The sequence below is a fragment of the Nocardioides albus genome, from assembly GCF_014648255.1.
GTDB classification, from domain to species: domain Bacteria; phylum Actinomycetota; class Actinomycetes; order Propionibacteriales; family Nocardioidaceae; genus Nocardioides; species Nocardioides albus.
This window is the reverse complement of sequence record NZ_BMQT01000010.1, coordinates 168,987-260,009: the sequence shown is the minus strand read 5'-3', so window position 1 is coordinate 260,009 and position 91,023 is coordinate 168,987. Positions and strand designations below refer to the sequence as shown.

The window sequence follows — 91,023 nt, the reverse complement described above, 5'->3', positions numbered from 1 at the left end:
GAGTACTTCTTCGGCATCGTTCCCAATCCTGTCAAAGATCACGGAACGAAACCCAGGGCGAATCATCGAAGGTGCCAGTGATGTCGCCGGCGACGTTGAACGAGCATCCGGACGTCCCGACGAACATGGACGCGTCGGTTATCGCGGCGGGCGACACTGAGCCGATCTCTGGTCCGGTGATCGTAAAGGCCCAGGCGCCGATCGGGTTGACCGTGACATCACCGCCCTGCGGAGAACTGCACCCGCTGGTGGCGATCTGGTCCCAGGTGGTGGTAGGCGTACCAAACGGTCTGCTGTCACCCGGGCCCAACAGGATGCCCGTCAGGTCGAACTGCTGACAGGTAAATCTGAAGTTGGCCTCCTCAACGGTGAAGGTGAGCTCGCCGCCGAGCGTGATGCCGGGTCCGCCGTGTGGGGTGTAGGTGTTGGCCGCAGCCCGGGCAGGCGGCGACACTGCCACGAGCGTCGCGATCACGAGAGCGACGGCGGCACCGGCGAGCAGTGTGGTGGTGAGCTTCTTCATGGTGGTCTCCCTATCGGTGGGGTCATCCCGAGAGGTTCACGCAGTTCCCGCGCGGGGGTCAGTGATGTGAAGCTCGGGTGCGTTGCGGGTAGAGGTCAGCCGATACCGCGAAGAGTTCCTGCTTCCCTGGCCGGCCTGCCCCGCACGTACGTCCCGTCGTCTGACTCTGCGTCGGTCAGGTCGCGTGTCTGCACGAGATCCCGACCTGGAGTGCTTCGGCCGACGCCACCGCGCCGCGCTCTCCGCGATGAATCCATGAGGAGAGGTACGCAGCGGCGGCACCATGATCGGTCACTCGCCCTCGCCGTCGGGGAGCGGCGGCATCTCTGGAATCTCCGGGGCCGGTAACGGGCACACGGTGGGGCGATGCGGTTCGCACATGGTGATGTTCTCGAGGGGAATTCGGTTGATGAAAATCAATGGGCCCTGTATGGCACGCACCGGGTTATTTGGTCCCGAAGCCATGGCAGTCACCACAGGGCTGAGGTCTTCACCTCCAACCCCACAGTTGACGAAGGGTGGAATATCGACGCCCGAGGACGGGGGGATGGTGCGTCCGTTGTCCTCATAGTAATACGGGTCGTTCAACGGTCCCCGCGATCCTGGATGCATTCCTTCGTAGGCTGCCAATGGGCCACCGGTGGCAGGGAAGTAGGACCCCGAACCGTAGTCCCCCCAAAGGTAGATATTCGCAGGGTGACTCGTCCGACACTTCGTCCCAAGCTCAACCGGCACCCCATCGACCTCGAGGTCGCTGAGCTCAAGGGTGACCTTACCTTCGACCAGCGCCGATACAATTGGAATGTCGTTGGGTCGTGGAGAGCACCCGGTTGGCGCCCCGGGGATACGACGCTCCCACAAATGCGACGCCAGCGGTTGGACCTTCCCATTGACCCGAGGCACAGACATCGTCAGCGTCGCGGTGGCCGGAATGCTCCCGAATGCGATCAGGTTGAGTTTGTCCTCGCTGAGGATGCCCACCTCGGCGCCGCCGCCCTCAAGGGGCTTAAATGGATAAAGTATGTGGTGGCTATACCTTGTCGGCCATTGGGTAGACGGATCATCAGTTGCGCAAGGCGGCTGGTAGAAGGGATCTGGTGTGCACGGAGTTTTGTTAAATTTGTTGCAACCACCCTTGTAGGTCGTTGGGTTCTCAATCGGACTGTTGAATGTGAACGTGTACAGAGCCGCCCAGATCGGACTAGTCGTGATGGACATCTTCGCGCGGCGGGCGACTGCGTGCTGTGAGTTGGTTACAGTTCCTTCAGTGCCGCTGAGCGACAGGTTCGCGGGAAGGTCGTCGAACCCGGGTAGGCCCTCGGCCGGATTGTCCTCGATCAACGTCGTTACGCCGGGCAGGTCGGCCTTCAGGTTGCTCTGCGAGGCGCTCCGTGGATCGACCTCGGGATCGCCCTGGGCTGGACCGCTGAGGACCGCCAGGAAGGTGGCTGCCAGTAGTAGAACGCCGATAGCCGCTTGACCGGCGCGTGCTCCAGGGTGGGGGATGCGCATGAAGAGTTCCTCACGGTGGTCGGGTCCGGCGAGGACCGTACGGATGTCCGCCATCAGTTAAGTCCTCGGATGTAGCGAGTGCCACAGCTTCGCTGAAGGTTGGGATTGGAATCGACGTAAGTTGTCATGCGCGTGACAAATTTCGCTCGACTCCTCGGTGGGGCGAGTGTCGGTCGATCAGGGATTGGTGACTGTCAGTCCGGTGATCGTCCAGGTGCCGCTAACGCTGATGTCGTCGCCCTTCATGAAGCCGAGGAGCGGACAGATGAACCCCGCTGGATCGTCAGCGATCGTCAGGGTCGACCCTGACGGCGTGAACACGCCAGTCGTGTCTTCGAACGTGCCGGAGACTTCCCCTGTGATGTTGAACGAGCAGCCGGCCGATGAGAGGAGGAAGGCTACGCTGGTGAGCGTGGCAGGTGAGACCGTTCCGGCCTCCGGGCCGGTGATCGCAAATCCCCAGATGCCGGTCTGGACGAGCGTGGTTTCGCCGAAGATCGGGTTGGTGCACCCGCTGTAGTCGAGATGGTCCCATGTGGTGGCTGTCGTCCCAAAGGGCCTACTGAGACCAGTGCTGATTAGAGCGCCATGCAGGTCGAACTGCTCACAGCTGAACGTCTGCTCGGCAAAGACGTCGGTGAAGGCGATGTCGTTACCTGTGGCGGCGACGCCGGGGCCACCGTGTGGCGTGTACAAGTCGGCGGCGTGGGCTGGTAGGGACATTGTCGCGACGGTGGCGATGGCGAGTGCTCCGGCTGCCAGACCGGTGAGCGCACGGCTGATGAGGTTCTTCATGATTCCACTCCTGCGATGATGGATGGCGACAGCGGTAGGGGTCTGTGTCGATGACCGGGGCCATCGACACAGACCCCTGGATGGATGGTCAGCGCTGGTCGATCACGGGTTGGTGATCGTCAGGCCGTTGGCCGTCCATGTCCCGGCCACGGAGATGGACTGTCCCTGCGCGACGCCGAGGATCGGGCAGATGAAGCCGACCGGGTTGTCAGCGATGACCAGCGTCGACCCGGTAGGCGTGAACACCTGGGTGGAGTCGTTGAACGTGCCACTCACCTCGCCCGCGACGTTGAACGAGCAGCCCGCCGCCGAGACGAACGCGGTCACGTCGGTGAGCGTCGCGGGCGAGACTGAGCCGATCTCCGCGTCGTCGATCTGCACGTGCCAGATGCCGGTCGGGTCGACGGTGGTGTCTCCGGCGGTCGGGTTGGTGCAGCCGCTGGAGTCGAGCTGGTCCAGCTCGCCGGCTTCCGTGCCGAACGGCCTGTTCACGCCGGGGTTGGTGATGCTGCCGATCAAGTCGAACTGGGTGCAGGTCAGCGTCTGGGCGGCCTCGTCCGCGGTGAAGGAGACGTTGTTGCCGGTGAAGACGACCGGGTCCGGGCCGGTCGGGGTGTAGCCGTCGAGGGCCGCCTGGGCAGGCGACGACATGGCGGCCACGGTGGCGGTGGCGAGTGCGCCGGCGGCGAGACCGGTGAGCACGCGGCTGGTGATCTTCTTCATGATGGTTCTCTTTCTGTTGTGGTGGGATGATCCCGAGAGGCTCACGCGGTGCCCGCGCGAGGGTTGGCGATCTGCAGCTCGAGGGTGTTGTCGGTGCCCGGCACCAGGGCGTTGATCGGGATGGAGCCGAACCAGGGGAAGAAGCCGGGGATGTCGAAGAAGTTCAGCGCGGCACACCCGGTGAAGCTCCCGATCGTGTAGGTGGAGGTGACCCGGCCGCCGCCGTTGACGGTGAAGAACTCACCCTCGGGAGTGCTGGCGGTGATGGTGACCGGGTCGACGGTGTGGCAGTTGCTTCCCACTGCCAGCGGCCACCAGATGCCGAACACCTTGGCCTCGACGTGGCTCAGCTGGATGTCGTAGGCGACAGTCGAGGTGAGCGTCGCCTTGCCGAGCTGGCTGGTGGGCAGGATCGCTCCGGACAAGGCCCCGACCTGGGTCATGGTGACCTTGGCGCGGGCCGGGATCCCGAAGATCTCGAAGTTCATGGTCTGCGTCGGGATGGCGAGGGAGCCGCCGACGAGGTGGCCGTTGGTGGTGTCGATGACCGACTTGAGCACCGAGGGCCCGATGGCCATCGACGAGTCGACCTGCGAGCCGATGTGCGTCGTACCGACGGCGTCGTAGTCGACCTTGAGGGTCGGGTTCTCGACGGCTTGAGCGGCAGGTGCGCCGGCGAGCAGCGCGGTGGCGACGAGGGCGGCGAATACCGTGGCGACCCAGGTGCGGCGACGGGGTGGAGGGCTGGTTCTCACGTGTTCCCCTTACGGTGTGGGAGGGGTGATCGAGCCGGGTGGGAGATCGACCACAACTGCGATGACGGCACCTATTCAGGGGGTCGCGGCGGGTGGCTGGCTACCGTGGCGACATCGAAAGTCACCAGATCCGGCAAAAATTGTCAGGTTGGTGACAATTTCGCCTCAGAGACGAAATCTTGTGATGCGCGTTACAAGTTTTCGTGGTTCTTCGCGCACATCCGCGGAAGGCTCTGGACGCGGCGTACCGCACGCCCTTGACTTCGAGATGTTGTCGTCCTCTGCGCGGCTCCCCAGGTCGCGGCACAGCGGAGGGCGGATACGGAGGAGAGCGCTGCGTGGCTTCGACGACACGACCGATCACGAATACGTTCCCGGGCCCGATCCCCAGAAGGCCCCGCGCGACAATGCGGATCCACCTGTCCCCACCACCCGACGCCGTCGCCCGCGAGATCGGGATGGCCTGCCGACCGCGGGCCACGGAGCTCTCGCGCCGCATCGCCCGGCGCATCTGCGGCGAGGTCGCAGCCTTCAGCGACCCACGGCTGCGCGACATCATCGCGGAGGCGCTGAACGAGGCGGTCGCGCTGTTCATCGATGCCATGGCGGGGGCGCCCGTACGAGGCACCACCGTCGCCCACCTCTACCAACGCCTGGGCAGCCTGGAGGGCCGGGCCGGCCACAACCTCGACGCGATGCGGGCCGCTCACCAGATCGCGACCGAGGAGTCGTGGCGGGAGATGTCGAGGCTGGCCGACGAGCTGGGCCTACCGCGGTCGGCGGTGAGCTACCTCGCCGAGGCGCTCCTGGACTATCAGCACCAGCTGCTCGAGCACGCGATGCGCGGGTTCACCGAGCCCGTACCGCAGGCCGACCCGCGGCTGGCGCTCTTCGTGGCGCTCGTCGGCGCCCAAGGGTCCAGCGATCTACCTGCTCTGGCCGCTCGCGCCGGTTGGAAGATGGCAGACAAGGTGGCGGTCGCAGTGGCGCCGGGCGGACCCGTCTCCGCCGAGCTCGCCGCCCCCACGGCGCGCCTGCTCACCGGTCCGAGCGAAGGGGCGATCGTCATGATCGGCCCGACGGCCGAGCTGCATCTACGGGTCAAGGCGGTCGTCGCGGCGACGAGTCGTCCGGTCGCTGTCACCTGGGAGGTGAAGCTCGTCGAGACCCACCACGCCGTACGTTGGGGCCACCGTGCCCTCGCCCTGGTGGCCGAGCAGGTCCTGGAACCGTCCACGGACGGCATCGTGTGGTGTGCCGCGCACCAGTCCGACCTGTGTCTGCACGCCGACCCGATGCTGCGCCGCGTCGCGGACGAGCAGCTGCTCGCGCCGCTCCTGGGGGAGTCCCCGAAACGCCGTCTGGTGCTGGCCGAGACCATGCAGGCCTGGCTGGGGACCCGTCCGAGCGCCCCGGTCGTCGCCAGGCAGCTGCACGTCCACGAGCAGACCGTGCGTCACCGCCTTCGGAGCGTCAAGAATCTTTTCGGAGACCGCCTCAACGACCCGTCGGAGACCGTCGGCCTGCTCGCGGCTCTGGAGTCAGCGGTCCCACGGTGGCGACGTGAGGCCGTCGACTGCTGACTTCACCTCACCCGACGGTATGGGCCCACTGGGTGACCGACCGGGCAGGTGTCCAGCCGGTGAAGGTGCCGATCGGGGCCGAGGTCTCGACCGAGATGCGAGTCAGCTCGCCGCCGTGCTCCTGGTAGGCCGCGGCGAGGAGCTGCTCGGTCTCCAGCGTGACGCCGTGGACCACGATCCGGCCGCCGGGGCGCAGCGCCGCGAGGCAGTTGTCGAGCACGCCGGGACGCGTCGCGCCGCCGCCGATGAAGATCGCATCCGGGGCGGGGAGGTCCGCCAGGGCGTCGGGGGCGCGGCCCTCGACAAGGGTCAGCCCGGGTACGCCGAGGCGGACCGCGTTGCGCGCGATCCGGGCCGCCCGCTCGGGGCTGGCCTCGATCGCGGTCGTGGTGCAGGTCGGGTGTGCCCGCATCCACTCGATCCCGACCGACCCGGCTCCGGCGCCGACGTCCCAGAGGTGCTGCCCTGGGGTCGGGGCCAGGCGGGACAGCGCCGAGGCGCGCAGGTCGCGCTTGGTCAGCTGGCCGTCGTGCTCGAAGGCGTCGTCGGGGAGGCCTGGGGTCCAGGTAGCGGGGAACGACTGTGTTGGTCTCGACACGCCTTCGCCTAGCGGCTCCGGCGGCTCGACCAGCGGTGGCTGACCGCCCCCGCTGGTTGAGCCGGACCCGCGAGGGACGAGCGGGTCCGTGTCGAAACCAACACGGTCGCCGACGCACTCGATCGCCACGATGTTGAGGCGCGGTGACTCACCGGCCCAGGTATCGGCGGTCGCGGTCTGCGTACTCTCCGTCTCCGCCCCCAGGTCACCCAGGACGGTCATCGCCGAGCCGCCGAAACCGCCTGTGACCAGAAGGTTCGCGATGTGGCCCGAGGTGGAGCCGTCCGAGGAGAGCGCCAGGATCCGGCGGCCGGGGGCGAGCTCGCGGGCGATCAGCGCGACGTCGCGGCCGACGAGGCTGACGATCGCGCACGACTCGGCCGGCCAGCCCATCCGGGCGCGGGCGAGGGCGACGGAGGAGAGGGCCGGCTCGATGCGTACGTTCTCCGGGCCGAGCAGGTCGATCAGGGTCGTGCCGATGCCGGAGACGAGCGGGTCGCCGGAGGCCAGAGCGACGGCGTCGCCGATGGAGTCGAGCAGGGCCGGGAGCCCGTCGCGGAGCGGTGAGGGCCAGGGCTCGCGGCGCTGACCGGGGACGTCCGGGACCAGGTCGAGATGGCGTTTGCCACCGAGGAGCACCGAGGCATCCCGGATCAGCTGCTGGTGACGTACGGGGACCTCGTCCCAACCACCGGCACCGATGCCCACCACGACGATCATGGGGCCAGACGCTACAGTGACCGCACAGTCACGAGGTGCCCCGACTGCCCAGCCATCGGAAACGGTGAGGAAGGCAGGACGGGAGAATCTGGGAAGCCGGTGAGAGTCCGGCGCAGGCCCGCTGCGGTGATCCGAGCCCCATCAGGGGACTCGGTAAGTCCGAAGACCGGCCCCGTGACCATCCAATCAACGCGATAGGGAGCGGGAGCCTCTCATGCCGGTGCACTACCCATTTTCTGCCGTCCTCGGCTGCCAGGCCGACTCGACCACAGGTCTCGACGACATGGGCCTCGCGCTCGTGCTCACCACGATCTCCCCGGAGATCGGCGGCGTCCTGGTCCGTGGCGAGAAGGGGACAGCGAAGTCGACGGCCGTACGCGGCCTGGCGGCCGTGCTGCCCTCGATCTCGGTCTACGCGGGGGATCGGTTCTCGATCGATCCGTCCGACCCGTCGGCGGAGTCGCCGGACGGTCCGTTCGGGTCTGCCGCCGTCGTGGAGAGCCGGCCGGTGCGGCTGGTCGAGCTCCCGGTGGGGGCCACCGAGGACCGTGTCGTCGGCTCGCTCCACCTGGAGAGCGCGCTCTCGCGCGGTGCGGTCGAGTTCGAGCCGGGTCTTCTGGCTCGGGCACACCGCGGGCTGCTCTACGTCGACGAGGTCAACCTGCTCCACGACCACCTGGTCGACCTGCTGCTGGACGCGGCGGCGATGGGGCGCGTCTCGGTCGAGCGCGACGGCGTCTCGGTCTCGCACGCCGCGCGCTTCGTCCTGATCGGCACCATGAACCCCGAGGAGGGCGAGCTGCGCCCGCAGCTGCTGGACCGCTTCGGGCTCACCGTCGAGGTCGCGGCGCCGCGGGATCCGGCGCTGCGCGCCGAGGTCGTACGCCGGCGGATGGCCTTCGACCTCGACGCTGGTGCCTTTGTCGAGGGTTTCGGGGCGGACGACCGCGCGCTGACCTCCCGGATCGCCGCCGCTCGTGAGCTGGTCGGGAAGGTCCGGCTCACCGAGCCGGGGCTCCTCAAGATCGCCGAGGTCTGCGCGGCGTTCGAGGTCGATGGGCTGCGTGCCGACATCGTCACCGCCCGCACCGCGGTCGCACACGCTGCTTGGGTCGGGCGGTCCGAGGTCACTCGCGCCGACATCCGGCGGGCAGCGCTGTTGGCGCTTCCGCACCGGCGGCGGCGGAACCCGTTCGATGCTCCGGGGATCGACGAGGACCTGCTCGACCGGATTCTCGGGGGCGACGAGCTACCGCCTGAGCCGCCGGAGACGGATCCGGACGTCGAGGTTGAGGAGACCTCTGGGGAGGACTCGACGACCACCGACGCCCCTGCCCCGGAGGCCGAGCCCGGCGACACCTCTGACCAGGAGGGCTCGATCGAAGAGGCTTCGACAACCGACTCTTCGGCGTCAGAAGCTGACTCCTCGACGTCAGAAACTGACTCCTCGGGGTCAGGAACTGACTCCTCGGCGGGGCTGTCGACCGACGCTGCGGGGGTGGCTTATCGGCCGCGGCTGCTGACGGTCACCGGGCTCGGTACCGGGCGCACGGGCGGGCGGAGCAAGGCGATCGGCAGCAGCGGACGCCGGATCGGGGCGCGGGAAAGCGGCCGAGGCTCGCTGCACCTGGTCGAGACGCTCAAGGCGGCGGCGGGGAAGCAGGGTTCGAGGGGGCGTACGTCCGGACGGGTCGAGCTGCGGGTCGAGGACCTGCGCACCGCGGTCCGTGAGGGGCGCGAGGCCAACCTGGTGCTCTTCTGCGTGGACGCGTCCGGGTCGATGGCCGCGCGCAAGCGGATGGCACAGGTGAAGGCGGCGGTGCTCTCGCTGCTGCTTGACGCCTACCGCCGCCGTGACAAGGTCGGGATGATCACGTTCCGCGGCGAGGGTGCCGAGCTGGTGCTGCCGCCGACCGGGTCGGTCGACCTCGCCGCAGCGCGTCTCGACGAGGTGCCTGCCGGGGGACGTACGCCGCTGGCCGAAGGTCTCCTCGAAGCCGCCCGGGTGCTCCAGCGCGAGCGTCTGCGCGACCCCGATCTGCGACCGCTGCTGGTGGTCGTCACCGACGGCCGCGCGAACTCCAAGACTCACGGGAAGGACGCGGTGCGGCGCTCGCAGCAGGCCGCCGCGTACGTCGCCGGTCTGGGCGTCACCACCGTCGTCATCGACTCCGAGAGCGGACCGATGCGGCTCGGGCTGGCGCGTCAGCTGGCCGCCCACCTGGGGGCTGAGCACGTGCCCGTCGCCGAGGTGAGCGCCGAGGCGCTGACCTCCGCCGTCCACGGGTTCACCGGGTCGACCCCGGGACGGGGCGCCGCCTGATGCCGAAGGGACAGCCGCTCAACGTACCCGACGACGGGCTCACCACCCGCCAGCGTCGCAACCGTCCGCTGATCATGGTCCACACCGGCCCCGGCAAGGGGAAGTCGACCGCCGCCTTCGGGCTCGCGCTGCGCGCTTGGAACCAGGGCTGGCGGATCGGGGTCTTCCAGTTCGTGAAGTCGGCCAAGTGGCGCATCGGCGAGCAGACGGTGCTCGAGCGTCTGGGTGCGCTGCACGAGGAGACCGGCGAAGGCGGTCCGGTCGACTGGCACAAGATGGGCTCGGGATGGTCCTGGTCGCGCAAGCAGGGCGACGCCGAGGACCACGCCGCGGACGCCGCCGAGGGCTGGGCCGAGATCAAGCGGTGCCTGGCCGCGGAGACGTACGACCTGCTCGTCCTCGACGAGTTCACCTACCCGATCAAGTGGGGCTGGGTCTCCGCCGAGGAGGTGGCGACGGTGCTTGCCGCGCGGCCGGGGCGCCAGCATGTGGTCATCACCGGTCGCGACGCTGCGCCTGAGCTGATAGAGGTCGCCGACCTGGTCACCGAGATGACCAAGATCAAGCACCCCATGGATGCCGGTCAGAAGGGCCAGCGGGGCATCGAATGGTGACCCTGCCTCGACTGGTGGTCGCGGCGCCCTCGACGGGTTCGGGGAAGACGACGGTCGCGACCGGGCTGATGGCGGCGCTGCGTACCTCTGCGGGGTTGGTGGTCAGTGGTCACAAGGTCGGACCGGACTACATCGACCCCGGCTACCACGCGCTCGCCACCGGACGCCCGGGCCGCAACCTCGATCCGCACCTGGTCGGCGTCGACCGGGTGGTGCCGCTGCTGCTCCACGGTGCGGCCGGTGCCGACATCGCGGTCATCGAAGGTGTCATGGGCCTCTACGACGGCCGCCTCGGGACCGACGGCTTCTCCTCCACCGCCCACGTGTCGTCATTGACCTCGTCGCCGGTCGTCCTGGTCCTCGACGTCGCCCGGATGTCCCGCTCCGCTGCCGCGATCGCTGCGGGGATGGTGGCCTTCGACCCTTCGGTACGCATCGGGGGAGTGGTCCTCAACCGTTGCTCTCCCGGGCGCAACGCCGACGAGATCCGGCGTGCGCTGGACCGTCTCGGGCTGCCGGTGCTGGGCATGCTGCCGCTTGATCCGTCGCTGGCGACGCCCTCGCGCCACCTCGGGCTCGTTCCGGTCGCCGAGCGCGACGAGTCGGTCGCGCTGATCGAGCGGCTGGGGGAGCAGGTCGCTTCTCATCTGGACCTGTCCGCGCTGCTGGAGGTTGCACGGTCGGCACCCGAGCTGGACGGAGGTCCTTGGGATCCGGTGACGGCGTTGCGCGAGGGCGACCGTGTTGGTTTCGACACGGCGTCGCTCGTGCCTCACGACGCCGGCTCAACCAGCGATGCGCCCGTCGGTCGAGCCGCCGGAGCCGCTAGGCGGAGGCGTGTCGAGACCAACACAGTCGACGACGCGAATGCTCGCCCGGTGATAGCCGTCGCGGGTGGGCGAGCGTTCACGTTCCGCTACCCCGAGACCGAGGAGCTCCTGGAGGCGGCCGGCTGCGACGTACGCTCCTTCGACCCGCTCACCGATCCCACGCTGCCCGCGGGAACCCAGGGCATCTATCTCGGCGGCGGCTTCCCCGAGATGTACGCCGCCGAGCTCGCCGCCAACACGAACCTGCTCCGCGACCTGAGGGCGGCCGTCGAGGCCGGCGTGCCGACAGTCGCCGAGTGCGCCGGTCTCCTCTACCTGGCCGAGTCCCTCGACGGCGTACCCATGGCCGGCGCCCTCCCCGCCCAAGCAGCGATGAGCGAGCGCCTCACCCTCCGCTACCCGGTCGCCACCGCCCCCTCCGACTCCCTCCTCACCCGCGCCGGCGAGCAGGTCACCGGCCACGAGTTCCACCGCACCACCACCTCACCCCCCGCCGGCCCCCAGCCCGCCTGGCTCATCGAGACGTCACCCCCGTCGCCCGAAGCGTCACGTACGTCGGCCGAAACGTCACCCCCGTCGCCCGAGACGTCACGTACGTCGGCCGAGACGTCAGTTGTGGCGGCCGAGATGGCAGTTCTGGACGACGAAAGTCGAGTTTCGCGATCCACAAGTGCAGGTTCGGTCCCCACAAGTGCCAACTCGGCCGACGCGACTGACGCTTCGGCCGACGGGACTGACGCTTCGGCCGACGGGAGTGACGTCTCGGCGTTGGTGGGGTTCGCGTCGGAGACGCTGCACGCGTCGTACCTGCACGTGCACTGGGCCGGCCATCCGATGCTCGCGGCCAGGTTCGCCGCTGCCGCCCATCGCGCGGTGCCGCATCTTTCCGCCATGGCGGGAGAGTGCGCCGGCGCCAGTGCCGGTGAAACCGCTGATTCCCGCCAGGGCGGGAAAGTGTCGCCCACCGGAACGGACGGCGCGCTGAGCGACCCGCTGCGCCATCACGGGGACGTCGAGATCGGCGATGGGCTGCTCGACTTCGCGGTGAACGTCTACCCAGGACTGCGACCGGAGTGGCTGGAGCAGGCGCTCCACGACTCGCTCGCGTCGACCGGATACCCCGACGAGGAGCCGGCGCGGGCGGCGCTGGCCAAGCACCACGGACGCGAGTGTGACGAGGTGCTCCCGACGGCGGGGGCGGCGGAGGCGTTCACGCTCGTCGCCCGAGCGCGGGCGTGGCGCAGGCCGGTCGTCGTCCATCCACAGTTCACCGAGCCGCACGCCGCGCTCGAGCAGGCCGGTCACGAGGTCACCGAGGTGCACTGTCGGGCCGAGGACGGCTTCGCGCTCGACCCGGCCGCGGTGCCCGACGATGCGGACCTGGTCGTCGTCGGCAACCCGACCAACCCCACCGGCGTACTCCATCCCGCCTCGACCCTCCGCGGCCTCCTCCGCCCCGGCCGTCTGGTCGTGGTCGACGAGGCGTTCATGGATGCGGTCCCTGGCGAGCCGGAGACGCTCACCGCCGACCGCGCGGACGGTCTGCTGGTGATCCGCAGCCTCACCAAGCACTGGTCGATTCCCGGGGTCAGGGCCGGCTATGTGGTCGGCGACACCGCCGCGATCCGCGACCTGGAGTGGGCGCGTACCCCGTGGTCGGTCTCGGCGACCGCCGCCGCCGCGATCCTCGCCTGCGCCACCGAGCACGCCAGCGCCGAGGCCAGGAAGCGTGCCGAGGAGATCGGAGCCTGGCGCGGCCGTCTCGAGGCGGGTCTGCGGAAGCTGGAGATCGAGTACGTCCCCTCGACCGCCTCCTTCGTCCTGGTCCGAACGGGAGCCGGAGTCCGTGAGGCCTTGCGCGAGCAGGGCATCGCCGTGCGCCGGGCCGACACCTTCCCGGGGCTGGGTCCGGAGTGGGTACGGATCGCCGTACGTCCCCCAGAGCTGACCGACCAGCTCCTGCGCGCGCTCGAGGGCGCCGCCGCGGCAGAGGGCCGGCAGTGAGTGCCCGGGCGCTCGGCCTGCTGATCGGTTTCGGACTCGACCGCCTCCTCGGCGACCCGAGCCGGGGTCATCCGGTCGCCGGGTTCGGCACGCTCGCCGCCGCCACGGAGCGCCGCCTCTATGCCGACGACCGGGCGGCAGGCGCCGCCTACGCCGCCACGCTCGTCGGGGGAGCGGTCCTGGCCGGTGTGGCCGTCGAGACGGTCGCGCGCCGGCGCCCCGTCGTACGCATGCTGACCACCGCCGTCGCCACCTGGGCCGTCCTGGGCGGCCGGTCCCTGGAGCGCGAGGCCGACGCCGTCCACGCCCGGCTCGCCACCGAGGACCTACCCGCAGCACGAGCACAGGTCGGCCGCCTGGTCGGTCGGGACACCGACAGCCTCGATGCCTCCGAGGTCACCCGCGCCGTCGTCGAGTCGGTCGCGGAGAACACCTCGGACGCGGTCGTCGCGCCGCTGGTGTGGGGAGCCGTCGCGGGAGTGCCCGGACTGCTCGGCTACCGCGCGGCCAACACCCTCGATGCGATGGTCGGTCACCACAACGACCGCTACGAGCGCTTCGGCTGGGCCGCCGCGCGCCTCGACGACCTGGCCAACCTGCCCGGATCACGGCTCACCGGGCTGCTCGTGCTCGTGATGCGTCCGGGCCGGACCCGGATCGCGTGGCGGGCCTGGCGGCGCGACGCACCCAGCCACCCCAGCCCGAATGCCGGGGTCGCCGAGGCGACGTTCGCCGCAGCGCTCGACACCCGACTGGGTGGGACGAACACCTACTACGGCACCCGCGTCGAACATCGCGCCGTGATGGGTGATGGCCCGCCACCCGGCCCCGGCCACATCCCGGCCGCCACCAGGCTCGCCCGCCACGTCGATCTCGGCGCCGCCCTGGTCGCGGCGGCGGTGGCGTACGCGATCCGGGAGGTCGAACCGGGCAGGTCATCCAGCCCGGGCAGTGACCGGACGACGCTCGACGTCCTGCCATGAGCTCCGTCTCCGGTGGGAACCGCAGAGTGCCCTTCGTACCGCTGGTCCTCGGCCTCCTGGTCGCCTCGGTCCTCAGCGCGGTGGTCTCCCTCGCCTTCGGCTCGGAGCGGATCCCGGTCGCCGACGTCGTCGCGGCGGTCGGCGACCGGATCCAGGGCGACGCCCCCGGGAAGTGGGACGTGATCGTGTGGGACCTCCGTCTTCCGCGGGCGCTGCTGGCACTGGTCGTGGGCGCGGGCCTCGCGGTGGCCGGCGCCGGGATGCAGACCCTGGTCCGCAACCCGCTCGCCGACCCGTTCCTCCTCGGGATCAGCTCGGGCGCGTCGGTGGGGGCGACGGCGGCCATCACCACGGGTGCGCTGGCCGGGTTCGGCATCTACGCCGTCTCGACCGGAGCCCTGGTCGGGGCGATCGGGTCGGCCTTGCTGGTCTGGCTGGTGGCGACCGCTCAGGGTGGCCTGACCCCGATCCGGCTGGTGCTCTCCGGGGTGGTCCTCTCCTCGGGGCTCTCCGCGATCGCGTCGTTCCTGGTCTTCATGAGCGACGACCCTCGCGCCGCCAACTCGGTGATGTTCTGGATGCTCGGCAGCGTCGGCGGCGCCAGCTGGGAGAAGCTGTGGCTGCCCGCCGCCCTCAGCCTCGTCCTGGGGCTCGCGATGCTGGCGATGCACCGCTGGCTGGACGCCCTCGCCGCCGGCCCGGAGACGGCGGCGGCGCTCGGCGTGAACGTCGCGGCGCTGCGTACGGCCCTGTTCGTCGGGTTGGCGGTGCTGGTCGGTCTCCTGGTCGCCGTCAGCGGCGGGATCGGGTTCGTCGGACTGATCGTGCCGCACGCGGCCCGGCTGCTCGTGGGCGCCACGCATCGGGTCGTCCTGCCGGTCGCGGCGCTGGGCGGAGGACTGTTCCTGCTGTGGGTCGACGTGCTGGCGCGGATGGTGGCGCGTCCGCAGGAGATCCCGCTCGGTGTGGTCACCGGCGTCGTCGGCGCCCCGCTGTTCCTGCTGCTGCTCGGCCGTGGCAGGTATCGGTTCGGAGGCGAGGGATGAGCGGGCAGGGACCGGTGCTGCGGTTGCGCGGGGTCGGCGCCCGGCTGGGCGAACGCGACGTGCTTCGCGACATCGACCTCGACATCCCCGTGGGCACCAGCCTCGGGATCGTGGGCGTGAACGGCGTCGGCAAGTCGACGCTGCTGCGGATCCTCGCGGGAGTATTGAGGCCGAGCGCCGGACACTGCTATCTCACCGATTCCTCCGGCGTGCTTCGCGAGACCAGCCGGATCAGCTCGCGCGAGCGCTCCCGCCGGTTGGCGTACGTCCCCCAGGAAGAGGTCGCCTCCACCGAGCTGCTCGTCGGCGAGATGGTCGCACTGGGCCGGGTGCCACGCACCCGGCCCTGGGCTCGAGGCGGTACGCAGGAGCGCGCGATCGTCCGCGCGGCCCTCGATGCTGTCGGTCTGGCCGACCGCATCGACGACCCGTGCGACCGTCTCTCCGGCGGCGAGCGGCGGCGGGCGGTGATGGCTCGCGGTCTCGCCCAGGAGTGCCCGGTGATGCTCCTGGACGAGCCCACGAACCATCTCGACGTCGCCTGGCAGCTACGGCTGCTGCACACGGTCGCCGACCGGGCCGAGACCTTGGTCGCCACGATCCACGACCTCGATCTGGCGCTCCGCTCCTTCGATCGGCTGGCGGTCCTCGGCCGACCCCAGGGTTCTGACCCCGACACCGGCCCGGCGACCGTCGTGGCCCACGGCCCGCCCGCTGAGGTCCTCGACGACATCAGCGTCGACCTCCACTTCGGCGTCGGGTCCGTGCAGGTGACCCATCCGCACCTGGCCCAGCCCCATCTGCTCATCCACCCCCGGAAGGACCACTCGGCATGAATCCACGCCTCGCCTGCCTGGCTGCGCTCGCGCTCGGCGCCACGATCCTCACCGCCTGTGGTGCGGAGGAGACGACCGCGTCCGGTGCCGCCGGCGCCGACGCGATCACCGTCGAGAACTGTGGCGAGAAGGTGACCGTCGACGAGCCGGTCACCGAACTCTACGCGTACGACGGTGGGATCATCTCGATCGCGCTCGCCGCCGGCGCCCGCGACGAGCTCGTCGCCGTCACCGGTCTGGCGCGTGACAAGCCGCTGCTCGAGCTCGCCTACCCACATGATCGCGTCGACGAGCTCCGGGTGGTCGGGGATGATCATCCGACCCTCGAGACCGTGCTCGCGGTCAAGCCGCAGATGATGTTCGCAGGCTGGGGCTACGGGTTCGACGAGTCGCGCAACCTGCTGCCCGAGACCCTGCACGAGCAGGACGTCGACACCTACCTGCTGAGTGAGACCTGCAGGCAGGAGGACGGCGACCGCGGCACCATGGAGGCCTGGACGGCGCTGCGTACCGACCTGCTCAACATCGGCGAGCTGACCGGCCACCGGGAGACCGCGGCGAAGGTCGTGGCCGACATCGAGGAGCGTCGCGACGCTCTGGAGAGCGCCCCGAAGCCGGCGAAGGAGCCGACCGGGTTCCTGTTCGACTCCGGCACCGATGCGATCTTCACCTCCGGCTCCTTCGGCGGGCCGCAGGCGATCTTCGACACCGCCGGGTTGACCAACGCGACCGGCGACGTCGAGGACACCTGGACCGAGGTCGGCTGGGAGCGCATCGCCGCCGCGAACCCCGACGTCATCTACTTCGTGGACTACCCCGGCCAGTCGTACGAGGAGAAGGTCAAGGTCCTCAAGGCCAACCCCGCCTCCCGCGACCTGCCCGCCGTCAAGGAGAACAGGTTCGTCAACCTGCCCTACGCGATGTGGGTCTCCGGTCCGCTCAACATCGACGCCGCCGAGTGGGTACGCCGCTCCCTGGAGCACTTCGGGATCGCACCCGAGTCGGGGATCGAGCCGACGCTCGACATCACCGATCTCACCAATCTCGACGGCAACGAGTGGCTCCGCTGAGATCTGGCTATAGTGCACACAACGGACATGAGGAAGCCGGTGGGAATCCGGCACAGTCGCGCTACTGTGACATCGCCTCGCGGCGGTGGAGTCAGACCCGAGTGTCCGTCCAACCCCATCGAACAGGGACGCAGATATCCCTGAGGAGGACATATGTCGCAGCATGCTGTGGCGCCCGTCGCCGGCGCCACTGGGCCCATTAACCACGTGCCCACCATCCCGCTTCGTGAGCTGGCCCCCTGGGCGCTCTTCTTCGGGCTTCTCGGGCTGCTGGTGCTCTTCTTCATCAGCGCTGACCAGGGCGCCGTCTCGATCCCGTCCGGCACGCTGATCCACGAGTGGGTCCACGACGGTCGTCACCTGCTCGGCTACCCCTGCCACTGATGAGCGCGCGTGCATTTCTCGTACGCGGCCTGCTAGCCGGTCTCCTCGCCGGCGTCGTCACCTTCCTGGTGGCGTACGCCGTCGGTGAGCCGCAGGTCGGCGCTGCCATCGCGCTGGAGGAGGCCGGAGGCGACGGACACTCGCACTCGCACGCCGCCGAAGGTGGCGACGGCGAAGTAGAGGCCGCCGAGGTCTCCCGCGCCAACCAGAGCACCTGGGGGCTGCTGACCGGGACGTTGGCCATCGGCGTAGCGCTCGGTGGCCTCCTCGCCCTGGTCGCCGCCGCCACGATGGGACGGCTCGGCCGGCTCACGCCCGGCCAGTCGACGGCGCTCGTCTCCCTGATCGGCTTCGTCGCGGTCGCGCTGGTGCCGTTCCTCAAGTATCCGGCCACGCCGCCCGCGGTCGGCAGCGGGGAGACCATCGGGCTGCGTACGTCGGTCTACTTCGGCTACCTGCTCCTCTCCGTCCTCGCTGCCGTGCTCGCCACCTATGGCGTGGTGCGGCTGCGGGAGCGGGTCGGGACCTATGCCGCCGTGGTCGGCGGCACGGCCGCCTATCTGGTGGTCGTGGTCGTCGCCGGCCAGCTCTTCGTCACGGTCAACGAGATCGGCGACTTCCCGGCAGACACGCTGTGGTCCTTCCGGGTCGCCTCGCTGATCACGCTCGCCACGATGTGGGGCGTGCTCGGCGTGGCGCTGACCGGCTTGGTCGGGCGGCTCTACGCGCAGGAGCAGGCCGTCGCCGAGCGCAGGGCACTCGCCGCCACGTTGTGACCCGCGCCGAGTCGGCTCATCCTGACCGGAAATCACGTCGAGTCGGCGCGTTACGACGCGCCGACTCGACGTGGATCTGGGTGAGGACGGGCCGACTCGGCGGTCAGCGGGGGAGGAGGTAGGCCTCCACGGGGCGGCCGTCGGCCAGGTGATCACGCACGATCGCCCGGGCGGCGGCCGCTTCCACGTTGCCGTACCAGGCGTCGTCGGGCTGCACGCTGAGCACGGGTGCCTGATTGCACGGGAACTGGCAGCCGGTGTGGGTGATCAGCAGGTCGTCGTCGCCGAGCCCGGCCTCCATCGCGCCCAGGATCACCGCCCTGGCGGTCTCCTCCGAGCCCTTCGCGGTGCAGCGTGGGCCGCGGCAGATCAGGACCTGACGTACGTGGCTGGGCACCTGCTCCCACGCCGGCGAGGTGAGTCCGGGCTCGGTGCCGGTGATCGGGCGGGTCTCAGCCAGCTTGTCGGCCAGCGCCGCTGCGACCTCATCGGGATCGGTCGCCAGTCGGGTCGCGACCTGGATCTCGGGGCGCCGGCCGGTGCGTTCGCGCCACCAGTGGGCGGCGATCCGGCGTAGCCAGGAGTGGCCCGGGGCGAGAGGGCCGAGGCTGATGCCGATCAGGGTGATGGTCGCGATTCCCTCGTCGGCCAGCCGGGTCAGCTCGTGGGAGAGCGACGGGTCGCCCAGCTGCAGGAAGGCGACGCTCGCGTCGTGGTCGCGCGCCCGGCCGAGGAGCTCGTCGCGCCGGTCGACGTCGGTCACGGACATACCCACCAGAACCCGTGCCTGTGACTGAGGGTCCAGGTTTGTGAAGCCGTTCACGAGGTCGGACCCTCTGTCATAGCGATCGCCGGCCCAGCACCCAGCTCATCGCTTCGGCGACGTCGTCGACCGTCGCCACATCACCGGGCCCGGCGGGCCGACGGACGACGACCACCTGCACGCCCAGCTCGGCGGCCGCCGCCATCTTCGGCCAGGTGTAGGTGCCGCCGGAGTCCTTGGTGATGAGTACGTCGGTGCCGTGCTCGCGCATCAGCTCTCGCTCGCCCTCGAGGTGGTAGGGACCGCGGCTGGTGAGCAGCGTCCACGTCTCGGGAAGGTCGAGCTCCGGAGGATCGACCACGCGGGCGAGCGCGGCGCGTCCGGCCAGTGCAGGTACGAAGCGCCCGAGCTCCTGGCGGCCGACCGTGATGAACGGTCGATCGCCGAGGCCGGCGGCGAGATCCGCGGCCTGGTCGTGATTTTCGGCGTAGACCCAGGAAGGGTCAAGCTGCCAGCCCGGCCGCTCCAGCCGGAGCAGCGGATGGCCGGTCAGCTCGCAGGCCGCGACCGCGTTGGCCGACATCCCGCGGGCGAAGGGATGGGTCGCGTCCACAACCGCATCGAACTCCGCCAGAGCCGCCTGCAGCCCCTCGACCCCGCCGAACCCACCGATCCGCACCGCGCCAACCGGCAGTCGCGGCCGTGCCACCCGGCCGGCCAGCGAGGAGGTGACGTCGACGCCCTCGTCCAGCAGCCGCGCGGCCAGGTCCCGAGCCTCCCCGGTCCCGCCCAGGATCAACAGCTTCATCGTGCGTTCCCCTCGCTGGTCGAGCCGTCTCCCCCGCTGGTCGAGCCGTCTCCCCCGCTGGTCGAGCCGTCTCCCCCGCTGGTCGAGCCGTCTCCCCCGATGGTCGAGCCGCCGGAGCCGCTAGGCGGAGGCGTGTCGAGACCAACACGGTCCGCTGTCGCGCTCGATGGCACCGTGTTGGTCTCGACACGACGTCGTTCGTCCCTCACGACGTCGGCTCGACCAGCGGGGGAGCGGGCGAGGTCGAGCAGGGCGTCGACGTCGAGGTGCTCCTCGACTAGGTCGCCGATCCGGTCCAAGCGACGCTCACGGGCAGCGGGGAAGGAGACGGTGGACGGCTCGCGGCCGAGCGTCGCGGCAAGGAAAGCACCGCGCAGCGCGTCGCCCTCCAAACTGCCGTGCCACATCGTCCCGAAGACCTGCCCCGAACGAGCGCCGCCGAGGAACTCCGAGACCCCGTCGCCGCGGGTGATCCGGCCGTGGTGGATCTCGTAGCCGCTCGCCGCGACCCCGAGCGCCGAGCCGGTGGGCAGGCGGAGGTTCTTGGCGGGGGCGAAGTCGGTGCGTACGTCGAGCAGGCCCAGCCCCTCGACCTCGGCGACCGATCCCTCGACGCCGTCAGGATCCGCGATCACGCCGCCGAGCATCTGGAAGCCACCGCAGATCCCGAGGACCGGGCGGCCGCGGCGTACGTGCTCGGTGATGGCCACGTCGAGGCCCCGCGAGCGGAGCCAGGCGAGGTCGCTGATCGTGGACCGGGTGCCGGGGAGCACGACGAGATCCGCGTCGGTGAGGTCCGCCGGTGAGGCGGCGAAGACGACGTCGAGGTCCGGCTCCAGGCCGAGCGCGTCGACGTCGGTGAAGTTGGAGATCCGGGGGAGGCGTACGACCGCGACCTTCTTGGTGGCGCCGGCCGCCGAGCGGCGACCCTCGAGGTCGAGAGCATCCTCTGAGTCGAGCCATAGGGACGGCTCCCACGGGAGCACGCCGAAGACCGGGCGCTTGGTGAGCTCCTCGAGGGAGGTGAGGCCAGGTGCCAGCAGCCCGACATCGCCCCGGAACTTGTTGATCACGAACCCGCTGATCAGGGCTTGGTCCGCAGGATCGAGAAGGGCGAGGGTGCCGTACATCGCCGCGAACACCCCGCCTCGGTCGATGTCACCCACGACCACGGTCGGCAGCCCGGCATGCTGAGCCAGCCCCATGTTCACGTAGTCGCCGGCTCGCAGGTTGATCTCGGCCGGGCTCCCCGCGCCTTCGGCGACGATCACGTCGTAGCGGGATGCGAGATCGTCGTACGCCGCATGGGCCGCGGTCGCCAGATGCCGGCGCCCCGCCTCCCAGTCGTGCGATGACACCTCGCCCGCAGCCTGCCCCATCAGCACCACATGGCTGCGACGGTCGGAGCCCGGCTTGAGCAGCACCGGGTTCATCGCCGGCTCCGGGGTCACCCGCGCCGCCAGCGCCTGCACCCACTGCGCCCGCCCGATCTCGGCCATCGTCCCGTCGCCCCCGGTGGTCGAGACCACCATCGAGTTGTTGGACATGTTCTGCGCCTTGTACGGCGCCACCCTCACACCCCGCCGGGCGAACGCCCGGCACAGCCCGGTCGTCACGACCGACTTGCCGGCGTCCGAGGTGGTGCCGGCGACCAGCAGCCCGCTCATCGGGTCGTCCGCGGAGCCCGCAAGAGATAGATGTCCATGACCCAACCGGACGTGTCCCGCAGCCGGTTCCGAGCCTCCTCGATCGCCGGAAGAACCTCACCGACGGTGCCGGCGACGAGCTCCTCCTCACGAGTGCCGAGGTTGCCGCCCCACCAGATCCGCCAGTCCTCGAGGCCGGGCAGGTCGACGACCCGGTTGAGCATCACCACGAGATTGTCGTGACCGGCCTCGACGGCTTCGTGCACCGCACGGCCGGTGGTGACGTAGAGCGGACGACCGACGTCATGGAGCACCAGCCGGTGTCGCGCGGCGAGCAGCTGCACCGAGGAGATCCCGGGGATGACGTCGACCACGATCTCGATCTCCGAGGCGATCTGGTCGACGACCCGGATCGTGGAGTCGTAGAAGGCCGGGTCGCCCCAGACCAGGAAGCCGACGTCGCCGGGGTTCTCGGCCAGCACGGCGAGATACTTCTCGACCCGGGCCCGGTGCCAGTCGGCGACCGCGGTCCGATACTCCGCGTCTGTCCCGGTGAACTCCTCGCGCCGCTCACGGGGCGCGTCGGCGACCTTGACCACCCGGGCAGGCCGGTCGAGGTGCCGGTCGAGCAGCTCCTCGCGGGCCCGCACCAGCGGATCCGGCATCCCGCCCTTGGCCGTGCCGGACTTGTCGGTGACCAAGAAGTAGTCGACGGACCGCATCGCGGCGACGGCTTCCAGGGTGACCTGGTCGGGGTCACCTGGACCGACGCCGATGATCTTGATCGTGCGCGTCACTCTTCCTCCAGGTCACCTTCGATGTCGAGATAGATCTCCTGCATCGCCGCGACGACCTCGGGATCCGGCGTCTCCCACAGCCCGCGCTCCGCCGCCTCGTGCAGTCGCTCCACGATCCCACGCAGCGCCCACGGGTTCGAGGTCCGCATGAACTCCTGGTTGGTCTCGTCCAGGACGTACTCGCGGGCGAGCTTCTCGTACATCCAGTCCTGCACCACCCCTGCGGTCGCGTCGAAGCCGAAGAGGTAGTCGACGGTCGCGGCCAGCTCGAAGGCGCCCTTATAACCGTGGCGCTGCATCGCCGAGATCCAGCGCGGGTTGACCACCCGGGCCCGGAAGACGCGGTTGGTCTCCTCCTGCAGCGTGCGGGTCTTGATGGCGTCGGGGGAGGTGGAGTCGCCGACGTACGCCTTCGGCTCGCTGCCGGTGAGCGCGCGGACGGTCGCGACCATGCCGCCGTGGTACTGGAAGTAGTCGTCGGAGTCGGCGATGTCGTGCTCTGCGGAGTCGACGTTCTTGGCGGCGACCTTGATCCGGCGGTAGTTGGCGCGCATGTCGTCGGCGGCCGGAGCGCCGTCGAGGTCGCGGCCGTAGGCGAAGCCGCCCCACGCGGTGTAGACGTCTGCCAGATCGGCATCGGAGCGCCAGTTGCCGGCCTCGATCACCTGCAGGATCCCGGCCCCGTACGAACCGGGCTTGGAGCCGAAGATCCGGGACGTCGCGCGGCGCTGGTCGCCGTGATCGGCGAGGTCCTCGAGGGTGTGCGCGCGGACGAAGTTGTCGGTGTCCGGCTCGTCGAGGTCGGCCACCATCCGGACCGCGTCGTCGAGCATCGAGACCACGTGCGGGAACGCGTCGCGGAAGAACCCGGAGATGCGTACGGTCACGTCGATCCGGGGCCTGCCCAGCTCCTCGAGCGAGATGATGTCGAGGTGGGTGATGCGGCGCGAGGCCTCGTCCCACTCGGGGCGCACCCCGAGCAGCGCGAGCACCTCGGCGATGTCGTCACCGGCCGTACGCATCGCGGACGTGCCCCACACCGACAGCCCGACCGAGGTCGGGTAGTCGCCGGTCTCGTCCAGGTAGCGCTGCAGCAGCGAGTCGGCCATCGCCTGCCCGGTCTGCCAGGCCAGCCGTGACGGCACCGCACGCGGGTCGACGGTGTAGAAGTTGCGCCCGGTCGGCAGTACGTTGACCAGCCCGCGCAGCGGCGACCCCGACGGCCCCGCGGGGACGAAGCCACCGTCCAGCGCGTGCAGGACGGCGGACAGTTCGTCGGTCGTCCCGTTCAGCCGCGGCACCACCTGTTCGGCGGCGAAGACGAGCACCTGCTGCACCGCGGGGTCGTCGTGGAGTGTCTGCGCGATGGCCGGGTCCCAGCCGGCTGCGTCCATCCGCTGCACCAGGTCCCGGGCCTTGGCCTCGATCTCGTCGACCGCCGATTTCCCGGTGGTCGAGCCTGTCGAGACCCCCTCCTTGAGCCCGAGCGCCGCCCGGAGCCCGGGAACGGCGCCACCGACGCCGCCCCAGACCTGCGCGGCACGCAGGATCGAGAGCACCAGGTTGACCCGCGCCTCACCTTCCGGAGCCGCGCCGAGCACGTGCAGCCCGTCGCGGATCTGGGCGTCCTTGATCTCGCAAAGCCAGCCGTCGATGTGGAGCATGAAGTCGTCGAAGTCGTCGTCCTCGGGCCGCTCCTCCATACCGAGGTCGCGGTGGAGCTCGGCGGCCTTCATCAGCTGCCAGATCTCGCCGCGGATGGCGGGCAGCTTGGCTGGGTCCATGGAGGAGATCCGGTCGTACTCCTCCATCAGCCCCTCCAGCCGCGCGATGTCGCCGTAGGACTCCGCGCGCGCCATCGGCGGCACCAGGTGGTCGATGATCGTGGCGTGCGCCCGGCGCTTGGCCTGGGCGCCCTCGCCGGGGTCGTTGACCAGGAACGGGTAGATCAGCGGCATGTTGCCGATCGCCGCGTCCGGACCGCAGGACGCCGAGAGCGCGGCGTTCTTGCCGGGCAGCCATTCCATCGAGCCGTGCTTGCCGAGATGGACGACCGCGTCGGCCCTGAAACCGTGCTCGAGCCAGCGGTAGGCACCCAGGTAGTGGTGGCTCGGCGGCAGGTCCGGGTCGTGGTAGATCGCGACCGGGTTCTCGCCGAACCCGCGCGGCGGCTGGATCAGGATCACGATGTTGCCGGCCTGGAGCGTGGCCAGCACGAGCTCTTCGTTGTCGTTGACGAACAGGCTTCCCGGCGTCGGTCCCCAGGTCTCGACCATCTGTTCGCGCAGGTCAGCGGGAAGATCGGCGGTCCACTGGTCGTAGTCGGCCTTGGAGATGCGGACGTGGGCGTCGGTGAGCTGGGCGTTGGTCAGCCACTCCTCGTCCTGCCCGCCGGCGGCGATCAGGGCATGGATCAGCGCGTCACCGGCAGCGGTCTCGCGCTCGGAGACGACTGTGTTGGTCTCGACACGCTCGCTAGCGCTCGCGGCTCGACCAGCGGTTTCGTCGGTCGAGCCGCCGGAGCCGCTAGGCGGAGGCGTGTCGAGACCAACAGAGTCGAGGATGCGTACGACCTCGTTGTCGGAGCCCAGGTCATAGCCTTCCTCACGGAGCCGGCGCAGCATCCGGATCGCCGAGACCGGGGTGTCGAGGCCGACGGCGTTGCCGATGCGGGAGTGCTTGGTCGGGTAGGCGGAGAGGACGAGCGCGAGACGCTTCTCGGCGTTGGGAGTGTGGCGAAGACGGGCGTGGTTGACCGCGATCCTGGCGACCCGCGCGGTGCGCTCGGGGTCGGCGACGTAGTGGGGGAGACCCTGCTCGTCGAGCTCCTTGAAGGAGAACGGGGCGGTGATGATCCGCCCGTCGAACTCGGGGATCGCGATCTGGTTGGCCGAGTCGAGCGGCGTGACGCCGTCGTCGGAGACCTCCCACTCCGCGCGCGAGCTGGTCAGGCACAGGCCCTGGAGCACCGGGATATCCAGCGCCGCCATCCGCTCCACGTCCCAGGCCTCGTCCTCGCCACCGGCGCTCGCCGAGGCGGGCACGGAGCCGCCGGCCGCGAGCACGGTCACGATCAGTGCGTCGAGGGTGCCGAGCGCCTCGTAGAGGTCGTCGGGCGCCGAGCGCAGCGATCCCGCGAAGACGGGTACGCCGGTGGCCGCGCCGGTAGCGTCGATGGCGTCGGCCAGCGCGTGGGCGAACGCGGTGTTCCCGCTGGTCTCGTGGGCGCGGTAGTAGAGCACCCCGATGCGCGGCTTCCCGCTGGTCGAGCCGCCGGAGCCGCTAGGCGGAGGCGTGTCGAGACCAACACGGTCAGCAAACCCCCACGCTGGGACGGAGGCCGGCGGCTCGAACCCGAACCCGGTCAGCAGGACCGTGTCGGAGAGGAACGCGTGCAGCTGAGCGAGGTTGGCCGGCCCACCCTCGGCGAGATAGCGGTGAGCCTCGGCGGCGACACCCATCGGGACGGTGGAGTGCTCCATCAGCTCTGCGCTCGGCTGCTGCTCGCCGCCGAGGACGACCACCGGGACGCCGCGCTCCTTGACGGCGCTCAGGCCGTCCCACAGGTCGCTGGGCGAGCCGAGGAGCCGGAAGACGACCAGGTCGGCATCGGCGACGACCGCCTCGAGGTCGGTGGCCCGCGACGGGTTCGCCCAGGCGTAGTCGGCGCCGCTGGCACGTGCCGAGAGCAGATCGGTGTCCGAGGTGGACAGAAGGGCGATGCGTACGCGTGCAGAGTCGGCCATGCCGAGTTCCTCCTAGGGGTTCTCGCCCCGTCGATCGGTCGGATAGCCCGCGGCCAGTGTCTGGCTGCGTCCGTGCCCAACATCTGCACGGACATCACAGTGGCGGAACCGCCCCGGACTCTCACCGGGTTCCTGCACCACGAGCGTGCTCGCAGCCTACCCCGGCTGCTGTTCGAGCCAGGTCTCGCGGGTGATCTCGTACTCGACCTCGCCCTCGGCATGCCCGGCGAGCGGTTCCTCGAAGTTCTGCTGGAAGCTGCGTACGAAGCTCATCCCCACCGCGACCATGGTCGCCCGCGAGGCCTCGTTGACGGCCATCGTCTGCGCGATCACCCGGTCGATCCCAAGATCCTCGAACCCGTGACGCAGCAGCTCGAGCGAGCCTTCTTTCGCGTAGCCCTTGCGCCAGTGGCGTTGCGGCAGCCGGTAGCCCAGCTCGGCAGCGTCGGTGCGCGGCGGGTTGTCGGGCGGCTCGAACATGTAGAGCCCGACGGCCTCATCGTCCGCGTACCCGATCCACTTGCCCAGCGCCTCCGTCTCCTTCGCCGCCCGGATCCACCGGTGCATCCGCTGCTCGGTCTCCTCCGGGGTGAGCGCGCGGGTGAACAGATGGCGGAGCACCACCGGGTCCGAGTTGAGGTCGACCAGGAACGGCAGATGCTCCTCGGACAGCGGGACCAGTTCGAGGCGCTCGGTGCGCAGATGGGCTTGCGGCATGCGCCAGACGTTAGCCAGGACGTACGTCGGTGGCACCTGGTTTCCCGGTGGCGGCCAGGTGGCGAAGGGCGCGGTGGGCGGCGTGGTAGCCGCACATGCCGTGAACGCCGGCGCTCGGCGGGGTGGCCGCGGAGCAGAGGAACATCCCGGGGATGCCGGTGTCGTAGCCCGCGAGGGTGGGACGGACGATGAGCTGGCGGAGGGTGTTGGCGCCGGCGCCGATGTCGCCGCCGACGTAGTTGAGGTTGTACGCCGCGTAGTCGGCCGGCGTGGTGACGTGGGTGTCGACGATCTGGGACCGGAATCCAGGGGCGAAGCGCTCGATCTGGGCGAGCACAGCCTCGGTCGCGTCGCCGTCGAAGGCGTGCGGGACCTGGGCGTAGGCCCAGACGGGGTTCAGGTCGCCGGCCGAGCGGCTCGGATCGGCGACGTACTGCTGGCCCAGCAGCACGAACGGCCGTTCCGGCATCCGGCCGGCCGCGATCTCCCGCTCGCTGGTCGCCACCTCGGCGAGGGTCCCGCCGAGATGGACGGTCCCCGCACGAGCGATCTCCGGGTCGCGCCACGGGATCGGGCCGCGGACGGCCAGATCGAGCTTGTACGCCGCGGGGCCGTGCTTCCATCTCCGCATCGCCCGGCGCGGCCGGTCGGGCAGAGCGGCCCCGACGATGTCGGCGAAGCCACCGGGGCTGGTGTCGAACAAGGTGACGTCGGACTCGGGCAGGTCGGCGAGGCCGCGGACCGTGGTGCCGGTGACGACGGTGCCGCCGAGCTCCTCGAGAAGCTGTGCCATCGCGAGGGTGATCGCATGCGAACCGCCCTCGGCGACCGGCCATCCGAAGCGATGCCCGCTGACCAGGAGCATGGCGCCCACCGCGGCCGTGCCCGGGCGATCCAGTGGCTGGAAAGCGTGCGCGGCGCAGCCGGCGAAGAGCGCCTTCGCCCGCTCCTCGTGAAAGGCCCGGGCGAGCACAGTGGCCGGCAGGACCGCCCGTATCCCGAAGGCGGCCATCCGGAACGGATGCCGCGGGACGCGCAGCATCGGACCGAGGACGTGGTCCGCGATCGAGTCGAAGTCGCGTACGACCGGGCCGAACACCTGCTCCCAGCGCCGACCGTCGGCCCCCAGCCCCGCGGCCGTCTGCTCGATGGAGCGGTGCAGCAGCACCGTCTCGTCCCCGTCGAGCGGATGGGCGAGCTCGATCTCGGGGTAGCGCCAGGTCAGACCGTACGTCTCCAGGTCGAGCTCGCGCAGGAACGGCGACGCCACCCCGAGCGGATGGATCGCTGAGCAGACGTCATGACGCAGCCCCGGCGCGGTCAGCTCGGCCGTGCGAGTACCGCCGCCGACCGTCTCCGCGGCCTCCAGCACGACGACCTTCACGCCGCGCTGGGCGAGCACGATCGCCGCCGCCAGGCCGTTGGGTCCGGCGCCTACGACGGTTGCGGAAGATGGTTTCATGGACCAATCCAACCGCTGGTCGAGCCGCGAGCGCCAGCGAGCGTGTCGAGACCAACACAGTCGACTCGAGCGGCGATGGGACCGTGTTGGTCTCGACACGTCGTCGTTCGTTCCTCACGACGACGGCTCGACCGACGGAGAGGCGACGACGGCTCGACCGACGGAGAGGCGACGACGGCTCGACCAGCGGAGAGGCTCAGTCGTTCAAGACCCGGTTGGCGACGGCGAAGGCGCTGTTGGCTGCCGGTACGCCGACGTAGATCGAGGTCTGCAGGAGCACCTCGATGATCTCCTCGCGGGTCAGCCCGTTGGTGAGCGCGGCGCGCAGGTGGAACTCGAGCTCCTCGAAGTGACGGCCCGCGACCAGAGCGGTGAGCACGGCGATCGAGCGGTCACGACGGGCCAGGCCCGGGCGGGTCCAGATCGTGCCCCAGGCGTAGCGCGTGATCAGGTCCTGGTAGTCGCGGTTGACGTCGGTGATCGCGGCGGTGGCCCGGTCGACGTGCGGGTCGCCGAGCACCTGGCGGCGTACGTTCATCCCGGCCGTGTAGCTCGGGTCCGCCGCAGCCACGTGCGAGGTGATCAGGGTGGCGACGGTGTTGGGTGCCTCGGCAGGAGCGAGGTGACCGACGCCGTCGAGGGAGACGAGTCGGCCGTTGCGGACCCCGACGGCGATCTCCTCGAGCGAGGCGGGCGGGGTCGGGGCGTCGTCGACACCAGCGATGGCCAGAACCGGGGCGGCGATCTCGGCGAGCCGGCCGCGGACGTCGTACGCCGCCAGCGCCCCGCAGACCAGCGCATAGCTCTCCGCGTCGGCGTCGCGCAGCGAGTGCAGCAGGGCACCGCCGCGGGCGGGCTCTCGCTCGAGGAAACCCGGTGCGAACCAGCGCTGGGTGGAGCCGGCGATCTGGGAGGCGGTGCCGGCCTTGCGGACCGTCGCTGCACGGTCGTTCCAGCCCTCGGCCTCGCCGATCTTGGCGCCGGTGTTGGTGAGCACCGCGGCGCTCACCCGGGCGGGAGCGTCGAGCAGCAGCTGGAGGCCGGCGGCCCCGCCGACCGAGTCGCCGGCGTAGGCGAAGGTGCCGTGGCGCTCGCCGCGATCGGTGAGGACGGTGTCGACGCTGGCGAGGACGCCGGCCGCGAGGTCAGCCATCGAGAACCCGTCGGTCGTCGGGGTGCCGTGGCCGTGCCCCGGGAGCTCCCAGCCGATGACGTGGAAGGAGTCCTCGAGCAGCTCGGCGGCGGCTGACCAGAGTGCGGTCACCGAGGTGCCAAGGGACGGGCCCACGACCAGGAGCGGTTTGCTCGGGTCTCCGGCCAGCTCGACAGGGGTGATCCTCGGCGTCATGAAAGGTCCTTCCAGATTTCGTGGGCGCGGGCGACGGTGGTGTCGATGAGGGCGTCGGCAGCGCCAAGATAGTCGTCGAGCCCTGCGGCGGCCTCTGTCCCGGCAAGGATCTCGCCACCGACGAACCCGGTCAGCGACCGCTGCTCGGCCAACAGGTCCGCGCCTGCGGCTTCGGCGGTGGCGCGCATCCGGGCCGCGTCGACGCGCAGCCCGCCGAGGAGCTCGGTGGTCTGCGAGGCGGCGACGACGCTACGACGGGCGAGGGTCGCCAGGGTCTCCCACTCGACGTGCCAGCCGCCGTCGGGACGTTCATCGACGTAGCCGGCCGCGGCGGTGTGGAGCGTTGCGGCCAGCGGGGGAGCGGCAAGTGCATGGCGGCGGACGAGCACGGAGAGCACCGGGTTGGACTTGTGCGGCATGGTCGAGGAGCCGCCGCGTCCCTCGCCGGCCGGTTCGGCGAGCTCGCCGATCTCCGGGCGGGTGAGCAGGGTGATGTCACCGGCGATCCGCCCCCAGACGTCGGAAGCGGTGACCAACGCGTCGGCGGCTGCGGTCAGCGGGGCGCGGTTGGTGTGCCACGGGATCCGCGGGGCCAGCCCGAGGGTGGTCGCCGTGATGGCGGCAGCGGTCTGGGCTGCGGCCACGGGGTCAGCGAGCCCGCGGAGCCGGGCCAGCCCGACGACCGCCGCCAGCGTCCCGGCCGCGCCACCGACCTGGGCGGGTAGTGATGTCCGAGCGCGCCGAAGACCTTCGGCGGCGTCGCTCAGGCCGGAGAGCCAGGTCGCGGCCTTGAGCCCGAACGTGATCGGCACCGCGTGCTGGGTCAGGGTGCGACCGGCCATCACGGTGGCGCGGTGCTCGCGAACGAGACCGACCAGGGCGGCGGCCTGTGCCGTGAGCTCCTCCTCGACCCGGTCGAGCACCTCGGCCAGGCAGAGCACGATCGCGGTGTCCACCACGTCCTGGCTGGTCAGACCCTTGTGGAGCCACCGCGCGGACTCGCCCTCGAGGCGGCTGCGCAGGAGCTTCACGAGCCCGATGACCGGGTTGCCCCCGGCCTCCGCACCCTCAGCCAGCCCCGGAACGTCGTCCGGCGAGACCAGGCCGGCCAGCGGCGTACGCGCTTCCTCCGGGGTGATCCCGGAGGAGACGATGGCGGCCAGCCAGGCCTCCTCGACCCGCACCATCGCAGCGAGGTAGGCCGCCTCGGAGAAGAGATCCCCGGCGCGCTCCTCGCCTGGCCACAGCAGCGACATTCGACTCCTCAGCCGTAGTTGAGAAAGGTGGTCTCGCGGTCGCCCTGGAGGTGGATGTCGAATCGCAATCCGGTTGCGTCCGCAGTGGCCACCAGCGTCGCACGCTCGTCCTCGGACAGCGACACCAGGAGGGCGTCGCCGGCGTTGGCCGGGTGCTCGGGCAGGTAGATCCGGGTCTGCAGCTTGTCGAGCAGGCCGCGGGCGAAGACGGTGAGCGCGAAGAAAGGTGCCGAGCCCTCTGCGGATGCACCCGGGAGCACCGTCGAGAACGTGTAGTGCCCGTTCAGGTCGGTGTCGGCGCGTCCCCAGCCGGTGAAGGTCCAGCCGTCCCGGTGCAGCGAGCCTTCGGCCTGGGGGATGTTGCCCTCGGAGTCGGTCTGCCAGATCTCGAGCAGCGCGTCGGGGATCGGGTTGCCGGCGCCGTCGTAGACCCAGCCGTGCAGCCGGATCGAGCCGGCGCTGCCCGGCGGGACCAGGTCGGCGTCACCCTCGTAGGGGAGCGCGTAGCCGAAGAAGGGGCCGATCGTCTGGCCTGGCGTCGGGGTGCTCACAGGTCGCCCTCCTCGGGCTCGGTCCAGGTGCGGCTCGGGCCGGTCAGGACGATGTCCCAGTTGTAGCCCATCGAGTATTCGGGGGTGGAGAGGTCGTGGTCGTACGTCGCCACCAGCGCGTCTCGCGCCTTCTGGCTCGTGATCGACTGGTAGATCGGGTCGAGCGCGAAGAGCGGGTCGGACGGGAAGTACATCTGCGTGATCAGCCGCTGCGTGAACGCCCGGCCGAAGAGCGAGAAGTGGATGTGCGCCGGCCGCCAGGCGTTGATGTGGTTGCCCCACGGGTAGGGGCCGGGCTTGATCGTCTGGAACCGGTAGCGCCCTTCGTCGTCGGTGATGCAACGGCCGACGCCGGTGAAGTTGGGGTCGAGCGGCGCCGGGTGCTGCTCGTGCTTGTGGATGTAGCGGCCGGCGGAGTTGGCCTGCCAGATCTCGACCAGCTGGTTGCGCACGGGACGCCCCTCGCCGTCGAGCACTCGCCCGCTGACCGTGATCCGCTCGCCGATCGGCTCGTTGCTGCCGGCGATCGTCAGGTCGGCCTCGAGCGGGTCCACGTCGGAGTGCCCGAAGCACGGCGACCACAGCTCGATGGTCTCGGGGTCGGCATGGCGCGGGTCCTTGGTGGGGTGGCGCAGGACGCTGGAGCGGTAGGGCGGGTAGTCCAGCAGCGGCTGACGTACGTTCTGGCCCGCTGCTTCCGCCTCGATGCTGAGCTTCTCGCGCTCGGCGATCTCGGCCGAGAGGTCCGCCTGGGTCTCGACTGGTCGTTTCTTCGTGGGCGCTGTCACGTTCCGAACGCTAGGTGTCGGGAGCGTACGATGAAAGCACGGACTTCCGGTGAGCGAAAGTGGGCCGTCGAATGGCAGGTGGAAGCGCAGGCCGTACGGTCGCCTCCCGCGTCCTCGGCCTCATCGGTGCCTTCGACGCTGGTCATCGACGACTCACGCTGAGCGAGCTCGCCGCCCGCGCGGACCTCTCCCTCCCGACCGCCCACCGTCTGGTCGCCGAGCTGGTGGACTGGGGGGCGCTGGTGCGGGACGAGGACGGGACGTACGCGGTCGGCCGACGGTTGTGGGACGCCGGCCTGCTCGCACCGGTCGCCACCGACCTGCGCTCGGTCGCGGCCCCGTTCCTCCACGACCTCTACGGCGCGACGCTGGAGACGGTCCACCTGGCCGTGCGCGAGGACGACCACGTGCTCTACCTCGAGACGCTCCGCGGCACCCGCAACGTACCCATCGTCTCCTCGGTCGGCTCGCGCCTCCCGATGTACTCCACCGGCGTCGGCAAGGTGCTCCTGGCCCACGCCCCCGAAGACGTACGCAACCGGGTCCTGTCCGGCCCGTTGAAGCCGTTCACCCGCCACACCATCACCACCCCCGGCCTGCTGCGCCGCCAGCTCGACCGGGTGATCACCGAGGGCTACGCGACCACCGTCGAGGAGATGACCCTCGGCGCCTGCTCGGCCGCCGTCCCGATCACCACCTCGACCGGCGTGGTCGGCGCCCTCGGCATCGTCGTCTCCGACCTGCGCCGCAACCGCCTCCGCCTCGTCTCCGCCCTGAAGGTCGCCGCCCAGGGCGCCTCCCGCGGCCTCCAATAGATGCCCCGCTGGTCGAGCGTCTACCCCGCTGGTCGAGCCGGATTCGTGAGGAACGAACGATTCCGTGTCGAGACCAACACAGTGGTGTCGGCGCGTGAGGGGCTGTGTTGGTTTCGACACGCTCGCTGGCGCTCGCGGCTCAACCAGCGGGATCGGACGGCGACCGCGTGGGGTACCTTGCGCTGGTGACGATCCAGACCCCGAACGAAGACGTACGCCGCGCGGCCGACGAGCGCTTGGGAGCCCTCGCGACGCCCCCCGGAGCCCTGGGCCGCCTGGGCGAGCTGGCGGTCTGGGTGGCGGCATGCCAGGGCGAGGTGCCGCCGCGACCGGTCGACAACGTACGCCTGGTGATCTTCGCCGGCGACCACGGCGTCGCGCAGCACGGCGTCTCGGCCTTTCCCTCGGCGATCACGGGCGCGATGGTGCGTACGTTCCTCAGCGGGCGGGCCGGGGTCAGCGCGCTCGCGAAGGCGCACGGCGTCCAGGTCCGGGTGCTCGACCTCGGTGTCGACGAGGAGTTCGACGACCTCGACGCGACCACTCGGGCCGCGCTGACCAGCCACAAGATCCGGCGGGGGAGCGGCGCGATCCACCTCGAGGACGCGCTCACCGCCGAGCAGACCCAGGCCGCGCTGGAGGCCGGCGCCGCGGTCGCCCGCGAGGAGATCGCCGCCGGCGCGCAGCTGCTGATCAGCGGCGACATGGGCATCGGCAACACCACCCCTGCCGCCGCGATGGTGGCCGCCGGCCTCGGCCTGCCCGCGAGCGAGGTCACCGGTCGCGGCACCGGCATCGGCGACGACGCGCTGCGGATCAAGACGGACGTCATCACCGCGGCCCTCGCCCGTGCCGGTGAGCGCGCCGAGGACCCGATCGAGACCCTCGCCGCGCTCGGCAGCGCCGACCTCGCCGCGACCACCGGCTACCTCCTCGAGGCCGCCCGCAACGGCACCCCGGTGCTTCTCGACGGCCTGATGAGCGTCGCCTGCGCGCTCACCGCCGACCGGATCGAGCCCGGTGCCGCGAAGTGGTACGCCGCGGGTCATCGCTCCACCGAGCCGGCCCAGTCGATGGCTCTGGAGAAGCTCGGCCTCGAGCCGCTGCTCGACCTCGACCTGCGTCTGGGCGAGGGCTCCGGGGCCGTCGCCGCGGTCCCGGTCGTACGCAGCGCCGTGGCCCTGCTGTGCGACGTCGCCCTGCTCTCCGAGCTCGCCCCGGGCGAGCCTGCCTGATGCTCGTGCGGGACGCCTGGCGTCTCGCGGTCGGCACGCTGACCGCGATGCCCGTACCGCCTCCTGAGCACGTCGACCGTCGCCGCGCCGCGGTGGCGATGGCGCTGGCTCCGCTGGCCGCGCTGCCGCTCGCGCTAGGTGCGGCCGCTATCGCACTCCTGGGACAGTTCGCCGGGCTACCGCACCTGGTCACGGCACTGCTCGCGATCGGCGTCGTGGTCGTCGGCAACCGAGCGCTCCACCTCGACGGTCTCGCCGACACCGTCGACGGGATGGCTGCCTCCTACGACTGCGAGCGTTCGCTGGAGGTCATGAAGACCGGCACCTCCGGCCCGGCCGGCGTCACCGCGATCGTTCTCGTCCTCGGCCTCCAGGTGGCGGCGCTCGCCTCGCTGCTGGACGGCGCGGCCATCCCCTCCGCGGTGCTCGCCGCCGTCACCGTCTGCGCCTCGCGCGCGGCCCTCGCGCTGTGCTGCACCCGCGGCGTCCGGCCGGCCCGCGAAGACGGCCTGGGGCGTACGTTCACCCAGACCCTGTCACCCCTGGTCACCGCCCTCGTCTGGATCGCCGTCGCGGCCGCGCTCGCCGGCGCCGGCGCCTGGGCCGGCCTGCCGTGGTGGCGAGGAGTTCTCGCGGCGGCCGTCGCTGCAGCCGTCGTCGGCGCGATCATCCTGCGGGCGATCCGGCGGTTCGGGGGAGTGACCGGAGACGTCTTCGGTGCAGCCGTCGAAGCCGCGCTGGCAGCGCTGCTCGTCACCTTTGCCTGACTCTTTTCGCTGGTCGAGCCGGATTCGTGAGGGACGAGCGATTCCGTGTCGAGACCAACACGGTGACGTCCGCGCGCGATGGGACTGTGTTGGTCTCGACACGCTCGGCCGCAGGCGGCCTCGCGGCTCGACCAGCGGGGGGACTAGAGCTTCAGGACCCGCCCGGCGATGACGAGATGCACCTCGTCGCAGGCCGCGGCCAGCCGCTGGTTGACCAGCCCGAGCAGATCACGGAAGAGACGGCCCGAGCGATGCGCAGGCACGACCCCGAGGCCGACCTCGTTGGTCACCAGCACCACGTCGCCGCCCTGCTGCTCGAGCGCCGCGGCCGCGTCGTCGGTGAGCGCCGAAACGACCGCGGTCGCTTCCTCCGAGGTCGCCTCCCACAGCTCTCGGGAGTCCATGACGGCGGTGAGCCAGGTGCCCAGGCAGTCGATCATCACCGCGTCGCCCGCGGCCAGCCCCTCGGCCAGCGCGTTGGCGAGATCCCGCGACTCGACCGTACGCCACCGCTCCGGCCGTCGGGCCCGGTGCGAAGCCAGCCGCGCCGCCCAGTCCGGATCCGGGTCCTCCTCGAGCGTCGGCCCCGGTGCGACGTACACGACCGACGGCGCAGCCGCGAGCAGCGACTCGGCGTGCCGCGACTTCCCCGACCGCACCCCACCTGTCACCAGAATCCTCACCGCGCCAGTCTCCCAGCCATCGCATAGCCTGCGGCTCATGACCCCAGAGCGCATCGCGCTGATCTCGGACGTACACGGCAATCTCACCGCCCTCGAAGCCGTCCTCGCGGACATCGAGGCACGCGGGATCACCAGGATCTTCAACCTCGGCGACTACATCGGCAAGGGACCACGAGGACGCGAGGTCGCCGAGATCTGCCGGGACAGATGCGAGGTCAACCTCCTCGGCAACTGGGAGGACTTCCTGCTGGCCCCACAGCCCGACTTCGGCCGCGAGTCCGTCGGGTTGATGTGGTGGCGCTTGCAGGCGTGGGAGCAGGCCGACTGGCTGCGTACGCTCCCGTTCTCCCATGACTTCCTGATCAGCGGGCGGAGGGTAAGGCTCTTCCATGCCTCGGAGGAGACCGTCCACCGACGGGTCAGGTTCGACCACGACGAGCAGGAGTTCCTGGGGCTGTTCCGGAACACCGAGGCGACCGGCCTCGACGTGCCCGAGCCCGACATGGTCGGCTACGCCGACACCCACGATCCCTACTACGAGACCGACCGGGATCGGCGCACCGTCTTCAACACCGGCAGCGTCGGCAACTGCATGAGCGACCCGACCCCGGTCTACGTGATCCTCGAGGGCGTGCTGGACAGCGACCAGGAGGCTCCGTTCGGCATCCAGTGGGTCCGGGTGCCCTACGACGTGGACGCCGAGATCGAGTACGCCGCCGGCGTCGGCATGCCCGAGCTCACCGAATACACCTACGAGCTGCGGACGGGCTTCTACCGGGGCAACCTCAAGAACGACGAGCAGCCGACCTACCACCGGAGGAGGTAGATCGGCTCTTCGTCGTACTTGTTGTGGCCGGGCTCAACTGATCTTGCGCCGGTAGACAGCCATGGCGGCGACGTACGAGACGACGAGGATGCCCACGCACCAGGCCAGCGCGACCCAGATGTCGTCACCGACCGGTTGGCCTGCGAAGAGCGCCTGGATGGTGTTGACGATCGAGGTGACCGGCTGGTTCTCGGCGAAGGCGCGCACCGGACCGGGCATCGTCTCCGTCGGCGCGAACGCCGAGCTGATGAACGGCAGGAAGATCAGCGGGTAGGAGAACCCGGTGGCCCCCTCCATGGTCTGTGCCGCCAGCCCGGGGATGACTGCGAGCCAGGTCAGCGCCAGGGTGAGCAGCGCCAGGATCCCGGCGACCGCGAGCCAGGCGCCCAGGTCTGCCGAGGTGCGGAAACCCATCACGAACGCGACGCCCAGGATGATCACCATGGTCAGCATGTTGGCCACCATCGAGGTCCCGACATGCGCCCACAGCACCGCCGAGCGGGCGATCGGCATCGACTGGAACCGCTCGAAGATCCCGCTCTTCATGTCGGTGAAGAGCCGAAGTGCGGTGTACGCGATGCCCGAGGCGATCGCCATGACCATGATCCCGGGGAGCACATAGTTGACGTAGTTGTCGGTGCCGGTGCGGATCGCCCCGCCGAGCACGTAGACGAAGAGCAGCATCATCGCGATTGGCGTGAGCGCGGTGGTGATGATCGTGTCCGGGCTGCGGGTGATGTGCCGCAGCGAGCGCCCCAGCAGGGTGCCTGCATCGGCGAATGCGTGCTTGGTCATGACTGTTCTCCTCGATTGGTGGAGCCGGTGAGTGAAAGGAAGATCTCTTCGAGCGACGGCTGCTTCTCGACGTACTCGACCTTCGCCGGCGGCAGCATCGCCTTGAGCTCGGCGAGGGTGCCGTTCGCGATGATCGTCCCGCCGTGCAGGATGGCGATCCGGTCGGCGAGCTGCTCGGCCTCCTCCAGGTACTGCGTGGTGAGCAGCACGGTCGTGCCCTGCGCGGTCAGCTCGCGAACGACTCGCCACACCTCGATGCGTGCCTCCGGGTCCAGCCCGGTGGTCGGCTCGTCGAGGAAGATCACCGACGGCGAGCCGATCAGCGACATGGCGATGTCCAGCCGCCTCCGCATGCCGCCGGAGTAGGTCGCGACCTTACGGGCACCCGCCTCGACCAGGTCGAAGCGCTTCAGCAGCCCGTCGGCCACGTCGCCGGGGGAGGGGAGATGCCGCAGCTTCGCGACCAGGATCAGGTTCTCCCGCCCGGTCAGGATCTCGTCGACCGCCGCGAACTGGCCGGTCAGCGAGATCGCCTCCCGCACCTGCTGCGCCTCGTCGACGACCGATGCGCCCTCGACCAAGGCTGCGCCGCCATCAGGTTTCAGGAGCGTCGAGAGGATGCGTACGGCAGTGGTCTTTCCGGCTCCGTTGGACCCGAGCAGCGCGAAGATCGTGCCCCGCGCGACCTCAAAGTCGACTCCCTTCAACACCTGGTTGTCCTTGTAGGACTTCTCCAATCCCCGTACGGAGATGGCGGCTGTGGCGCTCATGACTCGTCCTTCCGGTGATCGAGCTTGTCGAGATCGCTGTCCGTGATCGAGTTGATGGCGTCCTCGAGCCGGGCGCGCTCCTTCTTGATCCAGGCGCCCTCGGAGTAGTTCCTGGCGAACTCCTCGGCGAACTCGACCGGGTCGTCACCGACGATCGCGCTGACCGGGGTGCCGTCCGCGGCGCCCTGCTCGAAGAGCTCGAGGAGGTCCTCGGCCATCGCCGTCACGATCGCGCCGTCGGCGATGCCGGCGGAGTACATCAGGTAGCGCTCGACCGCGTCGTGCGCCTTGCGGTGGTTCTCGGGGAGCTGCTGCTTGCGGGCCTTGAGCTGCCGCCAGCGCTTCTTCAGCTCGAGCTCGCCGACGACGGCCTCGAACATTGATCGGATCGACATGCCTTACTTTCCTTCCGTACGGAGGTTCTCCAGCCGTTCGGCCAGGAACCCCCAAGTTGTCCAGAACTCTTCGAGGTACTTCTCGCCGTCTGCGTTGAGCGAGTAGACCTTCCGCGGCGGCCCCTTCTCGCTCGGCCGCTTCTCGACGTCCACCAGCCCGTTCTTCTCGATCCGGACCAGCAGCGCGTAGACCGTGCCCTCGGCGATCTCGGTGAACCCCTGGCTCCGCAGCCAGGTCGTGATCTCGTATCCGTACGCCGGGTTGCCGGTCAGGAACGCCAGCACGATCCCCTCCAGCGTCCCCTTGAGCATCTCGGTCATCTGCTTGCCCATCGGGCACCTCCCCTCTGCCCATTCGGGCTACTCAGTGTCGCTGACTACCGGTACATAGTAGCGCTGAGTAGTGGCTCCGGCGCAAGTCCTTACCGCCGGGAGAAATGACAGCGGCGCTGGTACGACGGATCAACCGTCGTACCAGCGCCGCTGGTCGTGTCTTGCCTAGTCCTTCTTGTCGACGTCCTTGCCGTCCCGCTCAGGTGTTCGGCCGCTGTCGGTCTTCGGGTCCCAGACCCGGTAGTCGGGGTCGGTCCAGTCGTCGGTGTAGTCGGCCTGCCAGTCCTGGTCCTGGCCGCCCCGCTTGTCGTCCTTCTTGCCGCCGCGGCCGCGACCGCCGCCGGCTCCCGCACCTCGGCCGCCGGCGCTGCCCGCGCCCCGACCAGCACGACTGCCCGCTCCGGCAGGGCCTCCCCGGCCGCCCGCGCGACTACCGGCGCCGGCGCCACCGGCGGCTCGGCCGCCCGCGCCGCTGAGATTCCGGCTGGCTGATGCTGCCGTCCCGCGAGCGCCTGCTGCCGTCCTCGAGGTGGCGCCGGCCGCCTTTGCGGCCTGGGCCGTGCTCGTGGCCGAGGAGGGACTGGCGAACCTGCTCGCAACCGCCTTGGCGATGCCCCCGGCGAGCACTGCCCCGCCGAGCCCGACGGCCAATGCGGTCGCTCCGCCCGATCCACCGGTCCCGCCGGCCAGCGGTGCAAGACCTTCGGCGGTCTCGACCGTGGCGTACGACGCGGCGGGCGCAGGCGAGCCGTCGGCGTTCACCCATTCGGCGCCGTTCCATTCCGGCTGGTTCTTCGCCTGCTCGGCCGCGATCAGCTCCTTCTCCCGCTGGATCAGGTCGTAACCGTCACCCTCGGCATAGCTCACCCCTGGGTTGTACTTGGCCATCCGTGCTTGGGCTGCCGCGATGGCACTGGCCGATCCGGGGACCGATGCGGGCGACGACGGTGGGTTCGACGGCGCGTTGGACTGGCCGCTGCCATCGTCGTAGAGCGCCCGCACCTTCGGCTCCGCCTCGTCCACGGCGTTGTCATAGTCCCGGATCCGCGCAGCCGCGACTCTCTCGGCATCCGCGATCGCCCGCTCCCGCGCCGCATGCTCGGCCTCCGCCTTCTCCAGCGCCTTCCTCCCCTCAGCAGCCTGGCGCTCGTTCACTTCACCCGGCTTGACCTCGGTCTTGTAGTCCGACGCGTTCACCGGCTCATGCGCCCCCGGCAGTTTCGCGGACTGCGCGGCGTGATCCTTCATCGCCTCGCTGACCTGGAACTGAACCTTGCCCAGGGCGACCTCGGCGTCGGTGACGACTTGGTACTTCTTCTGAAGTTCGACGCCTGACTGCTGCATGTCGCCCCTAGCGGCACGGCCGGACAGCGACGTAGCCGAGAAACCGTCCTCGACCTGAATCGCGTCCTTGTCAAGGAGAGCCCCAGACTCGTTGAAGCCACGCCCTGCGTCTCGCCAGGTTGAAAGCATCGCTTGTATTGCGGTCGGTGCCCCAGCCGCGACGTACAGGTCAAGGCGGCGCATCCAGGGCCCCTTGACCTTCGCTACGGTGTCGACTGCCAATTGGTTCATCGGGTTCCTCCCGAGAGGTGCGGGAACGGTCCACCGTGCGTGGCCCGCGTGGGTAAAGCATCTCTCACTGCTATCTGTTGCGCCAGACTCCTGCTTCGATCCTCTACAGTCGTCGTCTATGACGACCTCTCGGAAGGTGAGCTTCTCGGCGATGGCTCTGAGCCTCGCGATGGTTTTTGCTGGTTGTGGCTCACAGGACTCTGATCCTTCGGGAGACCCAACCAGTAAGGGTGCAAGTGAGACGACTGATGGCGCGAGCACACCTGCTGACTGGAACGAGGTCAAGATCGACGTGGCTCGTGTCTATGTACCGCCGGACTGGGCGATCCTCAGCCAGCGCGACAACGCTGCTTCGGTCGCTGTCGCGAAGGACGATCTTGGGCTGATTCCAGGGAGCGGAACAATGGGTTCCGGCGTCAACAGCCCCAGCGGCGATCTGAAGGCCAACATCGATGATGCGACCGAGTTTCATCTCGAGACCTTCCGAGGAGACCCGAACATCAAGAACGTCAAGCGTTTGCCAGATGTAACGATCAACGGCGTACTTCTCTCACACATTCAGTGGGAGAAAGAGACAAGCTGGGATAGCGAATACATCACTGTGACGACGGACTTGCAGTCAGTCATCACCATCGGTTGGGGATTCACCAAGAGCGATCTGGACCGCAAGGGTTCCCAGGACCTGATCGACCCGGTGATGGAGACGTTCGAACTCCTCTGAGCCCGACGCTGCCCGATCAGAAGGGGATGTTCTTCTTGCCGAAGATCACCAGCGGGTTGCTCATGATGGCGAGGGCATCGGCGATCTTGTTCATCGCGATCTGCGCGTCGACGTCGGCGCCTTCGATCTCGACCATGGCGTCATGGATGCCGTCGCTGGTTTTCTCCAGCCCCTGGGCGGTCTCTTTCAGTGACCGGCCGATGTTCTTGTGGCCGCGGTTGACGACCTCCTCGAGCCATTGGCCCTTGGGGGAGAGGCCGAACATGGCCCCGGAAGGCGGAGTCAGATCGACTCCGTTGACCAGCTCACGTTGCTGGTTCAAGCGGTTGCGTACGCCGTCAAGCTTCTCAGTATCTGCGCTGACCTCGTAGCCTTCACCCATGTCCGAGCCTCCTGCCGTCGGCGCGCCCCGCCGGCGCCGTGTTGAGTCTTAGTAGATCATCGATCCCAGCACCGTGGCCACGGATCGCGGGGGCGGTCCCGGCAACGACGGCCGGTGGACGGTGGACGGGGACGACGCGGAACGCCAAGGCGGGATCGCCGGTTTGGGTCTCGTCGCGATGCGTCGATGATGGCGTACAACTCGTCGAGAGCGACTCCGAGTTCGGTGAGGGCATCGGCCATGGCGCCGGCGTACTCGGACATCAGCTCCTCGACTCGGTCGAGCTCATCGTCGTAGGTGATGACGGTCCTGGACGTCTCCTGGACGACAACGTCGCTGCCGGCAATCTGGAATCCCCAGCCCCTCGCGACGATCAGGTCGGCAGTACCCAAGGCTCGAGCTCGAGCCGACCGGATCTGGACGGCGGCATGGCGCAATGCCTCAACCACCGCGGCCACGTTGTAAAGGTGGCCGAAGTGAGGAATCGTGTCGCCGTCCTCGAGGCGATCGGCAGCCCCGAGAAGCGCATCCGGACGCCAGCGGCCGAGTTCGTCGAAGGGAACCATCAGACCCTCGCTCTCGTCGTCCGCGCTGCAGAGTAGTCAGTCCATCGTACGCAGCCTGAGGCCAGCTTTCGACGAACGAATGTTCGTTCACCGTCACTGTCGTGCAGCGATCGCCAGGTCCTCTCCTGCGCTCCAACTGTTCTCGAGCGCCTCAGCGGTTCCGGGGAGATTCGCTGCTGGGATCGGAGACTTCGTCGAGTCGGTCCACCTCGGGATCTCGTCCACTACGCCGGGTTGGTCGAAACGAGGGCGACCGGCGAGCGCGCTGGACAGCGACTCTTCCGGTGCGTGGAGATAGTTGGCGGCGACGATGGTCCGAATCGAGAGAGGTACACCCGGAGCCAGGTCCGACGGCTCCGTCCCGTCGACGAGGTAAGCCAGAACGGCCGTCAGGTCAGCGGGCGTTTCGTAGGAATCGACGCCCAGGGCCGTCGCAAGCGCCCCTGAGGCCACCATGCTGTCAGCGAGAGCGGCATCGAGCCGGGCGCTGGTTGACGGATCCGCAACGTACGCTGCCGTGGCCTTCTCGGTTTCGTCGATAGCTGACGTGGTGACCGCTTTCAGAACAGCCTTGGCCTCCGCCTCGTCGTCGGCGACCTGGTGCACTACGCGAAGCAGACCTTCTGGATCAGTATCGAGGCTGGACGGACTGCCCGGATCTGCGATGGTCTTCCGGACGGCGGGCATGTTGTGCACCAGTAGATCCGCGGTTTCGTCGATGAGGTCGGCGTCGATCTCCGCGTCAGGATGCTCCTGCAGGTAGGTCGCCAGCCGGCCTAGCGTCTCGGGTGAGTCGTCTTTCGCGACGTCCGCGCGAATCGACTCGCTGAGAGACGACGACGCTTCATCCGCATCCCCGCAGCCGGTGAGGAAGGACGCCAAGCCGAGTGCCACCGCCGTTGCGGCAATCGCTGATTTCTTCACGCGTGGTTCACCAACCTTCGGTCTCGGCAACATCGGGCGCGCGGTCGGCAGACAGCTCGAGCAGGCGCTCCACGGACACAGGAGCGCGGTCCTCGGTCGCGTACTCCATACCCGCCACCAACAGTCGATCGCCGCTCGTGGCGGCGTAGACGTATTCGCTGGTGAAGTTGTTCTCCACGCCTCGGAAGCCGGTGGCTTCCATCGGCAGGTCGCTGAGTTCTTCGACGTTCCGGGACGGATCGTCGGCGATCTCCGCTGCGCAATCCTTGACGTGCCCCTGAACGCCGGCGACAACTTCGTCCGCCGAAGGAGATGTTGCGGTCGGTGAGAACACCACGGCGAAGACGTACCCGCCGCCTTCGAACCCGACGGTGGTTCCGGTCACATCGCCCGATGCTGCGAGATTGAGGTCCCGGTTGAACTCGCGAAGGGCGCGGCAGGGCGGCATCCCGACGATCCCGACCCAGGCGTCGCTCGCCTCACCCTTGGCTGCCTTGAAGTCATCCGGCTTGATGAGCGTGGTCGGCGACTCTTCACCGCATGACGTCAGCCCGAGGCTCGCCAGCAACATTGCGATCAGCAGCCGGATCAGCGTCTGTCGGTTCCGACTTTCTGCGGCGGCAGAGCCCGAACTACTCGTCGCCATTCACTGCTCATCCTGATCACGACTGGCGATGTAGATATCGGCGTTCTTCCCTGCTTCCTGGATCAGTTCTTGCACGTCAACGCTGGGATTACCGTCGCCTTCGTGGCGAACGCCGACTGCGACGAGATACCCCTTCGGAGTTACGTCAAAGATCTCACTGCCGGTCGCGCCCCTCTCGCTCGAAGAGTAGCCCCACATCCCGTCCTCTAGGCCGGACATCGGCTCCAGCGTTTGATCGCTGTTGCTCTTCGCGGCGCACTCGTCGACCGCCTTCTCCAGGTCGGCGCGCACATCCTCGATGCTCTTCCCAGAAGGTGGGCCCATGACGATCGCGTGGACGTAGTCGCCGTTCTCGAGCCGGAACTCGACACCTGCAGCATGAGGCTTACTACCAGAGGACGCTCGAGACTGTGCGATGTTCACCTCTCGGCACCAACCGACTGCAGGGATCTGGTCGCCTGCGTATGTCTGCTTGATGTCCGAAACGGAATCTGGGGACAGCAACTCGCGGTCCGAATCGTCGCCACAGCCGACGAGCTGTCCCGCGACCGCGACCGACAGAACGATGACGCTGGTGGTCCGCATTGTCGGGGTCATCCGGCGACCGATCCGTAGTAGTCCCTGAACTGGTCTTCGTAAGGTCCAGAGATGTCGAACCGAGTCGAATAACCGCTGATGCCGTTGGCTGCGCTCTGCCCGTAGGTGGAGAGATCGTCGGGCCGGATCGCCGACGGATCGAGCAGTTCGCCGTCGGGACCTTTCCACATGTCCGGCACCGTAGCGTCATCGATGACCCCGGCCCGAACCATCGTCAGGTAGGCGTTGATCTGAGCGTTCGTCGCGCCCTGTGCGGCGCGACTGTTCTGATCGGCTACCGCGCCGCCCTCGTTCGCGCCGTAGTGATCGGTCAGTGCGCCTTGGCCGAGCTCGACGCCGTGCGTGAAGCCGGCGCTGATCGCCTTGCTGCCGAGTTCGCCAACCACGTCTGCGCCCGGAAGAGGAACGAAGCCAGCGGCCTCCCCGATGAGGTCGGAGAACGCCTGAACCCGGGCATCCTTGTCCTGTGCGTTCTCGATCTCTACCTCGCCGACCGAGTACTCCGCGAAGCCCTGTAGGGCCGCCCCGTCCTGAATAGCGCCTTGAAGCTGGGTGCGGGCGTTGGGATCGTCAGGGTTCTCCGCGAGAATCACCGCTGCGTTGTTGATCTTGGTCTGTTGGAATGCCCCGATTCCCTCCGCGATGTTGCCGGCACCCTCATCGGTGCTCACCGCAACCTGCATGAGGCTGTCAAGGTCGTTCTGGTAGATCTCCGGGTAGAAGTCGAAGTCCGGGAAGAGAGGTCCACCGTCGTACGGTCCGGAATTTGCCTCACCCTCTGCTTCGCCGAAATGGAGGGTCTGGTCCACGGCTGGCGTGTAGAACTTGAGCAAGTTCGAGAGGTGCGGTGATGCAGACTTCGCGTCGTCGGCGTTGAAACCCTCGCTGTTGGCGACCTTGTCGAGGAAGTTGGAGACCAGCTTGGTTGTCTCTTCGGGGTGCTTCTCGAGCAGGCCGGGATCGGTGCCAACGCCCTCCGCCAACTCGGAAATGCCGGCGTACCCGTCGGCCTGCCAGGTGCGCTTGTCGAAGTAGAAGTCCTGGCGCTCGGCACCGTGCTCGCCATGGAAGAACTCGTAACCCTGCTCCGGGTGAGCGCCGAGGTTGCCCATGATCGCCGCCATCGGGTCAGCGCCGTAGCCGTTCTCGCCGGCGCCCAACGGGCCGTGGCCGGTGTGGTGATACCAGGTCTTGGCGTCGAAGGCGCCGTCAACCTGTTCGAAGCGGTCGAGTTCTTCGGCCGCTCCGAGGACCAGATCGCCGTTGAGGTCGTGATCCTTCATCAGGTAGGTGAGGACCGAGGCACCGCCGGTGCCGCCCCAGTTCGGGTAGCGATCGCGGAGGGCATCCTGCTCGTCGTCGGAGAGGTAGACGCCGGACGGGCCGGCGTACTTGACCAGGTCGTGGCCGAACTGCTTCGCCGGGAAACTCGGGTCGTTCGAGGCCGATCCGAGACCGTTGCGGAGGTTGGAGGCAAGAGAGTCGAGGGATCCGGCATCTACGGAGGGGTTTCGCAGGTACTCCTCGATCCGCGCCATGCTGGCGACGGTGCCGTCGGCCCCGAGGTCCTTGTAGAGGCCGGCCGCGACCGTCTCATCGTCGGTGTAGGCGCTCAGCATCGAGTTGAGGCGGTCGACCTCTTCCTGGCTGAGGTCGTAGTCCTCGTCATTCAGAGTGTTGTCGAGACGGTTGCTGATCTCCTCGCCGAGACGAATCTGTACCCCGGGCGGCAGCGCGTCGGTGTATCCATCGTACTTGCCCGGATCGCTGAGCATCTTGTCGATGAGCTCGTCCTCGGGCAAGTTGCGCAGCTCGGGCGGAAGGCTGGCCTGCTCGATCGTGCCGTCGCCACCGTCATAGTTGCCTTTGGTCGCGTGGTTGAGCACGGCGGCCAAGTCGGTCTCGGCGGACTCGGCATCGGTCAGGGCGTCCTGGATGCTCTGCGCGAGCTGCTGCATGGTGCCCTTGTCCTTGTCCGGATCGTCCTCGTCCGGACTCGGATCGGTGATCTGTACGCCGCCAGAAAAGGTGACCTTCCAGCCCCTGCCGGTCGCATCGTCGTGGGAGCGTTTGGCGTTGTCCTTGGCCTTCTTGATGGATGCCGCGGCCTCGTCGAGAGCGTTGATCACCTGGGACAGCGGTGCAGCAATGTCGTTGAGGTCGGCGATCAGGCGACGGTGGCGGTTCTCGGCGCGGGTGGCCGCTTCGCCGACCCAGGTGTCGGGGACCTTGCCGGCATCCATCTCGTCCTGTTGGTCCTGGAAGCTCTTGCGTACGGTGTTGAGCTGGTCCGCAGCGCTGTCGAGGTCTTCGGGCTTCCAGCTCTGGAGCTGGTCATACGTGACGGCCATCAGTCTCTTCCGATCATTGCTTCGCGGTAGCGCGCCTGCTGGGCCGTGATCGTGTCGGCCTCGACAATCGCGTCGGCATCGGCGACGGTGGTCGTCTTGTGGTCGCGAGCGGCCTTGACCCACTTGTCCTTATCGTTCTTCCACTCGGTCTTGAGACCGTTCGCGGCGCCGACGGCCGTGCTGCCGGGCAGCGCGGCGGCGACCTTGCCCATGGGGCCTTCGAGATCGAGGCCGGCGACGGCGTCGGCCGCGGTCCCGATGGAACGGGCCGCGGTCTTCACCTGCGGCACGACGATTTCGACGTTCACGAGAGGTCTCCCAAGGCGTTCGGAGCGGTTGGTGACTATCTCCTACCCCAAACTTCGGGTTTCAAACACAAAACGTCGAAAAATCTCATACGCACTCGATCCGCGCCTGCCTCGCCGGTTCCGCGCGGTTCTCGCCGGCGACGCCCCTTGTCTGAGATAGCGTTTCGCGTCGTTACGTCGGCGCCCGTCACACCCAGGGCGACTCGATCCAGCTCGGAAGGAAAGAGGGCGCGATGTCACAACCGAGCGAGGTGGCAGCAGCCGGTCCCGCATGGCCGCCGAACCAGCCCGCACCCGCTGGCAACCCACGCGGTGCTGCCGGATGGCTCGGGATGGCCGGCCTGGGGCTTGCCGCGGGACTGCTGGGGATCGTCGCCCTGGTGCGGGTGATCGTGGGAATCCCGAAGGTCAGCCAGAGCTACTACAACTCCTTCTACGCCATGGAGGACCGCTCGATCATCTGGCTGATCCTCGGACTGCTGATGATTGCCTAGATCATCCCGATCGCGGTCGCGGTCGTGCTCGGGCACGTCGGGCTCCGCCGAGCCAAAGTGACCGGAACCAGTGCAGCCGCGTCCGGGATTGCGCTCGGGATCGGCTACACGTTGGCGGTCTTCTGGGTCGTACGCCTCATCAACGCGGTCACCAACGCTGCCGAGTTCAACGTCGGCCTCAGGGTGGTCATCGAGTACGTCGGCGTCTGGGCGTAGGCCCAGACGCACCGCTCTGGAGAAACCGACGTCCGGCCTGGCGTTGATGAAGAACGACCACGGACGCGCCGATCTCCGGTCTCCGGGCCGGCCGCGGCGTACGGCCCTTAAGGTCGAGCCGTGGTCGAGGACGGAGATCTGGGGGCGCCCTGGAAGGCGACGGCTCGCAGGGTGGGGTGGTCGCTGCTCAGCCTCGCCAACCTGCTGTTCGGGCTCTTGCTGTGCGTCGGGTTTCTGGTCGCTGACGGCGCGGAGCTCGGGCCGTACCTGATCGGAGTCACCTGCGGGGTGATGTTCGTCCTGCTGGCGGTCGCGGTGCAGCTGATGAAGGGCGTACGCCTCGGCGACCGCCGCGCGCAGCGCCGGATCCGGGGCTCGGACGGCGGGGCCGGGATCGAGATCAGGCTCAGGCGGGGGCCGGGGATCTGCGGGGAGCTGATGCTCGTGTGCTTCGTGGTGATGCTGTGTCAGTTTGCGGGGCTCGCGTTCCGCGGCGGGCTGAACGTGGTCGGGGTCCTGTCTGCGGGGTTCGCAGTGTTCTTCGCGGTGGTGGTGGTCGACCATGCGCTGACGATGACCATGCGCCGGGCGCTCCTGATCACGCCTGAGAGCCTGACGATCGAGCTCGCCGGGGAAGTGGTCACGGTGGCGTGGAAGGAGATCCGCGTCGACGTGGTCGAGGAGGTCACACGTCACGACATGATCCCGGTGACGAACCGGTTCCTCGAGTTCACCGCGAGACGTGATGCGCCGTCATGGTCGAACACACGCCGGCACCGGATCCGACTCGTGCCCCGGCGGTGGCGGCGCAAGGCGATCCGCGTCGGGTTCTGGCTCCTCGACGACCCGGAGCGCGTGGTCAAGACGCTGACGTCGCTGCGCCGCCGGCGAGACGACAACGCCCGACGCGTCGTGCTGTCGAACGGTTCCACGCTGGCCTACCTGACCGGGGAGCTCGAGGTCTCGCCGCTGCCCAGCGAACGGTGAACCCGCCGGCTCAGCTCGGCCGGGCCGGCCCGACCTGCATTCCCGCGAGCGCGTTGCTGAGGCCGCGATGCTCATCGGTGCGGGGGAGTGCCACGACGGTCGCGCCGACGAAGACGAGCAGCAGGAGGCCGGAGCCGGGGAAGTCGGCCATGAGCAGCAGCATCAGGCCGCCGACCCCGGCCAGCAGCTTGACGATCCGGCGCCACCACACTCCCGAGGATGCCGTCGCGCGGAGGCCGACGACCCACTCGCCGACGGTACGTCCGAAGCCGAGGACGGCAACGGCCTCCAGCACGATCGGCGGACCCCACAGCAGCCAGAACTGGGTGGTGGTCGGCACCTCGTCGAACGGCACCTCGAGCCCGTAGAGCTGCCAGGCACGCCAGGCCAGGACCAGCGGGGCGCCGGCGCCGAGGACGACCAGCAGATCGGCGACCATGCCCACCAACCGTCGGCCCACAGTGACGGTGGCCGGCGCCTCTCGGGCGTGGTGACGGACGAGGAGGGCCGAGATCGCCGAACCGAGCACGGCGCCAGCGGTGTTGACCAGCAGGTCGTCGACGTCGAAGACGCGGTAGGCGCACGGGTACAGTCCCCAGATCCCAGTGAGCTGAGTGCTCTCGATGAGCAGCGACGTCAAGAACCCGATGGTGCCCGCGACCACGACACCACGTCCGGTGATCGCTCGGACGAAGAACCCCAGAGGTACGAACAGGACGAGGTTGAGGGCCACCTGGAGGAACACCGCGTCGGTGAGCAGGGCTCGGGTGCCGATCTCGGCGCGGGTGCGGAGGATGTCGCCGACGAAGCCGAATGCATGGACCTGGGTCCCGGCGCAGGTGAACGAGCCCGCATCGGGCACCGGGACGAGGGTGTAGGTCCACAGCGCCACCGCGTAGATCGCAGCGGCCAGGAGGAGCAGGATCCGACCCAGCGGGAACGAGCCTCTGCGGCGGTAGGCGATCGCCGCTGCAGGGACGAACCCTGCGACGGCCAGCGCGACTCCGAAGAAGATCGCCAGCACAGCGTTCCCGACAACGTTGGCCATGTCGTCAGGCTAAGCCAGGTCTCAGGCGCTGTAGTGCCACAGTTGCGACCACGGCTGCTTCGGGGTGTCGCAGAGGTCGATCGGGGCGCCGTTCTCCTCGTTGTCGGCACCTTCGCGGTTGTAGAGCGAACCGACCTGCTCGCAGCCGTCGAAGAAGCGGTCGGGGTCGTCGAACCCGACCACGACGATCGGTGATGCGCCCTTCGGCGGCTGCTCCCAGAACCGCCAGCCGTTGTGCCCGCTGTGGACCGGCGCCCCGACGCCATACCACTCCAGAGCGCCCGCCTCTCCGTAGTTGGTGGTGAAGACCACGGCCGTACGTTGCTGGGCCGGGGTCAGCTCGTCGACGACCGCCCGCACCTGGGCGGCGTACTGGGGCCAGCCGATCGTCTCCAGCTGGTCCTCGCCGGCGGCGGTGTAGAACGAGCCGGCATAGGTCTGAGCGGGTAGCACCGGGAGGTTGATCGGCCAGGCTGGGATGGTCAGCAGGGCCAGGCCGGCGCCGAGGAGGCCGACGGTGCGTGGCCGCAGACGCTCGGCGATCACCACGGATCCCGCCGCGACCAACGGCGGGAACAGGCCGGCCAGGTAGTAGCCCTTTCCGCCCGCGATCAGGAAGAAGCCCGCGACCAGCAAGAACGCGACGGCGACCGGGCGGAAGGGTGCCCATTCCCGGCGCCGGAGGAGCGCCACCAGACCGATGATCCAGACCGGCGTGATCACGGGGCTCAGCAGGATCAGCGCCTGCGCGACGTAACCGACCCTGCCGGCCGCACCGCCGTACTCCTCCCGGATGTCCGCGGACAGGTCGAGCACCGGCCAGTCGTGCTCGAGCTGCCACAGGAGGTTGGGGGTCCACAGCGCCAGCGCGGTGAGCCCGGCCAGCCACGGCCACGGCGTGGTCAGGTTGCGCCGGGTCGCCGGGACGAGTGCGATGCCGATCAGGATCGCGCCCAGGAGGAAGGCCACCGAGTGCTTGTTCTCCAGCCCGATCCCGGCGACGATCCCGGCCGCCAGCCAGAACAGTGCCCGGTGCCGCCAGCCCTGGGCGACCAGCGCCCGGGCCACCAGCACCAGGATCGCGGTCCAGGCCAGCGCGTCGAACGTGGCGGTCGAGTGCCAGTGCCCGAACGTCATCGTGACCACGCCGACGGCCACCAGCCCCGCGGTCAGCACCTGCGGCGTACGTCCGCCGCCGAGCAGCCGCGCGAACTCCGCCGCCAGCAGGACCAGCCCGACCATCGCCAGCAGGCTCCACAATCGCAGAACGACAAGGTTGTACGGCGCGATCTCGGTCGCGATCCGGGCCAGGAACGGTGTCAGCGCGGGCTGGTCGGGATATCCCCAAGCCAGCCGCTGACCTGCGGAGACGAAGTAGAGCTCGTCTCGATGCGGCCCGTAGAACGGGCTCATCGCCAGCAGCACGGCAGCCTGCGCGGCGACCACGACCCCGACAGCGGGGGAGTACCGCGGACGGCTCACGCCCCTGAGCGTAGGGGTACGACGGGGAGATCGACATGGCTTACTCGTCGGTAACCCATGCAGATCTCCCCGTCGTACCGAGCTTCTACGCCTCGACCAGACCCGGCTTGCCCGCCTCGGTGAAGAAGCGGCCTCCCACGGTCAGCGGTGCCCCCGGCGTGGTCACCTGGGCGACGTTCTTGTAGGCGATCTCGGCGCCGTCAGCCCCCAGGGAGACGGTCGTGTAGCCCCGCAGGCCGTTGTAGAACTTCATGTGCGGGTTGCGCTCCAGATAAGCGGCCCAGTTGGCGGGACGCTCCGCGCCGTTGCCGCCCGAGGTGATCGAGCTGGTGACGACCTCGGTGCCGAGCACCGGCGAGGACAGGTCGTCGAAGTCGTCGTGGATGTTCAGGCCGTAGTGGACGTGTACGTCGCCGGTCAGGACCATCAGGTTCGACTGTCCCGACGCCTTCCAGCCCTCGAGGACACGCCGGCGAGAGGCCGGGTAGCCGTCCCAGGAGTCCATCGAGCGCGTACCGGAGCCGTTCGGGTTGTCACGGCGTGCGAAGGTGACCTGCTGCGGCACCACGTTCCAGGTCGCGTGGGAACGCCGCCAGCCGTCGGTCAGCCACCTCTCCTGCTCGAAGCCCGGAAGTGTCATCGACTCTGCCTCGGACTCAGCAGAAGGCAGCTTCCAGCCGTCACCGTTGGCCTGGTTGGTGCGGTACTGGCGGGTGTCGAGGATGTCGAACTGCGCCAGCCGGCCCCACTGCAGCCGTCGGTAGAGACGAAGATCCGCCCCGGACGGCTGCTGGGGCAGGCGCAGCGGCTGGTTCTCCCAGTAGGCGCGGTAGGCGGCCGCGCGGCGCACCAGGAACTGCTCCGGCGGAACCGAGTTCTCCGGGGAGTCGGCGGCGTAGTTGTTCTCGGTCTCGTGGTCGTCCCAGGTGACGATGAACGGGTGCGCCAGGTGCGCGGCGATCTGGTCGGGGTCGGACTTGTAGAGCCCGTAGCGCGCCCGGTAGTCATCGAGTGTCACGGTCTCGTGGTTGAGGTGCGCCGGCAGCGGCTCGCTGTAGGCGCGGGCGCCGGCGGAGGCGTTCACGGCGTACTCGTAGAGATAGTCGCCCAGGTGGAAGACCGCGTCGACGTCCTCGTTGGCGAGATGTCCGTACGCGGTGTAGTAGCCCTGGTCGTAGCGCTGGCACGAGGCGAGGGCGAAGGTGAACGACGACACCGCGGCTCCCACCGGCGGCGCGGTCCGGGTCCGCCCGACCGGGCTGATCCACTGGCCGACCCGGAAGCGGTAGAAGTACTCGGTCGCCGCGTCCAGGCCGCGGACCTCGGCGTGCACGGAGTGGTTGAACTCCGTGTGCGCGGCGGCGGTGCCGCGGCGTACGACGCGCTTGAACGTCGAGTCTCGGGCCACCTCCCAGGAGACGTCGAACCGTGCGGGAGGCATCCCGCCGGTCGGCTCCAGCGGGAGCGGCGCGAGCCGGGTCCACAGCAGCACCGAGTCGGGTAGGGGGTCGCCGGAGGCGACTGCGAGGGTGAACGGGTCGGAGGTGATCGCCGAGGGTGAGGTGGCGGGGGAGGCGAAGGCGCCGGTACGCGGCAGGCCCGTGGTGAAGGCCAGCGCGGTCGCGGCCGCCGAGACGGTCAGGAAGCGGCGGCGGTCGAGACCGCGTAGGGCGCCGCGGAGATCAGGAGTGGTGCTGGGGCCAGGCATGGACGTGCTCCTGTCGATATGGGGGTTATCGACAACAGCGAAGCGGTGCCTGGTGAAGGGCTCGTGAAGTGCGGGGGAGGGGTGGGCTACGGCTTGGTGCCCACGTGCACCGGGCAGCCCGGCGCGAAGGTGCCGAGCTCCTCGGTGCTGAACCCGTGCGGGTAGCTCTTGATGCGAGGCATGTCGCGGACGTACGCCGGCTTCTTCCGCGCCGGCAGGAGCGCGACGACACGTGCCCGGGCCTTCAATGCTGCCCGGGACAGGGCCCGGGCGAGGCGTCCCGGCTCGGCGTAGCCGAACGCCTCGAGCAGGTGCGGCTCCATCAGCGACAGCGAGAAGGTTCGGACGAGCGGCGCCAGCGGTCGCGGGTAGAACGTGGTCAGCAGCTCGAGGGTCGAGTCGGCGACGGCGCGGCCGCCCTCGTCGTACCCGAAGTGCTCGGTCTCATAGGAGTCGAGGAGCTGCTCGAACTCCTCGTAGGTCGCCGGGATGTCCTTGATCCCCATCCGCTTCCCGAGCGCCTGGTAGTAGCGCAGCGCCGCGAGCTGCTCGTCGGGGGTCGACTGCCGCCAGCCGAACTCCTGGTTCCAGCGCCGTGGGATCACCACGAAGGTCGAGAGGACGTAGCGCATGTCGTCGTTGGAGATGTCGTACATCCGGTGCATCTGGTTGATCCGCCGCACCGCGGCCCGACCGCGAGGGCTGTCCAGGTCCTCGATCGCCGCGTCCTCCATCAGCAGCGCGGTGTCGTCGTAGCGCTTCTGGGTGTTCTCGGTGAACTGGTGCGTGTCGGCCAGCAGCCGGCCGATCGAGGGCACCGCGTAGGTCCGGAACAGCGCGAAGCTCAGCGACTGAGTCGTGTCCCAAGGGAACTCGTAGAGCCCCAGGCTCCTGGAGATCTCTTGAAATTCGGTCTCCGGATCCAACCCTGCCGTGCGCGACTCCTTGGCCATGGTGCCTCCTCGCTCGATACATAATCGTATCGTGACTTGGCTCACCTGTCGTGGCTCTCCCCGTAATGTCTTCGAGCATGGAGAAGTCGGGAACGCAGACGCCCTTGTCCCTCGCGGCCGCCAAGGCAGTCCGAACGTACGCCGCCACCACCCGCTCCGCTCTCGGATCCGCCGAAGCGCCGGTGATCTCGTACGCAGGTCTGTGGCTGCTCCTCGCCTCGCTGGCGCCGGCGGCGGAGACCGAGACCGATGAGATCCTGGGGTTGAACCGGGCCGACGCGCGGGCCGCCGCGCTGGCGCTGCTGGAGTCACCGCACCCGACGATCGGCGCCGCTGTCGCCGGCTGGCTGCGCCCCGGGGTGGAGCTGACGAAGGCTCTGCCGATCATGCTCGACCCGCTCCCGGAGCAGGCCGGGCTCGACGCGTGGGCCGACGAGCACACCCGAGGGCTGATCACGGAGTTCCCTCTCGAGATCGACCCCTGGACCCTGCTCGTCTTCGCATCGGCGCTGGTGGTGACGCCGCGCTGGAGCGAGCCGCTCGACGACGACGGGGACGGGTTGCTGCTGCTGGAGGGCGGGTTCCAGGCGGTGGTGGAGACCGAGGCCGCCGGTCCTGTGGCAGTCGCCTGTCCGCCCAGCGAGGACGGCATCTCGGTCTACTCCGTGATCGCCGCGAACGGCGTCGCCGCCGACGACGTGTGGCGGGCTGCCGAAGAGGTCGTCCGACGGGTCGACGCCGGCGAGGTGCAGAACCGCACCTTCGACCCTGGCGATGCCGGCACCGGCCACGCCTGGACGGTTCGAGAGGTCACCGCCTTCGGCAGCGCTCCGGCCGACCGCTGGCGCAGCCACCTTCCGGAGTGGAGCGCGGAGGATCGTCACGACCTGGCCGCCGCGCCGGGGGTCGCCGAGATCGCCGGCGGAGTGATGGCTGCGATCGAGACGGACACGGAGGCTGTCTGCGTACAGAAGGCGGTCGCCTCCTACGATCGTGAGGGCTTCAAGGCGGCGGCGGTGACCGGGATGATGGTCCGGGCGGCCACCGGTGCCCCGCGCGAGACGACGGTGCGGCAGATCGATCTGCGGTTCGACCGGCCCCACGCCGTGGTGGCGGTGGCCCGTGGGGGAGCCTGGGAGGGCATCCCGCTCTTCGACTCCTGGGTGACCCCGGCATAATTTCCGTCATGGACGAGCTTCCCCCGATCGCCGGCCGCTACCGGCTCCTCACTCTGCTCGGAGCCGGCGGCATGGGCGAGGTCTGGCGGGCGCGCGACACCGTCCTCGACCGCGACGTCGCGGTGAAGCTGCTGCGCGATGTCGACGACCCCACGATGGCCGAGCGGTTCCGTCGTGAGTCGCTCTCGACGGCCCGGGTCGTCCACGACGACGTGGTCAAGATCTTCGACGCGGGCAGCGACGACAACGACGTCTTCCTGGTCATGGAGCTGCTGCCCGGACCGACCCTGGCCGAGCCGATCGCGCAGCGGGGCGCGTTGCCGATCGACACGGCCGTCGAGTACGCCCGCCAGGTCGCCGGCGCCCTCGGTGCCGCGCACCGGGCTGGGGTGGTGCATCGTGACATCAAACCGGCGAACCTGATGTTCGACGGCGACGGCCGGCTGACCGTGCTCGACTTCGGCATCGCGTACGCCATGACAGGGGTCGACGCCGGGCTCACCCAGACCGGCCACGTGATCGGGAGCCCGTCCTACCTCTCGCCCGAGCAGGCCTCCGGCGACCCCGTCGGCCCGCCTGCCGACGTCTACTCGCTGGGCTGCGTGCTCTTCGAGATGCTCACCGGGAAGGTGCCCTACTCGGCGCCGCACCCGGTCCGGATCCTGCACATGCACCTGAGCGAGCCGGTGCCGCGGATCACCGATTTCCGGGCCGTACCCCCGCCGCTGGCGCGCCTGGTCACCCGGATGCTCGACAAGAATCCGGCTGCTCGGCCCTCGATGGACCAGGTTGCGCACGAGCTCGGCTACGTACTCAACGGCGCCGACCCCGACGCCACCGACCGTCTGTCGGCCGGCCAGTCCCCGCGTACGACCCAGGCGATGGCCCCGCGGCCGCTCGACGAGCCGATGGCGCTGGCCAACTCCCGCACCGGCGTCCTGTCCGGTCCCAGCACCCCGCCTCCCGTACGCGGCCCGCGCCCGCGGTCGCTGCGGAGCTTCCCCACCGGCCGACTCCTCGGTGCGATCGCGATCGTGATCGCGTGTGTCTTCGCCGCGTCGTGGCTGGCCGCCTACGAGCCCGCGCCTGCCGAGGCTGACCAGCCGGCCGAGAGCTCCGACAGCTCCAACAGCGTCGACAACAGCTCCGACTCCGACTCCGGCTCCGAGGGCGCGGACAAGTCCGCCGACCGGAACGCCGACAAGTCCGACAAGTCCGACAACAAGACTCTCAACCGCCTCGACAAACTCGACCGCTGGCGCGAGAACCTGGAGAGCTGGAACATCATCGACGCAGGTCAGTCGCAGGAGTGGGAGGACCAGATCCAAGGCATTCGCGACCTCGTCGAGAAGGGCGAGAGCGCCAAGCGCGAGATGGAGCAGCTCCGCGATGAGTTCGACAGTCTGGGCAAGGGCGACAGCAAGGACGGCGAGAAGATCCTCGACGGCCTGCTCAAGCAGCACTAGGTGTATTGACCGGCCCTCTGCTCAGACCTCGACCCCGGTCGTCGAGTCGATGTGGGCCGGGATCGCGCCGTCGTAGTCACCGGTGCTGAGCGTCCCGGTCGGTTCGAGCAGCATCACGGCCGCGCCGCCTGACGATTCAGGGCAGTGCTCGATCCCGCGCGGGACGACGAAGACGTCGTGCCGCGCGAGATGCACGGTGGTCTCCTCCCCGGACTCTCGAAGGTGGATGTCGAGACTGCCGTCGAGCACAATGAAGAGCTCGTCGGTGTCGGGGTGGGAGTGCCAGACGAAGCGGCCCTCGATCTTGGCCAGGCGTACGTCGTATTCGTTGACTCGGGTGAGGATCCGTGGACTCCAGCGCTCCTCGAAGGACGCCAGGACGGAGTCGATGTTCGTGCTCGGGTTCATCATGACTCCGATCTTCGAACTTGCGGTGGCCGCTCGAACAGTGCAAGGAATGGCATATGTCGCAAGATTCCTCGCACCTGCACTCTGTCGTCGCCCTTGTCGACGAAGGCTCGAACCCGTTCGAGCTGGCGTGCCTGACCGAAGTTCTCGGCATCGACAGACCAGAAGTCGGCGGCCCGCTCTACAACTTGCAGATGTGCGCACGCGAGTCGAAGGTGTCGATGCGACAGCGCTTCTTCGCGATGACCGATATCGCGGGCCTGTCGATGCTGGATCAGGCCGACACGGTGATCGTCCCCAACCGCCCCAACACGGCCGTGCCCCATCACCGCGAGGTGCTCGACGCGATCGCCCACGCCCACGACCGCGGAGCACGAATGATCGGCATGTGCAGCGGCGCGTTCACCCTCGCCGAAGCAGGCATCCTGGACGGGCGCCGCGTCACAGTGCACTGGCAGTGGGCCGAGGAGTTCCGAGCCCGATACCCACGCGTCCGCGTCGACGACGCAGTCCTCTTCGTCGACGACGGCGACATCCTCACCTCCGCCGGCAGCGCAGCCGCCCTCGACCTCGCACTCCACGTCGTACGCCGCGACCACGGCGCCGAGGTAGGTTCGATCGTCGCGCGCCGACTCGTGTTCCCAGGTCACCGCCCCGGCGGGCAACGACAGTTCATCGAACGCCCTCTCCCCAAGGAGACCGAGAGCCCCCTCGCCGCGGCACTCGTCTGGGCCGAGCACCAAGCGACGAACCCCATCACGGTCGCAGACATAGCCGCGCGAGCCGCGATGAGCCCGGCAACCCTCCACCGACGATTCCGCAACGAGCTCGGCTGCACCCCGAACCAATGGCTCACCGCCGTCCGCGTCGAGCACGCCCGCCGACTTCTCGAGCAGACCGACCTAGCCGTCGACCAGGTCGCGCACCAGAGCGGCCTCGGGACCGCTGCCAACCTCCGCGAGCGCCTGGCCATCCAAACAGGCTTGACCCCGACTGCCTACCGACGTGCCTTCGCGGTTTGAGCAGACACGGGGGAGCGGCTCCGGTGTTGACCGAAGCTGATTAGCGGGCGGTGATGTCCCCGTCTATGGCGACGGGCTGATCGCGGTCGGTCTAGGGACGACGGGTGAACCGGACGGTGCCGTCGGGTAGCCGCTCGTGCGTATATCCGGGAGCGTGCGCCAGGCGGTGATGATGGGGACACAACAGGACCCCGTCTTTCAGGTTTGTCTTGCCGCCGGCCGCCCATGGGTCTAGATGGTGCGCATCGCACCACTCGGGTGGCATGTCACACCCTTCGGCCTGGCAGCACTTCTGTTGGAGCCGGAGTGCTTTGCGCTGGATCGGCTGGAAGATCCTGCTCTCCCGGCCAGCATCCAGCACCACGCTGTCCCCGCCCAACACCCACGGGATGATTGTGGCGTTGCACGCCATCCGACGGGCCTCTGCTGCGGTGATGGTGGTGCCGTTGGTCTCGTCGAACCCCAAGATCGCGGTCCCGAGCTCCTTGCGGAGCTCCTCGAGACTGATCACCACGTTGACCACGGTCGCGTCGCCACCGTGTCTGGGCAGGCCAGCGGGGTCGTTGGTCTCGATCAGGCGGGCGAAGCCCTGGCCCATGAGTCGCTCCCACGAGGGCAGGGGCGCCCCTTTCTCGACGAGCTGCTGCTTGCGGGGTTGGGCCCAGGCCTCGACCTGCCGCTTGAACCTCATCCCGATCGACACCGGGAGCACACCGTCGAACCCGATGGTCCCGTCGTGGTTGTCCCACACCCGCAGGGCGGTCTTCTGCTGGGCACGCTCCTCTTCAGCGAGGAGTGCTTTGGCTTCGGCCTCTTCGAACCGGGCCGGGTCGACCTCAGCGAGGATGCGTCTGCCGACGATGCGGAGTTCGTTGGCGGTCATCTGGGTGGCGCAATCGACCAGCAGCTTCTCGGCCAGGACGAGGTCTTCGCGGGTGGCGACAGGGTCAGTGTCGATCTTGTCGAGTGCGCGGGTGATCACTCGGGCTTTCGCTTCGGCAACCTCACCGCTCGCGAGACCGGCGGCGACCAACTCATACTTCTCCACCGCAGCGGCCAACTTGATCTGGGACCTCGCGATGCTTTTGTCGACCAGCAGCTCGGCGCGCATCCACGCGGAAGCATCCTTGTCGCCGGTCTCGGCGGCAATGTCCCCCGAGGCAGCCAGCACCCGCAGCGTCAACGCAGCCTGTTGGGCCTGCAGTTTCTCCACCCTGACCAGGTAGTCCTTCTTCTGGCTGGTGCGCCAGTAGGTGGGGTCCATGGCGAGCATCTCGGCCAGGGAGGTTTCGATGGCGGCAAGAGCAGCGTTGAGTGCGTCGCCGGGGTTGGTTCCCCAGTGGTCGATATTGCCGTCGAGACTCATCGCTGCCCCTCCTTTCCGAGTGTGTTCGGAGGCGTGTCGTGATGGGTCTGATTCTACTCTTTGTCCACGGCTGTGAACACCTATTTGGGCAGGTCAAACCCCTTTTTCGCGGTGAGCGAACGGCCCTTAAACCTGTGGATGGTAAGTGGCCCGAAGGGCCACCCTCCACCCCACCAAACACCACCGTCCCGAAGCAAGAATCCGCTGCGCCACACCCCGGCCGCCGCCCCGATAGCCAGCCAAATATTTTCTCGACATGGTTCGGTGTCAAGGATCGCCGAAGGCGACCGGCGAAGCCGGCGGCCGAAGGCCGTCCTTTACTCCGGGCCATGTCGAGAAGACCCTCAAAGCCGGGTCGGCGGCCCTGGCCAGCCTTCGCGAAAACGCTCCAGGCAGGGAACCGTGTTGGTCTCGACACGCCTCCGCCTAGCGGCTCCGGCGGCTCGACCAGCGGTGGCAGGGGGCTCGACCAGCGGTGGCAGGGGGCTCGACCAGCGGTGGCAGGGGGCTCGACCAGCGGTGGCAGGGGGCTCGACGACAAGCCCCCGGCCACAGAACCCCACCGAAACAGATGCGCACCCCACACCCCAAGGTGCAGACTTCGCGCAACCCGAACGAAGGATGCGCCGATGACCCGACTCCAGCTCGCCAGAACGGCGGTCTTCGTCGCCTTCGCGATCCAGGGACTGACTTTCGCGTCGCTGATCACCAGGCTGGAGTCGATCGCGACCAAGCTCGACCTCAGCGCCGGCGACGTGTTCGTCGTGCTCGGGGTGACCACCGCGGTCGGCGCGGTCGGCAGCCTCACCGCTGGTCACCTCGCCAACCGGGTCGGCAGCGCGGCGACACTCTCGTTGATGCTAGGCGGGGCCTCGCTGGCCGCGGTCGCACCCGCGTTCGCGCCGACGATGGTGACCCTGCTGGTCCTCAACGGCGTCTACGGGTTCTTCCTCGGCGGCGTCGACGCGTCCATGAACATGCAGGGCACGGCCACCCAGGACGCGTACGGCCGCCCGCTGATGAACGGCTTCCACGCGATGTGGAGCGCGGCGGCCGTCCTAGGCGCCGTCTACGCAACCGTGACGATCGCCCTCGGCGTACCTCTGGGTCTGGACATGGTCCCCATCGCCGTCATCGGCCTGGTCGCCAACGTGGCCACGTTCCGACTCCTGCTGCCGCCGGAAGCGGTCGACGCGGTCGAGAAGCGAGACAGCAGTACGCAGCGACCGAGGCCCGCGCTGCCGATGCTGCCGCTCCTGCTGGTCGCGGTGCCGACGTTCGCGATGTGGTTCGTCGACTCAGCGGCCTCTGCCTGGGGCGGGATCTACGTCGTCGACGGTCTGGGTGCCGCCGCGGCGGTCGCGCCCGCGATCTATGCCGCCTACCAGCTGGTCCTCCTGGCCGTACGTCTCCCCGGAGACCGCCTCGTCGCCCGCTTCGGCGCAGAGCGGGTGATCCGGACCGGCGGCGTCATCGGTGTCGGCGCCCTGGTGCTGATCGTCGTCGCGCCGCACTGGAGCGTGGCCGCCGTCGGCTTCGCCGTCCTCGGCGGCAGCCTGGCGATGGTCCCGCCGCAGTCCTTCGTCGCCGCCGCCCACATCTCCCCGGACAATGCCGAGGACGCGATCGCACGCGTCAATCTCGCCAACTACGCTGGCTATCTCGCCGCCGCCTCGTTGATCGCCGCGGTCGCAGAGGTCTTCGGCGAACGCTCGATGTTCGTCATCCCGCTCGCAGTCGCCGTTCTGATCCCGCTGATGGCCGGCCGCTTCGCGGCCGGTGAAGACCGCGCGACCCGTACCGAAAAGTCCACTCCCGTTTCTTGACTCATTCAAGATTTCGCGTAGGCTCTGGGTCGTGGGGAACGCGGACTACGAACAGCTGCTGAGAGGTGCCTCCCTGCGCGTCACTCGCCCGCGAGTGGCCGTTCTGGGGGCCGTCACCGAGAACGCGCACGCCGACACCGAAACCATTCTCGGAGCGGTGCGCGAACGGCTTCCGGACGTATCCCACCAAGCTGTCTACGACTCCCTCGCGGCCCTCTCGGCCGCCGGGATCGTACGCCGCATCCAGCCCTCCGGCTCGGTGGCTCGTTATGAGGCCCGGGTCGGGGACAACCACCATCACGTGGTCTGCCGTTCCTGCGGGAACATCGCCGACGTCGACTGCGCCGTCGGCCATGCGCCCTGCCTGACGGCATCGGACGACAACGGCTTCGTCGTCGACGAGGCCGAGGTCATCTACTGGGGCACCTGTCCGCAGTGCCAGGCCGCCCAGCGCAGCAAGTGATCCGAACAAGAAGGATTGGAACCTGATGTCTGAAGAGTCCGTGAGCAAGTGCCCGGTCATGAACGCCGGCCGCGTTCACCCGACCGTCGGCAGCGCCAACCAGGAATGGTGGCCCAACAAGCTCAACCTGAAGATCTTGGCCAAGCATCACCCCGCGGCCAACCCGGTCGACCCTGACTTCGACTACAAGACGGCCTTCGAGGCCCTCGACCTGGACGCCGTCAAGGCTGACATCGCCGCGGTCCTGACCGACTCCAAGGACTGGTGGCCGGCCGACTTCGGCAACTACGGCCCGTTCATGATCCGGCTGGCGTGGCACGCCGCGGGCACCTACCGCAGCCACGACGGCCGCGGTGGCGCCGGCAGCGGTCAGCAGCGCTTCGCGCCGCTCAACTCCTGGCCCGACAACGTCTCCCTCGACAAGGGCCGTCGCCTGCTGTGGCCGGTCAAGGCCAAGTACGGTCAGGCGCTCTCCTGGGCCGACCTGTTCGTGCTGGTCGGCAACGTCGCGCTGGAGACCATGGGTCTGAAGACCTTCGGCTACTCCGGTGGCCGCGAGGACGTGTGGGAGGCCGACGACGACGTCTACTGGGGCCCGGAGAAGGTCTGGCTCGACGACGAGCGCTACACCGGTGACCGCGACCTGCAGGCGCCGCTGGCCGCCGTCCAGATGGGTCTGATCTACGTCAACCCGGAGGGCCCCAACGGTGAGCCCGACCCGATGAAGTCCGCGGTGGACATCAAGGAGACCTTCCGCCGGATGGGGATGGACTCCGAGGAGACCGTCGCCCTCATCGCCGGTGGCCACACCTTCGGCAAGACCCACGGTGCCCACCCCGACGACCTGATCGGCCCCGACCCGGAGGCCGCGCCGCTGGAGAACCAGGGCCTCGGCTGGAAGAACGGCCACGGCACCGGTGTCGGCGCCGACGCGGTCACCTCGGGCCTGGAGGTCACCTGGACCTACCACCCGACCCGTTGGGACAACGAGTTCTTCCACATTCTCTACGCCTACGACTGGGAGCTCACCGAGTCCCCGGCCGGCGCCAAGCAGTGGAAGCCGAAGAACAACGGCGGCGCCGACCTGGTGCCCGAGGCCCACGGTGACGGCAAGCGCGAGCCGCGCATGCTCACCTCCGACCTCGCCCTGCGCGTGGACCCGGAGTTCGACGCGATCTCGCGCCGTTTCAAGGACGACCAGGAGGCCTTCTCCGAGGCCTTCGCCCGCGCGTGGTTCAAGCTGACCCACCGCGACATGGGCCCGAAGAGCCGCTACGCCGGCCCCGAGGTCCCGGCCGAGGACCTCGACTGGCAGGACCCGCTGCCCAACGGTTCGGCTGCGACCGACGACGCTTCGATCGCGGCTGCCAAGAAGGCGATCGCCGAATCCGGTCTGACCGCTCAGCAGCTCGTCTCCACCGCCTGGAAGGCTGCGGCGACCTTCCGCAGCTCCGACAAGCGTGGTGGCGCCAACGGTGGTCGTATCCGCCTCGAGCCGCAGGTCTCCTGGAAGGTCAACCAGCCCGACGAGCTCAAGCCGGTCATCGCGGCCTATGAGCAGATCGCGGCCGAGACCGGGGTCTCCTTCGCCGACGTACTCGTCCTCGCCGGTGGCGTGGGTGTCGAGCAGGCCGCGAAGGCTGCCGGCTACGACCTGACCATGCCGTTCACGGCCGGTCGCGTCGACGCCACCCAGGAGCAGACCTCCGAGGAGAACTTCGCCTGGCTCGAGCCGGTGGCCGACGGCTTCCGCAACTACGACTCCGGCTTCCTCAACCTGCCGAGCGAGTTCCTGTTCATCGACCGCGCCAACCTCCTGGGCCTCTCCGCCCCCGAGGCGACCGTCCTCACCGGTGGCCTGCGCGTGATCGGCAACAACTGGGACGGCTCCGACCTCGGTGTCTTCACCAAGACCCCGGGCGCGCTGACGAACGACTTCTTCGTCAACCTGCTCGACTACGACCAGCAGTGGACCCCGTCCGCCGACGAGACGACCTACACCAGCACCAACGGCTGGACCGGTTCGCGAGTCGACCTGGTCTTCGGTGCCAACTCCGAGCTCCGTGCCATCGCCGAGCTCTACGCCGGCTCCGACGCCAAGGAGAAGTTCGTCAACGACTTCGTCAAGGCGTGGGTCAAGGTCATGGAGAACGACCGCTTCGACCTGAAGCGCTGATCCCCAGGATCTGAGGCAGTACGTCGCCGGGGCCGATCTCGTAGGAGATCGGCCCCGGCCCTCTGTCCGACCCGGCACGGCCCTCGACTTCTTGATCCGGATGCTCTGGGACCTTTGTCACGGTTTCGCTGGACTCGCTCAATTGAAGTTGCCGCGTCAACGGCGCCCTACACATACTTGTTCGCCCTGGCGAGGCACTCGGGTGAGGGAGACCGCCGTGGCAGAGGGCGCCATAAGACAGCAGGTGATCGCCGACCGCTACCTACTCATCGAGCCGCTCGGCAGCGGTGGGATGGGCGAGGTCTGGCGCGGTCGAGACGAGCTCCTGCAGCGATCGGTTGCGATCAAACTGCTCGACAGAGGCGACGATGAGACCGTCGCCAGGTTCATGCTCGAAGCGCGCGCCCAGGCGTGCATCGACCACGACCACGTCGCCAAGGTCTACGACGCCGGCGTCGGTGGGTGCCCCGACCGTGACGTGCTCTATCTGGTGATGGAGCTGCTCGTCGGGCCGAGTCTCTACCAGCGGCTCGCCCGGCATCGGCGTCTCGATGTCCGTACGTCCGTGCAGATCGGTGACCAGGTCGCCGCCGGGCTGGCTGCCGCACACCGGGCCGGGATCGTGCACCGCGACATCAAGCCGGCCAACCTCATGTTCGACTCCCAGGGACGGCTCAAGGTCCTCGATTTCGGGGTCGCCTGGCGTCTCGGCGTGACCGACAGGCGCCTCACCGCCGCCGGCCAGGCGGTGGGCACTGCTGCGTACATGTCTCCCGAGCAGGCCGCCGGCGGTGTGGTCGATCGGGCCAGCGACGTCTACAGCCTCGGATGCGTACTCTTCGAGATGCTCACCGGACGCTGGGTGTTCCTGGGTGAGAGCCGGCTGGAGCTGGTCGTGCAGAGGCTCAACGCCAACGCTCCTCGTGTCAGTGAGCTCGTCGACGTCCCCGGACCGCTCGATGGGCTGATCGCGACGATGCTGGTGCGAGACCCCGAGCAGCGCCCGACCATGGCCCACGTTCGTCAGGCGCTGCACGACATTCACGCCGGCCGGGGGCCGGCGACCGTCGTCTGGCGTTCGCCCCAGGACGTACGCCCGGTCGTACCCAAGGCTCCGGCCCGAGCCCGGCTACCCGCTCCGCTGCGGGCGCACGGCTTCGAGCGAAGCGTGCATCCGCGCCTCGTGATCGCGGCAACGGCCATGGTGGTGGTGTTCCTGGTGCTGCTGGCCGCGCTCGAGCCGGGAGAGCCGAGCGACGCCGAGCCGCCCGACGACGACCCGAGGGGCGGCACGATGGCCCCTCTTGGTGGGTAGCCCTGTTCCCGGCATACCGGCCCCGGTAGGATCAACGGCCGCCGTCTCGGGCCTCTCGCGATACGCGGGAGGGAATCTGACGTCGATCTCGAGTGGGAGCCATGGAACAGCGGAGCGCAGAGCGTCCGAACGGTCCCACCGGGCCACCACCGTCGTGGCGGCCGCCACCACCTCCTGCCCCTCGGATCCCGGCCGGCCCGCCATCGTCCGGTTCGTCGCCGGTGACAACCGCCAGCAGGCCGGGAGCGCGCCGTGCGGAGCCCAAGCCGTCCGCGGCTCGGGCCTGGTTCGCCAAGGTCGAGCCCGCCAAGGTCTGGGCGGCCGAGAAGCTGGCCGAGGCCCGCGACGCTGCGGCCAAGCGATCCGAATCGGGGAGCTCGGGATCGAAGGGCCCAAAGTCGGCGACCTGGCGGCGCTGGGCAAAGCTCTCGGCGAAGGTGGCGCTGGTCGGTTTCCTGGCGCTCGCGCTGATCGGGTCGGTGACGGCGATCGTGGCGTACAACCGGATCCAGGTGCCGGACCCCAACGCCGAGTTCGAGGTCGAGACCTCGTTCGTCTACTACAGCAACGGCAAGACCGAGCTCGGCCGCTACCAGGACGGCGACCAGAACCGGATCAAGCTCGAGGCAGACGAGATCCCGGAGATGGTCAAGCACGCCGTGGTCGCAGCCGAGGACCGTACGTTCTACGAGAACAGCGGCGTCGACGTCAAGGGCATCCTGCGAGCCGCCTTCTCGAACACCACCGAGGGCACCTCGGGCGGCGCGTCCACGATCACCCAGCAGTACGTCAAGAACTACTACCTGAGCGCCGAGCGGTCCTACTCGCGCAAGCTGAAGGAAGCGGTCATCGCTCTGAAGCTGACCAGGCAGAAGAGCAAGGACCAGATCCTCACCGACTACCTCAACACGATCTACTTCAACCGCGGTGCCTACGGCATCGAGGCTGCGGCGAAGGCCTATTTCGCAAAGCCCACGAAGGACCTGTCGTTGTCGGACACGGCGGCGTTGGCGGCGATCCTCAACAACCCGGCCGGCTTCGACCCTGCCAGCTCCAAGTTCCGCGGCGAGGAGAAGCTGCTCGGCCGCTACCAGTACGTCCTCTCCGGCATGGTCGCCCTCGGCTATCTGAAACAGGTTGAGGCCGACAAGGTGAAGGACGCGCTGCCGAAGTTCCCCGCGAAGACGGTGCCGAGCCGGCTGGGCGGCCAGCGCGGCCACGCGCTGACCATGATCAAGGCCGAGCTGCTCGGCCTGAAGGGCGCCGACGGCAAGCCGCTGTTCACCGAGGAGAAGATCGACAGCGGCGGCCTGAGGATCACCGCGACGCTCTCGCCGAAGGTGATGAAGGCGTCGGCGAGCGCCGCCAAGACCGTGAAGCCGAAGAACCGGAAGGCGTACGTCCCGGGCGACCCCGAGCAGAAGAACGCCCTGCACGTGGCGACGGCGTCGGTCGACGTCGAGTCCGGTGCGCTGCTCGGCTTCTACGGCGGCCAGGACTATCTCGACAGCCAGCACAACTGGGCCGCGACCGGCGGTCACGCGGGGTCGACGATGAAGGTCTTCGCCACCGCCGCCGCGATCGAGAAGGGCTACTCGCTGAAGTCGACCTGGGCGGGTGACTCGCCGTTCACGACCTACGCGGGCTCCGAGGTGGTCAACGAGGGCGAGCAGGCCGGGGTCGCCGACGGCATGGACTACGGCCAGCACATCACCATGCTCAAGGCGATGGAGCAGTCGGTGAACACGGCCTACATCGACATGACCGAGTCGATGGGAGGCCCCCAGGCGGGCCGCAAGGCGATCTACGACACCGCGGTCGCTGCCGGTCTCGCACCGGCGAAGCCGAACCCGAAGTTCCCGGGCATCCCCAGCACCACCACCGACTTCGACCACAAGACCGACGACCGGATCGCGCTCGGCCGGGCCAACGTCAGCCCGATCAACCTGGCCAACGCCTACGCCACGATCGCCAACGGCGGCTATCGCCACGACGTGCACGTGGTGAAGAAGGTGCGCGACCGGGCCGGCAACGTCCTCTACAGCTGGAACGGCACGAAGAACGGCCGGCACGCGATGTCCGAGGACATCGCTGCCGACGTGACGTATGCGATGCAGGGTGTGGTGCAGAGCGGCTCGGGCCAGAAGGCCCAGAGCATCGGTCATCCCGTGGCCGGCAAGACCGGCACCGCCACCTGTGGTGGGTCGCAGCATGTGTGCACGTCGTGGTTCGCCGGGTTCACTCCGCAGGTCGCCACCGCCGTCCGCTACTCGCGCGGCAACGGCGAGGGGAAGCTCGACGGCGGCTGGATGCCGTCCTATTTCGGCGCCGACTATCCGACCGAGACCTGGGCGGCGATCATGGCGAAGGCCATGGAGGGCAAGGAGGCCGAGAGCTTCCCCGAGCCGGTCTATGTCGACGGGCAGGATCCCGAGTCCGGTCACGAGGAGCAGCTGATCGCTCCTCCGCCGCCGCCGGAGGAGGACAAGGAGTGCGACCCCATCGCTGAGTTCTTCGGCGCCTGTGGCGATGACAAGGGCCGCGACGACCGCAGGAAGCACGACGACTGACCCGACTGCATCTGTCTGTCATATGAGATACGCGTCCATTTAATGAGATCGGATTTGGCAGGAGGGGACTGTCTCCGGCACGCTTTGGGCACGGTCACGACTGCCAGCGCGAAGCCCCGGCTTGCTGGCGGGCAACCCTCCTACGCGGTGGGGTGCTCCGGGTGACGACCAGGCCCTCGCCGAGGTGGCGTGGGCAAGCGCGTACTTCGCCGGGCAGCCCTGGGGAAGTCATGACCCGAAGGGTGCCCCCATGTCCCTGCTTCCGCTCGTCGGTTCGACCACCCAGGTCCCGTTGCTGGACGGCAGCACCACGACGTACGCGAACCTCGACGTCGCGGCGTCGGCGCCGGCGCTGCAGAGCGTCGCCGACCGGGTGGCCGAGGTCCTGCCCTGGTACGCCTCGGTGCATCGTGGTGCCGGTTACCTGTCCCAGGTCTCGACCGCCCTCTACGAGGAGTCGCGCGCGACCATCGGCGCCTATGTCGGCGCCCGCGAGGACGACGTCAGCGTCATCACCCGCAACACCACCGACGCGGTGAACCTGCTGGCCGGCTGCGTACCCGGCCGGGCGCTCGTCCTCGACATCGAGCACCACGCCAACCTGCTGCCGTGGCACCGCGTCGAGGCCGGCGTGACCGTGGTCACCGGCCGCGAGACCCTTGCCGGCACCATCGATGCCCTCGCGAGGGAGCTGGTCCGAGGCGACTTCGCGCTGGTGGCCGTCACCGGAGCCTCGAACGTCACCGGCGAGGCGCTTCCGGTCGGCGAGATCGTCACCCTCGCCCACGCCCACGGCGCCCGCGTCTTCGTCGACGGTGCCCAGCTGCTCGCCCACCGGCGCTTCTCGCTGGCCGCGACGGGTGCCGACTACGTCGCGTTCTCCGGCCACAAGCTCTATGCCCCGTACGGCGCGGGTGCCCTGGTCGGGCGCCGTGACTGGCTCGACGTCGGCACGCCCTACCTCGCCGGGGGAGGGGCGGTCGATGATGTCGAGGTGGGGGAGACCTCGTGGCAGCCCGCCCCCGCCCGCCACGAGGGTGGCTCGCCGAACGTCATCGGCGCCGCCGCACTGGCCGCTGCCTGTACGACCCTCGGCGGCCTCGATCCCGCCGAGCTGGACCGCCACGAGGCGTCGCTGCGGGGGCGTCTGGTGGCCGGTCTGTCCGCGCTCTCCGGTATCGACGTCCTACGGCTCTGGCCCGATTCCGAGGAGCCGGTCGGGGTGGTGACGTTCACGGTCGACGGCATCGAGCCCGGTCGGGTGGCGGCCTATCTCTCCGCCGAGCACGGCCTGGGCGTACGCGACGGCCGGTTCTGTGCCCAGCCGCTCCTCAAGCGCCTCGGGCTCACCGGCGGCGCGGTCCGCGCGAGCATCGGCATCGGCACCTCGGTCGCCGACGTGGACCGGCTGGTGGCCGGCGTACGTTCTCTTCTCGAGGGTGACGTCCGGGGCGACTACGTCCTCGTCGACGGCGCCTGGACGCTCGCCGAGGACCCGCGCCCGCTCGTCGGACCGGTCGGTCTGACCCGCTTGGCCGACACCGCCGGGTCCTGCGGCGCCGCCGTCTGACCGCCCCCTGCCGAGGCGTCAGGTAGGTCGGCCGAAGCGTCACTCCGGTCGGTCGAGTGGGCATCGCGGTGACGCCTCGGCCGACCGGAGTGACGCCTCGGCCGGCGCGGGTGACGCCTCGGCCAGGGGATGAATCGACGTGCTCGAGGTGTTATGCGAGTGTGAGCGAACGAGTGCATGGCGAGCGGAAGGTACGCGGCGGCAAGCTGGTCGTCGTCGACGCCACCGTCTCCGCGGACAAGATCATCGACATCGTCCTCTCGGGCGACTTCTTCCTGGAACCCGACGAGGCGCTCGGGTGGTTGACCGCTGCGCTGGAGGGGCAGCCGGCCGACGTGTCCCTCGACCATCTGACCGCGGTCCTCGACACCGCCGCCCGTGGTGCCGAGCTGGTCGGCTTCGGGACCCGCGACATCGCCCTGACCGTGCTGCGGGCGCTTGGCCGGGCGACGACCTGGGACGACCTCGAGCTCGAGATCATGGAGACCGGGCCGCTCGGGCCGCCGATGCAGATGGCCCTCGACGAGGTCATCGTCCGCCAGGTCGCCGAGGGCCGCCGTGCCCCCAGCCTGAGGTTCTGGGACTGGGCCAGCAGTGCGGTCGTCATCGGCAGCTACCAGTCGCTCTCCAACGAGGTCGACGAGGCAGCCGCCGAGCGGCACGGCATCGAGGTCGTACGCCGCGTCTCGGGCGGCGGCGCCATGTTCATCGAGCCGGGCAACACGATCACCTACAGCCTCGCCGTCCCCGACACGCTCGTGGCCGGCATGTCCTTCCAGGACTCCTACGCGTTCCTCGACGAGTGGGTGCTCCGTGGTCTGCGCAGCGTCGGGATCGAGGCCGCCTACGCCGGTCTCAACGACATCGCCTCGCCGGTCGGCAAGATCGCCGGCGCCGCGCAGAAGCGGATCCCCGGCGGCGTCCTGCACCACGTCACGATGGCCTACGACATCGACGCGGACAAGATGCTCGAGGTGCTCCGGATCGGCCGGGAGAAGATGTCCGACAAGGGCACCAAGAGCGCAGCCAAGCGGGTCGACCCGATCCGTTCGCAGACCGGGCTGAGCCGTGAGAAGGTCATCGACGCGCTGCTGGCCGAGTTCGAGCAGAGCTTCGGGGCGGCGTACGTCGGGCTCGATCAGGCCACGATCGACGAGGCCGCGGCGCTGGTCGAGAGCAAGCACGGGACCCCGGCCTGGCGGGCGAGAGTGCCCTAGGCGTGGTGCTGTTCCACGTACGACCGGATCTCGACCCGCTTCGCGGCTTCGCAGGCTCAGCCGCTGCGCTAGCTCGATCTCCAATACTTTGAGGCCCGAACGACTTCGTCGTCGGGCCTCAAAGTATTGGACTCCGCTGCTCGGAGCGTTCCTTGGATGAGATGGGGGGGTCCTCATTCACGACCGACATCACGAGCAGCGGAGCGCCGCCAGTTTGGCACGCTCGGAGACGGGGTCGCAATAGGTGAAGGTCCCTCTGAGCCTATTTTCTGTCGGTCGATCTGCAGGGCGGAACTCATGGGGTATCGAAACCTCTTTCTAGAGGACTTCGACCCTGTCACCGTCGCCCGCGGCAGCGGTATGGCAGCGGTATGGCAGCACTGCGAATGACGACGGCGGCGGTGGTCGGCTACCCTGGGACCATGCAGATGTCGGTCCTGCTTCTTAGGCAGCCGCGCTGACCCTGAGGGACACACCCCGGTCACGCGGCCACCCCTCCATGTGAGGGGCCCTTCTCATTTGTAGGGCTTATTCCAGAAGCAGTCTTGACGCACGACACTCGACAAGGACGAAAGACCAATGACGCAGGAGCAGGCTGAGCAGGCGACGTACGACGTCACCGAGCTGCAGGACAAGTGGCGGCCCATCTGGGAGAAGCTGGAGCCGTTCAAGGCGGGCCAGCGCGACGGGGCCGAGAAGCGCTACGCGCTCACGATGTTCCCCTACCCCTCCGGCGACCTGCACATGGGTCACGCCGAGGTGACCGCGCTGCACGACGTGATCGCCCGCTACTGGTGGCTGAAGGGCTACGACGTCCTCAACCCGATCGGCTGGGACTCCTTCGGCCTGCCCGCCGAGAACGCCGCGATCAAGCGCAACGAGAACCCGGCCGGCTGGACCTACGCCAACATCGAGACCCAGGCGGAGTCGTTCAAGCGCTACGGCATCTCCTTCGACTGGTCGCGCCGCCTGCACACCTCCGACCCGGAGTACTACAAGTGGACGCAGTGGATCTTCCTGAAGCTGTACGAGGCCGGTCTGGCCTACCGCAAGAAGTCGCCGGTCAACTGGTGCCCCAACGACCAGACCGTGCTGGCCAACGAGCAGGTCGTCAACGGCGAGTGCGAGCGCTGCGGAGCGGTGGTCACCAAGCGTGACCTGACGCAGTGGTACTTCCGCACGACTGCTTATGCGGAGGAGTTGTACAACGGCCTGGACCAGCTGCAGGACACCTGGATCGGCAAGGTCGTCAACATGCAGCGCAACTGGATCGGCCGGTCCGAGGGCGCGCACGTCGACTTCGAGATCTCGCTGACCGACGGCACCAAGAAGTCGGTCACCGTCTTCACGACCCGTCCCGACACGCTGTACGGCGCCACCTTCATGGTCGTGGCCGCCGACGCGGACCTGGCTGCCGAGATCGTGGCACCGGACCGGGCGGCTGCGCTGGAAGGCTACCTGGAGGACGTACGCAAGGCCTCCGACATCGACCGGCTGGCGACCGACCGTCCCAAGACCGGCGTCGACCTGGGCGTCACCGCGACCAACCCGGTCAACGGCGAGCAGATCCCGGTGTGGGCGGCCGACTACGTGCTGGCCGACTACGGCACCGGCGCGGTGATGGCCGTCCCGGCCCACGACCAGCGCGACCTGGACTTCGCCAAGGCGTTCTCGCTGCCGGTGCGCCGCGTCGTGGACGTGCCGGGTGCGGACAACCCCGAGGAGACGTACGTCGCGACCGCGGGTGACGGTGCGTACGTGAACTCTCCGATGCTGGAGGGCGTCGCCGACAAGGCGAGCGGCATCCACAAGATCATCGAGAAGCTGGAGGCCGAGGGCCACGGCAAGGGCACGATCAACTACCGGCTGCGCGACTGGCTGCTGTCGCGGCAGCGCTACTGGGGCGCGCCGATCCCGATCGTGCACTGCCCGGTCGACGGCGAGGTGCCGGTGCCGGACGACCAGCTGCCGGTGAAGCTGCCCGATCTGGCCGGAGCCGACCTGAAGCCGAAGGGTGTCTCGCCGCTGGCGGCGGCCTCCGAGTGGGTCAACGTGTCGTGCCCGAAGTGTGGCGGTCCGGCCACGCGTGACTCGGACACGATGGACACCTTCGTGGACTCGTCGTGGTACTTCCTGCGCTACCTGACGCCCAACGACGAGACCCAGGCGTTCGACTCGAAGCTGGCCTCGGAGTGGGGCCCGGTCGACTTCTACCTGGGCGGCGACGAGCACGCTGTGCTGCACCTGATGTACGCCCGCTTCTTCACCAAGGCGCTGCGCGACATCGGCCTGATCGACTGGGACGAGCCGTTCTCGGCGTACCTGTCCCAGGGCAAGGTCATCAACGGCGGCAAGAAGATGTCGAAGTCGCTGGGCAACGGCGTGAATCTGTCGGACGTGCTGGAGGAGTTCGGCGTCGACGCGACCCGGCTGACGCTGGTCTTCGCCTCCCCGCCGGAGGACAACATCGACTGGGCCGACGTCTCGCCGGCGGGTTCGGTGAAGTTCCTGCAGCGGGCCTGGCGCCTGGCCGGAGACGTGACGTCCTCCCCGGGTGCCGACGTCGCCGGTGGAGACGTCGCGCTGCGGCGTACGACTCACAAGACCATCGCCGAGGCCGAGCAGCTGATCGAGTCCTACCGGTTCAACGTGGTCGTGGCTCGCGTGATGGAGCTGGTCAACGCGACCCGGAAGGCGATCGACTCCGGTGTCGGTCCCGCCGACCCCGCCGTACGTGAGGCCGCGGAGACGGTCGCGATCCTGCTCTCGCTGGTCGCGCCCTACACCGCCGAGGAGATGTGGGAGCGTCTGGGGCACGAGCCGACAGTTGCGCGGGTCGCGTGGCCGACGCCTCTGCCCGAGCTGCTCGTGGAGGACGTAGTGACGGCGGTCGTGCAGATCAAGGGCAAGGTGCGTGCGCGCCTGGAGGTATCGCCCTCGATCTCCGAGACCGACCTGGAGGCCGCCGCGCTGGCCGACCCGACGATCGCCGCCGCGATCGAGGGGCAGACCGTACGCAAGGTCATCGTCCGGGCGCCCAAGCTGGTCAACATCGTCGTCTGACGACTGCCTGCTCCTGACCCTAGGAGTGCCAGTCACGGTATATCCGTGAGTGGCACTCCTAGGGTCCTTTTAGGTGCCGCTGGGGTCAGCAGCCGCCGCAGTTGTAGTAGAGGATGTCCCAGTGGTTGCCCTCGTCGGTGTAGAGGTTCCCCGAGCCGGACCTGTACTGGTAGCCCCAGCCGGAGACGTAGCCCAGGTAGGTGAAGTTGTTCTTGATGTAGTTCCCGATGCAGGTGCCCTTCGAGATGTCGAGCTTGTAGCCGTTCCAGTGGCTGTAGGTGCCGCCCGAGTGGCCGGTCTCGGTGCCACCGGTGATCGTGATGGCGCAACCGCTGGCGGACTTCAGCGTCTTGATGCCGCTGATCGTGGTCTGCCGGATCTGCGAGAAGGACGTGCAGGTGGGGTTGTTGCGGTCGCTGCACCCACCGCTCGAGGTCCAGCTGATCCCCGCCGCGCTGAGCTGCGAGGTGGCCTGGGAGTGGGTGAGGAACGTCGCGGCTGAGGCTGGTGGCGCGACGTACAGGGTGAGGGCGGCCGCGAGAGCGGCGAGGAGGGTGAGGATCCGACGGACGGTACGGGGCATGATGCCTCCAGAGTGCGAGGGACACGGGGCTGATCGACAGTAGTGGCTCTGCCGGACCGCCGTGCCCGGTTTCGCCGGATCAGAGGGTCCGCGACGACGGGTCCTCACTTCATGGCTCAGCACAGTCTCCTGTCACGTAGGAGTGGCCCGATAGGCTGCGGTCATGGCCCGGGTAGCGATCGTGACCGACTCGACCGCGATGCTTCCATCCGATCTCGGGGATGCCGCGGAGCTGATCACATCGGTGCCGTTGCAGGTGATCGTGGATGGCACGTCGTACGACGACGGGGTGGAGGAGACCTCACCGGAAGCGCTGCTGGCGGCTCTGGCCGCCCACAAGACCGTGACCACGTCACGGCCTTCGCCGGCGCTCCTGGCAGAGGTCTACGCCAAGCTCGCGGCGGAGGGTTTCGAGGAGATCGTCTCGATCCACCTCTCCGCCGAGCTGAGCGCGACGTGCGAGTCCTCGATGCTCGCGGCGCGGGAGGCGCCGGTGCCGGTCGTAACCGTGGACACGCGCCTGGTCGGGCCTGGCGTCGGGTTCGCGGTGATGGCCGCTGCGGCGGTCGTGGGTCGCGGAGGGAGCGCTGCGGAAGCGCGCGAGGCTGCTCTGGAACGGGCCGCTGCCACCCGGTCCTACTTCTACGTCGACAGCCTCGAGTATCTGCGCCGAGGCGGGCGGATCGGTGCTGCCGCTGCACTGCTCGGCACAGCGTTGGCGGTCAAGCCGTTGCTCACGATCGAGGACGGGCGGGTCGTGCCGAGCGAGCGGGTGCGTACGTCCGAGCGGGCTATCGCACGCCTGCAGGCCCTCGGGGTCGAGGCAGGCGAGGAAGCAGACGGCATCGAGGTCGTCGTCGCTCATCTGGGCAGTCCCGATCGTGCCGCGACGATGGCGGATGGGCTCTCCGAGCAGCTCGAGGGCGAGATCGACGGCGACGTACGTGTCGGGGTGCTGGGTGCGGTGCTTGGTGCGCATGTCGGGCCGGGGTGTGTGGCGGTCGTCGTTGGGCCTCGACTCTGACCTGACCTGGGTGGTCGAGCCTGTCGAGACCATCGCTTCCGGGCCGGTTGCCGTCCACAGGGTCGGTTGAGGATCGGGTTCTCCACAGGCGCTGAAATCGCGCTCGGAACTGTCGGCGCGGGCGCATAGTTTCGGCGCCATGCGGACCCGACCGACCTCTGATCACGCCGATGCCGTCGCCAGGCGTCTGGAGATGCTGCGCGCCGAGCTCGATCCGCCGGGGGAGGAGGACGAGGGCGAGGAGGACTGGCAGCCGCCCTGGTGGGATGGGCCCGGTGCGACCGACACCGCCGAGCTGGATCCGCTGGTGCCGGTCCCGGGGCGCCACGCGTCTCGGCGTCAGGTCGTGATCTCACCCGACGCGGTGCTGCCGGAGCCGCTGCGCGGGCGGGTGAGCCTCGGCCCGTGGCACCTGGTCGTCGTCTCGCTGGTGCTGGTGGCCGGTTTGGCGGTGGCCTGCTGGTGGATGATCCGCGCCGACCCGGAGGTGGTGCCGGCCGCCCGGGCGGCGCCGTCGGCCTCCCCGCTGGTGCCGTTGCCGACCGGCTCGGCGGCGCCCGGAAGCTCGGTGGCACTGCCGTCTGCGGGGGCGTCGGCCGGGACCGTGACGGTCGATGTGGAAGGCAAGGTGCCCAAGCCCGGCATCGTCGTGCTCCCGGCGGGATCGCGGGTGGTGGATGCCGTCGAGGCGGCAGGAGGGGCGCCCCACAAGCACCTCGCCGGCCTCAACCTCGCCGCGCTGCTCAGCGACGGGCAGCAGATCGTGGTCGGCGCGCCCGACGGCGGGTCGGGCGCTGCGGGCCCCGGGGCCAGTGGTCCGCCTGTTGGGGCGTCCGGCCCGGGAGTGAGCCTCAACGCGGCCTCTCTCGAAGAGCTGGAGACCCTGCCCGGTGTCGGGCCGGTCACCGCGCAGGCGATCATCGACTGGCGCACCTCGAACGGCGCGTTCACCTCCGTCGACGAGCTGCTCGAGGTCGACGGGATCGGACCGAAGACCTACGACTCGTTGAAACCGCTGGTCACGTTGTGAACGACCTGCGAAGCGACCTGCGCCTTCCGCTTCTCGGGGCGGGCGCCTGGGCGGGGGCGTTGGCCGGGCCCGTGGTCGTCGCGGGCGGACGCTCAGGCGTGGCCCTGCTGGTCCTGCTCGTTGTCGTCGTCGGCGTCGGTGGAGGCTGGGCGATCCGGAAGCGAGCCTCGACGGCGCTGGCGTTGGTGCTGATGATCGCCGCGGCGGGGGTCGCCGCGGGTCTGCACGCGGCTCGGGTCAGCGACAACCCGGTGGCGGACCTGGCCGCCCGAAAGGCCCAGGTGCGGGTGATCGCCACCGTCACCACCGACCCCAAGGAGGTGACCGGGGAGTATGCGACCCATCAGCTCCGGCGCGCCAGCGTGCGGGAGGTCAGAGGCCGCGGAGTGGTCTACCGACTGCGCACGCCGGTGGTCGTGCTCGGTGACGAAGCGTGGGCAGAGGTCCCGCTGGGGGCGACCGTGTCTACGACGGGCCGGCTGGCGAAGAGCGACTCGCACGAGGAGTCCGCACTGCTGATCGCCGCAGAGCCGCGAGTCGTGGCCGGTCCGGGGATCTGGTGGCGTGCCTCGGAGAAGCTGCGCGGCTCCATCCGGGACGCCGTGGCACACCGGCCTCCCGACCAGGCCGCCCTGGTGCCGGCGCTGGTCGACGGTGACGACACCGGCCTCTCCGACGACCTCGCGGACGACTTCCGCACCACCGGTCTCACCCACCTGCTGGCGGTCTCGGGCACCAACCTGACGCTCGTGGTGGGGTTCCTGCTCATCGTTGCGAGATGGGCAGGGGTGCGGGGGAGAGGCCTGTACGCGGTCGGCGTCTTCGGCATCCTCGGGTTCATCGTGCTCGCGCGCACCGAGCCGAGCGTCGTACGGGCTGCCGCGATGGGTGCGGTCGGGCTGCTGGCGATGACACACAACGGGCGACAACGAGCGCTGCGCGGGCTCGGAGCGGCGGTGATCGGGCTGTTGTTGATCGACCCGGGGCTGGCGACCTCGATCGGGTTCACGCTCTCGGTGCTGGCCACGGCCGGCATCCTGCTTTTCGGGCCACCGTGGCGTGATGCGCTGCGCCGCTGGATGCCGCAGTGGTGCGCGGAGGCGATCGCGGTCCCGGCGGCGGCGCAGCTGGCGTGCACCCCGGTCGTGGCTGCCATCTCGGGTCAGGTCAGCCTGGTCGCGGTGCTCGCCAACCTGCTCGTCGAGCCCGCCGTCGCCCCTGCGACCGTGCTCGGGCTCCTGGGTGGGCTGCTCGGCCTGGTGTGGGATCCGCTCGGCAAGGTGGCGGGCACGCTCGCGACCTGGTGCGTCGCCTGGGTCATCGCGGTGGCCCGCTTCGGTGCAGGCCTCCCGACCGCGGAGGTCGGCTGGGCGACCGGTCCGCTCGCCCTCGCGGTACTGGCGATCGTCTGCGCCGCGATCGCCTTCCTGGCTCCGCGGATCCTGCGGCATCCGGTCACCGGAACCGCCGGATGTCTCGTGCTGCTCGCGGTTGCGCTGGTGCGACTGCCGAGCCCCGGCTGGCCTCCGCCGGGGTGGGTGCTGGTGATGTGCGATGTCGGGCAAGGTGATGCCCTGGTGGTGCGCACCGGGCCGGGGAGCGCGGCGGTCGTGGACGCCGGCCCCGACCCGGACCTGGTCGACGACTGTCTCGACCGACTCGAGATCGAGGACGTTCCGCTCGCGGTGATCACCCACTTCCATGCCGATCACGTCAACGGCGTCGCCGGGGTCTTCCTCGGGCGCCGGGTCGGTGAGCTGTGGACCTCGCGGCTCCAGGACCCGCCCGAGGGTGTGCGGAACCTGGGAGAGGCTGCGGCCGGGGGCGGAGTGGTGCCGGTCCCGGCTCCCTACGGGGCCACGACCAGCATCGGGGAGGCACGGATCCAGGTGCTCTGGCCGACGGGCGACGCAGACACCCGCGGCCCCGGGGACGGCTCCACGGCCAACGACGCGAGCGTGGTCCTCCTCGTCGAGTCCCGTGGCCTGCGTCTGCTGCTGACCGGAGACATCGAACCGGAGGGCCAGGACCGGCTCGCCGACGACCTGGCCGGGCTCGACATCGATGTGCTCAAGGTGCCCCATCACGGCTCCCGCTACCAGGACCTGCCCTGGCTGCGTACGCTGCGGGCGCAGGTCGCGCTCACCTCGGTCGGTGCCGGAAACGACTACGGCCATCCTGCGACAGCCACGGTCCACGGGCTCGAGCAGAGCGGCACCGAGGTCTACCGCACCGACCGCGACGGCTCGGTCGCGGTCGTCGAGTCGGGAGGTGAGGCTGCAGTGGTGACGCAATGAGTGTCGGCGCTGTGTGGGAAGGTTTGAGCATGGCACGCACCGCCTCCGCCCCCAGCCCCGCCAGCGACCTGTCCGCCTCTGACGTACTCGGCCGGGTGACGCTCGTGACCGGCAAGGAGGAGTTCCTCGGGGAGCGTACGGTCGCGGCGGCGAAGGCTGCGGTGAAGGCCTTCGACCCCGAGGCCGAGGTCTCCGAGGCCGGCGCGGCCGACCTGACCCTGGCCACGCTCGGCGAGCTCAGTGCGCCATCGCTCTTCTCGAGCATCCGCTGCGTGGTGGTGCGCAACCTGGAGAACCTGCCGGACGAGTCAGTGGCGGGCCTGGTGGACTATGCCGGGATGCCATCGGAGGAGGTCGCGCTCGTCCTCGTCCACGGCGGCGGGCAGAAGGGCAGCGGCACGCTCGCCAAGCTCCGCAAGCTGCCCAAGGTGACTGAGCACAAGTCGGTCGAGCTGAAGGCGCGCGAGTTCGGCAGCTTCGTGAAGGCCGAGATGCGGCGGCACGGCGCGAGCATCGACGAGGAGGGGGCCGACTTCCTGATCCTGGCGGTCGGTCAAGATCTCCGCGCTCTGTCGGCCGCGACCAGCCAGCTCGCCAACGACAACGACGCGAAGCGCCTCGGCCTGGAGCACGTGAAGCAATACTTCGGGGGCCGGGCCGAGGTGAAGAACTACGTGATCGCTGACGCGATCATCGCCGGTGACCGGGTCAAGGCTCTCGAGGAGATCCGCTGGGCCCTCGACACCGGTTCCTCCCCGGTCTATGTCCTCTCCGCGGTCGCCGGCCAGCTGCGCACCGTCGCCAACCACGTCGCCGGCATCCGCGACAGCGGCACCCCGCCCTGGAAGCAGAAGTCCATCGCCGGCCTCGCCCGCGGCTGGTCCCGAGAAGGCATCGGCGAGGCCCTCCGCTCGGTGGCCCGAGCCGACGCCGACCTCAAGGGTGCCGCCAGCGACCCCGCGTACACACTCGAGCGCCTCGTCCTCACCATCGCAGCCCTCCGCCAGCGCTGACCACCCCACGCCGAGACGTCACCCAGGTCGGCCGAAGCGTCACGTAGGTCGGCCGAGACGTCAGGTAGGTCGGCCGAGACGTCAGCACAGTGCCCACTCGGCCGACGCGCGTGACGTCTCGGTCGACGCGCGTGACGTGTCGGTCGACGCGCGTGACGTGTCGGTCGACGCGCGTGACGTCTCGGCGGGAATGCGAAAGCCCCCGCCACAGAGGACGGGGGCTTCGGTGTGGGCTACCTCAGAGGGAGGCGGCCTTCTTGGCGATCGCCGACTTGCGGTTGGCGGCCTGGTTCTTGTGGATGACGCCCTTGGAGACAGCCTTGTCGAGCTTGCGGGTGGCAACCTTGGCGTTCTCGACCGCAGCGTCCTTGTCGCCGGCCTCGGCGGCGGCAGCGAACTTGCGGATGACGGTCTTGAGCTCGCTCTTGACGGCCTTGTTGCGCTCGTGCGCCTTCTCGTTCTGCTTGTTGCGCTTGATCTGCGACTTGATGTTCGCCATGGGTGAATAATCTCCAGTGCTTCGACGTGTGGTGGTGCGAGCTCTCAATCCGGCCCCTCGGGGAAATGAGAGGGGAGAGGCCTACGCGAACACGCTTGCGTCAAGATTACAGACTCCCGTCCCGCGGCCTCAAATCGCCGTACCCGGAGTAGCTACTCCGGGGTAGGCTGTGGTGATCTCGGTCACGAGATTTCCGGGCGGGACCCCTGTTGCGACGCGCCTCGAGCGTCTAGGGTCCCCCGCGCGGCGGGTCTCGTGCAAACCGTCCATCGCTCACCCCCCACGCTCATACTGCAGGCCAGGAGAATCATGCCGACCCAGTCCGCGACCGATCTCGCATTTCTCGACGAGATGCCGGCGAACTTCGCCCTCCACTTCCTCAACCGAGTCAAGGCCACCCCGAACGCGGAAGCCTTCCGCTATCCCGTCGTCGGCTCGACGACGGAGGCAGGTGGCGAGGAGTGGAAGTCACTGACCTGGAAGGAGGCCAGCGACCTGGCCGGCCGGCTCGCCGCGGGTCTGGTCTCGCTCGGTCTCGAGCTCGAGCAGCGGGTCGGGATCGCCTCGACCACTCGCTACGAGTGGATCATCGCCGACCTGGCGGTGATGCTCGCCGGCGGCGCCACGACGACCGTCTACCCGACGACCAACGTCGAGGACACCGCCTACATCCTCGGTGACGCCGAGTGCCGCTTCGTCTTCGCCGAGGACGACGGTCAGCTCGCCAAGATCGCTGAGAGGGCGGCCGAGCTGCCCGAGATCGTCAAGGTCATCACCTTCGACGGGGCGACCGACGGAGACCGGGTCATCGGCCTGGACGACCTGGCGGCGCTCGGCGACAAGCACCTCGCCGACCACCCGGGCCTCATCGACGAGATCGCTGCCAAGATCACCGCGGACCACCTGGCCACGCTGGTCTACACCTCCGGCACGACCGGAAAGCCGAAGGGCGTGCGCCTGCTCCACCGCGCCTGGGTCTACGAGGGCGAGGCCGTCCGGGTCGCAGACGTGCTCGGCCCCGATGACCTGCAGTTCCTGTGGCTGCCGATGTCGCACGTCTTCGGCAAGGTGCTGCTCTCGATCCAGATCGCCTGCGGCTTCCCGACCGCGATCGATGGTCGGATGGACAAGATCGTCGACAACCTTGGCATCGTGAAGCCGACCTTCATGGGCGCGGCCCCGCGTATCTTCGAGAAGGTCCACTCCAAGATCACGATGATGGTCGAGAGCGACGGTGGCGTGAAGAAGAAGCTCTTCGACGCCGCCTTCGCCAACGGCATCGCCCGCGACCGGCTGCTCCGCGAGGGCAAGTCCGTGCCGACCGGGATGGCTCTCAAGCACGCTGTGCTCGACAAGCTGGTCCTGAGCAAGGTCCGTGACCGGTTCGGTGGCCGCGTACGGTTCTTCATCTCCGGATCCGCTCCGCTCAACCGCGACATCGCCGAGTGGTTCCGGGCCGCGGGCATCCTGATCATGGAGGGCTACGGCTCGACCGAGAACGCTGCAGGGGCAGCCGTCGGCACCCTGAAGGAGAACAAGCTCGGCACCGTCGGCAAGGCGTTCCCCGGCAGCGAGGTGAAGATCGGCGACAACGACGAGCTGCTCATCCGCGGCCCGCACATCATGCCCGGCTACCACAACCTGCCCGAGGAGACCGCCAAGGCGCTAGACGCCGACGGCTGGTACCACACCGGTGACAAGGCCTCGATCGACGAGGATGGCTACATCACGATCACCGGCCGGATCAAGGAGCTGTTCAAGACCTCGGGCGGGAAGTACGTCGCCCCGCCGGCGATCGAGTCGAAGTTCGCCGCGCTCTGCCCCTACTCCAGCCAGTTCCTGGTCTTCGGTGCGAACCGCAACTTCGTCACCGCGCTGATCACCCTCGACCCCGAGTCGATCACCGCCTGGGGAGCCTCCCACGGGCTGGAGGGGAAGTCGTACGAGGAGATCGTCACCTCGCCGCAGGTGCGTGAGCTGATCGGTGGCTACGTCGACGAGCTCAACGCCGGGCTCAACCGCTGGGAGACCATCAAGAAGTGGGAGATCCTGGAGCACGACCTGACTGTCGAGAGCGGTGAGCTGACCCCGTCGCTGAAGGTGAAGCGGAAGGTCGTGGAGGAGAAGGAGCAGGCGCGCATCGACGCCTTCTACGCCGGCTGATCCCAGCCTCGGCGTTCCGTCAGCCAGTCCAGACACACCTCGCCCTGCCACCGCTGCATCCTGCGGAGGTGGGGCGAGGTCGTCTTCACCGGCTGGTCGGCGGCGGCCAGGAAGTAGCCCGCGAAGAGGGCCAGGACCGAGTCGATGGCCTCCGGCTCGGCCTTCGACAGCAACGGGTGGGTGGCCAGGAACGCCTCGGCGTCGAGACCGTCGCCACGCGGCCCGACCAGCAGCAGGAGCGAGTCGATCCAGTCGGCGCCGATGACCGGCCAGGTCCAATCGACCAGCAGCACCCCACCGTCGGGACGGATGAGGACGGTGTCGTCGCGTACGTCCAGGTGGACCAGCGTCTCGCCGGCGGTGTGCTCCGCAAAGCCGGCGGCGAGCTCGGCCGCCCGGTCGGAGTGTGGGTAACCGGCCACCCGATCCCACAGTGCGGGGTGGGAGGCGTGCTCCTCGGCGAAGGTCGGCCAGCCGATGCCCGGAGCAGGGGTGAGCGTGGCCGCCGCCTCGACCAGCGCCTGCGAGACGAGCTCGAGATCCGAGGTCGTCCAGGGCCGCGACGGCAGTCGGGCCTCGACGTGCTCGAAGGCCAGCACCACCCACTCGTCGTCGTCGAACCACCTCAGCTTCGGCGCGGGGACCCAGCCGGCGAGCTTCTTCAGCTTCGCCGCCTCCTCCCGGTGGAGAGCCGCCGAGTCACGCTGCGCCTTGGCGGAGGCCGCCTTCACGAAGTGCTGAGAGCCGTCCTGACAGGTCAGCACCGAGGCGAATCCCGGCGTGAACCCGGCCCCGTGCGACTCCGCCGAGACCACCGGTCCACCGCCGAGCCGCTTCTCGATCGCGGACCTCAGGAACGGAGGCAAGTGGGACCACTCCAGGCGGCGGGCGGTCTGCCCGTGCGGGATGTTCGTCGGGATAGCCGAGATCACGCGTACATCTTGGCCGGGAGTGTCCGAGTCCGCCAGATGCGGCAAGCCCTCACGACGTCTCAGGCAGGGTGAACCTGGTGCCGGGCTTGTCGCCGGAGAGGTCCCAGGCGGTGATCCCGGTGTCTCCGGTCGCGGCGTAGAGCCTCGCGCCGTCGGGGCTGAAGGCGGTCGTCACCGGCTCCTCGAGGGTCTGCCCGGAGTCGGCGAGCCCGGTCAGCGTACGTCGCTGGCCGTCGCCGCCGGCGGCCTTCGGGTTCCACACGGCCGCGGCGTCGTCCGCGGCGAAGCCCACCGAGCTGCCGGCGAAGGAGAACCCGATCGCGTCGGTGCCGGGAAGGGACTCGGCGACCTGGAGATCTTCGACGCTCCAGATGGTCGGCGCGCCACCCACGCCTGGCCCCGCCAACCAACGACCGTCCGGGCTCCACGCGGGGATGCCCTCGGCCCCAGCCAACTGACCGGTCGACTTGCCGCTGTCCGTGTCGAGGACCTCGACGCCGTCGGTGCTGGTCACGGCCAGCTGCGTACCGTCCGGGCTGAAGGCGAGGGCACCGGCGCCCTCGATCTCGGTGTCGACGACCTCCTCGCCGTCGATGGTCCAGACCATGAGTGCGTCCTCGGTGCCGGTGCCTGCGACGAGCTTCCCGTCAGGACTGATCGCGGCGTCTTTGATCCAGCTCATGTCGGTGACGCCGTCCTCGTAGGGCAACCCGGTGAGGCTGCGCACGCGCTTGCCGCTGTCCAGGTCGACGAGCGCGATGTCGCCGCACCCGCCGCCGGTGGCGACCAGCGACCAGTCAGAGGCGAGAGTGATCGGGTTGCCGTCGTAGGCGACCTCGTACGTCCCGTCCGCGGTCTCCCACCGGCACAGCCCCTGCCAGCAGCCGGCCGCGACCGCGTCGCCGGCCGGGCTCACGCTCAAGCTGTCGGGAAACACCGCTCCGGGTGCGACAGCGACCGGGCGGAGCATCGCGGAGGACGAGCAGGACGTCTCCTCGCCGGCGGCACAACCGGTGAGGAGCGCGGCAAGCAGGATGCCGGAGAGGGGCAGTACGGGTCTCATTCAGGGCCTTCCGCGACCGGTTGGGTGGGCGACGAGCTGGGTGGCGTCGAAATGGTAGACGCCCCTGTCGGTCAATTCGTGGCGGCGTACGGCTTCACTTCGACTCCTCCACGAGGCGGTTGAACTCGTCCTCGGAGAGGTTGTTCAGGTAGTCGCGGCCGGACTTGCGGGCATCGACCTCGACCGGCTGGTTGTAGTACTCGTCGAAGGTGTCGCCCTTGCCGGTGCTCTTGTAGTCGTCGAAGTTCTCCTCCCACTCCTCGGTCTGCTGCTCGGTGATGCCGTCTTCCTTGTGCTCGTCGAACGGGTCGTCCTCCCACCAGAACTGCCAGTCGTTCTCGTCGCGGATCGCCTCGTGCTGGCGACCGTGCCGGACCTCGTGGGCGACGGTGTTGATCAGGATGCCGGGGTCGTTGAGCATGTTGGGGTTGAGCGCCATCTTGCCGTCATCGTCGCTCCAGTAGCCGTAGGTGATGCTGCCGTCGTCCCAGGTGTCGTTGGCGAGGTCGTCCCAGTCGATGTCGGGCACGTCGACGCCGCTCTCCTCGGCGATCTTCCTGGTCATCTCCTCCAGCACGGCCTTGCGCTCCTCGGTGCTGAGCGTCTCCCACTTCTCCGCGATCGCCGGATCGATGTTGCCGTACTCGTCGCCGTCCTCGTTGATGCCGGTCGGCAGCGCGCGGGTGAGAAGGGCGTCGACGCCTGCTGCTTTGGCGAGGGCGGCGGTGATGTCGTCGGCGATCTCTTGGGCGGTGTGGTTGCGGCTGTTGCCCCATTCTTCGGCTTCGAAGCGGTTGGTGAAGGTGGGGGGTGTGGCGGTGCTGGTGACGGTGCCGTCGTTGCTGACGTCGAATTCGTGGGTCTTGGCGCGGTCGAGGATGCCTTGGACGAGGCGTTCGATGGCTTCGACCTCGGTCTCGGCGTTGTAGAGCGCTTTCTGCATCTGTTGTTTGCCGGTGATGTGGGTGGTGAGGTTGGTGACGAGGGTGTCGCGTTGGGCGCGGGCGGCGTCGGCGGCGACGCCGGTCCAGGACTTGGCTACGCCGCCGGCTTCGAGTTCGTCGCGGCTGGTCTCGAGGTTGCGGAGGTCTGCTTTGAGTCCGTCGCCGGCGTCGCCGAGGGGTGCGGCTTTCCAGGTCTTGACCTGGCCGAAGCTGATCGGCATCAGACCAGCGTGGTCGCGTCGAAGTGGACGAGCGTCCCGTCAGTGCAGGTGTGGCGGTCGATCCGTCGCCCGTCGGCCTCGAGGAGGTCCTGCCGCCCGGGCACCTTGTCGAGGGCCCGGAGCAGGTCGTACTCGTCGTTGACCCGCAGCACCGTCCAGGGGTGCTCCGCGGAGCCGTCACCGGTCGCCCGGATGCTACGCAGGGCGGCGCTGGCGACCTGCCGCTCGCGGGCGGCGGAGCGCTCCTCGCCGGAGCGCTCCAGAGCGGCCGCCAGGCGCAGGTGGGCAGAGGGGCTGAAGATCGCCCCGGGCATGAGCGCCCGCAGCGCGGTCGCGGCCTCGGCGTAGGCGCCCTCGGCGAGCAGCTTGTCGATCGAGCCCAGGTCGAGATCGATGGTGAAGTTGGCGGAGTTGCGGACCGCGCGGCGAAGCGGAGCCAGGGTCTCCGGACCGGGGTCGTCGAGGTAGGCGGTGACCAGGTCGGCGTACGTCGTCATTTCGACTCCTTCAGGAGACGGTCGAGCTCTTCGGGTGTCACGTTGTCAAGGTATTCGCGGCCGGTCTTCCGGGCGTCGACCTCGACCGGTTGGTTGTAGTAGGCGTCGTAGTCGGGGGAGGAGGGCTTGTAGTTCTCGAAGTTCTCCTCCCAGTCGTTGGTCTGCTCCTCGGTGATGCCGTCTTCGCGGTGCTCGTCGAAGGGGTCGTCCTCCCACCAGAACTGCCAGTCGTTCTCGTCGCGGATCGCCTCGTGCTGGCGCGCGTGCCGCATCTCGTGGGCCACGGTGTGCAGGAGGTCGGGGTCGTCGAGCCGGTCGGGGTTGAGGCGTACGGCCTTCTCGCCCTCGCTCCACGATCCGTTTCCGCTCATCGTGTCGTCCCAGATGATGTCCTCGACCTCGAGGCCGTACTCCTCGGCGAGCTCCTCGATCTTCTGGTCGATGATCGCCTTGCGCTCGGCGTCGGTGAGCTGTGCCCACCGCTCGGCGACCTCGGGAGAGGCCATTCCACGCTCTCTGCGAGTGTCGTCGAGGCCGTCGTCGATCCCGGCAGGGATGGCGTCGGTGAGGAGGGCGTCGACACCGGCGGCTTTGGCGAGTGCGGCGGTGACGTCGTCGGCGATCTCTTGGGCGGTGTGGTTGCGGCTGTTGCCCCATTCTTCGGCTTCGAAGCGGTTGGTGAAGGTGGGGGGTGTGGAGGTGTCGGTGACGGTGCCGTCGTCGCTGACTTTGAAGTCGTGGGTCTTGGCGCGGTCGAGGATGCCTTGGACGAGGCGTTCGATGGCTTCGACCTCGGTCTCGGCGTTGTAGAGCGCTTTCTGCATCTGTTGTTTGCCGGTGATGTGGGTGGTGAGGTTGGTGACGAGGGTGTCGCGTTGGGTGCGGGCTGCGTCGGCGGCGAGGCCTGTCCAGGATTTGGGTACGCCGCCTGCTTCGAGTTCGTCGCGGCTGGTCTCGAGGTTGCGGAGGTCGGCTTTGAGTCCGTCGCCGGCGTCGCCGAGGGGTGCGGCTTTCCAGGTCTTGACCTGGCCGAAGCTGATCGGCATCAGTTGCCGCCCAGGGCGCCGCCGGCGGCGGCCCCTGCGGCCGCTGCCGCGGCGTCGGCGGTCTGGTATTGGTTGAGCGCGTTCTGCATCTCCGTGGCGAGCTTCTGGGAGCTGTCGGCGGCGGCCTTGGTCTCGTTGGTCCAGCTGGTGCCGAGCTCGGACATGTAGTTGACCGACTCCGCCCCGGGCACCGCGCCCTGCGCCTTGCTCAGATGGCCGGCGGAGTCGGCCTTGCGTACGCTGCTCTCGGCTTCTGTGGCGACCGTGATGGCTGCCTTCATGTCCTTGGGGACGACATGGATCTCGCTCATGGTCTGGCTGGTCCTCCTGGGCCCGAACGGGAGATGGCCAGACGGACCCTAGCGGAGACTCGGGTCCAGCGTCTTGGTAAAAAGAGCGCCGCCGTCGATGTCGCGCAGCGTGACGGTCAGCTGCTGCGTACGTCCGTCGATCTCGACCTCGCCGAAGAACTGGAATCCGTCGGCCGGTGAGGCGTTGGCGACCGGGGGCGCCGCGACGAACTCGGCGGCCGGGCCGAAGGTGGCGTCCAGCTTGTTCGGACCGAAGGCGCCGGCGTTGAGCGGACCGGAGACGAACTCCCAGAACGGGTCGAAGTCCTGGTAGGCGGCGCGGCTGGGGTCGTAGGAGTGCGCGGCCGTGTAGTGGACATCGGCGGTCAGCCAGACGTGGTTGCGGATGCCGAGGCGCTTGAGCCCGGTGAGCACCTTCGCGATGTCGAGCTCACGCCCGAGCGGGGCGCCGGCGTCGCCCTGGGAGATGCCCTCCTGCAGGGTGCCGTCGGGGACGACCAGGCCGATCGGCAGGTCGGCGGCGATGACCTTCCAGGTGGCCCGGGAGGCGGCCAGCTCGCGCAGGAGCCACCTCGTCTGGCGCTCGCCGAGGACGCCGCCGTCGGCGCTCGTCTCGCCGTTGGTCGTGTTGGTGTCCTTGTGGGTGCGCATGTCGAGGACGAAGAGGTCCATCAGCGGACCGTAGGAGAGCTTGCGGTAGATCCGCCCGTCGGGGTCGGGGGAGGCGGTGCCGACCGGGATGTACTCGTGGAAGGCCTGCTTGGCGCGGGCCGCGAGGACGTCGACGCGACGCTCGGCGTAGCGGCCGTCGTCGGGCAGGATCTCGCCGGGATACCAGTTGTTGGTGACCTCGTGGTCGTCCCACTGCGCCACGATCGGCGTCTGGGCGAGGAAGGCGCGCCAGTTGTCGGCGAGCATGTTGTAGGCGTACTGACCACGGAACTCGGCCAGCGTCTCGGCGACCTTGTGCTTCTCCTCGGTGAGGATGTTGTTCCAGACCCCTCCGTCGGGAAGAGGCACGGTCGAGGTGAGCGGGCCGTCGGCGTAGACGTTGTCGCCGGAGCTCAGGAAGAAGTCGGCCTCGCGCGCTGCCATCGCGGGCGCGATCCGGAAGCCACCGAAGTCGGGGTTGGCGCCCCAGCCCTGGCCGGCGATGTCGCCGGACCACAGGAAGCGGATGTCCTGGCGAGTGCTCGGTGCCGTACGCAGTCGCCCCAGCTCCCAGGCGCTGCCGCGTCGCGGGTCGTCGGGGGCGACGGCGCGGACCCGGTAGAAGTAGTCGCGTCCGGGCTCGAGGCCGTGGACCTTCAGCTCTCCGGTGAAGTCGCTCCTCGCGGTCACCACCGGTCCGTTGACCGGGCGGGCTCGACGGAAGGACTCGTCGGCCGAGATCTCCGCGACGAGGCGCGACGTCTTGTCGGCGCGACTCCACAAGACGCCGCCCCGGGCGCCGACGTCGCCCGACTGGACGCCGTGGGTGAGAGACGGGCGGTTGCCCCGTACGAATGCGGGGGCGGCCGGGACTGCTGCTGCGGTCGTGGGGACGACGAGTCCGGCACCGGCGGCGGCACCGAGGCCGAGGACGGAGCGGCGGTTGAGTCGGGTCATGCGCACAACCTGCCGATGCCGCCCGAACGACCGGTGAGTTCCGGGGGTCGTGTCGGTGAACAGGTACGTGGTGGGGGTCCGCAGCGGGCGAAAGAAACATTTCTTTCCCGCGGATGTCGAGATCGCCGGAAGGGCTCCGAGAGAAGGGGTGAAGGCCGGAGACGCCGGCCGCGCAAGAGGAGCGACACCATGAACGACGAGTACGCCATGCCCGCGCTGCCCGCACCGAGCCCCGGCATCCGCGCCCTGGACCGGCTCATCGGCACCTGGAAGGTGACCGGCGGCGCGGAGGGCGAGGTCACCTACCGCTGGATGGAAGGCGGCTACTTCCTGCTCCAGGACGTCCGTCTCGAGCAGTTCGGGCAGGTCACGACGGGGATCGAGGTGATCGGCAACCTGCGTCCGTTCGGTGAGGAGCCGAGCGCCGACGTGCACTCGCGCTACTACGACAACACCGGCGCCACCCTCGACTACGTCTACGAGCTCGACGGCGACACCCTGACGATCTGGGGTGGGGAGAAGGGCTCACCGGTGAAGTTCGTCGGCACCTTCGACAAGACCGGCGACGTCATGACCGGCGAGTGGGACTACGCCGGCCAGGGCGGCTACGAGTCGACGATGACCCGAGTCTGATCAGCGCGGGCTTGATCAGCGCGGGCCTGATCCGCGCGCCGCAGCAGGTAGTCGCGTTCGGCCTCGTTGGCGGTCAGGTCCGCAGCCGCCCGGAACTGGGCGGCTGCGGCCGGATCGTGCCGCTGGTCCAGCAGGTGCGCCCGCACCGCCAGGACCCGCTGCGCGGTCAGCGGATCGCCGGCGAGGCCGTGCTCGGCGTCGAGCTCGTCCAGCAGCCGCAGACCGACCGCGGGCCCGAACGCGTGGGCCGCGGCGACCACCCTGCCCAGACGGACCGGGGCGGTGGGCAGCGTACGTTCCAGCAGCAGGTAGAGGCCGAGGATCTCGCGCCAGTCGGTGTTGGCCGCGGACTCCGCGCGGGCGTGCACCGCCGCGATCGCGGCCTGGAGCCGGAACGGACCGGGACCATCCGGACGCCACACCTCAGCGAGCACAGCCAGCCCTTCGTCGACCAGCGCGCGATCCCACTGCGTACGGTCCTGCTCGGCCAGCGGCACCAGGCCGAGCTCTGCGGAGGTGCGTGCGGGCCGGCGCGCCTCGGTGAGCAGCATCAGTGCCAACAGGCCGGCGGCCTCGGGCTCGCCGGGAGCGATCCGGACGAGCATCCGGGTGAGCCGGATGGACTCGCGCGCCAGGTCGACCCGGCCCAGGTCGGCGCCGGCGGTGGCGGTGTAGCCCTCGTTGAAGGCCAGGTAGAGCACGTCGAGCACGGCGCCGATCCGCTCTGCCAGCTCGGCCCCCTCAGGCGGTGCGAAGCGGGCGCCGGCCTTGCGCAGCGTCTGCTTCGCTCGGCTGATCCGGGTGCCCATCGTGGTCTCCGGGACCCCGTACGCGTGGGCGATCTCGGCCGTCGTCAGCCCACCCACTGCGCGCAGCGTGAGCGCGACCTGCCCGGTCCGTGACAGCGCCGGATGGCAGCACAGCAGCAACAGTGTGAGGCTGTCGTCGGTCGCTGCCGCCGGGCCGGCCGGTGCGACCGCGTCGGTGACCCCGACCTGGAGCTCGCGGCGGTGGGCGGCCTGCTCGGAGCGGAGCAGGTCGACCATGCGGCGGTAGCCGATCCGGGTCAGCCAGGAGCGCGGGTTCTCCGGTACGCCGTCCCGTGCCCACTGGACGCTGGCGTCCAGCAGCGCCTCCTGGACGGCGTCCTCAGCGGTCTCGAACCGTCCGAAACGGCGCACCAGAGCGCTCAGGACGTACGGCGCCTCGATTCGGAGGAGATCCTCGAGCGCCGCTGGTCCGGTCATGTCGATAGAGACTAGTTTCGAGGGACTAGTTTCGGGGCATGAAATACCTGTTGCTGGGATACACCCCTGCCGATGCGTGGGAAGCCTCCGACACGGCCTCGGACGAAGCCCTTGCGGCGTTCGCGGAGTATCAGCGGTTCGAGGAGGAGCTGGTCGCCAACGGTGAGCTGGTCAGCACCGAAGGGCTGGGGCATCCGGCGGTCTCGGTCACGGTGCGCCCAGGCGCGAACGGGCCGGTCGCCACCGACGGGCCGTTCGCGGAGCTGAAGGAGGTGCTGGCCAGCTTCGCGGTCATCGACGTGGCCAGCCAGGAGCGCGCGATCGACATCGTCTCGCGGATCGTCGCGGTCCTCGGCGAGCCGATCGAGATCCGGCCGGTGATGGGAGACGATTTCACCCAGGTGTGACCTGCTGGGGTCGGGTGGCAGTATCTGCGGTGATGTGGCCGAGAACGAACGCCTTCCCCGCTGTGCTGCTGCTCCTGCTGACGCCGGTGCTCTTCGGCTGCGCCGGCGAGCCGGAAGCCGGGCCGGGAACGGCGTCGCCTTCGGTGCGGGCCGAGGCGGAGCCCGGGGTGGGTTCCGAGGCGGAGGTCCCGACCAGCCTCGCGCCGCCGGTGCAGGAGTCTGTCGAGGTGCCGTCGCTGCCACCGGCGAACGATCGCGGCATCGTCGAGGGCGGGGACGTGAGCTGGCCGCAGTGCCCCAAGGGGATGGGCATCAAGGAGCGTCGGACGCT

At 69.1% G+C, this 91,023-nt stretch carries 82 protein-coding genes, 1 pseudogene and 3 riboswitches (1 of these 86 cut by a window edge); of the genes and pseudogenes, 37 read left to right on the top strand and 46 right to left on the bottom strand.

Annotated elements, in window-relative coordinates; genetic code table 11:
- Positions 1-31: 31 nt before the first annotated feature.
- The 5 genes from IEY84_RS21405 to IEY84_RS21385 form a co-directional block, all read right to left on the bottom strand.
- On the bottom strand, positions 32-523 hold the full coding sequence (locus tag IEY84_RS21405) for a hypothetical protein (RefSeq protein ID WP_183548611.1): 492 nt from the start codon (positions 521-523) through the stop codon (positions 32-34).
- A 291-nt stretch (positions 524-814) separates the two neighbouring features.
- Positions 815-2,089 carry a hypothetical protein gene (locus IEY84_RS21400; protein ID WP_183548609.1) on the bottom strand — a complete coding sequence of 425 codons (1,275 nt, stop codon included), beginning with the start codon at positions 2,087-2,089 and terminating at the stop codon, positions 815-817.
- 123 nt (positions 2,090-2,212) lie between these two features.
- The gene (locus IEY84_RS21395; RefSeq protein WP_183548607.1) at positions 2,213-2,830 is read right to left on the bottom strand and encodes a hypothetical protein; all 618 of its coding nucleotides are present in this window, start codon (positions 2,828-2,830) and stop codon (positions 2,213-2,215) included.
- Positions 2,831-2,932: 102 nt separating this feature from the next.
- Entirely contained in the window at positions 2,933-3,553 is a 621-nt protein-coding gene (locus tag IEY84_RS21390) for a hypothetical protein (protein ID WP_183548605.1), read from the bottom strand.
- Positions 3,554-3,594: 41 nt separating this feature from the next.
- A complete protein-coding gene (locus IEY84_RS21385) occupies positions 3,595-4,308 on the bottom strand; it encodes a hypothetical protein (RefSeq protein ID WP_183548603.1) in 714 nt (237 codons plus the stop codon).
- A gap of 407 nt (positions 4,309-4,715) precedes the next feature.
- Here IEY84_RS21385 and IEY84_RS21380 point away from each other — a divergent pair, with 407 nt between their 5' ends.
- Positions 4,716-5,891: a PucR family transcriptional regulator gene (locus tag IEY84_RS21380; RefSeq protein ID WP_183548601.1), complete on the top strand. Its 1,176-nt coding sequence runs from the start codon at positions 4,716-4,718 to the stop codon at positions 5,889-5,891.
- A gap of 7 nt (positions 5,892-5,898) precedes the next feature.
- Here IEY84_RS21380 and cbiE read toward each other — a convergent pair whose 3' ends face one another.
- Positions 5,899-7,209, bottom strand: a complete 1,311-nt coding sequence (cbiE, locus tag IEY84_RS21375) for a precorrin-6y C5,15-methyltransferase (decarboxylating) subunit CbiE (protein ID WP_183548599.1) — start codon at positions 7,207-7,209, stop codon at positions 5,899-5,901.
- 54 nt (positions 7,210-7,263) lie between these two features.
- A riboswitch (cobalamin riboswitch) is annotated at positions 7,264-7,397 on the top strand.
- A 26-nt stretch (positions 7,398-7,423) separates the two neighbouring features.
- On the opposite strand from cbiE, the gene IEY84_RS21370 reads away from it, so the two are divergent.
- The 9 genes and pseudogenes from IEY84_RS21370 to IEY84_RS21330 all read left to right on the top strand — a co-directional run.
- Positions 7,424-9,532, top strand: a complete 2,109-nt coding sequence (locus IEY84_RS21370) for a VWA domain-containing protein (protein ID WP_229788907.1) — start codon at positions 7,424-7,426, stop codon at positions 9,530-9,532.
- The gene (cobO, locus tag IEY84_RS21365; protein WP_183548597.1) at positions 9,532-10,146 is read left to right on the top strand and encodes a cob(I)yrinic acid a,c-diamide adenosyltransferase; all 615 of its coding nucleotides are present in this window, start codon (positions 9,532-9,534) and stop codon (positions 10,144-10,146) included. Before IEY84_RS21370 ends, cobO begins: the two co-directional genes overlap by 1 nt.
- Positions 10,143-12,980: an Rv2231c family histidinol phosphate aminotransferase CobC gene (cobC, locus tag IEY84_RS21360; RefSeq protein WP_221209083.1), complete on the top strand. Its 2,838-nt coding sequence runs from the start codon at positions 10,143-10,145 to the stop codon at positions 12,978-12,980. The genes cobO and cobC overlap by 4 nt, the downstream gene beginning before the upstream one ends.
- Positions 12,977-13,963, top strand: a complete 987-nt coding sequence (locus IEY84_RS21355; protein WP_183548593.1) for a cobalamin biosynthesis protein — start codon at positions 12,977-12,979, stop codon at positions 13,961-13,963. Before cobC ends, IEY84_RS21355 begins: the two co-directional genes overlap by 4 nt.
- Positions 13,960-15,009, top strand: coding sequence for a FecCD family ABC transporter permease (locus IEY84_RS21350; protein ID WP_183548591.1), 1,050 nt, complete (start codon positions 13,960-13,962; stop codon positions 15,007-15,009). The genes IEY84_RS21355 and IEY84_RS21350 overlap by 4 nt, the downstream gene beginning before the upstream one ends.
- Complete coding sequence (locus tag IEY84_RS21345) at positions 15,006-15,845, top strand: ABC transporter ATP-binding protein (RefSeq protein WP_183548589.1); 840 nt, start codon at positions 15,006-15,008, stop codon at positions 15,843-15,845. Before IEY84_RS21350 ends, IEY84_RS21345 begins: the two co-directional genes overlap by 4 nt.
- The gene (locus IEY84_RS21340; protein WP_183548587.1) at positions 15,842-16,915 is read left to right on the top strand and encodes an ABC transporter substrate-binding protein; all 1,074 of its coding nucleotides are present in this window, start codon (positions 15,842-15,844) and stop codon (positions 16,913-16,915) included. Before IEY84_RS21345 ends, IEY84_RS21340 begins: the two co-directional genes overlap by 4 nt.
- A gap of 153 nt (positions 16,916-17,068) precedes the next feature.
- Entirely contained in the window at positions 17,069-17,299 is a 231-nt protein-coding gene (locus IEY84_RS21335; RefSeq protein WP_183548585.1) for a CbtB domain-containing protein, read from the top strand.
- Positions 17,300-17,316: 17 nt separating this feature from the next.
- A pseudogene (locus tag IEY84_RS21330) lies at positions 17,317-18,075 on the top strand (CbtA family protein); the annotation flags it as partial.
- Positions 18,076-18,178: 103 nt separating this feature from the next.
- Here the strand turns inward: IEY84_RS21330 and IEY84_RS21325 are convergent.
- From IEY84_RS21325 to pcaH, 11 genes are all read right to left on the bottom strand, one after another.
- A complete protein-coding gene (locus tag IEY84_RS21325; protein WP_183548581.1) occupies positions 18,179-18,844 on the bottom strand; it encodes a (2Fe-2S) ferredoxin domain-containing protein in 666 nt (221 codons plus the stop codon).
- A 70-nt stretch (positions 18,845-18,914) separates the two neighbouring features.
- Positions 18,915-19,646 carry a cobalt-precorrin-6A reductase gene (locus tag IEY84_RS21320; protein WP_183548579.1) on the bottom strand — a complete coding sequence of 244 codons (732 nt, stop codon included), beginning with the start codon at positions 19,644-19,646 and terminating at the stop codon, positions 18,915-18,917.
- Positions 19,643-21,313: a cobyric acid synthase gene (locus IEY84_RS21315; protein WP_183548577.1), complete on the bottom strand. Its 1,671-nt coding sequence runs from the start codon at positions 21,311-21,313 to the stop codon at positions 19,643-19,645. Before IEY84_RS21315 ends, IEY84_RS21320 begins: the two co-directional genes overlap by 4 nt.
- Positions 21,310-22,089, bottom strand: a complete 780-nt coding sequence (cobF, locus tag IEY84_RS21310; RefSeq protein ID WP_183548575.1) for a precorrin-6A synthase (deacetylating) — start codon at positions 22,087-22,089, stop codon at positions 21,310-21,312. The genes IEY84_RS21315 and cobF overlap by 4 nt, the downstream gene beginning before the upstream one ends.
- On the bottom strand, positions 22,086-25,835 hold the full coding sequence (gene cobN / locus IEY84_RS21305; protein WP_183548573.1) for a cobaltochelatase subunit CobN: 3,750 nt from the start codon (positions 25,833-25,835) through the stop codon (positions 22,086-22,088). Before cobN ends, cobF begins: the two co-directional genes overlap by 4 nt.
- Positions 25,836-25,869: 34 nt before the next feature.
- Positions 25,870-25,992, bottom strand: a riboswitch (cobalamin riboswitch).
- Positions 25,992-26,552 (bottom strand): GNAT family N-acetyltransferase, encoded by a 561-nt coding sequence (locus tag IEY84_RS21300; RefSeq protein ID WP_183548571.1) that lies wholly within the window; start codon positions 26,550-26,552, stop codon positions 25,992-25,994. It overlaps the preceding riboswitch by 1 nt.
- A gap of 10 nt (positions 26,553-26,562) precedes the next feature.
- Positions 26,563-28,014: a phytoene desaturase family protein gene (locus IEY84_RS21295; protein WP_183548569.1), complete on the bottom strand. Its 1,452-nt coding sequence runs from the start codon at positions 28,012-28,014 to the stop codon at positions 26,563-26,565.
- A gap of 196 nt (positions 28,015-28,210) precedes the next feature.
- Entirely contained in the window at positions 28,211-29,362 is a 1,152-nt protein-coding gene (pcaDC, locus tag IEY84_RS21290) for a bifunctional 3-oxoadipate enol-lactonase/4-carboxymuconolactone decarboxylase PcaDC (protein ID WP_183548567.1), read from the bottom strand.
- A complete protein-coding gene (locus tag IEY84_RS21285; protein WP_183548565.1) occupies positions 29,359-30,618 on the bottom strand; it encodes a lyase family protein in 1,260 nt (419 codons plus the stop codon). The genes pcaDC and IEY84_RS21285 overlap by 4 nt, the downstream gene beginning before the upstream one ends.
- 8 nt (positions 30,619-30,626) lie before the next feature.
- Positions 30,627-31,169 carry a protocatechuate 3,4-dioxygenase subunit alpha gene (gene pcaG / locus IEY84_RS21280; RefSeq protein WP_183548563.1) on the bottom strand — a complete coding sequence of 181 codons (543 nt, stop codon included), beginning with the start codon at positions 31,167-31,169 and terminating at the stop codon, positions 30,627-30,629.
- Positions 31,166-31,957 carry a protocatechuate 3,4-dioxygenase subunit beta gene (gene pcaH, locus IEY84_RS21275; RefSeq protein ID WP_183548561.1) on the bottom strand — a complete coding sequence of 264 codons (792 nt, stop codon included), beginning with the start codon at positions 31,955-31,957 and terminating at the stop codon, positions 31,166-31,168. Before pcaH ends, pcaG begins: the two co-directional genes overlap by 4 nt.
- A 71-nt stretch (positions 31,958-32,028) precedes the next feature.
- On the opposite strand from pcaH, the gene IEY84_RS21270 reads away from it, so the two are divergent.
- From IEY84_RS21270 to cobS, 3 genes are all read left to right on the top strand, one after another.
- On the top strand, positions 32,029-32,772 hold the full coding sequence (locus IEY84_RS21270; RefSeq protein WP_183548559.1) for an IclR family transcriptional regulator: 744 nt from the start codon (positions 32,029-32,031) through the stop codon (positions 32,770-32,772).
- Positions 32,773-32,957: 185 nt separating this feature from the next.
- The gene (gene cobT, locus IEY84_RS21265; RefSeq protein ID WP_229788905.1) at positions 32,958-34,007 is read left to right on the top strand and encodes a nicotinate-nucleotide--dimethylbenzimidazole phosphoribosyltransferase; all 1,050 of its coding nucleotides are present in this window, start codon (positions 32,958-32,960) and stop codon (positions 34,005-34,007) included.
- On the top strand, positions 34,007-34,774 hold the full coding sequence (gene cobS / locus IEY84_RS21260; RefSeq protein ID WP_183548557.1) for an adenosylcobinamide-GDP ribazoletransferase: 768 nt from the start codon (positions 34,007-34,009) through the stop codon (positions 34,772-34,774). Before cobT ends, cobS begins: the two co-directional genes overlap by 1 nt.
- Positions 34,775-34,917: 143 nt before the next feature.
- Here cobS and cobU read toward each other — a convergent pair whose 3' ends face one another.
- On the bottom strand, positions 34,918-35,457 hold the full coding sequence (cobU, locus tag IEY84_RS21255) for a bifunctional adenosylcobinamide kinase/adenosylcobinamide-phosphate guanylyltransferase (protein WP_183548555.1): 540 nt from the start codon (positions 35,455-35,457) through the stop codon (positions 34,918-34,920).
- A 37-nt stretch (positions 35,458-35,494) separates the two neighbouring features.
- Here cobU and IEY84_RS21250 point away from each other — a divergent pair, with 37 nt between their 5' ends.
- On the top strand, positions 35,495-36,283 hold the full coding sequence (locus tag IEY84_RS21250) for a metallophosphoesterase family protein (RefSeq protein ID WP_183548553.1): 789 nt from the start codon (positions 35,495-35,497) through the stop codon (positions 36,281-36,283).
- 33 nt (positions 36,284-36,316) lie between these two features.
- On the opposite strand, the gene IEY84_RS21245 is transcribed toward IEY84_RS21250, so the two are convergent.
- From IEY84_RS21245 to IEY84_RS21225, 5 genes are all read right to left on the bottom strand, one after another.
- Positions 36,317-37,078 (bottom strand): ABC transporter permease, encoded by a 762-nt coding sequence (locus IEY84_RS21245; protein ID WP_183548551.1) that lies wholly within the window; start codon positions 37,076-37,078, stop codon positions 36,317-36,319.
- The gene (locus IEY84_RS21240) at positions 37,075-37,848 is read right to left on the bottom strand and encodes an ABC transporter ATP-binding protein (protein WP_183548549.1); all 774 of its coding nucleotides are present in this window, start codon (positions 37,846-37,848) and stop codon (positions 37,075-37,077) included. The genes IEY84_RS21245 and IEY84_RS21240 overlap by 4 nt, the downstream gene beginning before the upstream one ends.
- Positions 37,845-38,243 (bottom strand): DUF1048 domain-containing protein, encoded by a 399-nt coding sequence (locus tag IEY84_RS21235; RefSeq protein WP_229788904.1) that lies wholly within the window; start codon positions 38,241-38,243, stop codon positions 37,845-37,847. Before IEY84_RS21235 ends, IEY84_RS21240 begins: the two co-directional genes overlap by 4 nt.
- 3 nt (positions 38,244-38,246) lie before the next feature.
- A complete protein-coding gene (locus IEY84_RS21230; RefSeq protein ID WP_160028116.1) occupies positions 38,247-38,576 on the bottom strand; it encodes a PadR family transcriptional regulator in 330 nt (109 codons plus the stop codon).
- Positions 38,577-38,741: 165 nt separating this feature from the next.
- Complete coding sequence (locus tag IEY84_RS21225; RefSeq protein ID WP_189129317.1) at positions 38,742-39,920, bottom strand: hypothetical protein; 1,179 nt, start codon at positions 39,918-39,920, stop codon at positions 38,742-38,744.
- A gap of 349 nt (positions 39,921-40,269) precedes the next feature.
- Here IEY84_RS21225 and IEY84_RS21220 point away from each other — a divergent pair, with 349 nt between their 5' ends.
- On the top strand, positions 40,270-40,872 hold the full coding sequence (locus IEY84_RS21220) for a hypothetical protein (protein ID WP_183548538.1): 603 nt from the start codon (positions 40,270-40,272) through the stop codon (positions 40,870-40,872).
- 16 nt (positions 40,873-40,888) lie between these two features.
- On the opposite strand, the gene IEY84_RS21215 is transcribed toward IEY84_RS21220, so the two are convergent.
- The 7 genes from IEY84_RS21215 to IEY84_RS21185 all read right to left on the bottom strand — a co-directional run bounded on the left by IEY84_RS21215 (position 40,889) and on the right by IEY84_RS21185 (position 46,646).
- Entirely contained in the window at positions 40,889-41,254 is a 366-nt protein-coding gene (locus tag IEY84_RS21215) for a hypothetical protein (RefSeq protein WP_183548536.1), read from the bottom strand.
- Positions 41,255-41,310: 56 nt separating this feature from the next.
- Positions 41,311-41,820: a hypothetical protein gene (locus IEY84_RS21210; protein WP_183548534.1), complete on the bottom strand. Its 510-nt coding sequence runs from the start codon at positions 41,818-41,820 to the stop codon at positions 41,311-41,313.
- A gap of 93 nt (positions 41,821-41,913) precedes the next feature.
- Positions 41,914-42,744 (bottom strand): hypothetical protein, encoded by an 831-nt coding sequence (locus tag IEY84_RS21205; protein ID WP_183548532.1) that lies wholly within the window; start codon positions 42,742-42,744, stop codon positions 41,914-41,916.
- Positions 42,745-42,751: 7 nt separating this feature from the next.
- Positions 42,752-43,390 (bottom strand): hypothetical protein, encoded by a 639-nt coding sequence (locus tag IEY84_RS21200; RefSeq protein ID WP_183548530.1) that lies wholly within the window; start codon positions 43,388-43,390, stop codon positions 42,752-42,754.
- Complete coding sequence (locus tag IEY84_RS21195) at positions 43,391-43,975, bottom strand: hypothetical protein (protein ID WP_183548528.1); 585 nt, start codon at positions 43,973-43,975, stop codon at positions 43,391-43,393. It abuts the gene before it with no gap.
- Positions 43,976-43,983: 8 nt separating this feature from the next.
- Positions 43,984-46,338 (bottom strand): WXG100 family type VII secretion target, encoded by a 2,355-nt coding sequence (locus IEY84_RS21190; protein ID WP_183548526.1) that lies wholly within the window; start codon positions 46,336-46,338, stop codon positions 43,984-43,986.
- On the bottom strand, positions 46,338-46,646 hold the full coding sequence (locus tag IEY84_RS21185) for a hypothetical protein (protein ID WP_183548524.1): 309 nt from the start codon (positions 46,644-46,646) through the stop codon (positions 46,338-46,340). The genes IEY84_RS21190 and IEY84_RS21185 overlap by 1 nt, the downstream gene beginning before the upstream one ends.
- Positions 46,647-46,879: 233 nt before the next feature.
- Between IEY84_RS21185 and IEY84_RS21180 the strand changes: the two genes are divergently transcribed.
- The 3 genes from IEY84_RS21180 to IEY84_RS21170 all read left to right on the top strand — a co-directional run bounded on the left by IEY84_RS21180 (position 46,880) and on the right by IEY84_RS21170 (position 48,343).
- Entirely contained in the window at positions 46,880-47,140 is a 261-nt protein-coding gene (locus IEY84_RS21180; RefSeq protein WP_183548522.1) for a hypothetical protein, read from the top strand.
- Between the two features lie 57 nt (positions 47,141-47,197).
- Positions 47,198-47,356, top strand: coding sequence for a hypothetical protein (locus tag IEY84_RS21175; RefSeq protein WP_183548521.1), 159 nt, complete (start codon positions 47,198-47,200; stop codon positions 47,354-47,356).
- Positions 47,357-47,476: 120 nt separating this feature from the next.
- Complete coding sequence (locus tag IEY84_RS21170; protein ID WP_189129316.1) at positions 47,477-48,343, top strand: hypothetical protein; 867 nt, start codon at positions 47,477-47,479, stop codon at positions 48,341-48,343.
- A gap of 10 nt (positions 48,344-48,353) precedes the next feature.
- On the opposite strand, the gene IEY84_RS21165 is transcribed toward IEY84_RS21170, so the two are convergent.
- From IEY84_RS21165 to IEY84_RS21150, 4 genes are all read right to left on the bottom strand, one after another.
- Entirely contained in the window at positions 48,354-49,391 is a 1,038-nt protein-coding gene (locus IEY84_RS21165) for a VanZ family protein (RefSeq protein ID WP_183548517.1), read from the bottom strand.
- A 21-nt stretch (positions 49,392-49,412) separates the two neighbouring features.
- Positions 49,413-50,873, bottom strand: a complete 1,461-nt coding sequence (locus IEY84_RS21160) for a glycosyltransferase family 39 protein (RefSeq protein WP_183548515.1) — start codon at positions 50,871-50,873, stop codon at positions 49,413-49,415.
- Between the two features lie 85 nt (positions 50,874-50,958).
- Positions 50,959-52,581 (bottom strand): alkaline phosphatase D family protein, encoded by a 1,623-nt coding sequence (locus IEY84_RS21155; RefSeq protein WP_183548513.1) that lies wholly within the window; start codon positions 52,579-52,581, stop codon positions 50,959-50,961.
- 86 nt (positions 52,582-52,667) lie between these two features.
- Entirely contained in the window at positions 52,668-53,534 is an 867-nt protein-coding gene (locus tag IEY84_RS21150) for an oxygenase MpaB family protein (protein WP_183548511.1), read from the bottom strand.
- Positions 53,535-53,611: 77 nt separating this feature from the next.
- Between IEY84_RS21150 and IEY84_RS21145 the strand changes: the two genes are divergently transcribed.
- Both IEY84_RS21145 and IEY84_RS21140 read left to right on the top strand, forming a co-directional pair.
- The gene (locus IEY84_RS21145; protein WP_183548509.1) at positions 53,612-54,712 is read left to right on the top strand and encodes a hypothetical protein; all 1,101 of its coding nucleotides are present in this window, start codon (positions 53,612-53,614) and stop codon (positions 54,710-54,712) included.
- Between the two features lie 8 nt (positions 54,713-54,720).
- Positions 54,721-56,178, top strand: coding sequence for a protein kinase domain-containing protein (locus IEY84_RS21140; RefSeq protein ID WP_183548507.1), 1,458 nt, complete (start codon positions 54,721-54,723; stop codon positions 56,176-56,178).
- A 21-nt stretch (positions 56,179-56,199) separates the two neighbouring features.
- Here IEY84_RS21140 and IEY84_RS21135 read toward each other — a convergent pair whose 3' ends face one another.
- A complete protein-coding gene (locus IEY84_RS21135) occupies positions 56,200-56,586 on the bottom strand; it encodes a cupin domain-containing protein (RefSeq protein ID WP_221209081.1) in 387 nt (128 codons plus the stop codon).
- A gap of 56 nt (positions 56,587-56,642) precedes the next feature.
- Between IEY84_RS21135 and IEY84_RS21130 the strand changes: the two genes are divergently transcribed.
- Positions 56,643-57,608, top strand: coding sequence for a GlxA family transcriptional regulator (locus tag IEY84_RS21130; protein ID WP_183548503.1), 966 nt, complete (start codon positions 56,643-56,645; stop codon positions 57,606-57,608).
- Between the two features lie 91 nt (positions 57,609-57,699).
- On the opposite strand, the gene IEY84_RS21125 is transcribed toward IEY84_RS21130, so the two are convergent.
- Positions 57,700-58,974: an HNH endonuclease signature motif containing protein gene (locus IEY84_RS21125; protein ID WP_183548501.1), complete on the bottom strand. Its 1,275-nt coding sequence runs from the start codon at positions 58,972-58,974 to the stop codon at positions 57,700-57,702.
- Between the two features lie 629 nt (positions 58,975-59,603).
- Here IEY84_RS21125 and IEY84_RS21120 point away from each other — a divergent pair.
- From IEY84_RS21120 to leuS, 8 genes are all read left to right on the top strand, one after another.
- Positions 59,604-60,800 carry an MFS transporter gene (locus IEY84_RS21120; protein WP_183548499.1) on the top strand — a complete coding sequence of 399 codons (1,197 nt, stop codon included), beginning with the start codon at positions 59,604-59,606 and terminating at the stop codon, positions 60,798-60,800.
- Positions 60,801-60,831: 31 nt separating this feature from the next.
- Positions 60,832-61,263, top strand: a complete 432-nt coding sequence (locus IEY84_RS21115) for a Fur family transcriptional regulator (protein WP_229788902.1) — start codon at positions 60,832-60,834, stop codon at positions 61,261-61,263.
- Positions 61,264-61,288: 25 nt separating this feature from the next.
- Entirely contained in the window at positions 61,289-63,439 is a 2,151-nt protein-coding gene (gene katG, locus IEY84_RS21110; protein WP_183548497.1) for a catalase/peroxidase HPI, read from the top strand.
- Positions 63,440-63,656: 217 nt separating this feature from the next.
- Complete coding sequence (locus IEY84_RS21105; protein ID WP_183548495.1) at positions 63,657-64,754, top strand: serine/threonine-protein kinase; 1,098 nt, start codon at positions 63,657-63,659, stop codon at positions 64,752-64,754.
- 221 nt (positions 64,755-64,975) lie between these two features.
- Positions 64,976-67,324, top strand: coding sequence for a transglycosylase domain-containing protein (locus tag IEY84_RS21100; protein WP_229788901.1), 2,349 nt, complete (start codon positions 64,976-64,978; stop codon positions 67,322-67,324).
- Positions 67,325-67,416: 92 nt separating this feature from the next.
- A riboswitch (SAM riboswitch) is annotated at positions 67,417-67,530 on the top strand.
- A 44-nt stretch (positions 67,531-67,574) separates the two neighbouring features.
- On the top strand, positions 67,575-68,894 hold the full coding sequence (locus IEY84_RS21095) for an aminotransferase class V-fold PLP-dependent enzyme (RefSeq protein WP_183548493.1): 1,320 nt from the start codon (positions 67,575-67,577) through the stop codon (positions 68,892-68,894).
- A 161-nt stretch (positions 68,895-69,055) separates the two neighbouring features.
- Positions 69,056-70,111 carry a lipoate-protein ligase small subunit gene (gene lplB / locus IEY84_RS21090; RefSeq protein WP_229788899.1) on the top strand — a complete coding sequence of 352 codons (1,056 nt, stop codon included), beginning with the start codon at positions 69,056-69,058 and terminating at the stop codon, positions 70,109-70,111.
- Positions 70,112-70,690: 579 nt separating this feature from the next.
- Positions 70,691-73,174, top strand: a complete 2,484-nt coding sequence (gene leuS, locus IEY84_RS21085; RefSeq protein WP_183548491.1) for a leucine--tRNA ligase — start codon at positions 70,691-70,693, stop codon at positions 73,172-73,174.
- An 85-nt stretch (positions 73,175-73,259) separates the two neighbouring features.
- Here leuS and IEY84_RS21080 read toward each other — a convergent pair whose 3' ends face one another.
- The gene (locus IEY84_RS21080; protein WP_183548482.1) at positions 73,260-73,757 is read right to left on the bottom strand and encodes a hypothetical protein; all 498 of its coding nucleotides are present in this window, start codon (positions 73,755-73,757) and stop codon (positions 73,260-73,262) included.
- Between the two features lie 163 nt (positions 73,758-73,920).
- Between IEY84_RS21080 and IEY84_RS21075 the strand changes: the two genes are divergently transcribed.
- From IEY84_RS21075 to holA, 4 genes are all read left to right on the top strand, one after another.
- Positions 73,921-74,781 (top strand): DegV family protein, encoded by an 861-nt coding sequence (locus IEY84_RS21075; RefSeq protein ID WP_183548480.1) that lies wholly within the window; start codon positions 73,921-73,923, stop codon positions 74,779-74,781.
- A 139-nt stretch (positions 74,782-74,920) separates the two neighbouring features.
- Positions 74,921-75,811, top strand: a complete 891-nt coding sequence (locus IEY84_RS21070; protein WP_183548478.1) for a helix-hairpin-helix domain-containing protein — start codon at positions 74,921-74,923, stop codon at positions 75,809-75,811.
- Positions 75,808-78,108, top strand: a complete 2,301-nt coding sequence (locus tag IEY84_RS21065) for a ComEC/Rec2 family competence protein (protein ID WP_229788898.1) — start codon at positions 75,808-75,810, stop codon at positions 78,106-78,108. The genes IEY84_RS21070 and IEY84_RS21065 overlap by 4 nt, the downstream gene beginning before the upstream one ends.
- Positions 78,109-78,137: 29 nt before the next feature.
- Positions 78,138-79,121 (top strand): DNA polymerase III subunit delta, encoded by a 984-nt coding sequence (gene holA / locus IEY84_RS21060; protein ID WP_183548476.1) that lies wholly within the window; start codon positions 78,138-78,140, stop codon positions 79,119-79,121.
- 238 nt (positions 79,122-79,359) lie between these two features.
- Here the strand turns inward: holA and rpsT are convergent, their stop codons facing one another.
- A complete protein-coding gene (gene rpsT, locus IEY84_RS21055) occupies positions 79,360-79,620 on the bottom strand; it encodes a 30S ribosomal protein S20 (RefSeq protein WP_183548474.1) in 261 nt (86 codons plus the stop codon).
- Between the two features lie 309 nt (positions 79,621-79,929).
- Here rpsT and IEY84_RS21050 point away from each other — a divergent pair, with 309 nt between their 5' ends.
- Positions 79,930-81,783, top strand: a complete 1,854-nt coding sequence (locus IEY84_RS21050) for an AMP-dependent synthetase/ligase (RefSeq protein ID WP_183548472.1) — start codon at positions 79,930-79,932, stop codon at positions 81,781-81,783.
- Here IEY84_RS21050 and IEY84_RS21045 read toward each other — a convergent pair.
- From IEY84_RS21045 to IEY84_RS21015, 7 genes are all read right to left on the bottom strand, one after another.
- Entirely contained in the window at positions 81,771-82,715 is a 945-nt protein-coding gene (locus IEY84_RS21045) for a phosphotransferase family protein (protein WP_229788896.1), read from the bottom strand. The two genes, IEY84_RS21050 and IEY84_RS21045, sit on opposite strands and share 13 nt — an antisense overlap.
- Positions 82,716-82,764: 49 nt before the next feature.
- Positions 82,765-83,778: a WD40 repeat domain-containing protein gene (locus tag IEY84_RS21040; RefSeq protein ID WP_183548470.1), complete on the bottom strand. Its 1,014-nt coding sequence runs from the start codon at positions 83,776-83,778 to the stop codon at positions 82,765-82,767.
- A 94-nt stretch (positions 83,779-83,872) separates the two neighbouring features.
- Positions 83,873-84,943 (bottom strand): Rv0964c family protein, encoded by a 1,071-nt coding sequence (locus tag IEY84_RS21035; protein WP_183548468.1) that lies wholly within the window; start codon positions 84,941-84,943, stop codon positions 83,873-83,875.
- A complete protein-coding gene (locus IEY84_RS21030) occupies positions 84,943-85,440 on the bottom strand; it encodes a DUF4919 domain-containing protein (RefSeq protein ID WP_183548466.1) in 498 nt (165 codons plus the stop codon). The genes IEY84_RS21035 and IEY84_RS21030 overlap by 1 nt, the downstream gene beginning before the upstream one ends.
- A complete protein-coding gene (locus tag IEY84_RS21025; protein WP_183548464.1) occupies positions 85,437-86,486 on the bottom strand; it encodes an Rv0964c family protein in 1,050 nt (349 codons plus the stop codon). Before IEY84_RS21025 ends, IEY84_RS21030 begins: the two co-directional genes overlap by 4 nt.
- The gene (locus IEY84_RS21020) at positions 86,486-86,797 is read right to left on the bottom strand and encodes a hypothetical protein (protein WP_183548462.1); all 312 of its coding nucleotides are present in this window, start codon (positions 86,795-86,797) and stop codon (positions 86,486-86,488) included. The genes IEY84_RS21025 and IEY84_RS21020 overlap by 1 nt, the downstream gene beginning before the upstream one ends.
- 48 nt (positions 86,798-86,845) lie before the next feature.
- On the bottom strand, positions 86,846-88,405 hold the full coding sequence (locus IEY84_RS21015) for an alkaline phosphatase D family protein (RefSeq protein WP_183548460.1): 1,560 nt from the start codon (positions 88,403-88,405) through the stop codon (positions 86,846-86,848).
- 189 nt (positions 88,406-88,594) lie between these two features.
- Here IEY84_RS21015 and IEY84_RS21010 point away from each other — a divergent pair, with 189 nt between their 5' ends.
- Entirely contained in the window at positions 88,595-89,038 is a 444-nt protein-coding gene (locus IEY84_RS21010; RefSeq protein ID WP_183548458.1) for a hypothetical protein, read from the top strand.
- Here IEY84_RS21010 and IEY84_RS21005 read toward each other — a convergent pair.
- Positions 89,011-90,285 (bottom strand): RNA polymerase sigma factor, encoded by a 1,275-nt coding sequence (locus IEY84_RS21005; protein ID WP_183548456.1) that lies wholly within the window; start codon positions 90,283-90,285, stop codon positions 89,011-89,013. The genes IEY84_RS21010 and IEY84_RS21005 overlap by 28 nt on opposite strands.
- A 38-nt stretch (positions 90,286-90,323) precedes the next feature.
- On the opposite strand from IEY84_RS21005, the gene IEY84_RS21000 reads away from it, so the two are divergent.
- Positions 90,324-90,692, top strand: coding sequence for a YciI family protein (locus tag IEY84_RS21000; protein WP_183548454.1), 369 nt, complete (start codon positions 90,324-90,326; stop codon positions 90,690-90,692).
- A gap of 32 nt (positions 90,693-90,724) precedes the next feature.
- Positions 90,725-91,023 carry the 5' end (the start) of a glycoside hydrolase family 25 domain-containing protein gene (locus IEY84_RS20995; protein ID WP_183548452.1) on the top strand. It continues 649 nt past the right edge of the window, so only the first 299 of its 948 coding nucleotides appear in the window; the start codon lies at positions 90,725-90,727; the stop codon falls past the right edge of the window.

What these genes read in the sequence shown, in the direction of transcription:
- IEY84_RS21050 (WP_183548472.1), top strand. Translation starts at nt 79,930, where the DNA reads ATGCCGACCCAGTCCGCGACCGATCTCGCATTTCTCGACGAGATGCCG.
- IEY84_RS21270 (WP_183548559.1), top strand. Translation starts at nt 32,029, where the DNA reads ATGGCAGGTGGAAGCGCAGGCCGTACGGTCGCCTCCCGCGTCCTCGGC.
- IEY84_RS21285 (WP_183548565.1), bottom strand. Translation starts at nt 30,618, where the DNA reads ATGTCGCTGCTGTGGCCAGGCGAGGAGCGCGCCGGGGATCTCTTCTCC.
- IEY84_RS21230 (WP_160028116.1), bottom strand. Translation starts at nt 38,576, where the DNA reads ATGGGCAAGCAGATGACCGAGATGCTCAAGGGGACGCTGGAGGGGATC.
- IEY84_RS21405 (WP_183548611.1), bottom strand. Translation starts at nt 523, where the DNA reads ATGAAGAAGCTCACCACCACACTGCTCGCCGGTGCCGCCGTCGCTCTC.
- IEY84_RS21020 (WP_183548462.1), bottom strand. Translation starts at nt 86,797, where the DNA reads ATGAGCGAGATCCATGTCGTCCCCAAGGACATGAAGGCAGCCATCACG.
- IEY84_RS21140 (WP_183548507.1), top strand. Translation starts at nt 54,721, where the DNA reads ATGGACGAGCTTCCCCCGATCGCCGGCCGCTACCGGCTCCTCACTCTG.
- cobO (WP_183548597.1), top strand. Translation starts at nt 9,532, where the DNA reads ATGCCGAAGGGACAGCCGCTCAACGTACCCGACGACGGGCTCACCACC.
- IEY84_RS21315 (WP_183548577.1), bottom strand. Translation starts at nt 21,313, where the DNA reads ATGAGCGGGCTGCTGGTCGCCGGCACCACCTCGGACGCCGGCAAGTCG.
- IEY84_RS21210 (WP_183548534.1), bottom strand. Translation starts at nt 41,820, where the DNA reads ATGGTTCCCTTCGACGAACTCGGCCGCTGGCGTCCGGATGCGCTTCTC.
- IEY84_RS21320 (WP_183548579.1), bottom strand. Translation starts at nt 19,646, where the DNA reads ATGAAGCTGTTGATCCTGGGCGGGACCGGGGAGGCTCGGGACCTGGCC.
- rpsT (WP_183548474.1), bottom strand. Translation starts at nt 79,620, where the DNA reads ATGGCGAACATCAAGTCGCAGATCAAGCGCAACAAGCAGAACGAGAAG.
- IEY84_RS21200 (WP_183548530.1), bottom strand. Translation starts at nt 43,390, where the DNA reads ATGGCGACGAGTAGTTCGGGCTCTGCCGCCGCAGAAAGTCGGAACCGA.
- IEY84_RS21370 (WP_229788907.1), top strand. Translation starts at nt 7,424, where the DNA reads ATGCCGGTGCACTACCCATTTTCTGCCGTCCTCGGCTGCCAGGCCGAC.
- IEY84_RS21345 (WP_183548589.1), top strand. Translation starts at nt 15,006, where the DNA reads ATGAGCGGGCAGGGACCGGTGCTGCGGTTGCGCGGGGTCGGCGCCCGG.
- IEY84_RS21125 (WP_183548501.1), bottom strand. Translation starts at nt 58,974, where the DNA reads ATGAGTCTCGACGGCAATATCGACCACTGGGGAACCAACCCCGGCGAC.
- IEY84_RS21135 (WP_221209081.1), bottom strand. Translation starts at nt 56,586, where the DNA reads ATGAACCCGAGCACGAACATCGACTCCGTCCTGGCGTCCTTCGAGGAG.
- IEY84_RS21080 (WP_183548482.1), bottom strand. Translation starts at nt 73,757, where the DNA reads ATGCCCCGTACCGTCCGTCGGATCCTCACCCTCCTCGCCGCTCTCGCG.
- IEY84_RS21295 (WP_183548569.1), bottom strand. Translation starts at nt 28,014, where the DNA reads ATGAAACCATCTTCCGCAACCGTCGTAGGCGCCGGACCCAACGGCCTG.
- IEY84_RS21225 (WP_189129317.1), bottom strand. Translation starts at nt 39,920, where the DNA reads ATGCAGCAGTCAGGCGTCGAACTTCAGAAGAAGTACCAAGTCGTCACC.
- IEY84_RS21130 (WP_183548503.1), top strand. Translation starts at nt 56,643, where the DNA reads ATGTCGCAAGATTCCTCGCACCTGCACTCTGTCGTCGCCCTTGTCGAC.
- IEY84_RS21350 (WP_183548591.1), top strand. Translation starts at nt 13,960, where the DNA reads ATGAGCTCCGTCTCCGGTGGGAACCGCAGAGTGCCCTTCGTACCGCTG.
- IEY84_RS21240 (WP_183548549.1), bottom strand. Translation starts at nt 37,848, where the DNA reads ATGAGCGCCACAGCCGCCATCTCCGTACGGGGATTGGAGAAGTCCTAC.
- pcaDC (WP_183548567.1), bottom strand. Translation starts at nt 29,362, where the DNA reads ATGACGCCGAGGATCACCCCTGTCGAGCTGGCCGGAGACCCGAGCAAA.
- IEY84_RS21165 (WP_183548517.1), bottom strand. Translation starts at nt 49,391, where the DNA reads ATGGCCAACGTTGTCGGGAACGCTGTGCTGGCGATCTTCTTCGGAGTC.
- IEY84_RS21340 (WP_183548587.1), top strand. Translation starts at nt 15,842, where the DNA reads ATGAATCCACGCCTCGCCTGCCTGGCTGCGCTCGCGCTCGGCGCCACG.
- IEY84_RS21300 (WP_183548571.1), bottom strand. Translation starts at nt 26,552, where the DNA reads ATGCCGCAAGCCCATCTGCGCACCGAGCGCCTCGAACTGGTCCCGCTG.
- IEY84_RS21395 (WP_183548607.1), bottom strand. Translation starts at nt 2,830, where the DNA reads ATGAAGAACCTCATCAGCCGTGCGCTCACCGGTCTGGCAGCCGGAGCA.
- IEY84_RS21030 (WP_183548466.1), bottom strand. Translation starts at nt 85,440, where the DNA reads ATGACGACGTACGCCGACCTGGTCACCGCCTACCTCGACGACCCCGGT.
- IEY84_RS21000 (WP_183548454.1), top strand. Translation starts at nt 90,324, where the DNA reads ATGAAATACCTGTTGCTGGGATACACCCCTGCCGATGCGTGGGAAGCC.
- IEY84_RS21195 (WP_183548528.1), bottom strand. Translation starts at nt 43,975, where the DNA reads ATGCGGACCACCAGCGTCATCGTTCTGTCGGTCGCGGTCGCGGGACAG.
- IEY84_RS21180 (WP_183548522.1), top strand. Translation starts at nt 46,880, where the DNA reads ATGTCACAACCGAGCGAGGTGGCAGCAGCCGGTCCCGCATGGCCGCCG.
- IEY84_RS21150 (WP_183548511.1), bottom strand. Translation starts at nt 53,534, where the DNA reads ATGGCCAAGGAGTCGCGCACGGCAGGGTTGGATCCGGAGACCGAATTT.
- IEY84_RS21010 (WP_183548458.1), top strand. Translation starts at nt 88,595, where the DNA reads ATGAACGACGAGTACGCCATGCCCGCGCTGCCCGCACCGAGCCCCGGC.
- IEY84_RS21145 (WP_183548509.1), top strand. Translation starts at nt 53,612, where the DNA reads ATGGAGAAGTCGGGAACGCAGACGCCCTTGTCCCTCGCGGCCGCCAAG.
- IEY84_RS21380 (WP_183548601.1), top strand. Translation starts at nt 4,716, where the DNA reads ATGCGGATCCACCTGTCCCCACCACCCGACGCCGTCGCCCGCGAGATC.
- IEY84_RS21155 (WP_183548513.1), bottom strand. Translation starts at nt 52,581, where the DNA reads ATGCCTGGCCCCAGCACCACTCCTGATCTCCGCGGCGCCCTACGCGGT.
- IEY84_RS21335 (WP_183548585.1), top strand. Translation starts at nt 17,069, where the DNA reads ATGTCGCAGCATGCTGTGGCGCCCGTCGCCGGCGCCACTGGGCCCATT.
- cbiE (WP_183548599.1), bottom strand. Translation starts at nt 7,209, where the DNA reads ATGATCGTCGTGGTGGGCATCGGTGCCGGTGGTTGGGACGAGGTCCCC.
- IEY84_RS21400 (WP_183548609.1), bottom strand. Translation starts at nt 2,089, where the DNA reads ATGGCGGACATCCGTACGGTCCTCGCCGGACCCGACCACCGTGAGGAA.
- IEY84_RS21005 (WP_183548456.1), bottom strand. Translation starts at nt 90,285, where the DNA reads ATGACCGGACCAGCGGCGCTCGAGGATCTCCTCCGAATCGAGGCGCCG.
- IEY84_RS21075 (WP_183548480.1), top strand. Translation starts at nt 73,921, where the DNA reads ATGGCCCGGGTAGCGATCGTGACCGACTCGACCGCGATGCTTCCATCC.
- holA (WP_183548476.1), top strand. Translation starts at nt 78,138, where the DNA reads ATGGCACGCACCGCCTCCGCCCCCAGCCCCGCCAGCGACCTGTCCGCC.
- IEY84_RS21245 (WP_183548551.1), bottom strand. Translation starts at nt 37,078, where the DNA reads ATGACCAAGCACGCATTCGCCGATGCAGGCACCCTGCTGGGGCGCTCG.
- IEY84_RS21070 (WP_183548478.1), top strand. Translation starts at nt 74,921, where the DNA reads ATGCGGACCCGACCGACCTCTGATCACGCCGATGCCGTCGCCAGGCGT.
- IEY84_RS21015 (WP_183548460.1), bottom strand. Translation starts at nt 88,405, where the DNA reads ATGACCCGACTCAACCGCCGCTCCGTCCTCGGCCTCGGTGCCGCCGCC.
- IEY84_RS21235 (WP_229788904.1), bottom strand. Translation starts at nt 38,243, where the DNA reads ATGTCGATCCGATCAATGTTCGAGGCCGTCGTCGGCGAGCTCGAGCTG.
- IEY84_RS21025 (WP_183548464.1), bottom strand. Translation starts at nt 86,486, where the DNA reads ATGCCGATCAGCTTCGGCCAGGTCAAGACCTGGAAAGCCGCACCCCTC.
- IEY84_RS21190 (WP_183548526.1), bottom strand. Translation starts at nt 46,338, where the DNA reads ATGGCCGTCACGTATGACCAGCTCCAGAGCTGGAAGCCCGAAGACCTC.
- cobS (WP_183548557.1), top strand. Translation starts at nt 34,007, where the DNA reads ATGCTCGTGCGGGACGCCTGGCGTCTCGCGGTCGGCACGCTGACCGCG.
- IEY84_RS21040 (WP_183548470.1), bottom strand. Translation starts at nt 83,778, where the DNA reads ATGAGACCCGTACTGCCCCTCTCCGGCATCCTGCTTGCCGCGCTCCTC.
- katG (WP_183548497.1), top strand. Translation starts at nt 61,289, where the DNA reads ATGTCTGAAGAGTCCGTGAGCAAGTGCCCGGTCATGAACGCCGGCCGC.
- IEY84_RS21215 (WP_183548536.1), bottom strand. Translation starts at nt 41,254, where the DNA reads ATGGGTGAAGGCTACGAGGTCAGCGCAGATACTGAGAAGCTTGACGGC.
- IEY84_RS21095 (WP_183548493.1), top strand. Translation starts at nt 67,575, where the DNA reads ATGTCCCTGCTTCCGCTCGTCGGTTCGACCACCCAGGTCCCGTTGCTG.
- IEY84_RS21220 (WP_183548538.1), top strand. Translation starts at nt 40,270, where the DNA reads ATGACGACCTCTCGGAAGGTGAGCTTCTCGGCGATGGCTCTGAGCCTC.
- cobN (WP_183548573.1), bottom strand. Translation starts at nt 25,835, where the DNA reads ATGGCCGACTCTGCACGCGTACGCATCGCCCTTCTGTCCACCTCGGAC.
- IEY84_RS21390 (WP_183548605.1), bottom strand. Translation starts at nt 3,553, where the DNA reads ATGAAGAAGATCACCAGCCGCGTGCTCACCGGTCTCGCCGCCGGCGCA.
- IEY84_RS21120 (WP_183548499.1), top strand. Translation starts at nt 59,604, where the DNA reads ATGACCCGACTCCAGCTCGCCAGAACGGCGGTCTTCGTCGCCTTCGCG.
- IEY84_RS21325 (WP_183548581.1), bottom strand. Translation starts at nt 18,844, where the DNA reads ATGTCCGTGACCGACGTCGACCGGCGCGACGAGCTCCTCGGCCGGGCG.
- IEY84_RS21035 (WP_183548468.1), bottom strand. Translation starts at nt 84,943, where the DNA reads ATGCCGATCAGCTTCGGCCAGGTCAAGACCTGGAAAGCCGCACCCCTC.
- IEY84_RS21250 (WP_183548553.1), top strand. Translation starts at nt 35,495, where the DNA reads ATGACCCCAGAGCGCATCGCGCTGATCTCGGACGTACACGGCAATCTC.
- leuS (WP_183548491.1), top strand. Translation starts at nt 70,691, where the DNA reads ATGACGCAGGAGCAGGCTGAGCAGGCGACGTACGACGTCACCGAGCTG.